This is a genomic window from Actinomycetospora sp. 2LY8.5 (assembly GCF_057180585.1).
This window is the reverse complement of sequence record NZ_JBXUHE010000008.1, coordinates 56,512-170,589: the sequence shown is the minus strand read 5'-3', so window position 1 is coordinate 170,589 and position 114,078 is coordinate 56,512. Positions and strand designations below refer to the sequence as shown.

Genomic DNA, 114,078 nt, shown 5'->3' with positions numbered 1-114,078 from the left:
GATGGCTCGAAGCCTCCGACCTGCATCACTGGTCGATCCAGCGCCACGGCACCGACATCGGCTGGGGATGCCTGCGCCAGCACGCCGAGGGCGAGGTCGAGCTCGACTCCTTCGGCCTGCTCCCCGCCACGATCGGTAACGGCTACGGCGGCCACGCGCTGACCCTGCTGGCACGCCAAGCGTGGGCTCGGATGGCTGTCCCGTCCGGTGCTGGGCTGCTCTGGCTGACCACCACGAACTGGGATCACCCGCACGCCGCCGCGAACTACCGCGCCCGCGGATTCCGTGCCACAACCACACGATCAGCGACCCTGTGAGTCCGGCGAGCCCCGGCCCTGCGGCCCATCGTCCGGACAGCCACGGCCCGGCGCATGACCCACCGGTAAGGTCCTCGCCATGGGCTGGTTCCCGACGAAGCGTCCCCGCACCGCCTGAAGGCGGCGCACCCCGCCGACCGCGCGCCTCGCGCCGGTCGGCCTCGCACGGGGGCCGACGTGGGCTCGCTCGTGATGACGTGTCGCCGCCGCGGTTTCCCTGCTTCCTCGGGACGACGCGGACGTGGATCACCACCCCACCGACCACCAGGTCGGGCCTCTGCCCTGCTCTGACGACACCACCGACCCGGCGACCGCTCTTGGCGCGCTCACCCGGTGGCTGCGCTGCCCGCACTGCGCCGCCGCGCTGCAGCCCGCATCCCCGCGAGCACTGCAATGCGGCACCGGACACAACTTCGACATCGCCCGCCACGGCTACGTCTCGCTACTGACCGGGCGACGTCCGCACCGCGGCGACGACCCACCCATGGTCACCGCGCGCGAGCAGTTCCTCGGCCGCGACCACTACCGGCCGGTGCGCTCCACCATCACCGCCCTGGCCGCCGAACACGCCCCTGTCGGCGAGCAGCTGGTCGCCGACCTCGCCGGCGGCACCGGCCACTACCTCGCGTCCGTGCTCGACGCCCTCCCCGCAGCCCGCGGGCTCGTCGTCGAGGTCTCCACCGCCGCTCTGCGCCGCGCCGCACGAGCCCACCCGCGAGCCGGCGCCATCGCCGCAGACCTGCGCAGCACGCTGCCCGTCGCCTCCGGCGCGGCCGCGGTGGTGCTCAGCGTGTTCGGCCCCCGCTCGACCACCGAGATCACACGACTCCTGCGCCACGACGGCATCCTCATCCTCGCCACCGCACGCCCCGGTCACCTCCGCGAGCTCCGCACACGTTTCCGGACCCTCGAGGTGGACCCCCGCAAGGACCAGCGGCTGCGCCAGGGCTTCGCCGAGTTCGACGTCCTCGACGACCAGAGCGTCGAGTGGCGTCTGGCCCTCGAACGCCACGACGTGAAGAACCTGGTCGCGATGGGACCAAGCGGTCACCACCTCGACGAGGCGGAGCTGGAGGCCGCAGTCGCCGGCCTGCCCGAGGTGTCCGGAGTCAGCGCGGCAGTGTCGGTGACAGTGCTGCAGCACCGGCGGTGACCACAGCCTCAGGACACGCGTGCGGCGAGGGCGGCGTACTTGCGATCCGGACGTTCAGCCACCTGATGGCGCACACGCTCGAGCTCGGTGAATCCCGCGGCGGTGAGGCGCTGAGCGAAGACATCGACCGGCCAGCGGTAAGCACTGACGACCGCGTGATCGAACTCGGCGACCTCGTCGTCGCTGTCGAAGAAACCGACGACGAGCACCCCGGACGAGACCAGGAGGCGCCTGAACCCGGCGAGTGTGCGGTCGAGCTCCGCCGGTGGCAGGTGGATCGTCGAGTACCAGGACAGCAGGCCGGACACCGGATGCTCGGGGACGCCCATCTCGGTCATCGAGCCCAGTCGGAACGCCGGGCCGGGATGAGCGGCGCGGGCATGCGCGATGAACTCCGGGACCATGTCGATGCCGGTCACGTCGACGCCGAACGAATGCAGGTAGGCGCTCCAATGGCCAGATCCGCACCCGAGATCGAGCACAGGCCCGGACAGGCCGGTCAGGTGCCGGCGGATGAGGGCGGCATCGCCCTCCTGGGCCTGCCAACCGGCCGCGTCGTCGAACAGCCCGATGTACTGCTCAGACATCGAGGAGTACGCGTCGCGCACCGAGCCCGGGTGGTCCATCGCCGAGAGTCGAGGAATGACCACAGGCCTGACGGCGCGGGCGCCACTCCCGCGCCGAGAGCGTCGCCGGGCAGCTGGCACTCGGTGCTCCGCATCGGCCATCGGCACGGGAGGGACAGCCGGTCAGGGTCGCCTGGTGCACCGCTTAGCGCCCATAGACCGAGACGTGCAGGCGGCTGTCGGCGGTGAACGGCTCTCGCTTCCACCCGCCCCAGCGCTGGTGTAGTCGCAGCCCGGCCAGGCGAGCCATGAGGTCGAGCTCGGCGGGCCAGGCGTAGCGGGTGACCACCGGGAAGAGCTGCACTCCATCGGCGCCGAAGGAAACATGGCTCTCGTCGAGGCGCTGGGTGACCGGGTCGTGGCGAGCGACGTCGAGCTGGACATGGGCGAGGCCCACGGCCTCGGCGTTGACGTGCTGGTGGTCGCGCAGCCGGTACAGGAAGGCCGGTACGAAAGCTTCGACGAGGAACACGCCCTCGGAGTCGAGATGGCGGGCGACATTGCTGAAGCACCGGACCTGCTCGTGCTGGCTGAGCAGGTTGAACAGCGAGTTGAACACGATGTACACCAGCCGGTAGGTGTGCTCGAGGATCACCTCGGCCATATCGCCCATGGCGATCGCGAGGTCCTGTCCGCCGGGCTTGGAGCGCAGCTTGGCCACCATCGCTGGCGAGAGCTCGATCCCGTCGACGCGGACGCCGTGAGCAGCGAGCGGCAGGGCGATCCGGCCCGTGCCGATCGCGAGCTCGAGCGCGGGCCCGCCCGCGGCGAGCTCGCTCAACAACGCCACGGCGTCGTCCTCGTCCCCGCGGAGGCTGGCGTCGTAGACCTCGGCAGTCCGTTCGCCGAAGCTGTCGATTGGTCGGTAGTCCTCCACAGCCCCAGCGACGCACGCGGCGGCCCGTAGGGCAACCGGATTCCCTCCCGCTGAATCCGGCCAGCCTGCTCATCGATCCTCTCCTCCATACGAGCGAGCAGCATCTGACAGCGCCAACTGCAGCTGGCTCGCGCGCACGTCGCATGGAGCTGATCTACGAAGATCGACCACAGCGACGTCGCGGGGGTTGCCCGGCCTGCGAGTGTTTCCGGCGGCAGCGCCTCCCGCGCGGCCACGGCGCCGTCCTCGATGTTGGCCCTGGGATGAGCCGGGCCCGTCAGAAGGCGGGGGCGGCGGGCGTCTTGATCCTCACGGCGAGGATGCCTGTGATGGCGACGAGGGCGACGGGGAGGGCCAGCGTCGCCTGGGCGCCGTAGATCTCGACGGTGCTCCCGGCGAGGTAGCTGCCGAGCGCCGTGCCGGCCAGGACCGCGGAGAACAGCCAGGTGAAGGCCTCGGTGAGGGTGCCGGTGGGGGCGAGCTCGCCGATGAGGTTGAACTGGCAGGTGCTGACCGGGCCGATGGCCAGGCCGGCGACGACGAGCAGGAGGCCGAGCACGGCGAGGTTGGTTCCCAGGACCAGCGGCGCGGTGCCCGCGGTCAGGACGAGAAGCCAGCGCCGGTACTGGCTGGCCATGGACGTGGTGGGGCTGCGGGCGCCATAGAACACGCCGCCGGCGATGCTGCCGACGCCGATCAACGCCAGCAGCAGCCCGCTCCAGCCGGCTGCATCGACCGACACCGCGTAGGCGACGACGCTGGCTTCCAGCGCGGCGAAAGCTGCCGCGGCGACGATGGCGGTGAGCAGGACCGCGACCAGGCGGGGTTGGGTCAGCGGCCCGAGCAGATGCAGGGACTCGTGGCGGCGCGGCGTGGACCGCACCGCGGGGGACGCGGCGACCGCGAGGTTGCCGACCAGGGTGAGCGCGGCGAGCACCAGCACCGCGGTCGAAGGGCTCGACGCCGTCGCCAGCGCCGCCACGAGAGGTGGGCCGACGATGTAGAAGATCAGCTGGAGCAGCAGGGAGTCCAGCGCGAACGCCGCCCGCGCGAGGTCGGGGGCGGTCACGACCCGCTGCCAGACCGCGCGGGTCACCGGGCCGACCGGTGGGACCAACAGCCCGGCCAACCCGACGGTGCTCAGCAGGGGCGCCGGGTCCTGACGTGCGGTGGTCGCGGTGACGACGACGCCGACCAGCGCGACCGGCTGGGCGATCCCCGTGATGAGCAGGATCCATGAGGGTCCGAAGCGGTCGGCGAGACGGCCGCGGGCCGGGCTGGCGACCGCGCTGGCCAGCGCGAAGCACCCGACCGCCGCCCCGGCTTGCCCGAAGGAGCCGGTGCGGGCCTGGACGAGCAGCAACAGAGCCAGGCTGCTCATGCCCAACGGCAGCCGCGCGAGCACCGAAGCCGCACCCAACGGCGCCACTCCTGGCACTCGCGCCAGACGCCAGTAGCGCCCCAGGCCGTCGGGTCTGTTCATGGGGATGATTCAGGAGCGGCGGGCCGCTGGCCGGCGAGCCGAGGTGAGGCCCGCTCCAGGCGATCAGAGGCGGACGGTGGAGCCGTACGTGGGCCGGCTCGACGAGGGTCGGGCGGCGAGCGCCGTGTGGACGGACGCGGCGGAAGCCTCGGCGAGGGGCATGCGCACGTGGGAGGTGGGGATGCGACCGTCGGCGTGGAGAACGGCCTTGAGCACCGCGGGGCTGGGCTCGGCGAACAGCGCGTGGATCAGCGGCAGCAGCGCCTCGGCGTGGGCTCGTCCCTCGACGACCAGCCCGTCGAGCCCTGCTTCGATCATCGCCACGAAGCGCTCGGTGCACAGGTGCGCCGAGGCCGTGATCGCGCCCGTGGCCCCCATCAGTGTCAGAGGGAACAGGAATGGGTCGTCGCCACCGAGGACCGCGAGCTGTTCGGGGCGGGTCCGGGCCAGCACCGCGAGGGTGTCGGAGTCGATCGCGCCGACGGCCTGCTTGACCCCGGCGACGTTGTCGGTGGCGGCGAGCTCGCAGAGTGCCTCGGCGCCGAGCCCGCGTCCGGTGCGGTAGGGGATGTTGTAGAGCACGACCGGCACCGGCGAGCGCGCCGCCACGGTCTGGAAGTGGGCGACGATGGCGGTCTCGGAGGGACGCACGTAGTAGGGCACCACCGCTAACGAGGCGGAGGCGGCGGGCACGTGGGCGAGGGCGGCGTGGCGGGCCAGGGTGGTGCGGGTGTCGTTGGTGCCGGCCCCGACGAGCAGCTCGGCGCCCCGGTCGGCACAGACCTCGGCGACCGCCCGAACCACCGCGGCGCGCTCGGCGTCGTCCAGCGAGGTCGCCTCACCGGTGGTTGCCAGCGCGACCAACCCCGTCACCCCGGCATCGAGGTAGTGCGCGGCCAGGGACTGCAAGCTGCCGAGGTGAACCCGATCCCGCTCGTCGAACGGGGTGATCAGCGGGACGTACACCCCGCGCAGCGTCAACGACGTCGCCATCACCGCACGGTAATCCCCAGCTCGGCCGGAAGCCGGTGACGCCGCCCCCGGCGCTGAGGTCCGGAACCTCGCTGTCGTTCGACGATCGGTCCACAGCCAGGTGCCGCTTCACCTGCGCCGTCCGGGCGGGCCAACCCACTCGGGTCGTCCGGTGAAGTGCGCACGGTGAGGCCACCCAAGGCGGGATGGTGGCCCCTCCCGCTCAGAGAAACACGAGCTGGATGAGGGTGACCCGACGCTCGTGCTCGCTGACCATGAACAACACGAACCCTCGTCCCTCCGCCCCGAAGGACACGGTGCGCGAACCGTGAGGGGTGGACGGAACGTAGGGCTGGCCGACCGACCAGGGCGCGACCTCGAGGGCAGCGCGCAGCTCGGCGAACGGGCCCACCAGATCGTCGGGCAACGCGTCGATGGTGGCGGCGACTTCCGGGCCGACGGGCTCGACGGAATACACCCGTCTACATGCCCGCCTTCTCGCGACTGACCGCGAACGGCTCGTCGTCAGGTGACGGCTCGCCGGTCATCAACTCGGCCACCTGGCGCACCGAACGACGGAACGCGTCCGAGTCGGACTGCAGCGCAGCGATCTGACGCCAGCGCTCGACCACCGCCTGGACCCCACCCAGATCCAGTGAGCGTCGTGCCTCGTCCAGCGCGGCTTCGTACTCGGCGACGAACCTCTCGCGGTCCTCGGGCAGCAACCAGCTGCGGACCACTGCCGGCGACGCACCGCGCAGCAACGGATGCGGCGCCTCCGGGCCCCCGCCGGCCTCGTGCTCGATCGCCGTCATGGGCTCACGGTAGCCACCCGGAAGGCGTCGAGGGGAGACGGTACGGATCGCCGAGCCGTGTCGGTCGAGGCTGGCGCCTCGGCAACTTGGGGTCTCCGCACTGGGTCAGCCTGCCGCTCGGCAGTGGGCGGCCTCGAGCATGAGGGGCGAGAGCGAGGAGTCGATCAACAACAGGAGCTACGGTCAGCACATGCCCAGCTCAGCGGCGCTCTTGGCCTTCTTCCTCGGCACCGTGGTGTTCTTGGTGGTCCCCGGACCGGGCATGCTGTTCATCCTGGGCCGGGCGATCGCGCTGGGCTCGCGCGCTGCCCTGGTGACCGCGGCAGGTAACTACGCGGGTGTGCTGGTCCTGTTGGCCGGGGTGTCGGTGGGTGTCGGCGTGCTGGTGGAACGCGTGGCGGTCGCGCTCGTGGTCCTGAAGTTCGTCGGCGCCGCCTACCTCGTCTGGCTCGGCGTGCAGGCCTACCGCCATCGCGGGCGGCTTGCCGTGGCGCTGCACGAGCCGTCCAGCACACCCCGGCCCGCGCAGGCCTTCCTCGAGGGCTCGGTGGTAGGGCTGACCAACCCCAAGGCCATCGTCTTCTTCGCCAGCGTGCTACCGCAGTTCACTGACCCGACGCAGGGGACAGTTGGCCTTCAGGTCGCCGTCTTCGGGCTGGTGTTCTGCACCCTCGCCGCGTTGATGGATGCCGGGTGGGCCCTCGGTGCCGGCACAGCGCGAGATTGGTTCGCCACCTCACCCAAGCGCGTGCGCCGCCTCGGCGGCGCCGGCGGCCTCACCATGATCGGGCTCGGCATCGGTGTCGCCGCCACCGGGCGCAACCCATGAGCCGCGACCGTCGTTCCGACGCGGCGGCGAGGTCGGTCGATATCGACGCATGCCGGCGCTACCCTCAAGTTCGCCTGGCGTAGTGCTCATGGCCGGAGGGAGGGACCGTCATGCCCGTCGAGATCGGCTACGTCCCCGCCGGCACCACGGTCGCGGGGGAGCTGGACGTCGAGATCCCAGGTGGCCTCCCCGCGAGCACCACCGACCTTCTGGTCGCCGCCCCGAAGACCGTGTCGGTGCTCTACGCGGTTCTTGCAGTGGATGAGCGCTTTGAGGAGGCCGACCGCATCCTGGCTGCTCACCACGCGGGCATCGAGACCCTGATCATCGGGCTCAACGAGCGGGCCTCTCGCGCATTGGTCTATCGCGAGGACCCGCGGCTGACGCCGGCGACACGGCTGACGCAGGTGCTCGAGGCCGAACCGGACGCGATTCCGGAACGCCGCGAGGATCTGGCTCGTCAGATCCGCGCCGAGCTCCGCGATCCGGCGGTGGTCGAGCACGTGGAGTCGACAGGGCTGCGGATCAACCAGCTCTCCCATCGCGCCCACGACAATGACCGCGGCGACCCTCACCTGCACACCCACGTGTTCGTGGATGCCGAGGTCATCGGCCTGGCCGACGGCCGCGAGTATCCCCGTGATCCACGGGCGTTGTGGGATGCGCTGGGTCCGCTGATGCAGAGCTACGACTACCGGCTTGCCACCGCGCTGACTCGCTCGCTCGGGATCCAGATGGTGCTCGACGAGCGCAGCGGCCGGCGCGAAGCAGGCAACGTGAAGGAACAGGCAGTGGCCTCCTGGCCGGGCACCGCGTGTGTGTCCGACCGGCGTTTCCACCAGCTCCCGGCGCACCGGTGGCTGGAGCCGAGCCGGTAGTCGCCGCGCTCGCGGGCCGCCCGCTGGGCCCTACTGCGGCTCAGCGGCTGCGGTCGTAGGGGTTGGCTTGCTGGCGGGCGGGGTCCTGCCAGGGGTTGCGCTGGGGCTGTGGCTGTTCGCGCTGCCGGTCACGCTCGGGGCTCTGGTGGGTGCGGCGGTCGTGGCGCTCGGTCTCCTGGGCGGCGCGTTCGGCCTTGCGCTGCTCGGTGATCGTGCGGGCCTCGCGGGCCTGGTCGACCGCGTTCTGGAGGTCCTCGCGGGTGCGGAACCGGGTTGGGGTCCGCCCCCCGTGCTCGGGCTCGGCGCGGTGGCCGCGCCCGCTCTGGGGCTCGATCGTGGCCTCGGTGGCGCGCTCTTCGTCGCCGCGGTCGGTGGTCGTCTCGGTCGCAGCGTGGGTCTCGCGCTGGTCTGGCTCACGCTCGGAGCGCTGCTGGTCCTCATCCTTCTTGGTGGACGCGGCCTGCTGCGTGTGCTGCTGGTCCGGCCCGCGCTCAGCGCGCCGACTCTGATCCTTCTGGCCCTCGTCCTGGCGCGCGCGCTGGTCGGCGAGCGCGTCGCGCTGGGTCTCGGTGAGGACCTGGTCGGGATCGACCTCTCCGTGGCGGGCTTCGCGGGCGGCCGCGCGGGCGGTTTCGGCCTCGGCGCGCTCGGCGGCGACCTCGGCCGCCCGGGCGTGCAGGAGCTCGGTGTCGTCACGTTGCCCAACCGGGTCAAGGCGCTGCCCATGCTCGGCGCGAACCTGGGCGGCCGCGCGGGTGAGGTTGTCGCCGCGGACCGCGGCTTCGCGTCCGGCCTGGTCGAGCCGACCGTCGGGGTCGACCTCGGTCTGGCGCTGCGCGTGGGCCGCGTGCAGTCGATCGACGAAGCCCTGGTGCCGGGCAGCGCGAGCCGCTACGGCGTAATCGGCCTCAGCGACCAGGTCGGCGTACCGCTGCTGCGGGGTCTGCTCACGGTCGCCGAGACCGTCTCTGTCTGGGTCGGCGCGACCGTCGCGGGCGGTCTCGCCGTCGCGAGCCACCTCGACGTCGTCTGCCAACGGGCGCTCGCCGTCGGTTCCGTCCCGCCCGGACTGGCTGCTGGTCTCCTCGAGGGAGGGTCCGTCGGTGAGCACGTTGCGGCGCTGGAGTTCGCGGGCAGCGTGTTCGGCGTGGTGGCGGTCGGTGTCGGTCTCGCCGAGCCAGCCCTGCCGGGCTTCGTGGATCTCGCGCAGCGCGGCGGCGCGGTCCTGCTGCCGCGATACGTGGTCCTTGAAGCCGGCCAGCTTGCTCGCGCTGGCGGCCCGCTCGTCGGGGTCGCTCAGGGTGGCGAGATGCTGTTCTTCGAGGGTGGCCTTGGTTTCGTAGCGCACCCGGCGCTGCTCGGTGCTGCGCAGCAGGTCCGCGACGTAGGCCGGGGCCCAGGCCTGCTCACGGGCGTACCGGTCGACCATCACCTGCAGCTCGCCGTCGCTGGCGGCGGCGTAGTCGCGCTGGTCGGCCGGAGCGCCCAGCGCGCCCCAGGCGCGTTCCCAGGCCGCGCGTGCGTCGGGGTTCTCCCGCGACGGCGCCGGCCCGAGCGCCACGGCCTCGGGCAGGTCGTGCGCGCCGATCCATTCCCGGGCCCCGGCGACGGCCCCGGCCCGCTCGATCCACTGGGCGCGTGCAATCGGGTCGTCGGGCACCGGCCCGAGCGCCGGCGCGTCGAGCGCCCATTGCGGCGGATCCTCGGCGAGCTGCTCGCCGAGCACGCTCTCGCGGCGATCCATCGCCTCGGCCAGCTCCGCGCGGAACCGCGCGAGGTCGCCGCCGCGGCCGTCGTCGACGCCGTGGGTGCGCCCGGCCCAGCTGGTCGCGACGGGCTGGGGCGCATCCCCGACCGCGCGGTGCAGGCGGTGGCGCAGCACATCGGAGATCGACTCGGCGTCGCCGAGGGAGCGTTGGGCGACCAGCTGCGGCAGGAGCTGCTCGGGGCGGTGCCCGGCCAGTTCGGCGCCGCGCACGGCGCGCCAGAACCGGTCGACGCCGTCCTCGTCGTCGAGACGGTCCATGGTGGCCGGGTCGAGGGTGCCGACGAGGATGTCGGCGTAGCGGTCGCGGTTCTGCTCGTCGCCGATGGTCTTCCACGCGACCCCGAGCGCGGAGATGCTCTCGGCGAGGTCGAGCTCAGCGCGCAGCGTGTCGGTCGCGGTGCGCTGCGCGGTGTCCTGCTCCAGGCCGTGGGTCAGGACCTGGAACCGGTCGCTGCGCAGCGGCTCGACGTAGCGCTCGTCGTCGACCTCAGCGCGGCTGATGACGAACGCCCAGTTCCCGTCGCGGCCGCGGGTCATCCCCACATAGATCTGCTCGCGCGTCGACTTGACGTCGAAGATGTTGATCGACTGCCCGACGGTCACGCCTTGGGCGGCGTGGTTGGTGACCGCGTAGGCCAGAGTGGTGTGCTCGGCCAGGTAGGACCCTGACAGGGTCACCTGCCCGGCCTCGGTCTTCGCGCGACCACGAGCGTCGATCTGCTCGACCCGCACCGACCCGTCGTCGTGGCGCTCCACGACGTGCCAGATGTCGCGGTTGACCACCGGCCGCCCGCTGCTGGTGCGGTTCTGCCAGTCGTTGCGGCGGGTCTGGATCAGGTCGCCGACCCCGGCGAGGTTCCCGTCGCGCAGCGCCGTGGCCGCGGTGTCATCGGTGGAGACCACCCCGTAGGCCTGCAGCTGGGCGCGCAGCTCCCCGGACAGCGTCGCGGCCTGGTCGTTGCGGGGCACGATCAGCAGCGACGCGTCCCCGCGCAGCCGCGAGGCCAGGAACATGTCCTTGGCCTGCGTGCGCATGCCATCCTCGTCGCCCTCGAACAGCCGCCCGTGCGCGTCGTAGGTCTGCAGCACCGAGGGGTGTCCTTCGCGCAGCCCCAGCGAGGCCTCCCGCTCCCAGTCCTGGCTGAACCGCACGACCTCGTCGAGCTGGAAGGTCGGGACCTCCCCGGCGAGCTGGCGCAGCGCCCCGCCGGCCCCGACCGCGTCGAGCTGGGCGTGATCCCCGGTGAACACCAGCTTCGCGCCGGCGGCTTCGGCGATGCGCTGGATGCGGTCGAGCTGCTCGGTGGCGGCCATGCCGGTCTCGTCGACGACCAGCAACGTGCCCGGCTCGAGCTCGGCCTGCGGCAGCCCGGTCTCCGGGTCGGGCTCGTAGGCCCCCAGGAACTTCGCGGTGTTGATCGCGTCGAGCCCGTCTTCGCGCAGTACGTCGGTCGCGATCTGCGAGGTCGCCAACCCGAGCACCGGGGCCTGGTGCTCGCGCTGCCACGCCTCGGTCAGGGCGGCCACCGTGAACGACTTCCCCGTGCCTGCAGGCCCGATCAACACGTCGACCTGGCGGTCCGAGCCCAGGATGCCCTCGACCGCGGCGCGCTGACCGGAGTTCAGCCCGACCTCGCCGATCTCGCGTGACACTGCCGCGATGTGCGAGGGAGCCAGCACCGGCGCCCCACCGCGCCCGGCGGCCGCGGACAACCGATCCTCGGCGGCGAGCTGGCCCTCGGTGGCGAACCGCTCGGGCATCGGCCGGGAGAACCGCGACAGTCCGTCCTCGGAGCGCCGCGCCGCCGCCGGGGTCACCACGACCTCCGGCGGCACCAGCCCGACCACCTTCGTGTCCGCCCCCGGCGCGACCGCCTCGCGCACCAGCCCGGCCAGCAGCTCCTTGCGCTCCTGCTCGGACATCGAGGAGTCGATCGGCAGCTTCATGTTGATCGCTGCTTCGAGGTCCTGCGCGGTCCAGGACGCCCGCCGCAGCTGCACTTCCGCCACCGCAGAGGAGATCACCGCGCCGCGATCGAAGTGTGCTGGCGCGCTCTCCATGTTCCGTTCCGGAACCACGTTTATTGAGGCGAGGTCAACGACCCGGCCGTCGGCGAACTCCTGCCTGGTAGCGCGCCACTGGTCGTGCTGCTCGGCCTGGGTCTGCGGTTCGGGCTTGGCCGGTCGGGTCTTGAGCGATGCGGTCTTGTACATCATGAACAACTCGCGGGCCTCGGGCGCGCGCCCGTGGTTGGCGGTGTAGTCGGCGATGTAGCGCCGGACTTCCTGCTCGATCTGCCCGCGCCGCGACGAGAACGCCTCGCAGACCTCCTGGCTGACGCCCTCGATCTCCCAGCCGTTGCCGTCGACCCGCTCGACCGCGGACACCCCGAGGTCACGCTGCAGTGCTTCGAACATTGTCCGCTGGTAGACCGCGTCCGCGGCCCGCTTGACCTGATACAGCCCGCGGCCATCGATGGAGCGCCACTTGGGCTGTCCGTGCTTGTCCCGGTCAGCGCACTGGACACGGTTGGGGACAAGGACATGCGAATGGATCTGCGGGTCCCCTGTCCGCGAGGTGGTGTGGTCGAACCGGACAGCGGTCCACTGGTTGGCCGCGACCCACTCCCCCACCGACCGGCCGTCCGGGGCCTTGCCGTGATACCCGCGTCGTGACCAGCCCGCGGTGTCCTCGACGTAGGACAACCCCGCGGCCACACCCTCGCGGTGGGCCTCCCACACCTTCTCCGCCTCGGCCATCCGTCCCTCGACCGCCAGCGCCGCGTAGAGCACCGACACACTCTTGGTCGCCGAGAACGCCAGGTCCCAGTACGCCACCGGCGAGGACTGCGACCCGCGGATCTGCCATTTCAGCTCGTCCCGCCGCTCCGGGGTCGCATCCGGCTCGCGCTCCAGCGCCTCCTTGAGCTTGGCTTCCGCGCTCTTGTAGCGCCGGTGCCGCGCCCCCAGCGCCTCGCCGGTGACCGGGTGCTCGAGCCGCTCGAACACCGCCCGCGCGTCCGCCTCGCGGATCGTCTCCCCGGGGGCGAAGCCGAACGCCGCCAGCCCCGACCCGATCCACACCCCCGACGGCTCCCCGCGGCGCTCCCCCACCCCGCCGGCGTCGTCGGAGTGCTCGGCCTGCTCGGTGCGGTCGGTGTAGTAGCCCAGCGACGCTTCCTGCCCGCGACCCTCGGCGCCGCGGCCCTGCCCGTTGCCGTCGTGTTCGCGTCCGTCGTGTTCGCGACCGTCGTGCTCGTGGCCCTCGCCGGCGCGCTCCGGGCCCTCAGGCCCGTCGAGCTCGACCGCCCGGTCCCGCTCGGCGCAGCCCTGCTGACGAAGGAAGTAATCCAGCGCGCCAGGCCCCGCGTGCACCGGCGTCGCGGTCATCGTCACAGCGACCACCGTACCAAGATCATTAAATAATGCACAGGTGTTAGCTGCTTGTGCGCGTCAAAGTGCTGGGGCATGCTCAGTCCTGATGCACGCACCTCGCTCTGGGGAAGCGCTCCGCGCGACCTGCTCTTCCTCACCAACCCAAGATCACCGCGCACGATCACCGACCACTCGAAGCACTGACCACAGCCTCGACCGCAGATCTGATCTCGCACCTGACTGCCGAACCCTGACGAGCAGATGCCGCCCAAGAAGTTCGAAGCATCCGCAGGTACGAGCAGTCAGCAGCTGGAAGGAGCCGCCCGCGATGGCGACGAACACAGCGGGCCCGGCCCGGACCGGCCCCGGGCGCGAAGCCTCGACCGGGACGCCCAGCCGAGCCGAGGTGCGCGCGGCGGAGCGTGCGGAACGCGCCGAGTTCGACTACCTGTTCAACCGGCTCGGGCAGCTGTGGCCGAACTTCGGGTGTTTCTGCGGGTCGCTCGAGGACCTGCGCCGCACGGCGGCTCGCCTGGAGGCCTCCGCCGCGAACGGTGGCGGACGAGGTGCCACGACAAGGCCGGGCCGGACCACCCGGGAGCGCGCGCAGCGGACCCAGGTGTGGGGGCATCGGGGCGAGCACCACGACGCCGCCAGCCGGCGCCGCCAGGGCGCCGAACGAGCGCAAGGGCAGCAGACCCGCGAGCACGTGGGGGTATTGAGATCGCATTGACCGGCGTGACGGCACGGGCGCCGCGCTCGACGCGGGACGACCGGCCCCGGCGCATCGAGACCGGAGAGCGCCCGCCGGGACGCGGACATCTGACGGCCGCGTCCCCGCGAGAGTGGGGTTCCCCGACCGGACATCGCGGGCGCGCGGACAGTGCCGCCGGAGCGGACAACCCCCCGGTGAGGTCGCGCGGTGTCCGGCGGAGCCGGACAAGCGGCGACCGCCAGACAGGCTGTCCGCGGTGTCGTTGACCTCCGAGCTGCGAGGTGGGCCGCTGGCCGACTGGTTCGCCACCTGCTTCCCCGGACAGGGCCTGGCCGCGGACATCGCCACCGACCTCGCCGGCCGGCCCCGCAGCGGCCCGCCCGGCGGGGACCTCGACCCGGGGCACTGGCCCGCGGTCGGCGGCGCGGTCGGCACCCGCCTGGGATGGGCGGTCGAGCCCGCCCCGCCGTACTACGCGTTGTACGGATCCCACAACGCCGGGCTGATCGGGTGGGACGACGCCAACCGGGCCGCGGCGGCGTTCCCCACCCACCGCCTGGGCGAGCACGGGCCACCACCGGGCAGCGAGACCCGAGCGTTGGCGTGGCGCCCGACCCCCACCGGGTGGGTCGACACCGCCCCGGCCGGTGGGCAGCAGCCAGCCCGCCGCCAGGGCGGCACCCACCCCGAGATCGTCGGCGGGTTCGCCGCCCGGGCAGCGGCGTTCCTCGACCGGGTCCCGCCCGGCGCGTTCGGCACCGTCGGCGAGGAGACCGTACTGGCCCGGGTCGCGCTGGTACTCGGCGACTGGGAACAGGCCTACCGCCGCGGACCCGACCTGCCCCGGGCTGCCCGGATCGCGCTCGAGCAGGCGGCAGCCACCAGCGACGCCGGCGCCCTGCTCGACTCGGTCGACCCCGCCGCGCTGGCCGACACCACCGGGCTGATCGCCCACGCCCGCCGCCACGGGCTGCTCGACCAGCTCGCCGCCACCGCCGGCACGACGACCGCTCGAGGGCATGCGTTCCCCGTGTTCGTCGAGCAGTGGGCCGACGGGGACCTGCTGCTCGACCCCGGCGACGGGAACCCGACCACGCTGATCGACATCAAGAGCGTCATGAGCGCCCGCAACCCCTCGACCGTGCAACGCTGGCTCTGGCAGCTCCTCGGATACGCCTACCTCGCCGACCTCGGGAGCCCGGAGTGGCGCCTCGGCCGGGTCGGTCTGTGCTTCGCCCGGCACGCGCACGTCGTGTCCTGGGACGTCGAGGAACTGGCCGCGCTGCTCAACCCGAGCGCTGGGGTGGGTGGTCGGGCATCGTTCGATCGCGAACGCGAAGGGTTCCGCGCAGCGTTCGCCGACACCATGGCCGCGCGCGGCCTGCAGGTGAGCTGAGCGCACGACGAGCGCGGGCGACCGGGCGGGCGCCCGTCGATGGCCCATGGAGTCCTCGAGCGCGGGCCGCCGGGCCCGCCCCGATCGGCGGGCCCGGCGGGCCCGGCGGCCCCCCGGTCTACCCGACGACCGCCATGACCAGGGACTCGTCGGGGTTGCTGAGGCGCTCGACCTCCGCGCAGCGCGAGCAGGCCCGCTCCGCCACCTCGCTGGTCATGATGACGTAGCCGCCGGCACCGTTGCAGCCGGCGAACTGCCAGTAGCAGGCGGCGATATCCAGGCGCACGCCGTTGATGTGGGTGGGCTCGGGGTGGGCGGCGCTGGCCATGGTGGGCTCCTGGGGTGGGTGCCGGTGGAACGCGGCCCTGGCCTGAGCACCGGTGTCGGGGGTCCCGCAGGGACGGGCAAGGGTTCCGGGGTCCTCCGACCGGCGTGGTCCCCCTCTGCCCAGCCAGCACCCGACCTCGAGAACGAGACGCGGGGACCACCCGGTCGGTGCGGCCCCGGGTTCCTTGACCGCTCGCCCCCGACGCCGGTGCTCACCTCCGGGCGTCCCCGCCGGCGCGCGCGACAGGAACCCACCGACCAGACACCGGACCCGCGCTCACCGACCCCGGAGGCGACAGGGTGCACGCGACGGGTGTCCCCGGCAACGGTGACCACCGACGCGACCGGACCACCGCCGCCGCCCGGGGTGGCCTGGCGGCCGAAGCAGAACCATCCCGGCTCCCGGCTATCGAGCGCCGGCACGGCGCGCCGGTGGTGTCCCGAGACCCGCGCGGCTCGAAGGGCTCACGCGCGGGGTCTCGGGAAGCTCGACGAGCGCGCCCGCCCGGGCGACCCCGGCTGGGGCCGCCCCGGGCGGCGGGGGTCAGAACGGGGCCTCGTCGGCCTCGGGACCGGCCGGCGCGGTGAGCTCCGCGCGCTCGGCTGCGCACGGGCCGCAGGCGAAGGCGAGCCCGAAGCGGGTGGCGACCACGGTGTCGGCGTCGCCGGTGCAGAGGCTGGGGCGGGCGAGCAGGTCGCAGCCGAAGGTGGTCTCGGCGGTGGCGGTGGTCGTGGTGGCCATCGGGTGCCTCCGGGGGTCGGTGCGGGTGGAACGCGGCCATGGCCTGAGCACCGGTGTCGGGGGTCCCGCAGGGACGGGCAAGGGTTCCGGGGTCCTCCGACCGGCGTGGTCCCACGTTCAGCCGACGCAGGAGGCTGGGACCACCCGGTCGGTGTGGCCCCGGGTTCCTTGACCGCTCGCCCCCGGCGCCGGTGCTCACCTCTGGGCGTCCACCCGTGCCGGCCTCCGGAGGCACGACCCGGACACGGCAGGCGTCTCGGGTGCGGCCACCGGCCGGTGACCCGACCCCGCGCCGATCAGCGAGCCCCGCGGCATCCCCGGCACCGCCGTGAACCCGCGCGCGGTCGGGCGGGTCCTCGGACGCCCCCGGGCGTCCGTCCCGCCACGGCCCGGTCGGCCCCAAGCCCCGCCAGGGCGACGGCCGGCCCCGACCAGCACAGCCCGGTCGCGTAGGCCGCCCGGCGGCCGCAGCGACCGGAACCTCCCGGGGCGCTCGGCCCGGCGCGGCCTTGAGCGCCCCCGCTAGTGCACGGGCTCGGGTAGCGGCTGCCCGGGTGTCCAGGGCGGTGATCCGGAGAGCCGCGCGGCGTGCCGGGCGCGGTAGTGGCGGGGCGCGTCGTCGAAGTTCCACCGCGCCCACAGGTCGGTCAGCCGCTCGGGCACCGGGCCGCGGGGCGCGACGTCGTCGATGACCCAGTGCCCGAACGCGTCGGCGACCCAGGAGCTGGCGTTCTGGTGCCACATCCAGTCGCGGGCGCGCTCGAAGACCGCGCGCTGCTCGTCGGTGATGGTGTCGGTGACGGTCATGATCCGGGGGCTGCCTTCCTCGACCGGTGCTGGTGACACGACGACAGGGCGGGGCCGGCCCGAAGGCCGACCCCGCCCGGGGGTGTGCTCGTGGATCAGAACGGGGGCTCGTCGTCGTAGCCGCCGCTGGCCGGCGCGGCGGCCCACGGGTCGTCGGCGCCGCTCGCGGCGGTCCCGTTGGACTGGGCGCCGCCCTGCCTGGTGGCCTTGGTGACCTGGGCGGTGGCGTAGCGCAGCGACGGCCCGATCTCGTCGACCTCGAGTTCGATGACGGTGCGCTTCTCGCCCTCGCGGGTCTCGAAGGAGCGCTGCTTGAGCCTGCCCTGGGCGATGACCCGGGCGCCGCGGGTGAGGGTCTCGGCGACGTGCTCGGCGGCCTGGCGCCAGATGTTGCAGCGCATGAACAGGGCCTCGCCGTCGCGCCACTCGCCGGACTGGCGGTCGAAGGTCCGCGGGGTCGAGGCGATGGTGAAGTTCGCGACGGCCGCCCCGGAGGGGGTGAACCGCAGCTCGGGGTCGGCGGTCAGGTTCCCGACGATGGTGATGACGGTGTCGTTGGCCATGGTGATCACTCCCGGTGGAGGTCTGTCGGGGCTGCGGGGTGCGGCCCTGGCGTGATCACGTCCCGAGCACAGGGCGACGGTCGGGCAAGGGCGCCGAAGGCGTGCACTTCACCCTTGCCCGACCGTCGACCTGTGCTAGTGATCGCCGAACGCCAGGTCCGCGCTGCCCCGCGCCCCGACCGTGCCCACCCGGGCGAGACGCCGGTCGCCATGACCATCACCCGGCTCGGCCAACCCGGAACGGCTCCAGCTCCGTCGGCTCTGTCCGGCCACGACACCGCAGCGGCACCTCGAGTCCGGCCGCAGCCTCGACCGCCTGCGGGGGTGTGGAGGCACATCGACGGGATGACCCTGCACTCTGCTCGGATCATCGGGGCCTGGTGTCGCGCTCGGCGAGGACCTCGGGCTGGTGCTCGGGGTGCCCGGTGCTGGTGTGCTGGTCGCATTCGGCGCAGCGGGACAGGTCCCCATCGACGGTGACGGTGTGGGCCTGCGCGTCATAGCTGACCTCGGGCTGGTCCCCTGGCTCGGTGCTGTTCTGGTCGAGGGCTTCGCGCGGTGCCGGGACGATGTCGATGTCGAGGCGCGCGAACTCCGCGGCCCGGTCTACGACCGATGCCTGGGGATCGCAGGTCCGGGCAGTCCCGGCCAGCAGCAGGGTGGCGGCCACCGACACGTCGCGGACCTCCCCGACCTCGCCCGGGGGGCAGTCCGGAGGGGTTGGGGTGCAGCCGGTGAACACCACCGGCCCGAACACCGGGCCCGGGCGCCCGAACATCGCGGCGACGACCGACGCGGACGGGTTGCGGCGCGCGTGCTCGGCCCCATCGAGGTCGAACCACATGACGAGGTCGGTGTCGAGGGCCTCGGCGCCGGCCGCACCGGCGGTGTCGAGGTCGGCGCGGGTCTCGACGTGGGCGCGCATCGCCGACCACGGGTCTGCGGCTCGGACGCGGACCTCGCTGAGGTGCCCGTCGGTGTCGATCCGCAACCCGATCACCCGCGCGTCGGTGGCCCCGAGCGCGGTCGCGTGGAGGACGAGGGCACGGCGGCGCGGAAAGTCGTCGAGGTAGGTCGGCGTGTTCATCGTGGTCTCCCGGAACGGGTACGGCCCGGCAGGCGCCGGGGTGAGGGATCGGGGGCGCGAGCGCGCGCGAAAGGGCTCGACCGGCCATCGGGCGGTCGAGAGGCGCCGCGCGAGAGCGCGGGGCCGGGGCCTGTCGGGTAAACCGGCGGGCCCGGCCTGGGCTCAGGCGGGCAGGTGCTGGTCGACCCAGCTGACGAGCACGGCGCGGTCGGCGCCGTGGGCGCGGAAGTACTCACCGCGCAGCAGTGACCGGGCGTGCTCGGGGCTGGCGGCGCCGGCGGCGATGTGCGCCGCGCGGGCACGCACGCGACCGGCGCGGTCGTGGCCGGGGGCGGCGATCCCGACGGCGCCGCGGTCGCGGCACTCCCCGCACAGCCCGTCGTCGTCGGGTCGGCGCTGCTCGAGGGTGGGCCGCTCGATCCAGCAGGACACGCAGGGCGTGCCGCGGGTCGCGACGAGCGCCGGTGCCTCGTCGTCGACCCACCCCGGGTAGTCCAGATGGCGGGTGTCGCTGTCGAGGTCGTCAGTCAGGGCATCGACCCCGCCCGGCTCGGCGTCTCGGGTGAAGTAGCGGTGCGCGTCGAGCGCCCGGTCGGCGCCGGTGCGGCTTCCCGGACCGCGGGCCGGGCCGTGGCGGGTCGTGTGCTCGCGTACCGGGCCCCGAGTGGCCTCGCGTCGGCGGCGCGACGGCGGGCCCGGCTGGCTGGGTGACGGTGCCAGCGCGGGCTCGCGGGGCACGCAGGCCTCGATCACGGCGCGCCCGCCCGGGTCGGCTTTCTGCCAGAGGCGACGCAGCAGCGCGACCGCGACGACCCGCGGCCGCTCGAGGGCCTGCAGGCACGACCGCAGCAGCGCGGCGGTGGCGTCGTCGGCGGCGGCGGCCAGCTCGGCGGTCGCGCGCCGCGCGGCGCGCGGGTTCCCGGCCTCGATCATCGCGGTGACCCGCTCGAACCGGTCGGCGACCTGCTGGGCGTCCAACGCCGCGGTCGGTGCGGGGATCGCGTCGATCGTGCTGCGAGCCGTCATGGCTGCCCCTCCTGGGTGCTCGGGCCACCGGGGTCGGTGACGCGGCCCTGGTCTCAGCGCGCCCGGGGGGTGGGTGCAAGCGCGGGACGCTGGCTGGTGCGGCGTGAGACCGCCCGTCAGCCCGCGCGAGCGAAGTCGCACCGCTGCGCGGGTCCTGGCACGCGGCCTACCGACGCCGGTGGAACAGCACCGGCACTCGCCAGCAGGCCCAACGGAGAGCCGGGGCACGCGCGAAGCCCGGGAGCTCGCGCAACTCCGGGAGCGTCGAGGGGGCGGTCTCACCCGGACCGGTCGGCGGGAGCGCTTGCCACCCACCCCGACCGGGGGTGCTGACCTTCGGGCGGCACCGAGCCCCGGCGGCGACGATCGCCCGGAGGCTCCAGCTCGCCCCACTCGACGCCCCCCCGAGGCACCGAGACCACAGCAGGTACCGACACTGCGCGCTCGGGTCAGACCGGGCCGTCGCCCTCAACCGCGTCGTGCTCGCCGGCACTGCTGCCCTCGCCGTACTCGTGGGCGAGACCCACGGTGATGACCTCGCCGAGCGCGGCACGGGCCTCGGTCTCGACCTCGGCAGGTTGGTACCCGTGCCCGGTCAGGTAGTCCAGCCACCAGACGGCCGGCTCGGCCTCACCCAGCTCCACGGTGGGCTCGTCGAGCACCGCGCCGGCAAGGTTCTGATCCAGCAGCCAGGCCGTGATCACCACCGCGCGGTGGGTCACCCGCCCGGAGCTCCAGCGCTGCGCACCGCTGGACGGGTTGCGGTCGGGCTCGGCGCACAGCGCCGCGACCTCGTCCCGATGGGCGGCCTCGTCGGCGTCGGCGAGCAGCCACGGAAACCGGGCCAGCACCACCGCGGGCAGCTCGACATGCGCGCCGGCGCCCTTCTGAGTGCGCAGCAGGCCGGTGGTGTGCCGCCACCGGGTGTCGGCCGCAGTCTCCAGGGCGTCACGGCGGGCCTGCCGCGCCGCGCGCTCGGCCTCGAACCGCTCGTTCTCCGCCGCCCGCACCGCCGCCCGCTCCGCGGCCACCCGGGCGACCTCCTGCGCGGCCGCAGCGGCCTCGGCGCGACGCTGCTCGTCCCGGGCCGCGTCCTGGCCGGGCCGGCGCTTCCGCTCGCCCTCGGCTTCCAGGTCCGACTCGGCGGCACCCGAGACGTCGTCCCCAGCCGAGCCGCCGCCCTGGCGAGCATCGTCACAGTCGCCGTCGCGGCCAGCCTCGGTGTGGTGGTCGGGCTCGTCCTCGGGCGGCGGTTGTGCCGTGTCGGCGCCGGGCTCGGCGCCGGTCTCGGCATCGGCGGCGGGCGCGGTGTCCGGGTCCAGGCCGCCGGGGTCGACGTAGAGCGTGGAGTGCGGGCTGCGGCGGTAGCCGTGGGCGTCGGGGTCGGCGCAAACCACTTCGAGGCGCGGGTCGGCCCAAGGATCGTTGTGCAGCAGCACCCCGTGATCCGGCATCGCGGCGAGGGGAGAGACCACTGGGCTGCGGGTCGGGTCGGCGTCCTCGCCGTCGCGCGCCAGCAGCGGCGACCCGTCGGGGTCCTCGGCGCGCGAGAGCGACCACAGCGGCGCCAGCACGCTGTCGAGCGGGTAGCCGTCGGGCTCGTCGAACACCGTCCAGCCGCGCCGGTCGGCCTCGTCGCGCAGCTCGGCGGCCGCGGAGCGCCGCCGCAGGGTCTTGCGCAGCTCGGTGACGTGGTGCTCGAACATCGAGCCGCCACGGGCGAGCATCCCGAGCTCGGTGTCGGTGGCGCCGTCGGCGCCCAGCTCGTCGAGCACCGCAGCGTGCTCGAGCGACAGGTCTCCGCGGTAGGCGGCCTGCCGTGCGGTCTCCCCGAGGCGCGGCAGCGCGGCCGCGGCCCGGGCCTGGGCCCGCGTCAGGCCGGTGGCCGTCGCGACCCGGGTCAGGTCCCACCCTTCGGCCAGCGAGAGCTGCTCGGCGGAGCGGGCGCGCTGCCCGCTGGTCAGGTCGTCGCGGATCCCGTTCTCGATCAGCCCGGTGGCGATCTCCATGCCGACCTCGGCGGCGAGGTCCGGGCGCACCAGGCACGGCAGCCACCGCAACCGGTCCGCGGCCGCGACGACCTCGGCGCCGACCTCGTCCGCCCGGCAGGCGTCGAGGTCGATGTCGAGTGCGGCGAGCGTGGGGTCGGCGGTGACGTCGTGACCGAGGGCCTCGGCGAGCAGCTGGTCCGCGGCGAGTCGGGCGGCGTCGCGGCGCCGGTGCCCGGCGTAGATCACGAACCGCTCCGAGCCATGGACGCCGTCGACGCCGTGGGCGCCGTTCGAGACCGCGAGGGCGGGGACCACGGTCAGCGCCTGGAGCAGCCCGACCGAGCGCATCGAGTTCGCGAACTCGACCAGCGTGGCCTGGTCGCGGTCCCCGCCGCGCGGGTCGGCGGGATTGTCGAGCAGCTGGTCGACGTGGGCCTGGACGAACCATCCTGCGGCCGGTCCTCGGCCGTCGGTGGCGCCGGTGTCGCTGCTGCTGGTGTCGGTGCTGCTGGTGTCGGTGGTCATGGCGGCAGGCCTCCTGCGAGGGGTGGAGCGAGGGCAGGTGAAACCGAGGCCCGCGGCCGGCCCGGCTCGGGTGGAGGCGGTGCTCGGCCGCGTGGGGCGCGAGTCGCCGGGAGGGCCCCGAGGTGGGGGTCCGCGCCCCTCGGGCGCGGACCGGCGAGTGGTTCCGACTGGCCCGCGCGGCGTGGTCCCCCGAGGCCTGCCCAGGCGCGGGCTCACGACCAGAAGGCGGGGACCACCCGGGCGGGTCGGCCGGGTTCATCGCCGGCCTGCCCCCACCCGGGCCCTCAGACTCGCCTCGCCCCACGCGCGACCCGCCGCGGACCCGGCCCGCCATCAGGCCGCGCCGAGCTCCTCGGGGCCGTTCTCGTCGGCGCTGTCGTCGACTTGGTTGAGGTCAGGTGCGGCGCGGGCGAGGTCGGTCATGGAGCGGTGCAGCTCCTCGGCGCGGGCCTGCTTGTCGGCCAGCTCGTCGGCGCGCGCGAACGGCGCGCCGAGCTGCTCGCGGGCCAGGGCCCGCTCCCGGCCGGTGTTGTCCCGCCGGTCGGCCGCGCGCCGTCGGCGGACCTCGAGGCGCTGGTGGCGGTGCTCCAGCGCCGCCACGATCCCGAGGCCTCCGGCGGCGAGCTTGTCGCGGGTGGCCACGACCGGCTCGCCGGGCGCTTCGGCGAACTCCAGATGGTGTTCGACCTTGCCGTGGCCGGTGGGGTCGCGGTGCAGCGAGTGCTGCAGGGTAAGCCCCCCGAGGTGCCCGACCGCGCCCGCCCCGCCGCGAACACGAGCCGGCGAGCCGGCCAGGGCGCCGGCGAGGTCGGCGGCGAACGCGGCCCGCTCCGTGTAGGACCTTGACCCGTCTACAGCGCCTGCGTCGTCGAGGTCGGCGGCGAATCCGTCCCCGCGGGTCGAGCGGCTTTCGGCGATCGCGTGGTCGAGGCCGGCGATGTCGGTCTCGAGAGCGGCGATGGTGTCGTCGGCGACGGCGATGGTGTGCTGGAGGTGGTGCTGGGTGCGCCAGTGGGCGCGTTCGAGCCGCTCGAGGGTGGCGACCTCGGCGTCGAGGCGGGCCTTCTCGATGACCCGCGGGTCCCCGGAGGCCAGCGCCTTGACCTCGTCGAAGGACAGGGTGGCCTCGCCGATGTCCTCGATCTCGCGGACGTCGAGGCGGCCGTGCATGACCTGATCGATGAACGCGGACTTCCGCGCGACGGTCTGCCAGCTATAGCCGTCGAAGCTGCCTTCGGTGATGTAGCGGTAGACCGCGACCTCGCCGTAGGGGTTGCCCTGGCGGCGGATGCGCCCGTCGCGCTGGTGCAGGTCGGCCGGGCGCCACGGGCAATCCAGGTGGTGCAGCGCCACCGCGCGGGCCTGCACGTTGGCCCCGACACCCATCTTCTCGGTCGATCCGACCAGCACCGCGACCTCGCCGCTGCGGGCGGCGGCGAACAGCGCCCCCTTGGCCGCGTCAGTGGTGGCGTCGTGGATGAACCGCACCGACCCGGGCGGCAGCCCGCGCGCGACCAGCCGCTCGCGCAGCCCGTGATACACGTCGAACCCGCTGCCGGTGGCGCCGGCGCGGGTGGGGGTGCCGAGGTCGCAGAACACGATCTGCAGCGCCCCCGGGACCGGGTGCGGAGTGCCGTCGGGGTGGTCGAATCGGTCCCCGCGGTGTGCCCGCCAGATCCTGGCGATGGTGGCCGCGGCGTGATCGACGGTGGCGTTTCCGGGCTGCCGGTGCCCGATCAGTCGCAGGTCCAGCGCGGCCGCGCGGCCCTCCGAGCAGACCTTGAGCATGTTGTCCTCGCTCGGGTGCACACCGCGCCCGCGGATCGCCTCCGCGCGCTCCCCCAGCGACGCCACGAACTCCCGCAGCTCCTCGCTCGGCTCGACGGTGACCGTCGCCGGGGCGCGGGCGCCGTCCTCGGGCCTCGGCGCCAGCGCGGGGATCGGCAGGGCGAGGTCGGTGGCGGTCTTGATGTCGGCCGAGACGTGCCACAGCCGCAGCAGCTCGGGCACGTTGGTGAACCGCGCGAACCGCTCGGTGAGCCGGAATCCGGCCGCGTCCGGGGTCATCTCGACGGTGGTCACGACCTGCCCGAACGTGGCTGCCCACTGGTCGAACTCGTCGATCCCCGCAGTTTCGAGCAGGTCCGGGCGGGTGTAGCGCTGCATCACGTAGGTCTCGGTGATCGAGTTCGTGACCGGGGTCGCGGTGGCCAACGTGACGATCCGGCGGCCGTTGCGCCCGCGTAGCCACCACAGCTTCATGTCCAGGTCTTGGGCGCGTTGCGAGCCCTCGATCGCGGCGCCGGCGATGTTCGATGGGGTCCGCAGGTTCTTGTAGAGGTGGGCCTCGTCGACGCAGACGTAGTCGATCCCGGTCTGCTCGAAGCTGACCCCCGGGTCGGCGGCGCCGTCGAGCTTGGCCTTGATCCGCTCGATCGCGGACAGCAGCATCCGTTGCACCCGCTTCACCGATCGGTCCGACCCGCCTCCGTTGGCGGCGAGGGTGTCGATCCAGCGGGTCAGCCGGTTGGTCTCCTGGTCGAGGTAGGTCTGCTGGGCTTCGCGCGAGAGCGGGATCCGCTCGAACGCCGAGCGGGTCATCAGCACCGCGTCCCAGTCACCGGTGGCGACCCGGGCCACGAACTCTCGGCGCCGCTGCGCGGAGGTGTCGTCGCGGGTGGCGACCAGCAGCCGCGCCCGGGGGTAGAGCGCGGTGAACTCGCGCGACCACTGCTCGAGCATGTGGTTGGGCACCACCACCGCGGGCTTGGCCACGAGCCCGAGGCGGCGCAGCTCCATCACGCCCATGGCGATCTCGGCGGTCTTGCCGGCGCCGACGTCGTGGGCGAGCAGCACCCCGGGCTCGGCGATCATCCGCGCGACCGCCGAGTACTGGTGCGGGCGCGGGGTGAAGCCTTCGGCCAGCCCGGGCAGCGACAGCGTGTCCGGACCGGCGGCGTCGTAGGAGCGCAGCACGATCGCGTTGAACCGGTCGTTGTAGACCCGCGCCAGCGCCGCAGCACGCTGCGGGTCCTCCCACACCCAGCCCGAGAACCGCTCGGCGATCTCGCGAGCCTTGTCCTGCGCGGCCAGGGTGTCGGTGACGTTGAGGACCTGCCGCTCCCCCGACGGCGTCTTCACCGTGTCGGTGACCCGCACCGGACGCTGCTCGCACAGCGCCGCCACCAGCTCGCCGGCCGACCGGCGCGAGGTCCCCCAGTGCTGGGTGGCGGCGACGCCGTGGCGGGCGCCGAAGACCTCCCAGACCGAACCGCCCGGGTGCTCGACGCGGGCGTTCGCGTCGTCGAGGACCTCGCGCATGAACGCCTGGATCACAGCGGCGTCGATCCACGCCGCCCCCAGATGCGCGGTGATCTCCCCAGGGGCGAGGTCGGCCGGCACGACCGCGCGCAAGGCGGTCACGTTGCGCTGAAGCGACGGGTCGCGCTCGGCGGCCGCGGTGGCGATCGCGAGCTTGGCCCGCACGTCCCCGGACAGGTACTCCGCGGCCGGGACGAGCTCGCCCTCGATCGCACCATCACTGTCGTCCCCGGCCTGGTCGTCCCCGGCCTGGTCGTCCCCGTGCTGTTCGTCCCCGTCCTCGGTCTCGAGGTCTCCGGGATCGGTGAAGACGAGGTCGCCGAGGCGCTCGCGGGCGGTGGCGGGGTCGACGCCGAGCAGCTCGCCGATTACCTGGAGGTCAACGCGGGCGTGCTGGTCCAGGCAGATCGCCAACGCGTCGCCCGGCGAGTCCGCCCCGGTGCGCGGGGCGCGGGGCGCGACCACGCGGCGACGGAAGATGTCCGCCGGCAGCGCGGTGCCGAGCTCGGGGTCGTAGCCGTGCTCGAGCGCGTACACCGCGGCGGCATAGGGGTCGTCGCGGAACCCGCCCTGGCGCGGTAGGACCGCGACGTCCGCTGCGCGGTTTGCTGCCCGCTCTGGCGGGTGGTGTACCGAGTGATCGGCCCGAACTCAGCCAGGTAGGCGCGGTAGCGGGTGCCCAGCTCGTCGCGCCGCGCGCGCATCAACGGGGTCTCGTCGCGCTCGGCGGCCTCGAGGTCGAGCAGCGCCACGACGGTGTCGCGCAGCCCCAGCAGCGCGCGCAGCTCCGCGACCTGTGTGCCGGGCACCTCGAGCGGGGCAAGCTCACCGGCGGTGACGCGGCCGAACCCTCCGTCGGCGTCGACGACGGTCAGGCCTTCGCGCCACGCCGGGCTCGGTGGCCCGGATCCTGCAGCGGGCGCGGGCGCGGTGTTGTTGACCGGCCGGGCTTGACGGGCGGCCCGCTTGGATCGTGGCGCGGGCACCGTGGTCGACATCGAGGTGGCCGCGCGGCGCAGGGTGAGCCCGGCGGCGCGGGCGTCGTCGACGAGCTCGGTGAGTGCGGCGGCGAGCTGTGCTGCCAGGGGCGTACCGGGGTGCGGGTCGACGTGCAGGCTGGCCGCGCTGTACGGGCCGGAGCGCAGCGCGAACCGGCCGAGCACCCGCTGGGGGTGCTCGGCGAAGTAGGTGTTGACCGCGGCCGCGTCGTGCTCGGGATAGCCGGGGACGCGGGTGATCCGGTCGAACAGTGGTCCGCGCGCCTCGGCGTGCTCGTCGCGGCGGCGCAGGATCAGCAGGTCGCTGACCGCGTCGGTGCCCGCGGCGCGGTCGTGCGCGCCCGACGGCAGCCGGATCGCGCCGACCAGGTCACCGAGGGAGGCGATCTCGCGGCGCCCGGCGGGGTTGCGCGCGTCCAGGGTGTAGCGCGAGGTCAACACCGCCACCAACCCACCCGGCCGCACCAGGTGCAGGGCGGCCACGACGAAGTGGTCGTGGATCGACAGGCGGCGCGGGTTGTGCCGCCGGTCGTGCAGGGTGACCGCCCCGAACGGCACGTTGCCGATGGCCAGGTCGAACGACCTTTCAGCCAGGGGCGTGTCGGCGAACGACTCACACCGCACCTGGGTCCGCGGGTGCAGCGCCGCGGCGATCCGGGCGGTGGTCGGGTCCTGCTCGACTCCGACGACCCGCGCACCCTCGGGGGCGTGGTGCAGGAAGTTCCCCGACCCGCAGCCGGGCTCGAGCACCGCGCCCCCACCGAAGCCGAGCGCGGCGACGGCGTCCCAGATCGCGGTGACGATCCCCAGATCGGTGTAATGCGCGTTCAAGGTGCTGCGCGCGGCCGCCGCGAGCGCGGTCGAGTCGAGCAGCTCGGTGAGCTGCGCCCGCTCGCCGGCGAATCGCGGGTCGGCCTGATCGAACACTGCCGGGACCGCACCCCAGCCTGACCAGCGCGCCAGCACGCGCCGCTGCGCCTCGCTCGCCGCCACATCACCGAGGTCGAGGGGCCCGCCGTGGGTCTGACCAGTGGGGAGCGCCCCGAGTTCGTCGAGCACCCGCAGCGCGTCGAAGTTCGCCCGCACCCGCGCCCGCGCCCCGGAGGGCGCCAGCTCGTCCTGGGTCGCCGGACGCCACACGTGGCGGGCGATCGAGTCCCGCCGCGGCAGAGCACCGGTGCGGCTGCGCGCCAGGCGCGTGGGGGCGCCGGTCGTGGTGGTGGCGGTGGTCAGGGTGTCCGTCGGGCTGGAGCTGTCGTAGTTCACCGCGGGGCCTCTCGTCGCGCACGGGAACGGGACGACCAAGACCGACGACCTGGTGGCGGGTGTGAACCCGGCCGGGTGCGGCTCGTTCGCCCCGTGGGGCGCGAGCGGCGTGGAGGTACGCGGGCGGGGGTGGCCGCAGGCCACGGGCGGGACTCCGAAGGCTCCGCCGACCGGCGCGGACCGACCCTGGCCCCAGACCGGCACGCCGGGCACCTGTCGGCGGGGTCGGTCCACCCGGTCGGTGCGGGCCGCGGGGTATCGCCCGCTTCGCCCCCGCCCGGTGTGCCTCAGCCTGGCTCGCCCCACGTGACGACGAGACGCTGGGGCAGGATCTTCGCCGACGACGTCGTCGCCGCAGCCATGATCGACCGCCTGGTCCACTACGCCGAAGTCCACGCTCTCCGGCGACTCCTGCCGCACCCGTGCCCACCGCGAACTGCTGGCCAAGGAGCGCAGCCAGGTCGACTGATCAGCCCGGATGATGGGGCGATGTTCGAAGGGTTCGTCGACGAAGCGATTGAGCTCGGCCCGGTCCGGCTGCGGGTCCGCCACGCACTGGGGCCGCAGCCCGACACCGCAGCCACCGTGCTGCTACTACACGGCCACCCCCGCACCTCGGCGACCTGGCACCGCGTCGCCGGCGCCCTGCGCGAGCTCGGATACGGCGTCGTCTGCCCGGACCTGCGCGGCTACGGCTCCTCCAGCGCCCCGCCCACCGACGCCGAGCACCGGGCCTACTCCAAGCGGGCCATGGCCGACCACCTCGCGGCGTTGGCCGAGCACCTCGCGTGCGCTCGGAGCCTTAGAGGACCCGGTATCCGTCCTCGAGGTAGGCGGTACGGGAGCTGTTGCGGGCTTCGAGAGCGGCTACGGCGCGACGTGTCTGTAGTGGGGGGAGATGCTCGGCGAGATGCTCGGGGGCGACGAACGCGGCGCCGCGCAGTTCGTCGCGGCAGGTCGTGAGCGCACCCAGGTCGGGCAGCGTGCCGCCGTCGAAGACGGTAATCATGGCTTCGGTCCGGGTCGGGCTCGCGGGGACGTAGTCCACGACGAGCAGGACCCCGGGGGCCTGGTCGATGCCGAGTTCTTCTCGGATCTCTCGGCGTGCAGCCGCGGCCGGGGACTCGTCGGCTTCGATGGCGCCGCCGGGCAGCTCCCATCGCGGTTTGTAGGTCGGGTCCAAGATGAGGACCCGACCCTCGGGATCGGTGAACAACACGGTGGCAGCACCGCGCTTGCGGACCAACCCGTCATCGTGGGTGGCAGGTGCGGCCGGGGCGGTCGACATGGGTGCCCAGGATAGGGCACCGGTCACGGCGCTCCCCCGTCGTCGGTGGCCCAGCCGAGCCAGGCGCCATGGGGGTGGTAGCTCCCGAGAGCGCGCTCGGCAGTGAGACGTCCGCGCGCACAGCAGATCAGCCGCAGCCGTTGGGGGTCGGCATCGTCTCGCGGTTCGGCCCGGACCCAGCTCAGTGGTCGGCGTTGAGAGGCCTCCAGCACCGCCCGGTGGAACTCCGCGCGCGCGCTCGGCGTCATGTGGGCAGTGACCGCGGTGTGGAACACGACCGGGTGTTGGTCGTCCGGTACTGCAGCCACGAGTTCGCCGACGCGGTCGGCGGCGTGGCCGCGGTAGAGCACAGGGCGGGTGCCGGTCGTCTCGGCGCGTGCCGCGGCGGCAGCGAGGGCCTGGTCGAGGCGTGCCCGGCGACGCGAGTGCTCGGGCCACACCAGCGCGCGCAGCCACCTGTGGTGCGCGGGGTCAGCGACGTCGAGCGGCGCCAGATCGAGCCCCAGACGGGCGCCGATGTTCGGCCGCGGCCTCAGGGCCGGAACGGGTGCGCCTCGCAGCGCGCAGTCCAGTTCGGGGAAGGCCGCCTCCCCGCCGTCGACCGGCGGGTCGATGCGGAGAGCCGCCAGGCCGGGGCGGGTGTAGCGCAGGGGGTAATGGTCGGCGAGTAGGTGCAGTCCGGCGCTGGCGCCGATCTCGACCAGCCCGAGTGGACGCGAGGTGGTGGCTGTGACGGCAACGAGCGCGGGATACAGATAGGCGACGCGGCCTACCTCGTTGAGCTGCGCGATCCGGGACGGAACCCGCGCAGCGATGTGTTCGCGGTGGCGGCGCGCGAAGTCGATGATCGCGGCGACGTCACTGGCCTGGCGGCCACACGGCTCGGGCGGCTTGATCTCGTCGCCGGCGGCGTCGGTGTACGCGCTCACTGCCGCTAGGTCGTGGAGCTCATCGGCAAGCTCCCGGATCACGGCGAGCAGCAGGTCGGGCTTGTTCTGCCCGCGCTGGGCACCAGCTGCGGCAGTGAGCAGGGTTGGTTCGGCACTGATGGCACGAGCCAGCTCGGCGGTGAACGGAGCGTAGGGCCCGGCGCGGTGCTCGGCGAAGCCCCGGAACTCGGCGGCGATCTCGGCGATGCGGCGCTCGGTTCCCGGTCCGGCGACGGTGTTGCCGTGCGGTCGGTGCGAACTGCGCGGCGTGGGGGTGGTCATGGCTGGGTCCTTTCGGTCGAAGCGGCGACAGGGTCGGGCGAGTGCTGGCTGGTCTCACCGCGCAGCAGGGCCAGCCCGGCCGCGCGCTGCAGGGAGTCGTGTATGCCGTCGGCGTAGCGCAGCGCGTCGAGGTCTCGGCGCGCCTTTTGCAGGGGATGGTCATGACCGAACCCCGCGGCTCCGACGAGCCCCAGCAGCTGGTCGGTCGTGCGTCGGGCCGTGTCGACCCCCAGAGCCTTGGTGGCTGCGGCCCGCCGGGGCGCGTCTGGCGCTCCGGTGGCCGCCAGTCGTTGGGCGTGCAGGACCGCTAACAGCGCGGCGTCCAGATCTGTCTGGGTCGCACCGAGCGCGATCAGGGCGTGATCTCCCACCCGTTCGATCTCGCCGCGGGCGAGTCGCTGGGCCAGATGTGCGGTGACGGTGTCGTGCACCGCGGCGGCGGCGCCCAACGCGGTAGCGGTGACCAGACCGCGGTAGTGGGCGAAGTGAGCAGCAAAGATCCCCTCCGCGTCGTCGTCGCCGTTTCCGAGCAGCTGCGAGGCGTCGATCGGGACGTCGCGGAGCTCCAGCGCTCCCCAGGACCACCCGGCCAGCCCGGCCGGTGGGGTCTCGCAGCGAGCCAGCTCGGGGCGAGTGGCGTCGACGACGACGGCGGCGAGACGGTCGTGCTGGTCACGAGCGAACACGACGAATACCGCCGCCTCATGCAACCTGCTGATATGAGCCTTGTTGCCGCGCAGGACCCAGCCGGTGGCGGTGGGGATCAGCCGCGTGGCCAACGAACGAGTGCGGCTACCGCCGGTCGGCTCGGTGATCGCGATTCCGGCGAGATCTCCGGTCGCCAACCTGCTGGCCCACCGGTTGCGGGTCAGGTCGCTGGCGTGGCGCAGAATCATCCGGCCGTGACCGGGCCCGCTGACGTCGCGTAGGTCTAGGTCGTAGTACCCGGTGACCCACTGGCGCAGGGTCTGGGCGAGGTCGGGCCCGCCGAGCAGCGCTCGCGTGTCGGGTTCAGCGACCGGTCGGTGCGCAGGACCGCGGGGCGCCGGTACGGCCCCGGTAGTCGTGCAGGGACCGAGCTCGCCTGGGTGAACGGTGCCGGCCACGAGCAGGCGTCGCAGCTCGAGCAGGGCGCGAGCCCGCGGACCTATGTGGCTGGCACCGTCTTGATCGTGTTCATCGGGGCGCTGGGTCGGTGGCGGTAGAACAGGCAGGCTTGCGCGCACTGCCTCCTCGAAACGGCCTATCCCGTCCCACGCGGGCCCGTCGATCTCGGGCAGGGCGCCGCGCAGCGCGCGCAACCAGGCCCCGGCAGGCCGGTGCGGGGGGCTCATCGGGTGCCCTCGGTGGAGCGGTGATGGCCGCGAGGCGTCAGGGTGCGAGCAGGATTGCCGGCCACGACGGCGCCGGCGGGCACATCGCGCAGCACCACCGCTCCAGCTCCCACCGTGGCACCGGCCCCGACGGTGACCCCGCCCAGGATCACAGCCCCTGACCCGACGCGGCAGCCCTCGAGGAACCGTGGCGGGGTCAACAGGGTCTGTCCCCCGCCGACCTCCCAGTCCAGGCCGTTGTCGTTGATCGTGCGCACTCCGGCGCCGAGGAACACGTCGTCGCCGACGCCGGTCTCGGCGGTGATGTGGGTACCAGGCGAGATGCGGACCCGGTCGCCGAGCACCGCGCCGCGCTCGATGGTCAGCGTGTGCCCGAGCAGGCAGTCACGGCCGACGCACACGTCCGTACGCAGCAGAGTGTGATGGCCGACCACGCTGCCCGCACCGACCTGGACGCCCGCGTAGAGCACGGCCCCAGCCCGCAGCACTGCCTCGGACCCGACGCGAGTGGTTCGGCCGCTCCCGGGATGGGTGGCGCGTAACGCGTACCCGAACTCGGGCTGACCCACGATCACCCGGTCCTCTGCGCGGGCACCGCCCGCGAGGGCGGTCCCTCCGTGGATGACTGCCTGTGCTCCGATCTCGACGTCCTGCCCGACGTCGATGTTGCGCTGCAGACCGAGCCGGTCCCGGGGGCAGAACAAGGCCCACGGACTGACGTGAGCGCCAGCCGAGATCGTCACCACTTGCTGGGCGATCGCGTCTGCCGCGCGCAGGTGAACCGGCGGGCGGGGATTGGTGAGCCGCTGATCGTCGTCGTCGAACTCGTCGGTCATCGGTGCCTCCAGGGCGGTGGGTGGTGCGGGTGGAACGCGGCCCTGGCCTGAGCACCGGTGCCGGGGGGCCCGCAGGGACGGGCAAGGGTTCCGGGGTCCTCCGACCGGCGTGGTCCCCTCCGCCCAACCGGCACCCGACCTCGAGAACGAGACGCGGGGACCACCCGGTCGGCGCGGCCCCGGGTTCCTTGACCGCTCGCCCCCGACGCCGGTGCTCACCTCCGGGCGTCCACCCGTGCCGGCCGGCCCGGGGCACGGGCAGGGGCGACGAGCAAGTGGGGACGGGCACCTCGGGGGCCCGCCGGACTGCGCCCGCCGTTGACGGTGGGGCCCCGGCCGGTCGCGTCGATCTTGGGTGAGCGCGGCGTGGGCGATGCTTGACCGCCGTGGGGTGGTCTGCGACGTTCCGGCTGATGTGCCCGGCCCCTTCCCCCCGGGGCCGGGCACATCGTCGGCCGGAGTCCCGGGGGGTCAGGCCAGGCGGTGGGCAGACTCGGTGGCGGCCTCGGTGATGAACTGCCGCAGGCTCGCGGGGTCAAAGCCGTGGTCGAACGCGGCGCGCAGCAGCCCGCTGAGGCGGTGCTCGGGGTCGGCGTCCGTGGCTCGCTCGAGCGCGACGCTCGCCATGACTCCGCCGCCGGTCTCGATCGCCGCACACGCGAGCAGCACGGCGGGCTCGGCGGCCTCCGGGGCCGGTGCGGCGCGGGTCAGCAGCCACCACAGCTGGTGGGCGTGCTCGGGGCGCACCGCGTCATCGCAGCCCAGGGCGAACCCCAGGCACACGTCCCGCACCACCGGATCGGTCAGCGCGGCCACCAGCCGGACCAGGCGGTCCTCGTCGAGGGTCTCGCCGCGCCCGACCCTCTCGGCGGCGTCCCGGATCGCCGCGAGGTCGCCGCGGGCGGCCTGCACGCGGTCGCGGGCCCGCGCGTGGCGGGCGGCGTCGTGCGCGGCGTCGAGCTGGTAGCGGCGCCGCGCGCTCGCGGCCACCGGGTCCGGTCCCAGCGCGGCCGCGGCCTCCTCCCGCGACCGGTAGGTGACCGACCCGGCCACGGCCTGGTGCGCCGCGAGCGCCGTAGCGCCCGGGTCGGGCAGGGAGCCCGAACAGCACCCGTCGTAGCAGCACCAGACCGCGCCCGCGGTGATCTCCGGTACCCAGGTCGCGGTGGCGACCTCGATCCCGGCGGCGGTGAACGCGTCGCCGAGCGTGTCGATCAGGCCGCGGTACGGGACGTCGACGCCCTCGCTCTCGGCCACCACCACCGGATGCACGGCGTGAGCCCCGGTCTGGGCGATCCGGTTGCGCATCGCCCGGGTGAGCGCGCGCTCCTGCTCCGGGCTCGTCGGGAGGTCGGTGCGCACCAGCGCCCCGAGCCGGGAGCCGCCTTCGACGTGGTGCACGCCGATCAAGATCAGCGACTGGCGGGGGGCGAAGCCCAGCAGCGCGGGCGCCGAGGCGAGCAGGCTGCCGGGGTCGCTCAGTCGCACGACGGTGCGGGCCTGAGGTGCGGATTCCTGGGTCACGATCGTTCTCCGTCTCGCGAGAGGTGAGACGGGGCTCCGGAGCCGGCGGCCGGGCCGAACTGGTCGTGCCGCCGGCTCCTTCGCCCCGTGGGGCGCGAGTCGAAGCGAGGTTCCCGGCGCGGGGTGGCCGCCTGCGGCCACGGGCGGAGGGCACGGCTCCTCCGAGCGGCGTGGTCCCGCGGCCAGCCGGGCAGCCGACCTCGAGACAGGAGGCTGGGACCACTCGGTCGGTGCGGGCCAGGGCCCATCGCCCGCTTGCCCCCGCCGGGGACCTCAGAGTCGCCACGCCCCACGGGAGAAGGAAGCAGCAGCCGGGTTCGACGCGTCGAGGGTGCGAGGACCGGTGGTCGCTGACCGCGCGATCTTGACCGCGGGTCACTCGCTGTCGGGGGGGTGTGGAGACTCAGTCGAGGTGGACGGCGGAGTGCTCGGCCTACTGGGAAGCATTGCAACGAAGCCGTACACGGCGAGGGGGAACAGGGCCCATGCGAGGACGTCGGCGACCCGGCCGACGAACTCGGCCCCGCCTGGCACCTCGATGGTCACCACCGTCGCGACCACAGAGAGGTACAGCGCCGAGAAGAGGGCGACGAGCTGGCCCGCAGTCAGTCGATCCAGGAGATGGTCCGGCGCCGTAGCGACCGTGGCGCTGATCCGCTCGCGGATGCCCTCGACGTCGCCCTCAGTGAGGCCGGTGGGTTCGAGCTGGTCAAGCAGGTCGTGGATCGGCTCTGAGTCGACGACTGTCCGGACGGCGTCCTGGAAGGGTTCGGACTCCAGCAAGTCCTCGGTGAGATCTTCGGCGACGTCTCCGTCGTCTTGGTCGATCAGCTCCTCGGCGAGCTCGGTGGAGAGGTTCAGGAACGCGCTGCGGAACTTGTCCTCGTACCTCGTCCTGACCAGTTCGGCGACCGCTGCGCTCCGAGCGGCGACACTGCTGTCGTACAGACCGGCGTTGAGCTTGGCGGCGTCGATGGCACGCGTGGCCTCGCTCGCTGCCCACAGATTGAGCCGAGGACCCACCGATGTCACGAGCGCCTCAGTACTGCGCTGGAGCTCGGGCGTGATCAGGTCGGTCAGCCGCGCGGTGTAAGCGTCCGCTCTGAAGCTGGAGCTGATCTGCTTTGCGAGGCTGTCGGTACTGAGCGAGACCCGGATCCGCTCGTTCATCGCGCGCACGGCCCGACGCACTCCCTCGTTGCCGTCGAACGGGTCGTCGTCCCCACCGGCCGTGGTAGCGGTCATGAACTCGGACGGTACGGGCCACGTCCGACGGTCAGCCGGTGCCGGTGGAGTCGCAGCACCGTCACGGCAGACCTGTCGAGAGGCGCTCCGGCTGGTTGGGTCGGTTACGGATCCGAGTAGTGGATGAGCACGTGGATGCCGGCGTTCTCGGCGGCGGCGCTTAACGCGGGAAGGTCCTGATCGTCGGCAGGTGCCGGCTGCAGGGGGAACGCGACCACGACGTCGGGTCGCAGCGCGCGCAGCTCTGCGGCGCTGTCTGGTTCGTGGTCGTGGGGCTCGCTGCGGTAGCCCAGCCGGGTCGCGGTCAGGGCGGCCCAGGCGTCGACACCGCGGAGTCGACCACGCTGGTCGCGGCGCGAGCTGTGGACGATGACCACGTCGCGGTGCCCGCGGGCGACGGCTTCGATGCTGTCGCGGACCTCGACGGCCCGCTCGTGGGGCCAGGACCCGGACCCGATGATGACTATCCGCACCGGCATGGTCGGCGCCGGCATGGTCGGCGCCGGCCCGGCGGCGGCCGCGGTGGGGTCGTCGTCCGGGGCTCGGGCGGGGGCGCCGAGCTCGAGGGCGCAGGCCTCGTGGACCCACCACCGGCCCTGGCCAGGGATCTCCATCAGGGCCTGCCACTCGCCGGTGTCGATCCGCTCGCCGCATCGGCGGCAGACACTCCAGTGGGCCGAGCGCATCCAGGCGGTGGCCTGCCGCGGCTCGCGCGCCGCGGGCGGCCCGGCGTCGTGTGCGCTCATCGGGTTCACCTCCAGGAGCGTCAGACGAGATCGGGGGACCGAAACGCGATCCCGACGGGCGGGGATCGGGGTGGGGTCAGGGCGTCCGGTTGCGGTCCAGGGTCGTCGAGCGGCCGGCCTTGGGCTGGCCCGGTGCTGTCATTCGCGGTAGCGGCGCTGCCCGGCCCACACCTGGCGCATGTCGTAGAGGGCCCGCGCGCGCTCGGCCCACCGCCGCCCGGCGGCGAACCCGAGCACCAGGCCGAGCACGAGCCCGACGATCAGGGCGGTGACCATCAGCGCTCCCCCGTCCGGGCCCGCTGGTCTGGTTCGGCCAAGGGCATGCCTTCGAGGTGGCGGCGCACCCAGTGCGCGATGTCTTGGGAACGTTCGCCCATCAGGCGTCCGGTCTGGCCGCGGGTCAGGGTTCCGCTGACCACGGCGGCGACCGCCGCGACGCGCCACTCCCATCGACCGGTCTCGGCGGCCGCCGGCCCGGCTACGGACGATCCGTTGGCCATGGTCGAGGTCAGCGCGTACACCGACGCGAGGTCGACCTCGCCGGCGCCGGGCTGTCCGTACTGACCGGCCAGCACGAGGCGCGTGGCGTCGCGGAGCTCCGGGGGCGGTTGTCCGGCCCGTCGGTCCACGGGCTCCGGCCCGGGGGGTGTCTGGCCGGCGACGGCGGCCGCGGCGTCGTCGCCGGTGTCTGCCTCACAGCTGCCTGCGGCGGTCGCGACAGCGGTGGTGGCGACAGCGGTGGTGGCGGTCGCCTCGCCCGGCGTGGTGGTCGGGGTCGGCGCGGACCGCCGGTGCCCCGTGCGGGTCGCGCGGGTCGCAGGCTTGGTGCGCGAACGATGTCCGGCGCTGCGCGATGGCGGGCGAGCAGAGACCTGCTCGGGCGCGCGATCTGCCTCGGGTGTGGCGGGGGGCCGCGCTCGGGCGCGGTCCGGGAAGGTCGAGCTGGGCCGCCCGGGCCGGTCGAGGTGAGGGCGCTGGTCGCGGGGTTCGGTGGGCAGGGTGGCGGCTACGCCCGGCCCGGCGGAGCGCCCACGGGGCGGCGTGGACTCGCGCCGCTGGCCGCTGTGAGCTCTGCGAGGCTGCGGCACCACCGGCTGCGCACCGGTGGCTTGCTCTGCGGGTCGGTCGCGGCGCAGGACGCGGCGCTCCCGTTCGGTCAGGCCGCCCCACACCCCGAAGCGGGTGTCGCTGGCCAGGGCGTCGGCCATGCACTCGGTGCGCACTGGGCACCGGTGGCAGATCTGCTTGGCCTCGCGGGTGGAACCGCCCTTCTCGGGGAAGAACGCCTCGGGGTCGGTCTGGGCGCACAGGGCGTCGTCGTGCCAGTCGGGATGCTCGACGCTCGCGCCGGCAAGGGCGGCGAGCGCGGCGATCCCGTCGGGATGGAACACCACGGGTGTGGCGATCGTGTCGGGCTGGCTCATGACTGGGTGTCCTCTCGGTGCTGATCAGCACGGGTCAGGCGGCGCTGCCACCGGCCGTGGTTGTCGTGGTGGTCTCGGCACTCCCGGCGCGGAGCTCGTCGATGCGCTGCCACCAGGGGCTGCCGGTGAGCCGGTAGAGCTGCCGGAACGCGGCGGGGGCTCGCACGCCGGCGGTGATGGCGTGGTGGGCGGTCTCGGCGGCCCGGCGCACCTCGGTCGCGGGCACCAGCGGCGTGCCCTCCTCGTCGGCGTGGCAGTGGAAGTCGCCGAGGTCGGGATCGCTGACCAGCAGCTGGCCGACGAATTCGTTGTTGGGGTCCTGACAGATGGTGAACACCGCGCTGCGGTCCAGCTTGCGCACAAGCGTGCCCAGTTGGTCGCAGATCAGAGTGTCGGCGTCACGCATTCCGTAGGCGCGGAACAGACGCAGCGGCGAGGTCACGGCGTCGATGTATTCGAAGCGGAACCCGTGGACGCGCAGCGCGGCGAGAATCGTCGACTCGCGGTCGGGATCGGCTCGGTGAAACGTGATGGTGGCGTGTGCGGTGGACATAGCTCTCCTGTCAGCGGAATGGTCGAACGAGTGTGGAGAGGGAATCGGGTCAGGCGGCAGGGGTGGGCTCAAGGCGGGCGGTGACCGCCGCGGTGCGGGTCACCCGCTCGGCGAATCCCTCGGGTCCGAGCCGGGAGTGCAGGTCGCGGGCGTCCTCGCCCTCGCGCTCGGAGATCAGCACCGTCGCGCGGGGCAGGGCTTCGGCGAGCCTCGCGGTGCAGGCCCGTCCGGCGTCGTCGGCGTCACCGATGATCACCACGTGCGGGTGGTCGCCGAGCAGCTCGGCCAGGCGCCGCAGCGGAGGTGCGCCGGCCCCGCCGGCCCAGGTGGTGGCGTACCAGCCGGGCAGCGCATCGGCGGAGGACTCGGACTCGACCAGCAGCACGGTCTCGCCCAGCGCGACGGCCGCGACGATCTCGTGCTCTCGGTAGAGCGGCAGGTCCGCCTCTCGGGTGCCGAACAGTCCGGGCACCCACTCGCCGCGGTCGTTGCGGGACCACCACTCCATGGCCTTGTCCCCGGTCACGGGGTGGCGCAGCCGCTCGAGGCGCACCTGCGGGCCCCCGGGGCGGCCGTAGGAGTGGAACCGCTCGTGGCGGTAGCCCTCACTGCGCGGCGACCCGCCCGTCTTCGCCGCGGAGAACCCAACCGGCAGGCGCCGGACCCGCACCCAGCCTTGCGGGCTGACCCGCGGCGGTCGACGCAGCTGGTCCAGGCTCAGGCCCAGCGCGCCGGCCACGTCACGGGCGGTGCAGCCGGCGTGGCAGAACACCCACACCCCGCCTCCGTTGCCATCGCGGCCCTCGCGAACCCCGACCGCCAGTGAGCGGGCGTGCTCGCCCTCGCGGGCGTGCCCCGGGCACTGCCACTTGCCGTTGCGCCCCGTCGAGCACGTCGACCCGATCGCTCGGAGAACGCCCTCGAACCACGCCAGCGCATTCCGTGACCCGACCGGGATACCCGCCGCCCGATCGGTCGCGGACGCGGTTCCGGTGCTGCGGATCGTGCGCTCCATACCTGTCACCTCCTTTCCTCATTCTATTCTCGAAGATCCGATAGGGGTAGGTATTCACCAAAGTCGATCACGTCGTTTCGATAACGTCCGGCGGGTGGTAGTGATGATTCGTGCCCCGGTCTGCGCTATTCACTGACCCGATGTGGTTGTGTTGTTCGGGGTGGCGCGGAGAGATTCCCGCCCCGTAGGGAAAGGGGCTCTTCACCATGAAGCGTGGAGGCGGGCTCTCAACGCGGTGGTGGGCGGAGTCTGCCAGTCGACGCCGCAGTGCAGCAGTAGTCGCAGTCGGTAGTTGGTGAAGTTCCGGAAGCCGTGTCCGACCCGCTTGATCTTCTTGATCAGCAGATTGACCGCTTCGGTCGGTCCGTTCGAGACGCCGGTGACCAGATCGCGCTCGCCAGTAGCATCCCTGCCCACCTGGGGCCTCCCTCCGAAGTGTCCAAGCACCACGAAGAGTGAGGCCCCAGGCCCATGATCAGGCCGAGGGTGAAGATCGTGTCCCGGTCAGCCCTCCACGCTCAATGACGAAGAGCCGGGAAAGGGGCGGGGTTCCGGGTCCCGGGTGGAGGCGTCTGCTGGCTCCACCGCGCCGTTGGCGCCGTGGGCCGTCGGAGGCTCGCGATCAAGGGCCAGGACGTGTCCTGGTCGCGCAGCGACGCGTAGCGCAGCGGAGCGCCCTTTCTCGCGAGGGACGGCCACACACACTCCCGGGACCCCGCCCGTGGCGACAGAGAGAGCACCGCGGCGTGCGGCTTCCGATGCCCGCCGCCCAGGGCGTTCCGAGCGCCCTGGGCGGCGGCGCTTCGTCACCGGTCGCTGTCCTTCCCGGCGGCGTTCTCCCCGTCGTTCTCCCCGTCGTCCTCCTCGGCGTCCTGGTCGTCGTAGTGGTCGTCGTTTCCGCCGCCGTCGCTGCCGTCTGGGGTGGGGCCGGCGGCCGGGACGCCGGGTGCGTCGAACACCTCGGCCTCGTCGACGTCCTCACCGATCGCGAGGCGCTCGATCGGGGAGAGGGTGTAGTTCCACTCGGCCAGGGCCCCCAGGTAACGGACCAGGCTCGCGTCGGGGCGCCCGAAGCGCTGCTCGGTCCAGCGCCACTGGTGGCGCCCGGTCTCGCCCTCGATGGCGCCGAGGACCATCCCCAGGGTGATCACCGTGGCGCGGTTCTCGCTGGCCCCGTCGAGCGCCTTGGTGATCCGGTAGTGGTCGGCCTGACCGACCGCGCCCGGCGCCGCGCAGAGCAGGTCGGCGGCCGTGGCGTGGCCGCGCTCGGCGGCCCGGCACACGGTGTAGCGGTCGTCCAGGAACGCCTGCGCCATCCACGTGCAGGCGCCCTTGGGCGGAGTCTTGCGGGTCAGCAGCTCGGCCAGCCACTCGCGGCGCACCGTGGTCGCGGAATCCCACGCCTTGTTGCCCGCGATCACCCGCTTGCGCGCGGCCGACTTCGCGGCCCGCTGCGCGGCCGCGCGCTGCTCGGCCTGCTCAGCGGTCTCCCCGGCGACCGGGGCCGACGACGCAGTGCTCGGCACCAGCGGAACACCGAACCGTGAGCGGTGCCCGTTGCCGAGCGGGTCGGTGCACACGTACACCGCCACCGGCTGCGGACCGCGCTTGGGCCCGCCGTAGGTGGTGGTCACGTACGCCGCGTGCCCCGGGCACGCGGCGTGGGCCTCCGGGGTGATCGGCGCCGGAGCCGACCCGACCTCGTCGGTCTCCTCCCCGTCCTCGTCCCAGACGTCACAGTCGTCGACCTCCCCGTCGTCGAGCTCCCCGTCGTCCTCCACCTCGTCCTTCGGGTCGAGGTCGTCGGCGAGCTCGCCGGTGCCGGCATCGGTGGCGTCGAGGGCGACGAGGGCCTGGGCTCCCGGCTCCGGAACGGGCTCGTCGGTGAGGTCGCTGAGGCGTTTCACTCCGCTGTCGTAGGCGGGCGGGTCGATCACCGGGGTTGCGGCCTCGGTCAGCTCGGCGAGCAGCGTCTCCCGCGCGGCGGCCTCGGCGCGGTCGTCGCGCAACCGCTGTGCGGCGTGGTCGAATCCCGGGCCGTAGCCGCGCGGGTTGGTCGCCCGCTCGATCAGCACCTGGTAAGCGTCCGGATCGTCGGAGAACTCCTCCAACGTCGCGGCCTGCTCCAACGTCAGCCCGGCCGATGCGACGGCCTCCCGGACCTCGGCGACCCGGGCGACGCGCAGTCCCTTGACCACGTCGCGGCGCGGGGTCTTGGTCCGCGATGCGATCTGCCCGGCCGAGAGGCCGAGGCCCTCGAGCTCGGCGAACGCGTCGAGCTGCTCGCTGACGGTCAGACCCTCCCGCTGGGTGTTCTCCACGGTCTGGGTGGACAGCCGCTCGACCTCCTCGGCCGCCGTGTCGTCGGCGTCGGCGGCGTCGGCGGCGGCGCGGCTGGGGTGCACGATCACCGGGACCGTTCCGTGCCCGGCGGCGATCGCGGCCAGGGTGCGGCGGTGCCCGAAACGCACCCGGGCACGCCCGTCGCCGGTGGCGAAGGCGATGATCGGCTGCAGGACACCGTGGTCACGCACCGAGGAGATCATCGGGCGGTCGACGCGGGCGTCGTGGCGCACGTTGGCGTCCATGAGCAGCGCGCGGGGGTCGAGCTGCTGGACCCGCTGCGAGTCGGGCACGACCGGCCCGCCCGTGACGGCGCGGTCGGCGCCCTCGGTGTCGGTGCCCTCGGTGTCGGGGCTGGTGATATCGGTGGTCATCGGTGTCGTCCTCCTGGACTGGTACTCGCGGTGAGTCGGGACTGCAGAGGCGACGAAGGGCTGCTGACCGGTTCGGCGACCTCTTGCTTCGCCCCGTGGGGCGCGAGTGGCATCGAGGGCGCTGGGGCCCGGTCACCGCCTGCGGTGACGGTCGGGGGTTCCGGCTGGCCCGCCCGGCGTGGTCCCGCGTCCAGCCGGCACGCGACCTCGCCACGCGAGCCCGGGACCACCCGGTCGGCGTCAGCCGGGTTCATCGACCGCTCGCCGGGCCCCAGGGCCCTCAGACTCGCCACGCCCCACGAGAAGAAGGAGACGAACAACAGCCACCAACCGGCCTCGCCCCGGCATGGCCATCACGGCCGGCGCCGGACCTCCGACCGCGGTGCGCCCTGCCCTCGGGTAGTGGCGCCCGCCCGGTTCAGCGCGCGGGCGCCGACCGATCAGTTCTCGCCGCGCGGCGGGCCGCGGCGGGCGCGCTCTCGGTGGCCGTGCTTGCGGTGGCCGTGCCCTTAGCGGGCGTGGTCGCGGTGGCCGTGCTCGCGGTGGTCTGGGGTCGGTGCGCGGTGACTTCTTCCTTGCGGTAGGTCTTGGTGTGGCCTTCGTAGAAGCCGCTGTGGACCGAGAAGGTCTTGCGGTTGACCCGGGCGACCACGAACGCGCTGCGGTTGCCGACCTCGATCACGTCGCCCTTGCCGATCGTGGACATGTCGAGGTCGCCGCCGGGCATCGCGGCCAGGACCTCGGACCAGTAGAGCCGGATGTCGGTGTTCTGCGCGATCCGCGCGGCGAGGTCGTGGCCGTACTCGGAGTCGGGGTCTACCGGCCGGTACTCGACGTTGATCTGGCCCCACCGGTTCCACCAGCCGTGCAGCGTGCGCAGGTCGCGGGCGACATCGCCGGCGGCCTTGTCGATGCGGTTCGCGACCGTGGAGCGGGCCTCGCGCCCCTCGGCGGCGAGGCGGGCCGCCTCGGCCCGCCGGGCGGCGTGGCGGGCCTGCGCGGCGGCCTCCCAGGACCGCTGGTCGTGCCGGTGCGCGCGCTCCAGGTCGCGGCGGTGGCGGTTCTCGGAGTGGTGTCCGACCAGGATCGGCTGACCCATCGGGTAGCCGCCGTAGATACGCCGCGCCGCGGCGTGGTGGGTGTCGGACTCCGCGGCCCGGTGCTCGGCGCGCGATTCGAGACGCTCGGCGCGGTCGCCGGCGCGGTCGCGGGCGTCGTCGACGACGTCGCCGGTGGCGCGGGCGGCGTTGTCGATGGTGACCGTGACGGTGAAGCCGGCGGCGCGCAGCGCGTCGGCGGTCTTGTCGATCCCGAATCGGTCGGCCTGCCGGTCGCGCGAGCGCGGGATGTACCAGCGCCCGCGCTCGCCGATGTTGCGCGACCACTTCCACCGGGTCATGCCCGGGCGGGCCTTGAGAACCTCGCCGGAACCGTCACCGCGGGCGGTCCCGTCGAGCGTGGTCCCTTCCTGTTGAGTGTGGGTGAGCCGCAGCGTGGCCGTCGTCGGGTCGTTCGCCGCCTGCGTGGTGGGCGTGGTCATCGTCGGGGCCTTTCCGGTGCTCGGGTCGTCAGGGGGCGTGCTCGGCAGCGGGGTCATCAGGTCACCTCCGCGGCGGCGGGCGACGGCTCGGGGCTCGGCTGGTGGTCGGGGCGCTGCGCGGCCCAGCGCGGCCAGCCCGCGTCGTCGTGCTGCCCGCTGTCTTGGGGGGTGCCGGCGACGGTGACCTCGTCCGGCCCGGCGGTGTGGGCGAACACCGCGTCGGGGTGCAGCGCCTGGCAGTAGTCGTCGTAGCCGACCGCGGCGATCTCGGCGGCGTTGGCGCCGACCGGGTGCACGACCGGGACCGTGTAGGTCGTGCTCTCGTGGACCTGCACGGCGGTCGTGGTCCAGCCCTCGAGTGCGTGTTCCCGGTCGCTCGGGGTGTCGGGAACGAGGGACAGGGACGCGGGCGCGTCGTGCGGGATGTAGCGGGCGTCGACGATCTCGACGGTCCGCCGCTCGAGGTCCACGCTGCGGGCGCGGAGCTCGGCGCGGACCAGGCCCAGCAGCTCGGGGTGATTCAGGGCGAGCGCGGCGGTGACCTGGTCGTCGTCAGTGACGTCGATTCCGTGCAGGATCGACGCGGACACCTCCACCTCGGCGGTGTCCGTGCTGGCATCTCTGCCGAGCCGGACCTGGGTGCGGATGCAAGACATCGCGGGTGCTCCTCGGGCAGGGTGTGACGGGGCAAGCAACCGGCCCCGGCCCGTGCCTGGTCCGGCGACCTCTTGCTTCGCCCCGTGGGGCGCGAGTGGCATCGAGGGCGCTGGGGCCCGGTCACCGCCTGCGGTGACGGTCGGGGGTTCCGGCTGGCCCGCCCGGCGTGGTCCCGCGTCCAGCCGGCACGCGACCTCGCCACGCGAGCCCGGGACCACCCGGTCGGCGTCAGCCGGGTTCATCGACCGCTCGCCGGGCCCCAGGGCCCTCAGACTCGCCACGCCCCACGAGAAGAAGGAGACGGACTACAGCGACGAGTTCAGCCGACGAGATCAGGTGCCCTCGCCGCCGACTCCCGGAGCTTGAGCACCGCCCTGCCGTCCTGCTCCCGCGGCCGCGGGCCGCTGGGGCGAGGGACCGATTGGTGATCGCGGGTGGTCTTTGTCGGCGGGAGGTGATGGGCGTGACCTCGTGGTGGCCCAGGAGATCATCCGCTCGACAACGGGGCGCAGACAGCGAGGGGACGGGCGATGGGACGGTGGTGCCACGAGCACGTCGTCCGGCCGCGTCTCCGGGCGGGTTGTTGGCAGGGGTGTCGAGTGGGCCGCTGGTCGACACGGCGGAGTTCGCCCTGGACGGCGGCACGACCCGGGAGCAGTGCTGGGAGCGGCTGCCCGCGGTGGTTCAGCAGCGGCTGACCGAGATCGCCGGCCCGACCCTGGCCTGGTCGGCGGTCGAGGTGGCAGCGCCCCCGGATGGCGCTCGGCGCCCACAGGCCGCGCTGTTCGGTCGGGGCGGGTTCGCCGCCGCCGAGCCGACGGTCAGAGCGGCCGGCCCGGGCGATCAGCCGGTGTACGCGCTGGCGAGCTACCAGCTGGATCCCGACACGCTGCTGCACGCCGAGGTGATTCACCGTTCGACGGCGGCACTGCTGGATGAGGGCGCTCAGGTCGCGCCGAGTGCGGATTCCGCGAGGGAGTTACTGGGTGCGCCGGTGGCGGACCTGAGGCGGGTGCGGGGTCTGGACACCGCGACCGCGGAGGTGATCGCGTCGATGCCGCCGCGGGCGCAGCAGCTGCTGGTGGCCCCGATCGCGGCGCACGGCGAACCGGTGCTGCGCGCCCACCGGTTCTGGCAAGGCGCGAGCCCGCAGGTGCTCGATGTGGTCGTGGTGCTGGCCGCGGCGCGGCGGGTCACCGCCGTGGCCGGGCAGCGCCGCATCCCGGTCGGCCATGACGCGACCACCGCGGAGTGGGTGCTCGACGCGTGGCACGGCGACGTCGCCGCCCGACGCGGGTTGTGACCCGGCGGCGTGGCCTCACTGTTCGGTGTCGGGGTCCTCGCGGTCGCTGTCTGGTTGGTCGTCGCCGCGGCCGCGGGCGGCCTCCTCGGCGATGGCGGACTCGATGCGTTCGGAGAGCTCCGGCGGCGGCGGGTGGCTGCGGAGCTGCTCGAGGATGGCGTCGGTCTGGTCGAGCTCGTCGAGCAGGCCGGCTACGGCCTCCGGGTCGCGCTCGATGCGCTCACGTACACGGCGGGCCTGGTCGTCGTCGAGGTCGCCGTCGCGCAGCGCAATGAGGTCCTCGAGACTGACCGGCCGATCCTCGCCCCGGCCGCCGGTGGGGTCGCCCCGGTCGCTGTGATCCGCGGGGTCGGGTCGGTCGTTGGAGGGTGTCATCAACTGGGGCCTTCGGCATCGGAGGCGAGGCGGCCTCGGACTCTGTGTGTGGGGATGGCGAACTTATCGACGGGCCGGGCCGGGCAGGGTCAGCGCCCCGCGCCGCGCAGGAGCGGCGGCGCCTTGCGCACCCGCACTGGCGGCACGCCGGCGCTGCCCGCGCCTGGCGGTGCGGCGGCGCCAGCCGGTGAGGTGGTGGGCGAGTCGGTGGGTACCACGGTGGGCATGCTCGCCTCTGGCCCCCCGGTTTCGCGAGCGGAACTGTCGGACGACGCCGGGTCGAGGTGGCGCCAGCGTTGGTGGGCAGACTGACGTCGCGTACCGACGACGGTTGCGATGTCCTGCCAGCTCGAGTGGCCCTGCCGGGCTCGGGCCACAGCGGCATCGAGGTCGGCGTGCACGCCGGCCATCAGATCGAGGACCTCGCGGATCCGCAGGGTCGCGACGGCGGTGTAGAGGTGGCGGCCCCACTCCGGGCCGAACCCACGCTCGAGCCCGGCGACCGCGTCCGGCATCCGCGAGGGCGGCTCGTCGGGCACCGGGCGTGGGCTGCCGCGCCACCCGCAGTCACACCCCGGGCGCAGCCCGGTGCTGGCCCGGGTGCGCCGGTTGGATTCGCCGCCGCGTCGCTGCACCCACACGGTCCCGGGGCGATGGGTGTGCGCCGCGGCCGCGTCGAGCCCGCCCGCGGGGTGGGCCCAGCCAGGCAGGCCGGGCCAGCCGGTCACGACCGGCATCGGCGACCGGCCACCTGGTACGTCACCCGCAGCGGTGCTCGATCCCCAGCGCTGCTGGGCGGCTTGGCGCGACATCACGACCCCGGACTGCGGTCGCGAGCAGGCCGCGGCGATGGCCGCCCAACTGGCCTCGTGACGGCGGGCGTGCGCGACCGCGGCCGCCAGCTCGGCGTCGAGATAGCGCACGTGCGGCATGTGCAGATGCAACTCCAGCGTCGGCACCGCCTCCCGCAGGTGGGACTCCCACTGGCCCTGCAGCCGGCGCCGCCGCAGTGTCTCGACCTCGCGGTCGATCTCGGCGGGCCCGTGCTCGCGGCCTTGCTGCGTGATCGCCAGCCGCGACCCTCGCCACCCACACGAGCACGCCGCGCAGATCGCGGCGCTATCGCGGCGGCGCACATCGCTCTCCCCCGCCGAGTTGTCGTCCGTCGTGCCGCCCGACGTCGGCGTGGTCGTCGCGGGCGGGCGCTCATCGGGCGGGTGCGCCTCGGCAGGAAGGAAGACGGTGCGGGGCTGGTGGGCGTGCGCGTCCTGCAGATCGTCCGCCGGATGCCGCCAACTCACCCCGTCAGGATACCTTGACGATGACACTGGGCCAAGATGGATTCGTCTTGCGGGGCGGGGCACGGTCGAGGCCGTAGACCGAGGCAACGTGCTGCAGCCGCCGGGCAAGGGTGAGACGACCAGGGATGTGAACGCACGCCGCTGCCCTCGGGGCGCCCGTCGAGGCCTCAGCGTAACGACCTACGGTCGGACTCGTGGGGGAAGCGCTGCGACAGCTGCATGGGTGGGGCCGCACGTCGCCTTCGCGCGCGGTGGTCCTTGACGGTGAGGACGTCGCCTCGACAGAGCGGCTGACCGAGGCGATCCGCTCGGCGGGGCCGCGCGGGGTGGTGGCCCGCGGGCTGGGGCGCTCCTACGGGGACCCGGCGCAGAACGCCGGCGGGCTGGTGCTCGACATGACCGCACGGCGGCGCGTCCACTCCGTCGACGCCGACACTGGGCTGGTCGATCTCGATGCCGGAGTCTCGCTCGACCAGCTGCTGCGCACCGTCGTGCGGCTCGGACTGTGGGTGCCGGTACTGCCCGGCACCCGGCAGGTCACCGTGGGCGGAGCGATCGCCCAGGACATCCACGGCAAGAACCACCACACCGCAGGCAGCTTCGGCGAACATGTCACCTCGATGGACCTGCTGCTGGCCTCCGGCGAGGTCCGCCGCCTCACTCCTGACGGCGAGCACGCCGAGTTGTACTGGGCCACGGTCGGGGGCATCGGACTGACCGGGGTCATTCTGCGTACCACGCTGCGGCTCAAGCACGTCGAGTCGGCCTACTTCGTCGTGGACACCGACCGCACCGCCGACCTCGACGAGACCATCGCCCGGTTCTCCGACGGCTCCGACGAGAGCTACGACTACTCGATGGCCTGGTTCGACTCCATCTCCACCGGCGCCAACCTCGGCCGCGCGGTGTTCTCCCGCGGCTCGATCGCCACCCGCGACCAACTCCCCCACCAAGCTGCGCCGCGACCCGCTGCGATTCGACGCCCCGCAGCTGCTGCGCTTGCCCGACCTGTTCCCCAACGGCCTGGCTAACCGGGCCACGTTCAGCGCCCTCGGCGAGGCCTGGTACCGCAAGGCCCCGAAGCAGGGACGCGGGCAGGTGCAGAACCTGACCGCCTTCTACCACCCGCTCGACATGTTCGCTGACTGGAACCGCGCCTACGGCTCGCGCGGGTTCCTGCAGTACCAGTTCATCGTCCCGTTCGACGCCGAAGCCGAGTTCAAGGCCATCGCCCGCGACATCGCCGCCTCCGGGCACGTGTCGTTCCTCAACGTCATGAAGCGCTTCGGCCCCGGCAACCGGGCCCCGCTGTCGTTCCCCATGCCCGGCTGGAACATCTGCGTCGACTTCCCCATCACCGACGACCTCGGCCGCTTCTGCCGCAGCCTCGACGAACGCGTCCTGGCCATCGGAGGCCGCCTTTACACCGCCAAGGACTCCCGCACCGACCCCGACACCTTCGCCGCGATGTATCCGCGCCTCGAGCACTGGCGCACCATCCGCGACGCCGCCGACCCCGCCGGCCGGTTCGCCTCCGACATGTCCCGCCGGCTACGCCTCACCAGGGCGAGCGCGTAGCTCGAGCGATGTCATTCGACCGTCGCTCCACAACCGGCGCGCATCGTTCCTCCGCGAACTGATAAGGGTCGCCTCTGTGATCGCGTCACGAGAAGCCGAACGACAACCCTGGTCGAGTCGTTGAGCCATTCCTGGTAGCTGTAGCGCTGCAGTTCGGGCAGGTGCCGCCGCGGGTCCACCCAGTCTCATCGAGCCATTCCTGCAACGCGGCGGCCGTGAACAGGTCGGCGGGCTCGGCGAATTTTCCAGACAGCAGCGGCCCGTCGCCGCAGTCCTCGCAGGCCACTTCCTCGACCGAGCCGCGGGGGCGGCATCTGCGGCAGAACCGGGCCGGTGTCGGTTTACCGTCGTCACCGTCGACGAGCCACACGATCTCCAGGTCGGCGACGTCGCTGCGGGTGTGCGGCTCGCCGGAACACGAGCTGCAGCGCCGCGCGAGCGGATTCGCCCTGGCGTCAGTCGCCGTCCAGGTCCGGCACGGTTGGCTCATGTCGCCTGGCCCGTCTTTCCGCTCCGCTGGCCCGTACAGTTCATCAGCACCTCAAGAACCGCCAGAAACACCTCACCACAGCACTCGCACCATATCACCGATGCATTCGGAGAACCACCTCGCAAGCGCGCGACATCGCTGGCGAGGTGGGTCCGTTGAGGCCAATTCGCTGTTGCAGGAGCGCCCCGACCTCCGATATCGGGATGGGCACGCCGCGCACTCGGGTGTTCCGTCCATTCGGCCGGACCGTGGTGCCGTGCCTGACACCGGAGATGCGGTCACGCTGAATCTCCGACGAGCGAGAGAGTCGGTGTCATCGCGGGTTGGGGGTTCGCCGGCCGGTCGGTAATGGGTGCGGGCGGACGGCAAACTGCGACGATGATGTCGGTATGAGTGCTTCGGACACGCCCAGGGTGCTGCTCGACCTGGATGGCCGAACGGTGTGCGCCCAGCTCCGTCGGCCTCGTGGTGGCGACGGGTCTGCGGCCCCTCCGGTGCTGCTGGTGGCAGGTGGGGCGGGACAAGGCACCGAGGGGGTCTGGGGGTCGGTGCTCGAGCAGCGACTCGCCGAGGACCGGCCAGTTCTGACCTACGACCGGTCGGGCTCAGGGCGCTCCGACGGCCCGCAGCACGGCACGGTCGCCGGCATGGCCGAGGAGCTGGAGCAGGTCCGCAGGGCCATGGACGTAGGCGAGCCCGCCGTCCTGGTCGGATGGTCGCTCGGCGGTCACGTCGCTCAGGGCTACGCGTTGCGTTATCCGGACAAGGTGGCGGGGCTGGTCTTCGTCGACCCGACGCCGATCGAACCGCCGCCGAAGACCGCGGCTGTACAGGCCCAGCTCGCCATCACTCGGCCACTGATGGCGATCGTCGCGCTCGCGTCCCGAGTCGGCGCGTTCTCGGGCGGGCTCGGCGAGCGCCTCGCGTCGAGGTTGGCCGGTGCCGACGCGAAGCCGGAGACGATCGCGCTGATGCAGCGCCTCATGCAGAGCCCCGCGGCACTGAGGGCCCAGGTGAAACTGATGAGTCTGGCGCCGCGGTACTCCGCCGAACTCACCGAGGCCCTCGCAGCGGGCCCGCTGCCGGACGTCCCCGCGATCGTGATCACCGCGGGGAAGCGCGGCGGGTTCCCCGAGGAGTACGTCACGAACATTCGGAACTCTCACGAGGGGTTGGTCAGCCGCTTCCCCCGAGGGCGTCATGTGACCGCCGATGACGCCACCCATCAGGTCCCGCTCGACGACCCGGAGACCGTGCTCGAGGCGGTGCGCTCGGTCGCCGAGATGCTCCGGGGCTGACGGCGCCGGTCCGGCGCCGAGCGCCGCCGCTCGCTTCAAGGTCAGTTAGCGCCGCTCGTCCGAGCTCGGGAGCGGGCGCAGGGCGATCACGGGAGCGTCTTGCTGCGCGCCGAGCTCGTCGAGCCAGGCGCACACCTCGGGCCATCCCCCGGTTCGCACTCGACGGGCCAGCTCGGCGGCGGCGTCGCCGGCGGTGTGCGCACGCCATCCGGCGGCGATCAGCGTGGCGGCGCGGCGTCGGATCGCAGCGGGTTGATGCTCGGGGTAGCCGGGCAGCTCGCCGTCGTCGAGCAGAAGCGCCGTGGCAGCGTCGTCGGGGTTCTGGGCCATCCAGGCCAGGAGTAGGGCGGCGGCGTGCTCATCGTTCAAGCTCCGGTCGAAACGCAGCGAGCCTGGCTGGGTGTCGGGGTGGCGGTCCATGCCGCGGTCCTCTGCGATGCTGCGCATCTCCGCGCACGACGGCCCGCCGCTCCACCACAGATGCCAGCCGCTCCAGGCGTCAGCCCCACCGCCGTGGTAAGCGGCCTCGACGCGTACGCCGGCGCGTTCCGACAACTCCCGAGCCAACGCCCGCACATCGCGCGCGCCGAGGACGGCTCGTCACCGGCGCCCCCTGCGATCCCGTCGGTCGAGCTCCATGGGCCCGGCCTGCTCCCGCGCTCGTGGAAGTCGACCGCATGCGCGCCGAGCCCCCTGACGCGTTCCCGGGGCGCGGCGTCGACGGGATCGTCTCGGCCGACCTGCCTCGCTCATGGCGTCAATATATCCTGACACTGGGTGGTGTCGCCGGACACCGCCGACGAGGTCGGCGGCGGTTCGTTGGGAACGTGGCGCGCTGGAACGTGCGGATCACGCCGCGGGTGGTTGTGCTGGGGCGAGCTGTCCATGCCAGCTCCGCCCGGGCGCGTACGTCCTCATCCGGGCCGCGGCCCTGCCCTCGCCGGTGCAGGGACCCCGGGATCCGTCACGCCACCAGGGGTCCGGGCACCCCGGCTTCTCGCAGTGCCAGGTGCGATGCCCGCCGTGCCGCGAGGCCGCACAGCGGCAGGGTTCGTGACCACGGATGCTCAGGACGACGCTGTCGACGGGGGCGCCCATCCGGTGTCCGGCCGGGCACCGCGACGGGACTCCCTCGAGCAGGGCGCCGCCGTCGGTGGGTTCGACCACGACAGGCCACCGTAGGCCCGATCGGCGCTGGTCGCCGCGGGCCTCGTGACACCGGTTCGACGATCAGCGGGCGTCCTCACCCTGAGGACGATCACAAGCGGTACGTGGCGGCGGGCTCGTCGTGGGCCCAGTCTCGTGGGCCACGTCGTCAGCGGTGGTCCCCGTCGCGGAGGAGTTCGGAGCAGCGTCGTACTGCGACCGCGACCTCCTCGAGCGTGGGAAGCTCCAACGCGATCGTCGGCGGCATCCTTGCGACCTCCCTCCCCCGGACATCAGGAGGTCTCGTCGAACTTCCCGCCCACCTGGTCGTCGTGGTGATCGACGTCCTGGACCTGACTCGGCCGTTGCTGTCCCGTCAGCCTTCGGCAGCCGGGCAGTAGGCGACCTGGGCGATCACGGCGCGTCCCGCGCGTCCGGCAGCCAGCATCTGCTCGATGCGGTCGTCGCTAGTCAGGTCGACGCCGGAGCAGAGCACGAGCGCGAGAAGTCCACGCTCGACAAGAATCTCGTGCCACCCGTCCGGGACAGCGGCGCCGAGATCGCCCTCGTAGAACCGTTCGTCCTCTTGGGTCGAGATGCGCACCCCGTCCTGAGTCAGCCCGACCGTCCAGCCCTCGAGCACCGGCGCCGCCGTGAGTTCCGCAGGCTCCTGGCGGCCTCCGAGGACGAATCCGTCGCGGAGCATGGCTGAGATGACCAGGTCGATGGCCTCGGCGCCGGGGTGAGGGTCGCGCGTATGCGCTACGACATCTGCGACCACAGTGAGTACGGCGACCGCCGGTTGCGTCGGATCGGAGTCGTCGACGACGATTCCAGGGCTAGCCGACATGATCAGCTCGTCGGGCAGGTCGTCTGCGCTGCTGGCGCCAGCCTCACCGGAAGACGTCATCGCTGGAGTATGGCGCGGATCTCGGTCGGTCGCGGTCCTCGGTTGGCTACGGGGGCGAGTCGAGGAGCAGCCCGGCGGCGGCAAGGCGGTCGTAGCCTCCCTGGCGGGCCCGGCGCTGAAGTGCGGTGCTGCTCCACCAGCTGCTGCCGTTCGCGAGCGGGGTCAGGGCGCAGGCGAAAGCCGTGACAGCGAGCAGCTCGCGCTCGAGCTCGGCGGCCTGCGCGGCATCAGAGGTAACTGCGTAGAGGGCGCGTGCATCGTTGGTGATCATGATGCGGGGATGACCGTGATAGTTGGCCTGGCGGTGCACGGCATCGCGGGCGCAGCCGTTGCGCACCCAGCGCAGTTCGTTGCCCAGGCGAGCCTGCAGGCCGCCGGCGCCGGTGGCGCGCCCGAGGTAGATCACCGCGCGGTCGGTAGAGCGCCCGGACCAGGTGCCGTCGGGAGCGGCGGTCCACAGGTAGAGGCCGGGTTCGCGGGGCAGCGCGGCACGCACGCGAAGGAAGGTCGGACCGTTGAGGTCGCCGAGGCTGGTCGCCGAGAGCTGGTCAGGCTCGTCGACGCTGTCGTCGACCGTGCGCACCGCGGCCCAGTCGAGCTCCGGTGCCGCAGCCGCGATCTCGCCGACGGTGCACGCCCGCACCGACACCTGCACCGTCACGACGACCAGCTCCTCCCCCATGGCGCCTCGCGGTCACAGGGGTACGCCACGTCGCAGACAGCAAGGAAGGCAGGTCGCCCGATCCGGCGACGAGAGCGCCCGGCTCGCAGCGTCGGGGGTCATCCCTACCCTGGTGGCCATGGACGACGTCGATCCGCGGATCCAGCGGGCGAAGATCCTGCAGGACTTCCTGCGCAACGGGTGGCTGCGGGCGCTGCCCAGCAGCGCGATCCTACTCGTCGGCTTCCTGCAAGAGGGCGCCATGCGCCAGGACGACGTCGGCATTCTGCTCGGCAGTCGCCGGGACGAAGCCGACGGCTGGGCCCTGCCCGCGTGGGAGGCACCGCCCGCTGCGGATGACAACGACGCAGACGACCCCCGGACCGCGGGCGAGATCGACACCGACGAGCTGGAGTTCCACGAGAGCAAGGTCGCGCGGGTCGATCAGTGGAGCCTCGCGATGGGCTCGGGCGAGGTCCGCACCAACGCGGACCTGCTCGAGTTCATGGTGTCCTGCGGCGTGCTCGTGCGCGAGGACCGCGCCGGCACGGCGTTCCTGGACTTCCCGCCCGCCCTGCCGTTGCCGGACGAGGTCCTGTCCCTCACCGACGAGGAACGCGCCCGCGAGGACGCACTGCGCTGGCGCGAGCTCCACGAGCCCACCGCCCAGCAGATCATCGGCCTCTTCGACGAGACCGACAACGCCGTCACCCGGCGACGCACCAGCCTCGAGCGGCTCTCTCGTGACGTCGGGGCCGACCCCGAGTCAGCGCGCGCGGCGGTGGGGATCCTGCTCGCCGACGGCGACTTCACCGCCTCCCACGACGTCGCGACCCTGGCCACCCACAAGGTCTTCGAGCTCGTCGTTGACTGGGAACGCCACCACCGCGACCGCATGCGGATCGAGTTCGTCGGGCGCACCGGCGACGAGGCGTAGCCGTCCGGCCGCTGCCCGAGCCCGACGTCACCTGCTAGATCAGTTCCGGGACCGCAGCCAGCGAGCCGCCCACCGTCGCAGCGACGCGCCGCCCACCCCCGCGAGGGCCCCGAGCCCGAGCTGGCCGGCGCCGACCGCGACAAGCAGCTTCCCACCCACGGGTCCGGCCCCGTGGAGTCCGAGCACGAGGCAGCCGATCCCGCCCACCACGCAGACCGAGACCACCACGACGAGGAACACAGCGGCCAGGGCCACGACCAGCAGCATGGGGTCGATGAAGCTGTGGGCGCGGCGGGTTCGATCCTCGTCGGCCAAGGTCCGGTCGATCAAGGCCAGGCCCTGCGCGGCGATGGAGCTCGACGAGTTCAGCGGCGCGGGGACGGCCGGCTGCGACGTGCCCGGTGGCGCCGAGAGGGGAAGGCCCGGCGACGGTGCAGGCGGGCGACGATCGCGCCGTCGCCGCGCCGGGCTGGTGCCGTTCGTGCTGCCGCGTGGGGTCCGGATGGTCACGACGCCACGAACACGAGGCCGGCATCGAAGTCCTGGACCTCGCCGGCGACCAGGTCGGCGACCGCGCTGAACTCGATGTCAACGGTCACCTCGTTCTCGTCGACGACCTCGAGGTAACGCTCGTTGCGCTCGCCGAGCACCGCGACCGCACCCTCGTCTTCGGCCCACCCGGCCTCGAGGCGGGGCATCACCCCCTCAACGACGAGGCGAGCCGTCACCGTGCCGTTCAGCGCGACCGTGCCGCCGTCGTAGTCCTCGACGATCTGGGTGGTCAGGGTCGCGAGGTCGGGGTCAAGCTCGTGGACCGTGGCGTCCTCGAGGTCGTCGTGCAGGTCGAGGTCGGACATGACGTCGCCCGGGATGTCCTCGATGAGCACCGCGCACTGCTCGGCGCACCACCGGTCGACGCGGCGCCGCAGGACGTCGTCACGACCGGCCGGATTGGGCGCCGACCGGGTAGTCAGGTGTCCGGGGATGCGGGTCGCCTCGCGGTAGCGGACATCGTCGCGGGCGGCGCGGGCGCGGATGCGCTTCTTGCGCGCGGCGTTGCTGGTCATCGGTCACTCCCGCTGGCCATGCCCCACGCCCACGGCCATGGTGTGCCCTTGACCTGGAGTCGCGCACGATCCTCTGCTGACCGCGAGGACCTTGTCCATCGTCACCGGGTCCGACGTGGGCGGACCTCGGCTGGGAGGTGGGCCGGTGCGCCCGGCCGAGCCAACTATATCCCAAACGGCGAGACGGGCGTCGCCCGACCGCGAGCAGGCACCCGCCCGGGACGCCGACCGGGCGCGGCCCCGGCCGCGGCCGTCGACGAGCAGGTAAACGGCCGGGGACCGGTGCGCCTCACGAGGCCGCGAGGTCTTCGCCCGTGGTCTGGACCGTGGTCTGGACCGTGGTCTGGACCGTGGTCTGGATGCTGCTGCGCAGCACCTCTGCGACGCGTTCGACGGTGAGCAGGACACGGTCGAACACGTCGGCCGCCGCGCACCGCCGGGACCAGATGGCCAGCCAAACCTCGAGGGTGATCACCGAGATGGCGAGCGGCAGCAGGCAGGCGGCGCCGGGGAACGAGGTCGACCATGGTGAGCGGGTTGTTCAGGGTGATCGTCATCGGCCACCACATCCTCTCGAGAGTCGTTCTCGCTGTTCAGCGGCGTACGCGAGCCAGCTTCGACCGGGCAGAGCGGAGTCGTCTCCTCGCACTCAACACGCGGTAGACTGCCCCTGCGCAGACCTCAGGCCTCGAAGACGTCGACGAGTGCGAGACATGTGGGCCGACGGAGGAGCGCTAAGGGGCAGTCAATCAAGGACAGTCGGAAGAGGGGTATTGGCAACGAACAACCCGGAGGTTCCGGCGGAGCGGTCGGCGAGGTCGCGTCGGCAGGACCGCATCAAGCAGCTCGAGCTCCTGCAGGTCGAGACGGGCCAGCGCGGCAGCGTCGACGAGCGAGCCCACCGGGCACGGCGTCTGCTCTGGAGCGCGCACCGGCCCGAGTACGTGCGACTGCGGTCAGACCTCCTACTCGACCACGGTGGGACGAGTCCCCTGCGAGTCCTCGCCGCTCCGCGGGGATGCACCGTGCAGACCCTGTTGGTCGCCCTGTTCGAGGTGCAGTGCCGGAACCGACGCAGCGCGAGCCAACCCACCAGGGTCCCGCTGCGCACGTCCCGAGAGGTCGGGCAGACGTGCTGGGAGGAGCTGGTGGCCGTGCCGACGGTCGACCTGTACCACCGTCGCGGTACGGCGCGACCCGCTGCCGAGAACCGCTCCGAGCAGATCCGCCGCGCCCTGCTGCGCCTCGAGCGCGCGGGACGGCTCCGTGCTGCCTCCGCGGCGGGGCGCGGGCGGCTCGAGAACTTCACGCTGTTGCACGAGGGCGCCGACAACCTCACGGACGCCGTGACCGCCTACAGCTATCCCGACCCGACCGTCGGCGAGCGGGTCCTCGACGTCCCGGTCGAGTTCTTCGTCAACGGCTGGGTGCACACCCTGACCGACAACGAGATCATCGCCTACCTGTTCGTTCTCGACGCCGCACAGCACGCCGGCAACAGCGACGGCGGAGTAGCGCTGAGCACCAAGCGGTGGACGGCGGCGTTCGGCAGGGGTCGGGGCCGTCGTGGCGGTGTCATCGCGCAGCGCGAGCTGCAGCGCTTCGGTCTCATCTCCGTCCTGCGACCCGAGGACCGCCGAGCCGACGGCACCGTGGAGGGCGCCGGCCCGAACGGCGCCGGCGCCGAGGTGCCGTACGAGGCGCACTACTACTGGCCGGCGCAGGAGGGCCTGCGCCCCTGGGCCGTACCGCGCGCGCTCCACGCCCTCGGGGATGCGCACAAATTCGACATCGACACCGCGGCCATGCTCCGGGCGCCGACGGACGGGTGGACTGCGAGGGCCGCAGTCGCCGAGCTCGAGCAGGAGTCCCTGGCCGCGGCCTCTCCCCCGGTCTCGACCCGCTGACCTCGCGCCGCGCCGCGACGGCCGATCTCTCGGGCTGGACCTTCGCGCTGCCCAGCCCAACCCCGCCCGCCCTCCTCGCTTGCGGGAGCGTCGATCCCCTGCCGCTCGGTTGCCCGGAGCCAGACCTGCCCGTCATGGCGCCACCCATGCACTCGACCTTGGCGGCGACACGCTGCCGGGCGGGGCCGGGACAGCGGCAGCAACGGCGGTGTTGACCGTGGCCACGCACACTTCGACCGTGTTCTCCTTGCGGTCGAATCGCAGCACCGGCCAGCCTTGCACCGGGCTCGGGGCCTGCCCGGCGAAGTCGGGGCGGGTCTGCAGCGCGTTGATCGCCTCGTCCCGACATCGCTGGAAGCCCTGACGGTCCACGATCAGCAGCAGCAGGGCCTTGGTGTCCCGGACCTCGAGGTAGCTCATCAGCTGGTCAAGCGCACGAGTGGTCGCGGCGGGGCCGTTGTACTTCTTGTTCTCGCCGATGAAGACCTTCTCCGGCCCGGCGCCGAGCGGCAGGGCGTCGGCCCGGATGAAGATGTCGGTCTTGCCCTGCTGGCTGTAGACCTCGCGGTTCGCACCGGGCAGCGCGGTGTTCAGGCCGACGACCAGTAGGTCGCTGATGCGGTCCTCGCTGAGCTGGCGGTAGGCCTCCGGGTGACGCTCGATAGCGCTGGCCCACACCCGCACGGTCTGCAGCACCTGCTCGAAGCTGGCGTCGGCGAACCGCAGGAGCGCACCAGCCGGCAGCGCCAGGTCCCCGCCCGACCCCTCGGGCTCGCGGGGCTCGTCGGGCTGGGGCTCGTCGGGCTGGGGCTCAGCGAGCTGGGGCTCGGGGTCCTTCCAGTCGCGGGGGAAGCCGATACTGGTGCGGGCGGCCTGCAGCCCCTCGAGGTGACGTCGGCGCCGCGCGGCGGCATCGCGCAGCAGGGCCGGCAGGCCGGTGTCGAAGAACCGGCGGTGCTGTTCGGCGATCGCGGTGATGATCGGTTGCACCTGAGCGAGGTGGGCCTCCAGATCAGCGCCGGGGTCGATCTCTCCGGCGACGATCCGATCATGGTCGGCGACGAGGTACTCCACGAAGGTGTGCAGCCCGCCGGACTGCGGCGGGTCGTCGGCGTCGACCGCAACCCACCGGTGCATCTCCAGGCGCGCCAGGTAGTCCTGCAGGTCCGCCCCCGGCTCTCGGGGCGCGGCCGGCGAGCGATCGGCGAAGGCCACGCTGTCGTCGACAGCCGCCAGCACGCGGCTTCCCTGGGCTCCATGGAGCTCGCCGGCGCTGCGGGCTGCGTCGGGCTCGTCGGGCCACCGCTGCAGCGCCGCGACGTCGCCGTCGACGAGGTAGCGCACCCGGTAGCGCACCGTGGGCCGGCTGGAGCTGCCAGCCTCGTCCGGGCGGTACTCCCCCCGGCTCTCCCCGATGTAGCGCCCCTGCCCGACCGTCGGTGGCGCGACGTAGCGCTCGGCGACGATGCGGGCCACGACGGCCTGCGGATCCGCGAGCTCGTCGAGGCTCATCGCCGTGACCTCGTCGAGCGCCGGCGCGCTGTAGCGCTGCGCCAGGTACGCCGACAGCGGGTTGTTGCTGCGCTGGAAGCCGCGGAAGATCCCGGTCATCCGACCGACCACGGTGCGGGGGTCGTCTCGGCGTTACGCGCCAGCCCGAGGTGGCGGGTGGGGTTGGTGTCGGCGAAGCGGTCAGCGTCCTCGACGTAGCCACGCATCGTGGTGACCGAGCGCCACCGCCCGTGTCGCATGACTGCGTGCTCGGGAACCCCGTGAGCGATGGCCTCAGTGGCCAGCCCGCGGCGCAGCGAGTGCGACCCGAAGTCGCCACTCAGCCCGACCTGCGCTGCCCGGCGGGTCACGACGTCGCTGATCGCTCGGGCCGAGAGCCGAGCCGAGCGGACCGTCAGGGTGTCCTGACGCGACCGGTGGATCGGGCGCCATGCTGGCCCACGGGTCGCCCCGGCGCGGGACAGGTGCGCTCGCCACCACGACCAGGCCTCCGCGGCCGGGCAGGCGCCGGTGTCGTCGGCAGCGATCCCGACGACGCTTCCGTCGGCTTCCTGATCGGTCTTCGAGCGGCGGATGCGGACCGAGAGGCCGTGCTCGTCGGCGGAGAGGTCGTCGAGGTCGAGGCGGGCCAGGTCGCTGCGGCGCAGCGCGCCGGCGTAGCCGATGAGGATCAGGGCGAGGTCGCGGGCGTCGACGGCGTTGCCCTCGGGGTCCAGAGCGTTGGTCATCGCCAGGACCTGCTCGGTACGCGCGGCCGTGCGCCTTCGTGGCGGCGCCACGGCGGGGTGGCGACGGATCCCGGCCATCGTGGCGCGGACCTGCTCGTGGACCGCCGGGTTGGCGACCCCGGCCGCGCGGTGCACCACTGAGATCGACGCGAGACGCCGCGCGATCGTTGCGGGCCGCAGGCCCTGCTGGACGAGCACCTGGCCCTCCACCACGACGTCGAGCGGATCCTGAGGCGCGGCGGGTCGCCACACCGGGGCCTGGTCGGCCAGCCACACGCACACCGCGGCGGCCTCCGCAGGCAGCGCCGTCAAGCCGCGCTCGGTGCACCAAGCCACGAAGCGAGCCATGTCGCGGTCGTAGGCCTCCCACGTGGACGTGGCCCGCGCGCCGCGCGCGTACTGGCCGGCCCGCTCCAGCAGCACCGGGTCCACGAGCCCCGCAGCGACGGCATCACCGAGCTCGCCGCGCGCCGACCCCTGGCCGGGCGCTACAACGAGCCCGTCGTGCTCCGGCGCATTCCCGGTCACGCGACACCTCCCTCCCCCGGGACGTGGTCCCACTCCGAGTTGCCCCAGCCAGCGTGACAGCCCGCCCCGACAGGACGGCCGCGACACGCGCTCGACCTCCGGAAACTGAACCACCGAGAAGTGGTGCTTTTCGGAAGTTGAGGATGCTGAAACATGTCAGTCACTAGCTGACGCTAGGATCGGGTCGACAGCGTCCTCGTCCGGCAAGAGGGGTCCTGGGGCACGACCGTTGTCGAGGTCGGGGCGACCAAGAGCCTGTAGTGGGTCAGCTCGCCCGACGGCGCCTCGCCCGCGCAGAAAGTCGGGCCAGGCGTGCGAAATAGGCCGAGCGGGCGGACCGAGCACGGCGGGACCGTTCCTCCGGGCTGAGAGTGCCGTCCGGGTCGACCTGTTGCTCGAATCGTGCCATGGCCGCATCCCGTGCCGGAGCGGTGCGCGCCGCGGGATTCGCGGTGCTGGCCCACGATGCGTGAGCAGCGATACGGGAAATCGCCCGGCGGTCCGTTCGATCAGCTGACGGCATGAGAGCCTCCGGTGTTGACGTCCAGTGCCGGTCGCTACCTCCATTGCGGCACCCTCCTGGACTCCTCGACCGGACCTCGAGGGCGATCCGGTCCACCGTCGCGGCCGCTGTTGTGAATCCGTTACCGAGGAGCCCTCGGGTTGGCCGTCCCAGCTACCGCGCAGGCTCGGCCAGACCCCTTAGATCTCGTCCCCGAGCGCGAGTCGCCGGCTCGCCTCCCGAGCACGTTCTGCCGCCAGGGACGCCCCATAGCGGCGAAGCATCTGTGGGGAGCGCCAACCCATGTTCTTCATGAGGTCGGATTCGGTGCCGCCGGCCGCCAGCCACCGGTGTGCAGCGGTGTGCCGGAACAGGTGGGCGTGCAGGCCGTCGATGCCAGCGGCTTGACCTCGCCGTTGCAGCATCTGGTGGATCCCGCCACGCGCGAGGGGACCGCGGTTCCGGTCGGCGAGCCACAGTTCAGGCCTGGCGGCGTACTTCTCGTTCGCGCGGCTGCGCAGGTACCGACCCATCGCCAGCGCGGTGTTGGAGGACATGGCCAACGTTCGAGGTCGTCGTCCCTTACCGACCACGTGGACCTCGCCGCGATCACGATCGACGTCCTCGACGCGAAGCCCGGCCAGCTCGCCAAGACGCCCCCCAAGATCGAACAGCAAGCGGATGATCGCCGTGTCCCGCCGGGAGATCATGTCGTTGCCTCTCGCATCGGCGAGCAGCGCCTTGACCTGATCGACGGTCAACACGTCCGGGGGTGCTTCAGGGACCTTCGGCGGGCGCAGTTTCGCCATCGGCGAGGTCTCGAGCTCTTCTTCGACGTCGGTGAGCCAGCGGAACCACTGCTGCAGGGATCGGTAGCGCTGGTTGGCCGTCGCCGGCGAGCGGACGGCCAGCACTGAGGTGATGAAGGCGTTGACGTCGCGCCCGTCGACGTCGCGAACCGTGCCCAGACGCTCCCGGGACTCGAGGTGGTCGACGAGCTGGCGGACGGCGAGCGCGTAGGCGGTGATCGTCTCCGGGGACTTGTGTTCGGCCCGCAGCGTGGCCTGCCAGTCGAGCAGAAGCGAGTTCCAGTGGCTGCGCACCCGGCGAAAGTTATCTGCTGTACGAGCGCTGTGCCAAACCCGGGATCGGCCAAGCCGATGCTTCATCGCAGGTCAGAGCACTAGAGTGGGCGCGGTAGGGATCGAACCTACGACCGACGGCTTGTAAGGCCGGTGCTCTTCCGCTGAGCTACGCGCCCGATCCGGAGCGAACGGGGACTTCGTCCGCCTAGAAGCAGCGAACCGCACGTTCGCTCCGGAAGCCAGGAAGATCAGGCCAGCTGCTTCAGCGCGTCGCGCCAGCCCTGCTGGTCGCGCGCGTCGCCGGGGCCGTTGTGCTCCGCGAAGCGCACGATGCCCTCCTTGTCGATCAGGAAGGTGCCGCGGAAGGCGAAGCCGAGGTCGGAGCTGAAGACGCCGTAGCTCTCCGCCGTCGCGCCGTGGGGCCAGAAGTCCGACAGCAGCGGGAACTCGTACCCCTCCCGCGTGGCCCAGGCCCGCAGCGACCACGTGGTGTCGACCGAGCAGCCGAGCACCTGCACCTCGTCGTTCTGGAAGGACGAGAGGTCGTCGCGCACCGAGCACAGCTCGCCGGTGCAGATGCCAGAGAAGGCGAAGGGGTAGAAGACCAGCAGGACGGCCCGCTCACCGCGGAAGTCCTTGAGGGAGACCTCCTGGCCGTCCTGGTTCTTGAGCGTGAAGTCGGGGGCCTGCGAGCCCACCTCGACGGTCATGTCGACCTGTCTCCTGTCCGTCCGGGTCACCGCAACCCGGTCAGCGTATCGAGGAGCGCAGGTCAGCGACGGCGCTGGGCGGAGGTCTTGGGCGCGACCAGGCGCGTGCCGACCCAGCCCTCGGACAGGCTGATGTTCGAGGTCTGCGACAGCCCCGCCGTCGGCGCGGCCTCGGCGATGTCGGAGGGCTCGACGTGACCGTCGTTGCCGGTCTTGGGAGTGAGCACCCAGATCACCCCGTCCTCGGTCAGCGGCGAGCGCGCATCCATCAGGGTGTCGACGAGATCGCCGTCCCCGTCGCGCCACCAGAGAAGGACGACGTCGACGACCTCCTGGGCGTCCTCGTCGAGCAGATCCTCGCCGCACCGGTCCTCGACCGCGGAGCGGATCTCGTCGTCGACGTCGGAATCCCAGCCCAGTTCCTGAACGATCATGCCCGGTTCGATGCCGAGCTTGCCGGCGAGATCGGACTTGTCCGAATCCCCCGTGGCCGCGACCACGCGCTCTGCCTCCTCCTCGTCCGTGGGTCAGGTGCGGTGCACATCACCCCGTGTGAAGCGCTAAGCGAACACGGCGACCGGACATGGCGCAACCAGCCACGCGGGAGACGGAGCCTGCGGAGCTCGACCATCGACGCCGTCCGGCTGGCGTGTCCCCACGGCGAACGCACCGAACCGGGGCGCATCGGGGCTACCGACGAGTAGACGTGACGGCGAGGTCATCGCGGGTGACGATGGGGTGACCAGGGCACAGCAGCAAGAACATCCGCGGGTCGGCGGCGCTACGGACCACCGGGCAGAATCGGTTCCGAAACCGGCCACGAGCCCGCGATCCGGACTCGGCCGCGCGCCGTCGACGAACCAGCGACAGGGAGAGCGATCCGTGACCACCCACAAGGGCACCGCAGGCGCGGACACCGGCCGGGTCCACATCATCCGCGACGGGCTCTCGTCGCACCTGCCGGACATCGATCCGGACGAGACGTCCGAGTGGATCGAGTCGTTCGACGCGATGCTCGCCGGGCAGGGCGAGCAGCGCGCCCGCTACATCATGCTGCAGCTGCTGCAGCGCGCCCGCGAGCGCCGTGTCTCGGTGCCGTCGCTGTACTCGACGGACTACGTCAACACCATCCCGACCGACCAGGAGCCCTGGTTCCCGGGCGACGAGGACACCGAGCGCCGCTACCGGGCGTGGATCCGGTGGAACGCCGCGACGATGGTGCACCGCGCGCAGCGCCCCGGCGTCGGCGTCGGCGGGCACATCTCGACCTACGCGAGCGCCGCGTCGCTGTACGAGGTCGGCTTCAACTGGTTCTTCCGCGGCAAGGACCACCCCGGCGGCGGCGATCACGTCTACATCCAGGGCCACGCCTCCCCCGGCATCTACGCCCGCGCGTTCCTCGAAGGCCGCCTCGGCGCCCAGCACCTCGACGGCTTCCGCCAGGAGCTCTCCCACGCCGGCCCCGGCGGCGGCCTGCCGTCGTACCCGCACCCGCGCCTCATGCCGGCGTTCTGGGAGCACCCCACGGTGTCGATGGGTCTCGGGCCGATCAACGCGATCTTCCAGGCGCGCTTCGACCGCTACCTGGGCAACCGCGGCATCAAGGACACCAGCCAGCAGCACACCTGGGCGTTCCTCGGCGACGGCGAGATGGACGAGCCCGAGTCGCGCGGCGCCATCCACGTCGCCGCGGCCGAGGGCCTCGACAACCTGACCTTCGTCATCAACTGTAACCTGCAGCGCCTCGACGGGCCGGTGCACGGCAACGGCAAGGTCATCCAGGAGCTGGAGTCGTTCTTCCGCGGCGCCGGCTGGAACGTCGTCAAGGTCATCTGGGGCCGCGAGTGGGACCGGCTCCTGCACGCCGACCGCGACGGCGCCCTGATCAACCTCATGAACACCACGCCGGACGGCGACTTCCAGACCTACAAGGCCAACGACGGCGCCTACGTCCGCGAGCACTTCTTCGGCCGCGACCCGCGCACCAAGGACCTCGTCAAGGACCTCTCCGACGCCGACGTCTGGAACCTCAAGCGCGGCGCGCACGACTACCGCAAGGTCTACGCGGCCTACCAGGCGGCGATGGAGCACCAGGGCCGCCCGACGGTCATCCTCGCCAAGTCGATCAAGGGCTACACGCTCGGCCCCACGTTCGAGGGCCGCAACGCGACCCACCAGATGAAGAAGCTGACGCTGCAGGACCTCAAGACGTTCCGCGACGAGGTCCGCGTGCCGATCAGCGACGCCGAGCTCGAGCGCGACCCCTACCTGCCGCCGTACTACCACCCGGGTGCCGACGCCCCGGAGATCGAGTACATGCTCGAGCGCCGCCGCCAGCTCGGCGGCCCGCTGCCCGAGCGCCGCCTGCGCAACAAGCCGCTGGTACTGCCCGGCGACAAGGTCTACGACGTCGTCAAGCGCGGCTCGGGCCGCCAGGAGATCGCCACGACGATGGCGTTCGTCCGCCTGGTCAAGGAGCTCACGCGCGACGCGGAGATCGGCAAGCGCGTGGTGCCGATCATCCCGGACGAGGCACGGACCTTCGGGATGGACTCGTTCTTCTCCAACCTGAAGATCTATAACCCGCAGGGCCAGCTCTACACCTCGGTCGACCACGACCAGCTGCTCGCCTACCGCGAGTCCGAGGCGGGCCAGCTGCTGCACGAGGGGATCAACGAGGCCGGCTCGGTGGCCTCGTTCACCGCGGTGGGGACGTCGTACGCCACCCACGCCGAGCCGATGATCCCGATCTACATCTTCTACTCGATGTTCGGGTTCCAGCGCACCGGCGACGGCATCTGGGCGGCGGCCGACCAGATGGCCCGCGGCTTCCTGCTCGGCGCGACGGCCGGGCGCACGACGCTGGTCGGCGAGGGTCTGCAGCACAACGACGGGCACTCACTGCTGCTCGCAGCCACCAACACCGGCGTCGTCGCCTACGACCCGGCCTACGCCTTCGAGATCGGGCACATCGTGCGCGACGGCCTGACCCGCATGTACGGCGAGCCCGACCAGGACGCGCAGCGAAGCGGAGCCGGACCGTCGACTCTGCACCGCGACCCGAACGTCATCTACTACCTCACCGTCTACAACGAGCCCTACCAGCAGCCCGCCGAGCCCGAGGGCGTCGACGTCGACGGCCTGCTGCGCGGGCTCTACCGCTACGCCCAGGCCCCCGGCGGCCCCGGCCCCCGCGCGCAGATCCTCGCGTCGGGTGTCGCCATGCCGTGGGCGCTCGAGGCGCAGCGGATGCTCGCCGAGGAATGGGGCGTGCAGGCCGACGTGTGGTCGGCGACGTCGTGGGGCGAGCTGCGTCGTGACGGCGTCGAGTGCGACGAGCACAACCACGCCCACCCCGAGGCCGACCCGCGCACCCCGTACGTCACCGAGGCCCTCGGCGAGGCCGCCGGCCCCGTGCTCGCCGTGTCGGACTGGATGAAGGCCGTGCCGGACCTGATCCGCAAGTGGGTCCCGGGCGACTTCACGGTGCTGGGCACCGACGGGTTCGGGCTCTCCGACACGCGGCCGGCGGTGCGGCGACACTTCGGTGTCGACGCGGAGAACATCACGGTCGGCGTGCTGGCGGCGCTGGCCCGCCGCGGCGAGGTCGGCCACGACACCGTCGTCCGGGCGGCCGAGCAGTACCGCATCGACGACCCGCAGGCAGCCGGCCCGCAGACCTCGGACTCGGGCGTGGCCTGAGATCGCTCGTGGGGCGCGCGGTGATCACGCGGTGACCGTTCGTCGCGAGGTTGGCGATCGGGGCTGGTGGTCGGCCCCGTCCTTCCGGATAGGCTGTCGACGTCACGCCACCCGGACGCCCCCGGACGATCCGAGTGACGCGACTCCGACGTAGGGAGCCCCGGCTCCGGCGGCGGATCTGAAGGTCGGGGCGGAAGATCATCGCCTCGTGACATCGGTATGAGGAGCAGGAATGGCAGAAGGCACCGTCAAGTGGTTCAACAGCGAGAAGGGCTTCGGCTTCCTCGCTCCCGACGGTGGTGGCGCTGACGTGTTCGTCCACTACTCGGCCATCCAGGCCCGCGGCTTCCGCACCCTGGACGAGGGTCAGCGCGTCTCGTTCGACGTCGAGCAGGGCCAGAAGGGCCTGCAGGCCGTTCAGGTCACGCCGCTGTAAGGCGACTCAGCGGAGTTACCTCTCGAAAGCGGGGGCGGTGCGTCGGGAGACGCGCCGCCCCCGCCGTGTGTCCACCGGGTGGTGACGACGACGAGCTCGGCGCCGGCGGGGCCCGCGTCGAACGCGACAGACCCAGCACCGGTGATCTCGAGGCTGTCGCCGGCGACCGCGTCGCCCAGCGAGCCCCGGGCCACGTGCACGTGGCGGAACGCGCCGTCGTCGGGCGTCCACGTCCCCGGGTCCACGTGAGCGACCGCCACCGTCACCCCCGGACGCCGCAGGGGCAGCACGAGGTCGCCCTCGACGCGGTGGTGGGTCAGCGACGGCTCCCCCGGCGGCGGGTCGTCCATGCCCGGGGTCACCCAGACCTGGACCAGGTGGGCCGGTCCCGCGTCGGAGGCCCGCTCGTCGTGGTGCCAGCCGGTGCCGGCGACGAGGTGCTGCAGGGTGCCGGCGGGCACCGGCGTCTCCGCGCCGTCCGGCCCCGTGTGGATCATCGTGCCGTCGACGACCCAGGCCAGGATCTCGACGTCGCGGTGCTCGTGGGCGCCGTAGGCGACGCCGGCGTCGAGGGTGTCGTCGTTGTGCGCGACGAGCGCGCCGAACGAGGTGCGCTCGGGGTCGTAGTGCGGTCCGAACGACAGGCCGTGCCGCGAGCACACTCCCCCACCCTCGGTGACGGGGCGCTCGCGCGCGAGCAGGCGTCGAACGGTGGGCATCCGTGCCATGCTCCCCGGTCGTGGGCAGCGCGGCGGTCTCGGGGCGTGCCGCCGCCGTGCGCAGGACGACGCTGCGCCGCATCGAGAAGGCGGCCGGGGAGATCGCCGCCGCCGGGGTCGCGGCGATGGCCGAGCGCCTGGGCTGGTTCGGGCGGCTGACCGCCGAGCAGCGCTCCGGGGTCCTGCTCGTGACCCAGACCGGCACCGGCAACTTCGTCGCCTGGCTGCGCGACCCCGACGCCACCCCGCGCCTGACCGCCGAGGCCTTCCGCTCCGCCCCGCTCGACCTCGCGCGGCGGGTGACGCTGCGCCAGACCGTCGAGCTGGTGCGCATCGCCACCGAGGTGTTCGAGGAGCGCATCCCGCTGCTCGGGGCCGACGACGACGAGCGCGCCGCCCTGGTGCACGCCGTACTGCGCTTCGGTCGCGAGGTGGCGTTCTCGGCGGCGACGGTCTACGCCAGCGCCGCCGAGGCCCGCGGCGCGTGGGACGCCCGGCTGGAGGCGCTCGTCGTCGACGCCGTCGTGCTCGGCGAGGTGGAGGCGACGCTGCTCTCGCGCGCGTCGGCGCTCGGGTGGGATCCGGCGGCCGAGGCGACGGTCGTCGTCGGGGAACCGCCGCCCGAGGAGCCGCCCGAGCCGCTGCACGCCGTACGCCGCGCGGCGCACCGGGCCGGCGCGACCGTCCTGCTCGGCACCCACGGGGCGCGCCTGGTGATGATCGCCGGGCCCGGGGCGCCGCTGGAGGAGCTGACGGCGTCGTTCGGGCCGGGGGCGGTCGTCACGGGCCCGACGGTCGCCGGCCTGACCGCCGCGCACCGCAGCGCCACGGCCGCCCTCGCCGGGCACCGGGCGGTGCGGGCCTGGCCCGGCGCGCCGCGTCCGGTCGCCGCCGACGACCTCCTTCCCGAGCGCGTCCTCGACGGCGACACCCACGCCGTCGACCAGCTACGCCGCTACGTCGCCCGGCCACTACGCGACGCCGGAGGGGAGCTCGCTTCGACCGTCGAGTGCTACCTCGACGCCGCCGGCGTGCTCGAGGCGGCGGCCCGCCGGCTCTTCGTGCACCCCAACACCGTGCGCTACCGCCTGCGTCGGGTGGCCGAACTCACGGGCGTGCACCCGGGCGAGGCGCGCGGTGCGTTGGTGCTGCGACTGGCGATCGGCCTCGATCGGCTGCACCCGGACGGTTCGGCCGAATGAGGCCCTGAGCAGGGCCGACACGCCACGGCCGGAGGTCTCGCGCCAGGTGTGTGAGCCAGGGCATTGTGGGAACTCGACAACGGCACCGGACCCGACTTCGTCGCCCCGACACCTTCGGGCCGACCCCGAGCCGTGATGAGGTGGCAGGCGTGATCGCGATCCTCGCACCCGGCCAGGGCGCCCAGAAGCCCGGCATGCTCGCCCCGTGGCTCGACCGCCCCGAGGCCCGCGGGCGGCTCGAGGCGTTCTCGGACGCCGCCGGGCTCGACCTCGTCCGTCTCGGCGTCGAGGCCGACGCCGAGGCCATCGAGGACACCGCGGTGACCCAGCCGCTGCTCGTCGCCTCGGCGCTGCTCGCCTGGGACCAGCTGCGCCTCGAGGTCTCCGTGCCCGACACCGCCCTGGTGGCCGGGCACTCCGTCGGCGAGCTGGCCGCCGCGGCGATCGCCGAGGTCATCGACGCCGAGCAGGCCGTCGCGCTGGCCGCCGTGCGCGGCAAGGAGATGGCCGCCGCCTGCGCGGCGGAGCCGACGACGATGGCCGCGGTGCTCGGCGGCGACGCCGACGCCGTGCTCGCCCGTCTCGCCGAGCTGGACCTCGAGCCCGCCAACCGCAACGGCACCGGCCAGGTCGTCGCCGCCGGCCGCAAGGAGGCCGTCGAGGCGCTGGTCGCGGAACCGCCGGAGGGCGCCCGCGTGCGGTCGCTGTCGGTCGCCGGCGCCTTCCACACCCGGTTCATGGAGCCCGCCGAGAAGGCGCTCGGCGAGTGGGTCGCCGAGCACCGCGGGGAGCTCTCCCCCGCCGACCCGTCCCACCCGCTGCTGCAGAACGCCGACGGCGCCGTGGTCACGAGCGGGTCGGAGTTCCTCGAGCGGCTCGTCGCCCAGGTGACGCGCTCGGTGCGCTGGGACTCCTGCATGGACACCATGCGCGAGCGCGGCGTCGGCGCCGCCATCGAGCTGACCCCCGCCGGCACGCTCACCGGGATGGTGAAGCGCCAGGTCAAGGGCACCCCCACCCACAACATCAACACACCCGACGACCTGGAGACGGCCGTGCGGACGATCGAGGAGCACGCATGAAGCTCCAGCTGACCCCCCAGGCCGCGGGCGCTCGCATCCTCGGGCTCGGCAGCATGCAGCCCGACAAGGTCGTCACCAACCACGATCTCGAGAAGATCGTCGAGACCGACGACGAGTGGATCCAGAGCCGCGTCGGCATCGTGGAACGTCGCTTCGCCGACGAGAAGGACTCCGTGGTGTCGATGGGCGTCGAGGCCGGGTCGAAGGCCCTGGCCGACGCGGGCCTCGCCCCGACCGACCTCGACGCCGTCATCGTCGCCACCTGCACGATGCCGAAACCGATCCCGAACGCGGCCGCGCAGACCGCCGACCGCATCGGCGTCAACGGCATCGGTGCGTTCGACGTCAACACCGCCTGCGCCGGCTTCTGCTACGGCGCCGGGCTGGCCGGTGACATGATCCGCTCGGGCACCGCCGAGCACGTGCTGGTGATCGGGTCGGAGAAGCTCTCCGACTGGCTCGACATGAACGACCGCTCGACCTGCATCATCTTCGCCGACGGCGCGGGGGCGGCGGTCCTCGGTCCGGCCCCCACCGAGGACGAGGTCGGCGTCGGCCCGGTCGTCTGGGGTGCCGCGGGCGACCTCGTGTCGACGATCCACATCGACGAGACCGACGCACTGCGCCAGGAAGGCCAGGCGGTGTTCCGCTGGGCCACCACCAAGATCGCGCCGGTGGCGCTGCGCGCGGTGGAGGCGGCCGGCCTGAAGCCCGCCGACATCGACGTGCTCGTCCCCCACCAGGCCAACCTGCGCATCGTCGAGGCCATCGCGAAGCGCCTGCGCCAGGTCGGGGGCCGCGACGACCTGCGCGTCGCCGACGACATCCAGTACTCCGGTAACACCTCGTCGGCCTCGATCCCGATGGCCATCGACCACATGCGCGGCGCCGGGCGCGTGAGGTCCGGCGACGTCGCGCTGCTGGTCGGCTTCGGCGCCGGCCTGTCGTACGCCGCACAGGTCGTGGTCCTGCCGTGAGTGTCCTGCCCTGATCTGCCCTACGGTGCCGACCCGGGCACTGCCGTCCGAAGAACCGCACGAAGAAAGGGAGCCCGTGGCGACCAACGAAGAGATCCTGCCCGACCTCGCGAGCATCGTGGAGGAGGTGGCCGGCGTCGACGCCGCGGAGGTGACCTCCGAGAAGTCGTTCGTCGACGACCTCGACATCGACTCGCTGTCGATGGTCGAGATCGCCGTGCAGGCCGAGGACAAGTTCGGCGTGAAGATCCCGGACGACGAGCTCGCGAAGCTCACCACCGTCCAGGACGCCGTCGACTACATCTCCAACCACTCCTGAGGGGCGACTTCGTGAGCAGCACCGGCCAGGGGGTCGTCGTCACCGGCATGGGCGCGACGACCCCGCTCGGCGGCGACGTGGCGACCACCTGGGACGGCCTCCTGGCCGGTCGCAGCGCCACCTCGAAGATCGAAGAGGACTGGGTCGACACCTACGAGCTGCCCGTCAAGATCGCGTCGCAGCTCGCCGTCGAGCCGACCGAGATCCTCAAGCGCGTCGAGGCCCGCCGCCTCGACCGCAGCGAGCAGACCGCGATCATCGCGGCACGCGAGGCCTGGCAGCACGCCGACCTCGGTGACTACCCCAACGCCGAGGACGGGTCGCCCAAGGTCGACGCGCTGCGGCTCGCCGTCATCGTGGGCACCGGCATCGGCGGGGCACTGACCCTGCTGGGCCAGGACGACATCCTCGAGCAGCAGGGCCTGCGCAAGGTCGCGGTCCTCACCATCCCGATGCTCATGCCCAACGGCCCGGCCGCGCACGTCGGCCTGGAGTTCGGCGCGGCAGCGGGCGTGCACGCGCCCGTGTCGGCCTGCGCGTCGGGCGCCGAGGCCATCGCCTGGGGCTGGCGGATGCTGATGGCCGACGAGGTCGACGTCGTCGTGGCCGGGGGCACCGAGGCGTGCATCCACCCGATCACGCTCGCCGGCTTCAGCCAGGCCCGCACCATGGCGCTGCGCAACGACGACCCCGAGCGCGCCTCGCGCCCGTTCGACACCGGGCGCAACGGCTTCGTGCTCGGTGAGGGCGCGGGCATGGTGGTGCTCGAGCGCGAGGAGTTCGCGCAGGCCCGCGGGGCCACCGTGCACGGGCGCCTCGCCGGCATCGGCACCAGCGCGGACGCGTACCACATCACCGCGCCCGATCCTGAGGGCACGGGCCAGTCCCGCGCCATCGCCGCGGCCCTGCGCACGGCGGGTCTCGAGCCCTCCGACATCGGTCACGTCAACTGCCACGCCACCGCCACCAGCGTCGGCGACGTGGCGGAGACGGTGGCCGTGAAGAAGTCGATCGGCGACCACCCGGTGCTCACCGCACCCAAGGGCTCGCTGGGCCACCTCCTCGGCGCCGCCGGTGCCGTCGAGGCGATCTCGACGATCCTCTCGGTGCGCGAGGGCCTCATCCCGCCCACCGCGAACCTCGAGGAGCTCGACCCCGACGTCACCCTCGACGTCGTCGCGGGCGAGGCCCGCAAGCAGTCGATCGACGCCGCGATCAGCGACTCCTTCGGCTTCGGCGGGCACAACGTCTGCCTGGCGATCACCCCGGCCTGACCGGGGTCTTCCCGTCCGAGCCGTGCGAGCGATGCGGCGTTGCTGGCGTCTGACGCCAGCAACGCCGCGCTCGCCCGCGGACTCAGCAGGGCGAGCGGAGCTGGCTCCCGGGCCGCGGGTCGACCAGGCGCGGCCGGCCGCCCGAGGTCTCGACGACGGCACTGACCTGCCAGCACAGGCGCGGCACGCGCACGTCCGGCGGCGCGACCGCCGGGTCCTGGGTGGTGACGAAGCCCAGCGGTACGACCAGCTCGCCGCCGGCGACCGGGTCGATGCGCCGCACCACGACCGAGCCGACCTTCTGTGTGCGGGCGGCGTCGGCGAACGTCGTCGGGTCGATCCGCGCCTCGGGCACGAGCGTCTCGCGGTAGGCGTCGAGGTCGCCGGCGTTGCGCGCGTCGGTCCAGCGCTGGACGACGTCGCGCACGGCCGCCGACTCGGGATGGATCGCCGCGGCGGGCGAGAGCACGACGGCCGGAGAGCCCGCCGACCCGTCCCCGGGCAGCTCCACGCCGACGAGCACCGGCCCGGTGTCGCCCACCGCGGCGCGCCCGACGGCCGCCGCACGGGCACCGAGCAGCGCCCCGGCCACCACGATCATCACCAGCGCGACCACCAGGACCGCGGGCAGCACCACGCCCGGGCGCAGGCGGTCCGCCAGCGCGCCGTCACGGAACCGCCCGAGCATGCCGTCCAGCCTGCCAGCCTCCCCCGACATCCTCGGGGGGCGTCCTCTCAGCCGACCTGGTGCAGCCGCGCGGGCGCCACGCCCTCGCCGGCGAAACGGAACTCCTCGAGGGCGTCGTCCCAGCGTGTGCCGAGCAGGTCGTCCATGCGACGGGTCAGGGACTCGCGCGTCGTCGTGCCGGCGAGCGCGGCGCGGACCTGGTCCTCGCCGAGGACGATGTCGCCGTTCGCGCTGGTGCGCCCGTGCCAGAGGCCGAGCCCGGGGACGTGGCTGAAGCGCTCGCCGTCGGTGCCCGGCGAGGGGTCCTCGGTGACCTCGAAACGGACCATGCCCCAGGCGCGCAGCGCCGTCGCCACACGCGCCGCGGTGCCCACGGGCCCGGCCCACGACACCTCGGCGCGCACCGACCCCGGCGCCGCCTCCTGGGCGGTCCAGTCCAGTACGACTCGAGCGTCCAGGACGCTCGAGATCGCCCACTCGACGTGCGGGCAGACCGCAGACGGCGACGAGTGGACGTAGATCACGCCACGGGTGCTCACTGCTGACCTCCGACTCGACGAGAAGCGTCTTCCCCAACGTCCTCGTGCGATGACAGAGATCGAACCGATCGCAACCGCCGTGCAGTGTGCACCGTGATGCTCTTGTGGCGCCAGTGTCACCGGATCCCGGGCGTGTCGACGGCCGGAGATCCGTAGAGTCCGGTGACCGTGACCGAGGATGACCGCCCGCACACGGACGGTGCCCGGTTCCGCGACGTCCTCGCCGACCGGCAGTTCTTCGCGCTGTGGCTCGCCCAGCTGCTCTCGGTGCTCGGCGACCAGGTGGCCCGGGTCGCGCTGGCGGTGCTCGTGTTCACCGAGACGGCGTCGGCCGGGCTCACCGCGCTCACCTACGCGCTGACGTTCCTGCCCGACCTCGTCGCCGGCCCCCTGCTCTCCGGCATCGCCGACCGGGCGCCCCGGAGACTGACGATGGTGGTCAGCGACCTCCTGCGCGCCGGTGTCCTCGCACTGATGGCCGTACCGGGCATGCCGTTCTGGGCGCTGTGCCTGCTCGTGGTCGCCGGCCAGCTGATCGCCGCGCCCTTCGCGGCCGCCCGCGCGGCGATCCTGCCGCACGTGCTCACCGGCGAGCGCTACGTCGTCGCCTCGGCGGTGTCGGGGACGACGTACCAGGCCGGGCAGGTCCTCGGTTTCGCGCTGGGCGGCCCGCTCGTCGCGCTGGTCGGGGTGCCGACGGCGCTGCTCGCCGACGCGGCCACCTTCGTGCTCTCGGCGGCGATCCTGCAGTTCGGGGTGGCCGAGCAGCGGGCGACCGGGGGCTCGGAGAGCGTCGCCGCGCTCCGGGACGGCGCACGGATCGTCCTGGGCGACCGTCGACTGCGCGCTCTGGTGGCCCTGGCGTGCGTGTCGGCGTTCGTGGTGACCATCGAGGGGCTCGCGGCGCCCTACGCGGCGGCACTGGGCGGGGGCCCGGCCGCGGTGGGCCTGCTGCTCGCGGCCAACCCGTTCGGCGCGGCCCTGGGCATCGTGGTGATCGCGCGCCTCGTCCCGCCCGGTCGGCGCGACCGGCTCCTCGGCCCGCTGGCGATCGCGTCGTGCGTGCCGCTGATCGCGTCGGCACTGGACCCCTCGCTCGGCGTCGTCGTGGCGCTGTGGGTCGTGTCGGGGCTGGCGTGCGCCTACCAGGTGCCCGCGAACGCGGCCTTCGTCGCCGCGGTCCCCGACGCCCATCGCGGGCAGGCCTTCGGGCTCGCGGTGACCGCCCTGCGCGTCACCCAGGGCGTCGGCGTCCTGGTCGCCGGAGTGCTTGCCGAGGCGACGGGACCGGCCCGCGCGGTGGCGGCAGCGGGCGTGGTCGGCGTGCTCGTCGCGGCGGGGTGCGCGCTCGCGTGGTCGCGGGCGCGGGCGGGGTGAGCGAGGGACGCCCTGGCTGCGTGAGAAGCAGCGAGCGCGTCCCTCGCCCCACCGCGGGAGCCGGCGTCGCCCGAGGGGCACGCGACGCCGGCCGCCGCCGGCTCAGTGCCGGCTCAGTGCCGGCTCAGTGCCGGCTCAGTGCTGGCTCAGTGCCAGTTCGAGTCGCGGTGCCAGTTGGAGTCCGCGAAGTGCCAGTTGGAGTCCCGGTGCCAGTTCGAGTCCGCGAAGTACCGGTTCGAGTCGCGGTGCCAGGTGGAGTCCGCGAAGTGCCAGTTGGAGTCACGGTGCCAGTTCGAGTCGGCCACGGGGGGTCCTTTCGCCGAGGTCGGGGCGTCGGTCGGGACGGGCGTCCCGCCGACACGGACGTGGTGCAGCGCACACGCTGTGTGGTGTACCCGAGTTCACCGTCCGAGCACTGATCTTGTACTGCGCAGCGTTGACGGAGAGCGACCGCACTGTCACATCCGGCCGCACTCCGCGCCACATCCGCCCCACGATGCTGACCAGTGAAGCTCTGTGTGACCAGACGGCGACTGGGCGTCAACCAACAGGGTGATCTCTTCCCAATGGGTGACGCCTGCTGCCGAGATCCACAGGTCGTCGGTACCGTGTTCCGCACGCGGACACCGCCCGTGGCGAGTGCCGCTCGAGCTGGAGGGAGTCACTCATCGTGACGGCGCGTGAACCTTGGAGGGGTCCTTCCGACCTCGGGTCCGCGCTCACTCCCGCGCCCGGAGCAGCCCCACCCGATCGTTCGGTACGCGCTGTCACCGGCGCGGACCCACCGAACGGGTCGGGCGGTGCGGTGCGTCCCTGGCGTCCCGCTCGCCGGAACCGTCACGGCGCCTCGGGATCGGCGACCGCACACGGAACGCCCGATGTCGCGCAGACCACACCTCGGCGCCGGTTCGACCCCCGCCGGTTCGACCCCCGCCGGTTCGACCCCCACCGGTTCGACCCCCGCCGCTGGAGCCTGTGGCAGGCTCCGCGCCGGGTCGTCGTCGCCGTGCTCGTCATCGACGTCCTGGCGGTCGCGCTCGCGCTCGCCGTCGCCGGGATCGAGCCGGTCGGGACCGCCGACTGGCGGGCGCTGGGGTTGCTCGTCCTCGGGCTGGTCGTCCACGTCGAGACCGCCCGCGGCATCGAGCGGCGCCGCGAGATCGTCGCCGACGGGCAGCCCTACATCGAGCTGAAGTCGGTGTGGAGCTTCGCCGGCCTCCTGCTGCTCCCGCTGGGGCTCGCGCTCGCCCTGGTCGTCATCACGTTCGCGTACTGGTGGCTGCGGGTCAGCCAACGCCCAGTCGTGCACCGGTGGACGTACTCCGCCGCGACGGTCCTCGTCGCCTCGGTCGCCGCGTGGGGTGTGATCGAGCTGGTGCCCGGCGGTCTCCTCGACAAGGTCGCGGGCCCGGTCGGGCTGGCCGTCCTCGTCGCCGCCGGCCTCACGCGCTGGGTCGTCAACCACGGGCTCGTCGTGTTCATGATCTGCCTCAACGCGCCCGGCACGCCGTGGTGGAAGCGGCTCGGCGCGCCCACCGACACGCTGATCGGCCTCGGCGCCCTGGCGCTCGGCGCCGCGCTGGCCGTCGTGGCCCTGACGACGCCGTGGCTCCTGCCGGTGCTGCTCATCCCCGTGATGGGCATGCACCGCGGCTTCCTCATCCAGCAGTTCGCCCGCGCCGCGCGCACCGACCACAAGACCGGGCTCGCCAACGCCTCCGCCTGGCGCGACCAGGCCGACCGCGAGCTCGCTCGCCTGCGGCGACGCGGCGGCGGGCTCGGCGTCATCATGGTCGACATCGACGCCTTCAAGGGCATCAACGACCGCTACGGGCACCTCGTGGGCGACGCCGTCCTGCGCGCGGTCGCCGACACCCTGCGCTCCGAGGTCCGCCCCTACGACGCCGTCGGGCGCTTCGGCGGCGAGGAGTTCGTGGTCCTGGTCGCCGAGGCCGGCCCCGAGCAGGTCAGCAGCACCGCCGAGCGCCTGCGCCGCCGGATCAGCGAGTGCGAGGTCGCGGTCTCCCCCACGATCGGCGGCGGCGTCGTCCGCGGCCTCACGGCGTCGATCGGCACGGCCTCGTACCCCGAGGCGTCCCACGACCTCGACGGCCTCATGGTCAGCGCCGACACCGCGCTCTACGCCGCCAAGCACGGGGGCCGCAACCGTGTCGAGTGCGCTCCCCCGCGCTGAGCGGGCTCAGCGGAAGGCGGCGATCCCCGTGACCGCCTGCCCGATCGACAGGGCGTGCATCTCCTCGGTGCCCTCGTAGGTCAGGACCGTCTCGAGGTTGGTCATGTGCCGGAAGACCGGGTACTCGAGGGTGATCCCGTTGCCGCCGAGCACCGTGCGCGCCGTGCGCGCGACGTCGAGCGCGGCCCGGACGTTCGCCATCTTCCCGAAGCTGACCTGGGCGGGGTGCAGCTGCTCGGCGTCCTTGAGCCGCCCGATCCGGGATGCCGTCAGCCCGGCCTGGTTGACCGCGACGACCATGTCGGCGAGCTTGCGCTGCGTCAGCTGGAACCCGGCGATCGGCCGACCGAACTGCTCGCGGTCGCAGGCGTAGGACAGCGCCGCCTCGAAGCAGTCGCGCGCCGCGCCGACCGCGCCCCAGAGGATCCCGTAGCGCGCCTCGTTGAGGCAGGACAGCGGGCCCTTGAGGCCCTGGACCTCGGGGAACACGGCGTCCGCGGGCAGCCGCACGCCCTCGAGCACCAGCTCGGCGGTCAGCGAGGCGCGCAGCGAGAGCTTGTGCTTGACCTCGTTCGCGGTGAACCCGGGGGTGTCGGTGGGCACGACGAACCCGCGGATGCCCTTCGAGCCCGCGTCCGGGTCGGTCTGTGCCCACACGACGGCGACGTCGGCGAGCGTGCCGTTGGTGATCCACATCTTGGAGCCGTCGAGCACCCAGTCGTCCCCGTCGCGACGGGCGCGCGTGCGCATCGACCCCGGATCCGAGCCCGCGTCGGCCTCGGTGAGCCCGAAGCAGCCGAGCGCGTCGCCCGTGGCCATCGACGGCAGCCAGCGCTGCTTGTGCTCCTCGGAGCCCCAGCGGTGGATCGCGAACATCGCGAGCGAGCCCTGCACCGACACGAAGCTGCGCAGTCCCGAGTCGACGGCCTCCAGCTCACGGCAGGCGAGGCCGTAGCTCGTGGCGTTGGTGCCGGCGCAGCCGTAGCCCTCGAGGTGCATGCCGAGCAGGCCCAGCGAGCCCAGACCCTTGGCGATGTCGCGGGGCAGGGTGTTCGACTCGTACCACTCCGCGATGCGAGGAGCGAGCTCCGCGGCGGCGTAGTCGCGCACCGCGTCACGGATGTCGCGCTCCTCGGCGCTCAGGTCGGCGTCGACGGCGAGGAAGTCGCTGGGATCGGGAGGAGCCATGGCCACACGGTAGATGTTCCCTCTCGGCGTGCTCCCCTCAACGCGTCCGAAGACCGGCCCAGAACTGGGCGAACCCGGGGTGGAGCAGCAGGTCCGACACCTGCGCCACCGGCGTCCAGCGCAGCTCGGTCGCCTCGCCGTCGGTGGGCTCGAGCGCCGGCGCCTCGTCGGTGTCGAGCCGGGCGTGGACGGTGACGTACGACCAGCCGCCGTGGTCGTCCACGGTCTCGTCGGCGAGGCGGACGCGCGCAGCGTCGACGCCGGTCTCCTCGACGGCCTCGCGCAGCGCGGCGTGCCGCGCGGTCTCGTCACTGTTGCGCGCGCCGCCGGGGATGCCCCACGTCTCGCCGTGGTGGCTCCACCAGACGCGGTGCGCGAGCAGCACCGAGTCCCCGTGACGCAGCAGGAGCCCCGCCGCGCCGAACCGGCCCCAGTGCCGGTGCCCGGCGTCGCAGACCACCCAGCCGTCACCGTCGCCGCGTCGAGGGGTCGAGCTCCGCTCCCCTTCCGGCGTGCTCCCCTCGATGTCTCCCCGCACAGCGGTCACGGTAGGCCGCCTGCAGTGTGCGCGCCGGGCAGGTGGAAAGGTCGTGCGTCATGAGCGAGGTGCCCCCGTTCGGGGCCGAGGAGGAGCTGCTGCTCGTCGACCCCGTGACGGGAGCGCCGCGCGGGCTCGCCGGGCGGGTGCGCGACGAGGCCGACGACGAGCTCGACGGCGAGCTGCGCAGCGAGCAGGTCGAGACGGCGTCGGCCCCGCACCGCGACGCGGCCGCGCTGGCCGCCGACCTGCAGCGCTATCGCGGCGTCGCTCACAAGGCGGCCTGCGACGCCGGGGTCGAGGTCGCGGGGCTCGCCACGTCGCCCCTCGCGCCCGACGACGGCAGCGAGGCGGGCCCGGTCCCGGGTGGGCGCTACGGGCGCATCGCCGACCGCTTCGGATCGGTCGCGACCGCCCAGCTCACCAACGGCCAGCACGTCCACGTCGAGGTCGCCTCGCCGGAAGAGGGCGTCGGCGTGCTCGACCGCATCGGCCCGTGGCTCCCCGTGCTGCGCGCGCTGGCGGCGAACTCCCCGTACTGGCGCGGCGAGGACACCGGCTACGCCAGCTATCGCAGCGTCGTGTGGTCGCGCTGGCCGTCCGCGGGCCCGACGCGCGTGTTCGGCTCACTGGCGGCGTACGACGCGGTGGTCGAGGCGATGCTCGCGACCGACACCGTGCTCGATGAAGCGATGGTCTACTTCGACGCCCGCCTGTCGCGCGAGCTGGGCACCGTCGAGGTGCGGGTGGCCGACGTCGGCCTCGAGGTCGACGACGCCGTGCTCGTGGCCGTGCTGTCCCGGGCGCTCGTGACCACCGCCGCCCGCGCGTACCGCCGCGGGGACGACGTCCCCGAGCCCCCGGTCGAGGCCCTGCGCCTCGCACACTGGCGCGCCGCGCGCTCGGGACTGTCGGACGACCTCGTCGACCCCCGCACCGGACGGCCCGCGCCCGCCGACGAGGTGCTCGACGCCTTCGGCGCCCATGTGGCCGAGGCGCTCGCCGACGCCGGCGACTCCGAGCGCGCTCGCGACGGCCTGGCACGCCTGCTCACCGACGGCACGGGCGCCGATCGCCAGCGCGCGGCCGCCCGCGCCGCCGACGGCGACCTCGCCGCGGTCGTCCGCCTCGCCCGGGAGCGGTTCTCGCGCTGAGGGTCTCGCGCGAACGGCACGTCCGACCGGGCCGCGAGGTGTTCGATCATGCGCTGCGTCCCGGTCGGCGGCAGGGGTCACGGACGCAGCGGCACCACGGCGGCGTGGGCGGCGATCCCGCGGGCCATGGCGCCGAACACCGCCGGCGCACCCGCGAGCAGGGCGCGGCCGTAGACCAGCCCGGCGAGGCCCGTCGGCACGAAGCGGACGCCGAGGCGCAGGTGCGAGCCGTGGCCGGAGACGTCGGGATCGGCGGCCAGCTCGAGGGTCAGGCAGCCGGGCGCGCGCATCTCGGAGCGCAGGCGCAGGCGCACGCCCGGCTCGACGGCCTCGACGCACCAGCCGTCGACGACGTCGCCGACCGCCAGGGGTCGGGAGCGCGGGCGCCCGCGGTAGCCGCCGACGCCGCCGAGGAGCTGGTCGGCCCAGCCCCACACCGTCCACGCGCCGAGCGGTACGAACCAGCCGGCCTCGCCGCCGATCCCGTCCACCACCGACCACAGTTCGGTGACGTCCGCCGGCGACGGCTCGGTGGTGCTCCAGACGTACACGGTGCCCCCGGAACCCGCGGGGTCGGTGGGGCCCGCGAGCGCGGGGTCGCCGCCTTCCGGAACAGGCGGGTCCGCACGCCGCCCCAACGCCGCCCGCACCGCCGCGTCGTAGGTCGTGCGCCCGCTCGGCGGCGGCCCGATGACGGTGAGCACGTCCTCCTCGGCGCACACGAGGTCGTCGGCCAACGACTCGATCAGCGGCGTGGCCAGCTGCCGTGACAGCGGCGTGAGGGCCTCGACGACCCGGCCGGCCAACGCGGGCCCGCCCGGCGGCACCGGGACGGGCACCGGGACCACGATGCCCTGGGCCAGGCCCGCGAGGCGCAGATAGCGGCGGATGAGCTCGAGGTAGGTCAGGACGTCCGGTCCGCCGATGGCGAAGCGCCGGTTGACGTCGGCGGGCAGGTCGAGCGCGCCGACGAGGTAGTGCAGGACGTCGGCGATCGCGATCGGCTGTGTCCGGTGCGCGAGCCACGCCACCGCGGGCAGCACGGGGACGCGCTCGGCGAGGTAGCGGATCATCTCGAAGCTCGTCGACCCCGAACCCACGACGATCGACGCCTCGAGCGCGGCGGTGGGGACGTCGCCGGCGAGGAAGACGTCGGCGACCTCGGCGCGCGACGAGAGGTGTCGTGAGGGCACCTCTCCCGAGGGCCGCAGCCCGCCCAGGTAGACCAGGCGCCGCACGCCCGCGTCGGAGGCCGCGGTGCTGACCGCCCAGGCCGCGGCGCGGTCGCGCTCGGGGAAGTCCGGGCGCTCGAGCGCGTGCGCCAGGTGCACGACCGCGTGGGCGCCGGCGACGAGCGCGGCGACCGCCTCGGGGTCGGCGAGGTCGCCCTCCACGGCGTCGACCTGTTCGGCCCACCCGGTGGCCGCGAGCTTGACCTGGCTGCGCACGAGCACCGCGACGTCGTGGCCCTCGTCGAGCAGGCGCCGCACGAGGCGCACACCGATGTACCCGGTCCCTCCGATCACCGCGCAGCGCACACCGCCATCCTGGTGCGCGTCGATCATCGCGGCACCCCGGGCGATCGTGACGTCAGCCGACCGTGGGCTTGCCCGGACGGTCGGCCGCGCGCTGGTCGACGAACAGGCCCCCGCCGCGGCGCATGGCGATGACGAGCTGCCAGAGCCCGAAGGCCAGCACGGCAGCGCCGATGATCGCCTGACCGAGGACCATGAGCACGATCCCGCCGGTAAGGGCCACCCAGATGACGATGTCGCGCGCCGTGCGCCGCGCCCACTTCATCCGCTCGCCCTCCCCTCGCTCGATCGAGGAATCCGACCATCACAGTGTGGCTCGGCGGGGGCGGAACCGCAGCGCTTCGCCTCAGCGGCAGCCTGTCCCCACTCGTTCGCCGCGCCGTGTCGGCGCAGCGTGAGCGAAAGCTGTGACCAATGACATACTCGTTCGCCGGAGTGGCACGGATCAAAAGCGTTTGCCCGACGCGCTGTACGGATAGATCATGGAGGCTCGCTGACGAGCGGCCCCGGCACGCCCGGGTGGCCGTGTCCGTGACGACATGTTGCGGGCCGAGGGGAACCGGATCGGTCGCCTCGACGTCATAGATGAGTACCGAAGTGCTCCGGACCCCGGGGCGCGGGCCCACCCCGGGCCGCTCCGAGGACCGACACCGTAGGACCCCCGGATTCGAACCGATGCCCGGCGCACGACCGTGCCGCAGGGGCCGTTGCAAGGCGCGCGCTGGTGCGCCTCGCGTCGGGCCCGGCGGCACCACGGCCGTGTCTGCTCTGCGAGGAGCAGGCACGGCCGAGCTGACCACCGACGAGCGAGATTGGACGAGCAGGATCATGGACTGGGAGCTCGCGGCCTGCCGCGACCACGACCCCGAACTCTTCTTCCCCCTGACCGCACACGGTCCCGGCTCCGCCCAGCTGGCCGAGGCCAAGGCCGTGTGCCACAGCTGCCCCATCCAGCGGGGCTGCCTCCAGTGGGCCATGGACACCGGCCAGGAGGCCGGCGTCTGGGGCGGCACCGGCGAGGACGAGCGTCGGGCCATGCGCCGCGCCACGCGCATCGGCTCCGCCGCCCCGCACGCCGCCTGAGTCACACACACGAAGGGCCCGCCCCCACATCGGGGCGGGCCCTTCGGCGTGTCGGAGGGCGTGTCAGCCGCGCCCGGTGACCTTCCGCGCGGCGAACTGCAGCACCTGACCCCCGGTGGAGATCACGGCGCCCGCGAGGCTGAAGCCGGTCTTCACCACGATCGAGGCAGCGTTGCCGACGATGCGCACCGGGTTGTAGTCCGGGGCGTTGTCGCGGACCTGGTCGGCGGTCCGGCGGACGGACCGGTCGACCTGCTGGGCGGCGGACTCGCTCGCCCGGTTCACCCGGTGCGCCGCGGTGTCGCCCGCGTCCTCGAGCTCCGAGGCGACCCCGGAGGACACGGTGGCGGCGCGGTCGCCCGCCTTGGCCGTCGCGGCGCCCGCCTCGTCGGCCCGGGCCTTGGCCTCGCTGCCGGCGTGCTGGGCGACGCGGGTGGCGTCCTTGGCGACGCGCTCGCCGGCCCGCGACGTGGTGGTCGCGACCTGCTCACCGGACACCTGCGCCACGGTGGCGGCGTCCTTGGCCGCCGCCGACGGGGTCTTGTCGCCCGCCGCGGCCTTGGCGGCCTGGTCGGCCACACCGCTCGCGCCGGCCTCGGCCTGCGCGGCGGCCTTCTTCGTCGACTCCTGCACGCGGTCGGCGTCCTTCTGCGCGGTGGCCTTGGCGTCGTCGCCGACCTTCTTCGCGCTCGACGACGCCTTGTCCGACGCCGTCTGCGCCTTCGCGCGCGCGCCCTGGGCGTTCGCCTTGACGGTGGCCTTGGCGGCCTCCCCCGTGGTGTTCTCGGCGCCGGCCTTCACCTGGTGGGTCTCGCGGACCTTGCCGTCGGTGCCGTGCACGACGACCTTGCCGCCACCGTCCTTGGCCACGATCTCGGTCGCCCGCTCGACGGCCTCGGCCTGGGTGGCCGCCTTGGCGCTGGCGCGCTGGGCACCCTTCTTCTGCACCTGCCAGCCGTCCTCGGTGGGAACGACGTACCGGTCGGCCATGACGGTCTCAACTCCTGTTCGACGGTGTCTTCAACCGATCTGATGCCCAGGCCGCGACCTGCACAAACGCACCAGTAACCGGCACCGCATCACCCGTTCAACGCCTCCGCCGCACGGTTCTGCAGTTCGAGGTACTTCTTGGTCGCCTCGTCGCGGATCTCTTCCAGGCGCTCGATCCAGGAGGCCTGGGGCGACCCTTCCGGCACCACGATCGGACCGTAGCGCCGAACCAGCTCCGGGCCCACGACCGAGGCCGCCGTGGCGACGCCGGCCGAGCCCGCCGCCTGCGCCCAGGCCACCGGCCCGAGCGGCACGCAGCCGAAGAACTGGCTGACGCCGGGGGTCTGCACGACCGCGAACAGCGCGCCCGCGGACACCACGCTGGCGCCGATCACGAGCGGGCTGCGTCCGCCGCCGGCGACGATCGTCTGCCCCAGCTGGGTGCCGACGAGCGCCGTCAGCGCCACCGTGCGGGCCCGGGCCGGGCTGCCGTACGGCGTGGCCTGCGCCTGGAGCCAGGCGAGGCTCGCGCCACCCGCCGTGGCCATGGCCCGCAGGCCGATCTCGTCGTTGAGCGCCTCGCCCAGCGAGGCCTCGGGCCCCTCGGCGAGCAGCTCGGCCGCCGACTCGGGCTGGGGCGCGCGCACGGCGAGGGCGAGTGAGGGCACCAGGTCGGTGAGCAGGTTGACCAGCAGCAGCTGGCGGGCGTTCAGCGGCGAGGTGCCCGTGGTGGTGGCGCCCAGCACCGTGAACGCGATCTCGCCGAGGTTGCCGCCGACCAGCACGCCGAGCGCCTCGCGCACCGACGCCCACATCGCCCGCCCCTCGACCAGCGCGGCGAGGATCGTCTCGAGGCGATCGTCGGTGATGACGAGGTCGGCGGCGGCCCGGGCGGCGGGCGTGCCGCGGCGGCCCAGGGCGATGCCCACGTCGGCCAGGCGGATCGCGGGGGCGTCGTTGGCGCCGTCGCCGGTCATCGCGACCGTGCGCTCGAGGCGCTGGAACGCCTGCACGATCCGGACCTTGTGCGACGGCGTCCCGCGCGCCACCACCCGGACCTTGGGCAGCAGGTCGTCGAGCTCGTCGTCGTCCAGCTCGTCCAGCTCGGTGCCCGTGACGACGATGCCGCCGTTGAGCACGTCGAGCTCCTCGGCGACCGCCTCCGCGGTGCTCGGGTGGTCGCCGGTGATCATGACGACCTGGACGCCGGCGTCCCGCAGGTCGCGCACCGTGGCCTGGGAGCCCGCGCGCACCGGGTCGGTGAAGCCGACGAAACCGGTGAACTCGAGGTCGGCGACGTCGGCGTCGTCGAGCGCCCCGCCGAACGAAGGATCGTCGCCGCCGTCGGCGTCGCGCTCCGCGATGCGGGCGGCGTGCTCGTCGGCGGTGAGGACCTTCTCGGCGACGGCGAGCACGCGCATGCCCTGGCCGGCGAGCAGCTCGGTGTGGTCGACGAGCTGCTGGCGGGTCTCGTCGTCGAGCTCGGCGCCGGCGAACGTCGTGGCGCGGGCGATGACGACCTCCGGCGCGCCCTTCACCGACACCAGGCGGAACGGACCGCCCTCGTCGCCCTCGGAGGCCGTCTCGCTCGGGGTGTCCACGTCGCCGAGCGTGGCGTGGTAGCCGCGCGACGGGTCGAAGTCGAGCGAGGCGAGCGGCCACCAGCCGGGGCGCTTGTGGGCCGGGTCGACGTCGAACCGCTGGCCGCCGGAGACCACCGCACGGTCGGTGAGATGCGCGAGCCGTTCCCCCGGCGTGGGGCGCGGGGTCGCGCGCAGCGCCGCGGCCAGCACGCGGCGCTGACGCTTGCGCAGGCGGTCGGTGGGCCGGAGCTTGATGCCGTCGGAGATCGCCGAGAGCGCGAGGCGTCCCTCGGTGAGCGTGCCGGTCTTGTCGAAGCACAGGACGTCGGTGCGACCGATCGCCTCGATGGTGCGCGGGTTGCGCACCAGCGCGCCCTCGGCCGACAGCCGCCGGGCCGACGCGAGCTGCGCGGCGGAGACGACGAAGGGCAGGCCCTCGGGCACGCTGGCGACGGCGAGGCCGACGCCGGAGTGCAGGTTCTGCTGGAACGGGAGCCCGCGCACCGCGCCGGCGGCGACGACCGCGGCCGCCGACCCGAGCGCCAGGGGCGTGGTGATGCGGGTCAGACCGGCGAGGCGCTCGTCGACGCCGGCGACCGGCGCGGCGGCCTTGGCGGCCGCCGTGGAGCGGCCGACCTCGGTGCTCGAGCCGGTGGCGACGACGACGGCGCGCCCCCGACCGGTCGCGACCGTGGCGCCCTCGTAGACCATCGAGCGGCGGTCGGCGACGGTCCGGGCGATCACCGGCGCCGGGGACTTGAGCACCGGTAGCGACTCGCCGGTCAGCGACGACTCGTCCATCTCGAGGGCGTCCGACTCGATCACCCGGCAGTCCGCGGGCACGACGTCGTCGGGACCGAGCTCGATGACGTCGCCGACGACGACCTCGTCGGCGCCGATCCCGCGCGAGTGGCCGTCGCGCAGGACACGGGTGCGGATCGACGAGCGTTCGAGCAGTCCGGCGACGGCCCGGTCGGTGGCGACCTGCTGCACGCCGCCGATCAGCGCCGAGAAGGCGGTGACGCCGACGACGATCGCGGCGTCGACGACGGCGCCGATGGCCGCCGAGAGCACGGCGCCGCCGGCGAGCACGGGCGTGAGGGGGTTGTTGAGCTCGTCGAGGAACGCGCGGCCGAGCGTCGTCTCGGTGTCCGCGGCGGCCGGGTCGTCGCGGTGGCGCCGGTGGGCCTCCGCGGTGGTCAGGCCGCGCTCGGTGACGTCGAGGCGCGCGAGCACGGTGCTCGTCGGCATGACGTGCCACGGCGTGCGGCTCACGCCGGGCACGACGACGCGGCGTCCCAGCTCGGTCGCCGCCCAGGCGCCGTTGCCCAGCGAGACGGCCGCGGCCCCGTTCACGGCGAGGCCGGCGAGCCCCGGGGCGCGCGGCGTCGTGCCCGCCGTGGCCATGACGGCGCCGAGGACGGAGCCGGCGCGCGCGAGGTTCACCGAGCGGTTGGACACCCCGCGGGCGACCTTGACGCCCTCGATGAGCAGCGCGGCGGTGCCGAGGTCGTCGCCGACGAACACGTGGGCGCCCCACGGGGCGGTGCCGTCGGGGCGGGAGACGCCGATGCCGAGGTCGGCGGCCGCGAGGGCACGCCGGTCGCGGGAGACGACGAGCACGCCGGACCCCGCGGCCTGGAGGTCGCGCACCGAGTCGCGCAGGGCCTCGCCGCCGGCGATCGCGCGGTCGCCGATCCCGGGGGTGGGCCCGCCGATGATCAGGGTGACGCCGGCGCGACGCGCCGCCGCGGCGAGGGCCTCGGCGGCCGAGGCGGGCTCGGGCAGCACGCCGACGACCGCCACGAGCCGGTCGTCGCGGCGCAGGCCGAGCACGTGGGTGGCGCCGTCGGCGCGCAGCACGTCGGCGGCCTCGACGGCGCGCGGGTCGTCGCCGCCCGGGACGTCGTCGAGTCCGGCGAGCAGCCAGTGAACAGCCTCCGGTGCGTCAGCTCCCCTCCCGGCGGGCTCCCCTGACGGCTCCGTGCCGTCCCACCCGTCGTCGCCGGAGAGCCGGTGCGGCGCGGCCGGCTCGGCCGGATCGAACAGCTCGTGGACCCGCGGGACGAGCTCGTCGAGGGAGGCGGGCGTGCCGTCGGCGTCCGGCAGGGCGAGCAGGTCGCCGAGCATGAGCACGCCGGTCGTCAGCGCCTCGGCGTCGAGCACGACGGTGTCGATGCGGTCCAGGCGCCGCAGCGCGGTCGGCTCGACGACGACCGCGCCGCGCCGGGCGAGGACACGGCCGAACGTCGTCGCGAAGCCCTCGCGACCCAGCCGGCCGGCCTTCGGCAGCGTCGACAGCGCGACGCCGGCGGCCTTGCGTATGTCGCCGGTCGCGGCCGCGGTGGCGGCGAACCCGCCGGCCGCGCCCATGCCGACGATGTCGCCGTGCTTCTCGACGGGACCCAGGGGCAGCGCGACGGGACGGGCCGCGCGGAGCTCGTCGTCGGGCGGAGCGGCCGCGTGGTCGGCGGACTCGAGGAGCCGGGGCTCGGCGTCGTCCCACGTCTCGGTCCGCGCCCGCGCCTCGGCGACCTGCATGGCGCGGTAGGCGGCGTCGACCAGCAGGCCGGTGGTGCCCTGGCCGAGCGCCTGCGCCGCGGCGTTCGAGAGCGCGAGCAGGACGTTGGCGCGGTCCTCACCGACCGCGCGCTCGACGGCCGCGCGCAGACGGGGCTGGTGGTCGACGAACGTCGCGGCCGAGGCGAGCTCGGCGGGCAGCGGCGCGCGGCGCAGGACGCGGGCGACCGCGGCGACGCCGAGGCCGGCGAGATCGGCGGCGAGCGCGGTGAACGCCTGCTGCGCGACCCCGGCCGACGGCGAGCCGGCGGGCACGACGGCGTCGCCGCCCTCGCGCTCCTCGAGGATCTCGACCAGGTCGACGAGGTCGTCGACGAGCGCGTCGTCGGGGAGACCGGCCGGAATCTCACCCTCCGAGCCCTCCCCGGCCAGACCGACGACCACCGCGGCGAGCGTCGCGTTGATCGCCGCCCACTCCACCTGCGGGTGCGCGGCGAGCGCCTTCTCGACCGCGCGGCCGAGCTCCGCGCCGGTCTCGTACACGACCGCCGGCACCCCGATCTGCACCCGGCCCGCGCCGCGCCACACGCGGCGGCCGCGGTGCCGGAACGGGTCGACACGGTCGAGCACGCCGGCGGCGATGCCGAGCGGATCCACCACACGCGCGAGCAGGCCTCGGGGCGGGCGGGGGGCGGGGTGGGAAGCCATGGGAGTGGCTGTCGTCCTCTCGTCGAATCGGGTCGGGGACCCGAGGCATGCGTCGGCGTACCCGATCGCGGCTCCGCTGGCGCACGCGGGCACGGAGAGCGCAACGTCGTGTACCCGGCGTGGTACAGCTTACGGGCGACCCAGGGCCGAAGGTCGCAACGAGCGCGACCCGGAAGTGGCAGTCGGATGAACGTCGCGCCGGTCGGGTGTCGTTCTGCGCTGGGCGGCACCACCACCGGGTGAACCCGGTCCGCCGGGACCCGCGGCGCGGGAGGCCAGCGCGTGGAGCAGCCGGCCCGCCGGTCGCCACGAGGCGATCCGCAGCGCGGCGCTGCGCAGCACCGCGACCAGCCGGTTGCCGGGCAGGAAGAAGTGGCGGGAGCGCCGTGCGGCGCTGCCCGCCGCGAGCGCGGCGGGGCGGTGCGCCGCCTCCCACGCGGTGAGGCCGGCCTCGAGGTCGTCGGGACGGGCGGCGACATGCGTGCCGAGCGTCTCGCCGCCGACCAGCGCGAGCGCCGAGCCCTGCCCCGAGTACAGCGTGGGACACCACGCCGCGTCCCCGACGAGCACGACCCGGCCACGGCGCCACGACCCGAGGCGGATCTGCGCGACGGTGTCGACATGGGTGGTGCCCGCCTCCTCGACACCATGGAGGACCTCCGGCATCAGACCGGCGAAGTCGCCGTAGACGTGCCGCAGCGCGCCCACCGGGTCCGCGGCGGCCCGGCCCGCGGTGTCGCGCCCGTCGGCACCGAGCAGATCCGCGCGGAACGTGAAGAACACGACCGGGGCGTGCTCCTCGACGGCCATGAGGTGCGCGGTGCGGCCGACCTCGGCGAGCACGACGTAGTCGCCCTCGCGCAGCCCGCCCGGCAGGCGCGGCAGCACCGCGGAGATCACCACGTGGTCGAACTCGTGCCGGAACTCCGAGTCCGGGCCGAACACCATGCCGCGCACCGCCGAGCGCACGCCGTCGGCGCCGACGACGAGGTCGAACCGCTCGGTCGTCGCGCCCTCCGGGGCGTCGAGGACGACGTCCACGGTGTCGCGGCGCGGGTCGAGGCGGCGAGGCACGGTCGCGAAGCGCACCGCGACCTCCTCGGGGCGCGCCGCCCAGAGCGCCGCCTCGAGATCGCCGCGGACCAGGGCGAGCGCGTCCGGGTCCTCGGCCAGCGAGGCCTCGACGCGGGAGACGGTGCGTCCGCGCCCGTCGACCCCGGTGATGATCCCGTCGGCGGGTAGCCGCGTGCGCAGCACGTGCGAGACGCCGAGGCGGTCGGCCGCGGCGAGCCCCTCGGGGGCGAGCCGCACGAAGTAGCCGCCGGTGCGCCGCGCGGCGGCGCGCTCGCACACGACGACCGACCATCCGGCCCGGTGCAGCGAGGTGGCGGCGGCGAGGCCGGCGACCCCGGCCCCGACGACGAGCGCCCGCGGCTGTCCGTTACGCCCGGTGCGCTCCACGAACCCCAGGGTAGGCGCCGCCCGCCGGCCGGACCGGCGGCCGGGTCGTGGCCTGGCCCTCATGTGGCCCTCATGTGGCCCTCATGTCGGCAGGACCGTGACAGCACGCGGCCCCGCCACCTCGGGGAGCTGGCGGGGCCGGTAGTGGTGGCGCCGAGGCGCGATGGGCGCAGCGCGGATCAGGCGCGGGCCGGGTCGATCCGGCGGAAGTGCGCGCACTCGCACTGCGCGCAGTGGTCGCCGAGGTAGTAGTGCTCGTGCGACTCGCGCGGGTGCTTGCAGCTGCAGAGGTCCACGAGCGGGACCCGCGCCAGCGAGGGCGGCATGGGCGTGCGGAGGAGGGGACGGTGGGACCGACGGTGGTCGATGAGCTTCATGTGGAGGAAGTCCGTTGAGGTGGAGGGGTCGGCAAGGGCGGTCGAAGAGCGGTCGTGGGCACTTCGGGCCCGCACGCACGGTGGGTGCGAGCGGGTGGCACGGGGCGGGCGGTCTGCTCCCCCCGGGCCGCGGCGAGCTCTCGCCGGACCCGTGACAGTTCTCGTCGGGCCCGCTCGAGCTCGCCGTGGGCCTGATCACGCTGGCGCGAGACCAGGGCCACCTCGTCCTGCAGATTCACGACCATCGCGGCCGCGGTGAGGGTGAGACCCTCGTCGAAGAGCTCGCGGATCCGGGAGGCGAGGGTCAGCTGCCGGCGCGTCCAACGCCGATGTCCGCCTGCGGAGCGCTCCGGGCGAACCATCCGACCCGCGTCGAGACTCCGGAGGAACGCCGGTCGAACCCCGAGGAACTCCGCCGCCTGACCAGTGGTCAGTGCGGGAGTGTCCTCTTCGTCGAGGCTCTCGGCGCCCACGGCTTCCGTCGCGTCCTTGCGTTCGTGCTCTGCGCAGTCCGACCCACGATGAGCAGGGCGGACGTCCAGAAGTTCTACTCGGCACTGCAACTTCTGTCAATGCTCCCCGGGACACGGGCGCGATGTGTCACCTCGCAGGAGGTGAACCGCACGCGACCGGACGGCGACGGCCGGTGGTCGATCGGTGGTCGATCATCGATCGACCACCCGAATTCGGTAATCCGGTATGTCGTTGTGCCCTGATCCGGGTAAGAGAGGTGGAAGGATGGTGATCGGAGTAGTGGCCGAGGGGGGGTGCGAGACGATGACCGATGTCCGACCGTTCGCGCCCCCGAGCGACCCGGGCCCGCTGCCCGACCGCCTCGGGGAACGCTTCGAGCTCGGCGAGCTGCTCGGCCGGGGCACGTGCTCGGAGGTCTATCGGGCGCACGATCTGCTGCTCGACCGCGAGGCCGCGGTCAAGATCTTCCCCGTCGCCGACGACCCGCGCATCGAGCGCGAGGTCCGGCTGACGGCCTCGATGGACCACCCGAGCCTCGTCCCGGTCTACGACGTCGGCCACGACGCCGGCCGGGCGTTCGTCGTCATGGCGCTGCTCGAGGGCGGCAGCCTCACCGACCGGCTCGCCGACGGGCCGCTGGGTGTCGGCGAGACGCTGCTCGCCGTCGCCTCCGTCGCCGACGGCCTGAGCCACGTCCACCGCGCCGGTGTCCTGCACCGCGACGTCACCCCGCGCAACGTGCTCTTCGACGGCGACGGGCGGGCGCACCTCTCGGACTTCGGCGTGGCCTTCGTCGCCGACGCCCCGCGGATCACCGACACCGGCATCGTCGTCGGGTCCGCGCCCTATCTCGCGCCCGAGCAGGTGCGCGGGGAGACGGTCGGCGCGCCGGCCGACGTCTACGCGCTCGGCCTCGTGATGATCGAGGCGCTCACCGCGCGCCCGGCCTACGAGGGCGCGCCGCTGGCCGCCGCCCGCGCCCGGCTCCAGCGCCGGCCCGAGATGCCGCCGGGCCTGGAGATCGAGGTGCTCGCGCTCCTCGAAGCCATGACCGCCGACGACCCGGCGCACCGGCCCACCGCCGAGAACGTCTGCGTCGGCCTGCGCCGGGCCGCCCTGGCCGCGGAGGCGGCGACGCCCCCGTACGCCATGGCGCCGCTCGTCGGCGCGGGCACCCCGGACGCCACCACCGAGAACCTGCGCCCGGTAGCCGCCCCCGCGGCTCCCGGCGCCGAGCCCTCCCCCGACCAGACCCCGGCGATGGCGGAGGTCCCGGAGCGCCGCCGCCGGCTGGCCGACGCGGGGGGTTTCATGGTCGCCGCGACCGTCGCCGCCGCCGTCCTGCTCGCCGGCGGGGTCGTCGTGGCGTCGGCCTGGACGGTCGACCGGGTGAACACCGCGACGCCACCGGCGGCCACCGTGCCGCCCCCGACCGCGGAGGTCGTGGCCGACCCGGGACTCGGCTTCGGTGGCGGGCACTCGTCGTCCTCCTCCGGCGGCGACGAGGATCGGGATCGCAGCGGCGTCGACGACTCCAGCCGCTCCGGCGGCGACCGCCAGGCGGTGGCCGAGCGCCGCGAGCCGACCACCGCCCAGCCGCCCACCGCCCCGATCGCCCCGATCACCGACGGCGGCTCCGCGACGACCGCCCGGCCCGAGCCGAGCAGCACGACTCCCTCACCGACGACCTCGCCCACGGGCACCTCGTCGAACCCGGTCCCCGGCCTGCCGGGCGGGACGACCACGACGTCGCCGACCACGCCGTCGACGCCCGACTCCTCGTCGAGCACGACACCGTCGACGACCGAGCAGACCACCACGGCCACGGAGTCGGCCCCACCGTCGGCCACGGAGTCGGCCCCACCGTCGGCCACGGAGTCGGCCATCACCGAGTCCACCGAGTCCACCGAGGCCACCGAGGCCACCGAGGCCACCGAGGCCACCGAGTCGTCGACCACCGCGTCGCACACGACGACCACGACGAGGACCACGCCACCCGCCGCGGCGCGGAGCCGCGCCCTGCTCGACCCGGCGGTCGAAGCGCTCGGCGGCGTACTCCACCGCTAGTCAGCGGGCGAAGCCCTCCACTCGCACCGTCCCCGGGGCCGCGCCGTGCTCGTCGGCGTCCCGCTCGATGCACGTCCGCCTGCGCCGGCGGTCTCCTACCGGCTCGACGCGAGCGACCTCACGTCGAGGCGCTGCAGGACGCGGTCGGCGGTCTCGGGATCCACGCCGGCCTCGGACCGCGCGGCGAGCACCTCACGGCGGGCGGCGGCCAGGGCCAGCGACTGCACGCGCGTCCACTGGTCGCGGCGGCGCCGCAGGGTCTCGAGGCGCTGCTCGTAGTCGGCGCGGTCCGCGGCGTCCTCGCCCGGCGCGTCCCCGGCGCCGCCCTCGCCCGCGCCCAGGCGGGCGAAGCGGGCGCGCATCTCGCCGAGCACCTCCTCCCCCACGGTGTCGTCGACGCCGATCGCCTCGCGGTCCAGCGACGCGAGCTCGGTGAGCGCGGCCTTGCGCGCCCGCGCCACCAGCCGGTGCTCGGCCTCGCGCCCGACCTCCTCGCTCTCGCGGACCCCGAGCACGCGCAGCAGCAGCGGCAGGGTGAGGCCCGGCAGCACGAGCGTCGCGACCAGCACCCCGGCGGCGATGATCACGAGCTCGGTGCGGAACGGGAACGGCGCGCCGTCGTCGGTGACGCGCGGCAGGGCCAGCGCGAGGGCGAGGGTCGCGAGGCCGCGCATCCCCGACCACGTCAGCACCGCCGCCTCGGCCGCCGTGCGCGGCGCGGTGCCGGGCGGCGACCCGCGGCGCCGGACCGACACCAGCGCGCCGACCATCCACACCGCACGCACGGCGATCACCACGACGGCGACGACCGCGGCGTCGGCGACCATCCGACCCAGCTGGTCGCCGGCGTCCTCGATCACGGCGCGCAGCTCCAGCCCGATCAGCGCGAAGGCGGCCGCCGTCACGAGCATCTCGACGACGTTCCAGAACGCGCTGCCGGTCAGGCGCTGCTCGATGTCGTCGGCGTCGGCGCGCTGGCGCATCTGCAGCGCGGCCACGACCACCGCGATCACGCCGGAGGCCTCGAGGGCGTCGGCGGCGAGGTACACCGCGAACGGCAGCACGAGGGTCAGCGCGCTGGGCGCGACGGGGTCGGTGAGGCGGTCGGCGAGCTGCCCCGCGAGCCACGCGGCCACGAGCCCGACCGCCACCGCGCCGACCGCGGACCACACGAACAGCAGCCCGGTCTCGGCGCCGGGCTGCTCGCCGGCCACCGTCGCCGCGATCGCCGTCTGGAACACGACGAGCGCGGTGGCATCGTTGAACAGCCCCTCGCTCTGCAGCACGCCGACCAGCCGGCGCGGCATCCGCAGCGGCCCGGCGACGGCCTCGACGGCCACCGGATCGGGCGGCGCGACGGCGGCCCCGACGGCGAGCGCGGCACCGAGCGCCATCCCGGGAATCAGCCACATCACCGTCGCGCCGACCGCCGCGACGGTGACCGCCACCAGCAGCACGGCCAGGAACAGCACGGCGCGCCACCGCGTGCGGAACACCGACCACGACGCCCGCTGCGCCGTCGCGAACAGCAGCGGCGGCAGGAACAGCGGCAGGATCAGCTCGGGATCGAGGTCCGGGGCCTCGATCCCGGGCACGAACGCGGCGGCGGTGCCGACCAGCACGAGCAGCACCGGCCACGGCAGCCGGAGGCGGTCGCCGACGCCGACCAGCACCACGCCGACGAACAGGGCGGCGATCACGAGCGCCAGGACCGTCATGATCGGACCCTAGGCGCGTCTCCTCGTCGCCGGTGACGGCCCTGGGCGCCGGACCGCAGGACAGACCCCACGCGTCGCCGCTCGGCGCGGCCCGGCAAGCTGTGCGCCGTGGCGGGATTCCGGGATGTCGTGGGACGGGCGCTGCAGGCCGGGCTGGACCTGCTGAACAAGCAGGTGGACGGGCAGCGGAGCGGATCGGGCCATCGGTCACAGGCTCCGGCGCCGGGTGGCAGGGTGCGTACCGCGCCCGCCCGAGACCGCGCGCGCACGGTCTCCTACGCGCCCGACCTCGACGGCGCCGCCGACCCCGGCGAGATCGTGTGGACCTGGGTGCCCTACGAGGAGGACGCCTCGCAGGGCAAGGACCGTCCGGTGCTGATCGTGGCGCGGGCCGGGGACGGCGACCTGCTCGGGCTCATGCTCTCCAGCCAGGAGCACCGCCGCGACGACGCGCACTGGCTGCCGGTCGGCGCGGGGGCGTGGGACCGCGAGGGCCGCGACTCCTTCGTCCGCCTCGACCGCGTGCTCGAGATCCGGGAGCACGGCATCCGCCGGGAGGGCGCGATCATGCCTGCCGACCGGTTCGAGCGCGTCGCCGCGGAACTGCGCGCCGGTTACGGCTGGAACTGATCACCCCGCGACCCTCCACCCGTTCGTAGGAACGACTACCCTCCAACGCACCGACCCGGCCCGGCCGGGCCGCCGGTGGGAGGGGGCCGTGATGACCCGATCAGTGGTCGCACCACCGTCCCGCTCGTCCGCCCGGCGACCGGGCCCCGTCGCCATCCACCCGCTGGGCGAAACGCCCGTCTCACCCCACCGCGTCGTCCCGGGGCTCCGGGGCGCGAGGGTGTAGGGAGTGCCCGTGCCGATCGAGCCCGCGTCCGCCTCCGCCGCCTCGTCCCCGTCGTTCGCGGGCGTCGAGCACGCCGAGGAGGTCCTCGACGCGCCCGAGGACGTCGGCTCCACCGCCGTCCTGGGCGCCGGCGTCACCGACCGCGGGCACCGTCGCCGTCGCAACGAGGACGCCTTCGCGCTGATGCGCGCGACCACGGCGAACGGCACGCCCGCCGTCGTCGCCGTCGTGTGCGACGGCGTCGCCTCGGTCCCCGGCGGCGACACGGCCTCGCGCACCGCGTGCGACGTCGCCGTCGCGGCCGGGCACGAGGCGCTGACCAGTGGCCAGGACCTCGACGACGCCGCGGCGACCGCCGCCGAGGCCGCGCGCAAGGCGGTCGCCGCGCTGGCCCCGGGCTCGGGCTCGGCGCCGGCCTGTACCTACGTCGCCGCCGTGCTCGACGCGGGCCGCGCCGTGGTCAGCTGGGCGGGCGACAGCCGCGCCTACTGGCTGTGTCCCGGCTCGCCCGAGGAGTCCGCGGTGCTCACCGAGGACGACTCGTGGGCGGCCGAGATGGTGGCCGCGGGCGTCGTCGGCGCCGACGACGCGCTGTCCGACCCGCGCGCCCACGTGATCACCCGCTGGCTCGCGGCCGACGCCCCCGACGTGGTGGCGCGCCACCGCACCTGGGAGCTCGACGAGCACGGCGTCCTGCTGCTGTGCAGCGACGGGGTGTGGAACCACCTGCCCGACCCCGCGGTGCTCGCCGCGGTGCTCGACGGCACGCCCACCGACGCCGAGGCCGTGCACACCGGGGTCTGCGCACTGATCGAGGCGGCACTCGACGACGGCGGGCACGACAACGCCACCGCGATCCTGCTGGCGCTCGCGCCCACCGGCTGATGCCTCCCCGCACACGTCACAGCGGCGTGCGCGCCGCCAGGTGGGCCGGGGTCATGGCCAGAGCGATCATGACCTCGCCGGCGTCGGCGTAGCGCCGGTCGGGGATCTGCTCGAGCTTGGTGCGCGTGCGGGTGTCGACGCCGTAGTCGTCGGCGACCGCGAGGATCTGCCACCGCCGCAACGGGAAGCGCTCCTCGTCGAGGACCGCGCGGAAACCGGGCACGCCCTCCACGGGTACCGGGGTGCCGAGCGGGCGGCAACGTGAGAGGTTCGACAGAGTCGATCTCAGCCCACGGGTAACGCCCGTGTCCCGTTCTCAGAGTCCGACTCCCCTCTCGGCGTGCTCCCCCGATCGCTCCGCGTCCCGTGGAGCAGCGCGCCGGTCAGGCGGGCGCGCGGGTCGGCGGCAACGTCGAGGGGGTCGGGCTCGACGTCGGCGCGCACGAGCAGGTCGCCGAGCGCGGCGATCATCGCGCCGTTGTCGGTGCAGAGCCGGATCGGCGGCACCCGCAGAGTGAGCCCGGCCGCGGCGCAGCGCTCCTCGACCAGCCCGCGCACCCGGGAGTTGGCGGCGACGCCGCCGACCATCAGCAGGGTGTCGGCGCCCTGGTCGGCGCAGGCGGCGACGGCTTTGCGGGCGAGGGTGTCGGCGACGGCCTCCTGGAAGGACGCCGCGATGTCGGGCACCGGCAACGTGCCGGTCCGCGCCTCGACCCAGCGCGCGACCGCCGTCTTGAGCCCCGAGAACGAGAACGTCCACGGCGGGTCGGACGGCCCGGTCAGCGGGCGGGGGAAGGCGATCGCGTGCGGGTCGCCCTCGCGGGCGGCGCGGTCGATCGCCGGGCCGCCCGGGTAGGGCAGGCCGATGAGACGCGCGACCTTGTCGAAGGCCTCGCCGGCCGCGTCGTCGACGGTGTCGCCGAGGTGCACGACCTCGTCGCGGGCCAGGTCGCCGACGCTCAGCAGCGAGGTATGACCGCCGGAGACGATCAGGGCGACGCAGCGCTCCGGCAGCGGCCCGTGGTCGAGGACGTCGACGGCGGCGTGACCCGCGAGGTGGTGCACGGCGTAGAGCGGGACCCCGGCCGCGAGCGCATACGCCTTGCCCGCCGCGAGACCGACCTGCAGCGCCGGGCTCAGTCCGGGGCCGGCGGTGACGGCGACGGCGGTGACGTCGGCGAGGTCGACCTCCGCGCGCTGCAGGGCCGTGCGAACCATCGGCGCCATCGCCTCGAGATGCGCGCGCGCCGCGACCTCGGGCACGACACCGCCGAACCGCGCGTGCTCCTCCATGCTCGAGGCCAGCGCGTCGCCGAGCAGCCTGCCCTCCGAGACCAGGCCGACGCCGGTCTCGTCGCAGGACGTCTCGATGCCGAGGACCAGGGGCGTGCTCACGACGTCGATTGTCCTCCCACCCCGACGCGACCCGTCGCCGCCCGGCGCTCGCCCGTGATCAAGGTGTGGGGCCCGAGGTCGGGCTCGCGGGCGTCGTGCCGTTCACCTGCCACACGCCGGATGTGGGGGCCAGCGTGACGTGCCCCGGGCGCGGCCGGTCCCGATCCGGCGGAGGGGCACCCCTCGCCCGTCTATCCGACCGAAGGGGCCCTTCGCCCAGAACGGGGCGGGGCCGCTCACGCCGGCACCAGCCGGCGGCGCGTGCGGTCGGGGTCGGCGCGATACCAGGCCAGCGTCGTCGCGATACCCTCGTCCCAGCCGGTGGCGCGCCGCGTGAACCTCGCCCGGAAGTCGCTGTCGTCGACGAGGAACGGCTGCTCGAACTGGTAGAGCAGCTCTGCACCCTCGCGCGCGACCGGTGAGACGAGCCGCAGGCCGGCGACCATCGCCGGCGTGAGGCGCCCGAGGCGCGGCGGATGGCCGGCCGCGGCGAAGATCCGCTCGACGAACGCGCGCCCCGTGATCGGCGGCGGCACCGGGGTGTGCCAGACGCGGCCCGTCGCGGTCGCCGGCGCGAGCGCCAGCTCGACGAGCGCGGCGCCGACGTCCGGGGCGTAGCCGGCGGTCATCGGCAGGTCCGGGTCGCCGGGCCAGCGCACCGTGCGCCCCTCGGCGGCGCCCGCGAAGACTCCGGCACTGAACAGCGACTCGACCCCCGGCCCCCACAGCTCGGGCGCACGGCCGATCACGGTCTCGACGTCTCCGCGAGCGTGGGCGGCGAGCACCATCTCTGCGAGCCAGGCCCGCAGGACGCCCTTGCCCGACACCGGCGCGACGGGCGTGTCCTCGCGCATCGGGCCGTCCACCAGCCCGTACATCCAGGTGTCGTCCGCGAAGACCAGCCGGGCGCCGGCCGCGCCGGCCGCGGCGAGCAGGGCGCGCGTGGCGGCCGGGAATGCCGAGCGCCAGGTGGCGAACGGCGGGTTGACGCAGTGGTAGACGACGGCGGCGTCACCGCAGGCCGCGCGCAGGGACGGCGGATCGGTGGCGTCCGCGGCGACGGCCTGCCCGCCCGGCACGGGCGTCCCGGAGCGTGTCACCGCGCGGACCGGCACGCCGCGACGGGCGAGCTCGGCGCAGACCGCGCGGCCGATGCCGCCGCTCGCGCCGACGACGACGTGGGTGCTGGTCATGACGAGGCCGTCTCCGAGGTCGAGTCCGGGGTGCCGAGCAGGTGGTCGAGGGCCCGCGCGGAGGCGCCCGCGGGCAGGGCACCGACGAGGCCGTTGCGCAGGGCGATCGCGATCGGCGAGCGCCAGGCCGCGACGTCGCCCGCGGAGCGCGACCGGCGGGCGACGGCCTCGGCGACCGGGCGCCGCCGTCGCTCGTAGACCGCCAGGGCGGCGGGCTCGCCGGTGGCCTCCTCGGCGAGGACGACCGCGTCGAGGAACGCCTGGGCCGCGCCCTGTCCCAGGTTCGGGGTCATGGCGTGGGCGGCGTCGCCGAGCAGCGCGATGCGGCCGTGGTGCCAGGTCGCGGGCGGGCGAAGGTCGGCCAGCGGATGCGCGAGGACGGGGCCGTCGACGGCGTCGAGCACCGCCGCGATCGGGGCGTGCCAGCCTGCGAGCCGCGCGCGGAGCCAGGGCAGGAGGTCGGTGGCGGGCGCCTCGGCCGTCGGCACCATGGCGTAGAGGTAGGTCCTGTCCCCCGGCAGCGGGGCGAGTCCGACGACGTCGCCGCCGCCCCAGCTCTCGCCGCCCTCGGCGAGCCGGTGGTCGGCCACCATGCGGAAGGCCGTGTGCCCGGTGTCCCGCACGGCCACGTCCGGCCAGAACGCGGCGCGCACCGTGCTGCGCACGCCGTCGGCGGCGACGACCAGCTCGGCCTCGTGCCGTCCACCCGCGTCGTCCTGGACGACGGCCGGGTGCTCGCCGTCGCCGGGCTCGACGCGGCGGACGCCGACGCCCTCGCGGACGTCGGGGGCCGCCGCACGCAGCAGGTCGTGCAGGTCGGGCCGCGGCAGCACGACGACACCGTCGCCCTGGCGGCGGCGCAGGTCGGCGGCGTCGGTCCGCGACAGCCAGCGGCCCGACGCCGTGCGGAGGCCGCCGCCGATCTCCACGGTCCCGAGCTCGCGGACCCGCGCCCCGAGCCCGAGGACGTCGAGCGCCCGCAGGGCGTTGGGCCACAGCGCGATGCCGGCGCCGACCTCGGCGGCGTGCGGCCGCCGCTCGAGGACCGTCACCTCCCATCCCGGCCGCAGCGCGATCGCGCTCGCCAGACCACCCAGACCCGCTCCCACCACGACCGCTCGCCTCATGACCCACCCTCCCTCTACTTCTGTAGTAGGGGCTCCTCTACGGCTGTAGAGGATCGAGGGAAAGGGACCGTCGTGGACCGTCGGGACGTCCTCACTGACGCGGCGATCACCGTGCTCGCCCGAGCGGGGAGCCGGGGCCTGACCCACCGGGCGGTCGACGCCACCGCCGGGCTCGCCGAGGGCACGAGCTCGTACTACTTCCGCACCCGCTCGGCGCTGCTGCAGGCCTGTGTGGAGCGGATGGCGGCGCGCACGCTCGAGGAGATGGCGAGCGGCGCCCCGGCGGTCACCAGCGTCGAGGGCCTCGTCGCGGCGTGCGTCGCGACGGTCGGGCGGTGGCTCGCGCAGGACCACGAGCGGCTGCTCGCGCGCTGGGAGCTGGCGCTGGAGTCGACCCGGCGCCCGGAGCTCGAGACGGCTCTGCGCACGTCCGGGGCCCTGATCCGCGAGCGGGTCGCGGGCACCCTCGACGGGCTGGGCATCGCCGAGCCGCGGCGGCGGGCCGACGACCTCGTCGCGTGCCTCGACGGCCTCGCGTTCGATCAGCTCGCCGGCGCGGGCCGGCCGCCTCGTGACGAGGCCGGCCTGCGGGCGTCGATCGCCGACGTCGTACGGGGCTTCACCGCCTGACGCGCTCCCGCCCCGCGAGCACCAGGGCCACGGTCGGCGCGAGCGTGCCGGCGCCGACGTCGCGCACGAGGTGTTCGTCGTCGGGCGGCCGCAGCGCGACCCACCCCGGGGCGCCACGAGGAGCAGCACCCGCACGATCACGTCGTCACCCCGCCGCGAGGAACTGCTCGAAGGTGACGACGCCCTCGGCGTGGTCGGGAGCGAGGTTGGCGCCCGCGCCGAACCCCCGCGCGATCGCACCGGGGAAGCGCAGCGGCACCACGGGGCGACGACGACCGGTGGCGTGCGCCCAGGTGCGCGCGAGGTCGGCCATCGTGCGGACCTCGGGTCCGCCGACGTCGGGCACGCGGCCCTGCGGCGGGCCGGCGGCGAGGGCGGCGAGACGGGCAGCGACGTCGGCGACCGCGATCGGTTGGAACGACGCTCCGGCGAGCACCGGGAGGACCCCGGCGCCGCCGGCTGTCGCGGCGTCGAGCCCCTCACCGGTGTCGAGGTCGCCGACGACGCGCCCTGGCCCGTCACGGCGGCTCAGGACGTGCGGGGCGTCGAGCCGCGGGACGAGCGCGCGGCCCAGCGTTCCCGTCCCTCCGGTCACCAGCACGGTCATGACGTCCTCCCGGTCGGCGCGGGCGCTCCGGCGGCGCCCGTCGGGACGGTCGACCGGACAGGCCCCCGGAACGTGACACCTGCTCGACGAGGAAGACGAGCTTGTCGCTCCGGCGGGATCAGGCGCTCCAGCGTCCGTCAGCAGGGCGAGCGACACCGACTCGCGCTCCTCGACGGTCTCGCCGTGGCCGGCCCAGCGCAGGCCACGCGTCCCGGACGACGTCCTCGGCGTCGTGCGCGGACCCGAGCATCCGGCGGGCGAGCCCGAAGAGGCGGGGACGCTGCTCGGTGAACGTCTGCGTGGTCGCCGTCACGGTCACCATCCTGCCCACAGGAGCTTGCCTTCGAGCGCACTCGAAGTCCTACGGTCGTTCCCGTGAGCGTGACGGCGGACCGACTGCGGGGCCTCATCGAGACGACCGAGGGCGAGCTGCCCCCGCTCACGGTCGAGCTGGTCCGCGACCTCGAGATCCCCGAGCACATGACGATCGCCGACGTCGCCGAACTGACCGGGCTGTCGGCCCACACCCTGCGCTACTACGAGCGCATCGGGCTGGTGGAGGTGCCCCGCGACGCGGCGGGTCGCCGCCTGTACGACCGGGAGGCGGTCGGGCGGGTCGTGTTCATCACCCGGCTGCGCGACTCGGACATGCCGATCGCGGCCATCGCCCGCTACGTGGAGATGGTCAAACAGGGACCGGGCACCGAGCCCGAGCGCCTGGCGCTGCTCGAGGCCCACCGCGACGACATCCTCAACCGCCTGCACGACCTCCAGGCCGCGCTCGCCGTCGTCGACTACAAGATCACGACCTATGGCGGGGCCTGCGGCTCGTAGGCCCCGCCGAACAGGAGCACCTCCATGTCCGACCGCCGTCTCGGCCCGCTGTCCGTCCCGTCGCTCGGCCTGGGCTGCATGGGACTGAACTGGGCCTACGGACCCGCCGACCGTGACGAGTCGATCGCCACCGTCCGGCGCGCCCTCGACCTCGGCGTCACCTTCCTCGACACCGCCGACGTCTACGCGAGCGGCGAGAACGAGCGTCTCGTCGGCGAGGCGATCGCCGGCCGGCGCGAGGAGGTCACGCTCGCGACGAAGTTCGGCATCCAGACCGACCCGACCACCGGCTACCCCAACGGGCAGGTGAACGGGTCGCCGGAGTACGTGCGGCGCTCGATCGACGGGTCGCTGCAACGGCTCGGGGTCGATCACGTCGAGCTCTACTACCTGCACCGCCCCGACCCGGCGACGCCGGTCGAGGACACCGTCGGCGCGATGGCCGAGCTCGTGACCGCCGGCAAGGTGCGCCACCTCGGCCTGTCCGAGGCGTCGGCGCAGACCGTCCGCCGCGCCGCGGCGGTGGCGCCGATCGCGGCGCTGCAGTCGGAGTGGTCGCTGTTCAGCCGCGACATCGAGGAGTCGGTCGTGCCCGCCGCGCGTGAGCACGGCATCGGGCTCGTGCCCTACAGCCCGCTCGGGCGCGGGATGCTCACCGACGCGTCGGTGCGCGACCTCGCGAGCGACGACTTCCGCCGCACCCTGCCCCGCTTCGCCGAGGGCGCGCTCGAGGAGAACCTCGCGCTCGTGGAGCAGGTGCGTGAGGTCGCCAAGCGCCGCGGCGCGACGCCGGCCCAGGTGGCGCTGGCGTGGCTGCTGGCCCGGGGGGACGACGTCGTGCCGATTCCCGGCACCAAGCGGCGCACGTACCTCGAGGAGAACCTGGGGGCGCGCGACGTCGTGCTCGACGCCGACGACCTCGCGGCGCTGTCGGCGCTGGTGCCGACGGGCGGCCGCACCCGTGACATGACGTGGGTCAACCGGGACACCGCGGCACGGGCCTGACGCACGTTTCCCCTGGAACTGTTGTTCGAGGGGCTGACCAAGGCCGGCGGCACGCGCAAGACCAGAAGATCGAGAATGCGACCGACCGACTCGCGGCCCGGGTCGGCACGACGCGCTACGAGAGCACACACAGTTCTATCGCACTGGTTTCTGCTCGCCTGGTCGTCGAGCCCTGACCCACCATGTGAGTACTTTCCGGGCCCATAGGCCCGGAAAGTACTCACATGCGAGGTTCGGGTCAGCCCTCCGCGTCGCCCTCGGCCTCGAGGAACGCCTCGCGGAGCTGCTCGACCATCGCCGGGTCCGGCGACTCCCACAGACCGCGGTCGACGGCCTCGAGCAGGCGCTCGGCCATGCCGTGCAGCGCCCACGGGTTGGCCTCGCGGAGGAAAGCGCGGTTCTCGGGGTCGAGGACGTAGTTCTCGGTGAGCGAGCCGTACATCCAGTCGCTGACCGTGCCCGCGGTCGCGTCCCAGCCGAACAGGTAGTCGACGGTCGCGGCCATCTCGAACGCGCCCTTGTAGCCGTGCCGGCGCATCGCGGCCATCCAGCGCGGATTGACGACGCGCGACCGGAAGACCCGCGCCGTCTCCTCGATCAGCGAGCGCGTCCTCACGTTCTCGGGGCGCGTCGAGTCGCCGACGTACGCCGCCGGCGCCGCCCCGGTCAGCGCGCGCACCGTAGCGATCATGCCGCCGTGGTACTGGTAGTAGTCGTCGGAGTCGGCGATGTCGTGCTCGCGGGTGTCGATGTTCTTCGCGGCCACCGCGATCCGCCGGTACGCCGCCTGCATCTCCTCCACGGCCGACTCGCCGTGGCGCCCGCGCCCGTACGCGTGCCCGCCCCACGTCGTGTAGATCTCCGCGAGGTCGGCGTCGCCGCGCCATTCGCGCGAGTCCATCGCCTGCAGCAGTCCTGCCCCGTAGGCACCGGGAGGCGAGCCGAAGATGCGCGTCGTCGCCCGGCTCCAGTCCGAGCCGGTGGCCACGTCCGCCCGCGCGTGCGCGGCCACGAAGTTGTCCTCGTCGGCCTCGTCCGACAGCCCGGCGACCAGCTGCACCGCGTCGTCCATCGTCGCCACGACGTGCGGGAACGCGTCGCGGAAGAACCCGGAGATGCGCAGCACCACGTCGACACGCGGCCGGCCCAGCTCGGTCGACGGCACGACCTCGAGCCCCGTCACGCGCCGCGACGCCTCGTCCCACACCGGCCGGACGCCCATCAACGCGAGCGCCTCGGCGACGTCGTCGCCGCTCGTGCGCATCGCGGCGGTCCCCCACAACGAGAGACCCACGCTGGTCGGCCACTCGCCGTCGTGATCCTCCCGATACCGCGAGAGCAGGGAGTCGGCGAGCATCTGCCCGGTCTCCCAGGCCAGCCGCGACGGCACCGCGCGCGGGTCGATGGAGTAGAAGTTCCGCCCGGTCGGCAGGACGTTGACCAGCCCGCGCAGCGGCGAGCCGCTCGGCCCCGCCTTGACGTGCCCGCCGTCGAGGGCGTGCAGGACGCTGTCGATCTCGCCGGTGGTCGCGTCGAGGCGCGGGACGACCTCGGTGGCGGCGAAGGTCAGGATGTCGGTGACGGTTCGGTCCTGGCGCCCCAGCACCTCGAGCGTCACCTGAGCCGGGTCGGTCCAGGCGCGCTTCTCCATGCCCAGCACGAGCGAGTGCGCGAGCTCCTCGACGCGGTCGACCTCGCTGCGCGACGCCTCGTTCTCCTGGAGACCGAGGGCCTCGCGCAGCCCGGGCAGCGACTGGGTGCCCGACCACAGCTGCCGCGCCCGCAGCACCGCGAGCACCATGTCGACGCGCTCCTGACCCGCCGGCGCGCGCCCGAGGATGTGCAGGCCGTCGCGGATCTGCGCGTCCTTGATCTCGCAGAGCCAGCCGTCGAGGTGCATGACGAAGTCGTCGAAGCGCTCGTCGTCGGGCTGGTCGGTCACGCCGAGGTCACTGTCGAGCTTGGCGGCCTGGATGAGCTGCCAGATCTGACCGCGAATCGCGGTGATCTTGCCGGGGTCCATCGCCTGGATGGACGCGTACTCGTCGAGCAGCTGCTCGAGCCGGGCGAGGTCGCCGTAGGACTCGGCGCGCGCCATCGGCGGGACGAGGTGGTCCACGAGCGTGGCGTGCGCGCGGCGCTTGGCCTGCGTGCCCTCACCCGGGTCGTTGACGAGGAACGGGTAGACCAGCGGCAGGTCGCCGAGGACCGGGTCGGGCGCGCACGACGCGCTCGACGCGACGGTCTTGCCGGGCAGCCACTCGAGGTTGCCGTGCTTGCCGACGTGCACCAGCGCGTGCGCGCCGAACTCGCTCTGGAGCCACCGGTAGGCCGCGAGGTAATGGTGACTCGGCGGCAGGTCCGGGTCGTGGTAGATCGCGATCGGGTTCTCGCCGAACCCGCGCGGCGGCTGCATCATCACGACGACGTTGTCACGGCGCAGCGCCGCCACGGTGATCGCCGGGTCGTTGCCACGGGAGTCGTCGATGAACATCTCGCCGGGCGCGGGGCCCCAGTGCTCCTCGACGCCTGCGCGGAGGTCCTCGGGGAGGGTCGCGAACCAGCGCGTGTAGTCGTCCACGCCGACGCGGATCGGGTTGGCGGCGAGCTGGTCCTCGGAGAGCCAGTCCTGGTCGTAGCCGCCGGCGTCGATCAGGGCGCGGATGAGCAGGTCGCCGTCCTGCTCGGCCAGGCCCGGGACGTCGCCGATGCGGTAGCCGGCGTCCCTCATCGCGGCCAGGAGGCGGACCACCGAGGCCGGCGTGTCGAGGCCGACCGCGTTGCCGATGCGGGCGTGTTTCGTCGGGTAGGCGGACAGCACCAGCGCGATGCGCTTCTCGGCGTTCGGGACGTGACGCAGGCGGGCGTGGCTCACCGCGAGCCCGGCGACGCGGGCGGCGCGCTCGGGGTCGGCGACGTAGACGGGGAGGCCGTCGGCGTCGGTCTCCTTGAAGCTGAACGGCACCGTGATGATCCGGCCGTCGAACTCCGGGACCGCGACCTGGTTGGCGGCGTCCAGCGGGCTCACGCCGTCGTCGTCGTCGAGCCACTCGTCGCGGGTCCGCGTCAGGCACAGGGCCTGCAGGATCGGGACGTCGAGCGCCGCGAGCGCCCCGGTGTCCCAGCTCTCGTCGTCCCCGCCGGCGCTGGCCGTCGCGGGTTTGGAGCCGCCGGCCGCGAGCACGGTCGTGACGAGGACGTCGGCGTTCCGGAGCACGGCGACGAGGTCCTCGTCGGGGCTGCGCAGCGAGGAGCAGAACACCGGTTCGGGCACCCCGCCGGCGTCGACCACGGCGCGGCAGAGCCCGTCGACGAACGCGGTGTTCCCGGCCATGTGGTGCGCGCGGTAGTAGACGATGGCGACGCGCGGCGATGTCAGCGGCGTGGCGTCGCTGTCATCCAGTGTCCGTAACGCCACGCGCTCGGGGTGCTCCCAGCCGTCCAGACGCCCCCAGCTCGGCATCTCGGCCGGCGGGTCGAACCCGTGGCCGGTGAGCAGGATCGTGTCGGACAGGAAGTGGTGGAGCTGGGCGAGGTTCTCCGGCCCGCCCTGCGCGAGGTAGAGGTGCGCCTGGGTCGCGACACCGACCGGCACCGTCGACGACTCCATCAGCTGCGCGTCCGGGCTCTGCTCGCCGCCGAGCACGACCACCGGGCGCGGCTGTGACGGCGCGAGCAGCGCGTCCAGCCCGTCCTCCCACGCCTGCCGGCCGCCGAGCAGACGCACGACGACGAGGTCGACGCCCTCGAGGAGGGCGTCCAGCTCCTCCCCGACCGTCACGCGCGCCGGGTTCGCCCAGCGCCAGCCGCCCTCCTCGCCGGGTGCGCTGGCGCGCGCCGAGCGCAGGTCGGTGTCCGAGGTCGAGAGCAGCAGGAGCACCTGGCCTCCAGGCCGTGAATGTCTGAACACCTAGATAGATGTTGAGGGCAGGACACGCCTACTCTGTCACGGATGCCCGCAGCCCGACGACGTGACGCCGCCGTCCGCGATCGCCCGGACGCATGCCCGGGTGCCTGGCGGCGCCACGAGGCCGCCGACGGGGCGCTCGCGCGGTTCCGCCCGGTGGGCGGGGCGATCACCTCCGCGGAGCTGCGCCTGCTGGCCGCAGCCGCCACCGATGCCCCGCTCGAGCTGACCTCCCGCGGATCCTGGCAGGTACGGGGCCTCTCCGGCCAGGGGGCCGACGATCTCGCCGCCGCGCTCTCCCGGGTCGGCGGTCCCGCACCGCTCCTGGACGACCTCGGCCGCGACGTCCCCTGCAGCGTCGTGGCCTCCCCGCGCTCGCCCGCGGTCGACGCGCCGGCCCGCGTGATCGCCGACGCGCTGCGCGGGCGCACCGACGTCCCGGGTCGCCTGCTGATCGCCGTCGACGACGGTTCCGGCGACGTGCTGGGCCTCGACGCCGACGTCACCGTCGTGCTCGGGGGCGTCCTCCACCTCGCCGGTACCCCCACCGACGTGACCGCCGACGACCCCGCCGCCCTGGCTCTCGCCGCGGGCGAGGCGTTCCTCGCCGTGCGGGGCGAGGCGTGGCGGGTGGCCGAAGTGGGCGCCGCCGTCGTCGAAGAGGCAGTTACTGGCTGGTATCGCTCGCCGAGCGAGCGATACCAGCCAGTAACCGGGGAAGCGGGCGAGATCCTCGAGGTCCGGCCCCGCCTCGGCGAGGTCGATGCGACGGCCGCCGAGGTGCTCGCCGAGCTCGCCGACGAGGGCGCCGCGCTGCGCGTCACCCCGTGGCGCACGGTCGTGCTGCGCGACGTCGCCGACCCCGAGGACGCCCGCCGGCGCCTCGACGGGCTCGTCGAGACCGGGCCGTCGCCGTGGTCGACGCTGTCGGCCTGCGTCGGCGCGCCGCGCTGCGTCAAGTCGCACACCGACGTGCGCGGCGACCTCGCCCGCGCCGTCGCCGAGGGGCGCGCCGGCGGGTCGCTGCACGCCCACTGGGTGGGCTGCGCGCGGGCCTGCGGCACACCGGCCGGCCCGGTCGCCGTGGTGGAGGGCACCCCCGGCGGCACCTATCGCACGACGGTCCGAACAGGGAGGGTGAGCCGGTGAGCGCCGGTCCCACAGAGAGGTCGTCCGTCCCCTCCTACATCGCCGACGGGCCGGAGATCTACCGCCGCTCGTTCGCGATCATCCGCGCCGAGGCGGATCTCGCGCACCTGCCCGACGACGCCCACGACGTCGTCATCCGCATGATCCACTCGTGCGGGATGGTCGACCTCGCCGCCGACACCGAGGTCTCCCCCGGTGCGATCAGCGCGGCGCGGACGGCCCTGCGCGCCGGCGCCCCGGTGCTCTGCGACGCCGAGATGGTGGCCAGCGGCATCACCCGGCGCTTCCTGCCCGCCGGCAACGAGGTGCTGTGCACGCTCAACGACCCGCGTGTCCCGGACCTCGCCGCGGCGCAGCGCACCACGCGCAGCGCCGCCGCCCTGGATCTGTGGCGCGAGCACCTCGAGGGCGCCGTCGTGGCGATCGGCAACGCCCCGACCGCGCTGTTCCGGCTGCTCGAGATGATCTCCGGCGGTGCGCCGCGGCCCGCGGTCGTGCTCGGGCTGCCCGTCGGGTTCGTCGGCGCGATGGAGTCGAAGGCGGCCTTGACGGGGCACCCGGCCGGCCTCGAGCACGTCGTCGTGCACGGCCGCCGCGGGGGCTCGGCGATGACGGTCGGCGCGGTGAACGCGCTGGCGCTCGGATCGGGCGACGGAGCATGAAGGAGGTGAGCACGCCGGTAGGGGAGCTCGCCCCGGGGAGTCCGCGCGTGACCGGCACCCTCTACGGCGTCGGCGTCGGCCCCGGCGACCCGACGCTGATGACGGTGCGCGCGGTCGACCTCGTCCGCGGCGCCGACGTCGTCGCCTACCACTGCGCGCGCCACGGCCGCTCGAACGCGCGCGCGATCGTCGCGCAGTACCTCGGCACCCAGATCGAGGAGCAGCTCACCTATCCGGTGACCACCGAGGAGACCGACGACTACCAGGGCGCCCTCGACGCGTTCTACGCCGAGGCCGCCGCCCGCCTCGCGGCGCACCTCGACGCCGGCCGCGACGTCGTCGTCGTCGCCGAGGGCGACCCCTTCTTCTACGGCTCGTACATGCACCTCCACAAGCGCCTCGCCGACCGCTACCCCACCCACGTCGTGCCCGGTGTGACCTCGGTGTCCGCGGCCGCGGCCGCGCTCGGGCGCCCGCTGGTGGAGCGCGACGAGGTGCTCACCGTGCTGCCCGGCACACTCCCGCCCGACGAGCTCGCCGCCCGCCTCGCCGACACCGACGCCGCCGCAGTGATGAAACTGGGCCGCACGTTCACCGGGGTGCGCGCCGCGCTCGCGACGTCCGGGCGGCTCGACGAGGCGCACTACGTCGAGCGCGCCTCCACCGAGACCCAGCGCACGGCGGCACTCGCCGACGTCGACCCCGCCTCGGTGCCGTACTTCTCGGTCGGGATCGTGCCCTCGCGCGTGCACGCCGACACGACGCCGACCGCGCGCGCCGAGACCGCGGCGGTGATCGCCGGGGGCACCGCAGGCGAGGTGGTCGTCGTCGGACTCGGACCCGGCGCCCGCGACCGCCTCACGCCCGAGGCCTCGGCCGCCCTCGCCGCGGCCGACGACGTCGTCGGCTACGCGAGCTACACCGCGCGGGTCGTCCCGAACCCCCGCCAGCGGGTGCACGCCTCGGACAACAAGGTCGAGTCCGAGCGGGCCGCGTTCGCCCTCGACCTCGCCCGCGCCGGGCACCGGGTGGCCGTCGTGTCGTCCGGCGACCCCGGGGTGTTCGCGATGGCGTCGGCGGTCGTCGAGGTCGCGGCGGCCGACTACCCGGACGTCGCCGTGCGCGTCGTGCCCGGGGTGTCCGCGGCCCAGGCCGTCGCCGCCCGGGTCGGCGCACCCCTGGGCCACGACTACGCGATGATCTCGCTGTCCGACCGGCTCAAGCCCTGGGACGTCGTGGAGCGCCGGCTCGCCGCGGTGGCCGACGCGGACATGGCGGTCGCGATGTACAACCCGGCGTCGCGATCGCGCACCTGGCAGGTCGAGGCCGCCCGCGACCTGCTGCTCAAGTACCGCGACCCGTCGACGCCGGTGGTGATCGGGCGCGACGTCGACGGCCCCGAGGAGTCGGTGCGCGTGGTACGGCTCGCGGACCTGGACCCCGCCGAGGTCGACATGCGCACGCTGCTGATCATCGGCGCGTCGACTTCACGCTGGCCGGCGCCGGGCACGGTGTACACGCCGCGCCGCTACGGCTGATCACCCTCGAGCGGGATCCAGTTCCAGTCCTCGTCGGGCCGGTCGCGGGCGACGAGGCGTCCGCAGGTCGGGCAGAACAGCTCGTCGGCGGCCATGAACTCGTTGCCGGTGTCGTAGTTCGTCGCCACCCAGGCGTGCTGGAGCCCGCCCAGGCACAGCCAGCGCTCGTCCCCCTCGCTCATCGCCCGATCGTGTCAGGCGACCTGGGTGGCGTCGCGGATCCGTCGGGGCGCGTCTCCCGGACGTCGAACGAGAGGTCGGCGATCGAGGCGTGCAGCTCGGCGGCGCCGGCCTGCAGCGCCTCGGGCGACGCCCGGACGGTCGGTGTGGGCGGTCCACCCGAACAGCCCTGACGTCGGTATTTGCTTTCGTTAGCGTCAAGCGACGGATGGGCGGCGGGCATACTCGACGCGTGCGGCGCTTCCGCCGGTCGCCTCCGCGCCGGCCCCTCGACGCGGTCGAGCTCGCCGAGGCGGCGGCCCTCGGGGATCTCGTCGCGGTCGTGTGCGTCCTGACCCGCCTCTTCCCGATCGGCCCGCTCGGGACGGTGATCGCCGCGTTCCCGGCGGCGGTGCTGTCGGCGCGCCGTCCCGGCCGGGCAGGGCCGATCGGGGTGCTCGTCGCGGTCGTGGTCGCGTTCCTGGTCGGCGGCGTGGGTCCCGCGGGCGCCGCGGCGACGGCGGCGTCGCTGGGCTGGCTGCTGGGCGTCGGGACACGGCGCGGCTGGTCGACGGTGCGGACCGCGCTGACCGGCGTCGTCGCCCTCGCCCTACCGACCTCCGCGCTGGGCCTGGCGCTGCTCGCGGTGTTCGCCGAGTACCGCGAGCTCGTCCTCGACCAGCTGCGCACCTCGTGGGGCGGGCTGGCACGCCTGGTGCGGGGCGGCCTGCCCGAGTTCGTGGCCGCCGGCGACCGGGCGGTCCGCGCGATCACCGACTACTGGTGGATCTCCATCCCGGCGATGGCGGTCGTCGGCACGCTCATCGGTGTCGCGGTCGCGGCGCTGGTCCTGGCGCGACCGCTGCGCGCGGTGCAGCGGATGCTCCCCGCCGACCTCGCCGGCCGGCTACCGACGCGCCGCGGCGGCAACGACCCGGTCGCCCCGCTGCCGCTGCGCCTGCGCGACGTCGTGCTGCCCTCGGGGCCGCCGGTCGACCTCGACCTCGACGCCGGCACCTTCGCCGTCGTCACCGGGCCGAACGGGGCCGGGAAGTCGACGCTCGGCCGCGTGGTCGCGGGGCGCCCGCCCGTCGGGGGGACCGCCGAGCGGCCCGGGGACGCGGGGCTGGGCGTCGTCGGCGGCACGGGGATGGTCTTCCAGCGTCCCGACAGCCAGGTGCTCGGCGTGCGCGCCGCGGACGACCTGCGGTGGGGGCTACCGCCCGGCGACCCGGTGCCGGTCGCGGAGCTGCTCGCCCGCGTCGGGCTCGACGGCGCCGGCGACCGGGAGACCGCGACGCTCTCGGGCGGCGAGCTCCAGCGCCTGGCGGTCGCCGCGCTGCTCGCCCGGCGCCCGGCCGTCGTGGTCAGCGACGAGAGCACCGCGATGCTCGACCCCGAGGGACGCGCCGAGGTGACCGACCTGCTGCGCAGCCTCACGAAGACCGAAGGTGTCGCGGTCCTGCACATCACCCACCACGACCCCGGCGCCGCGGACGTCACCGTCGCGCTGCCCGGACCCGCTCTGCCGCCCGCGTCGGCGCCCGGGTCGTGGGGCCCGCCCCGACCGGCGGCGGGCGGGGCGTTGCGCCTGCGCGGGGTCGACGTCGTCCACGACGCCGGCACGCCCTGGCGCCGCCCCGTGCTGCGCGACGTGAATCTGCGCATCCCCGCCGGGCGCACGGTGCTGATCACCGGGCCGAACGGTGCCGGCAAGACGAGCCTCGCGTGGCTGCTCGCGGGGCTCGCGACGCCCGCGCGCGGGACCGTGACGCTCGACGGTGCGCCGCTGCGCAACGGGCGTGACGGGGCGCTGCTCGCGGTCCAGCACGCACGCCCGGCGCTGCTGCGCCCGACCGTCGGCGAGGAGGTCGAGGACGCCGCCGGCGTCGGCCCGCGCACCGCGGACACCACGCTCGCCGCGCTCGGGCTCGACCCGGCCGTGTACCGCGACCGCCCGGTCGACGAGCTCAGCGGCGGCGAGCAGCGCCGGGTCCTGCTCGCGGGCCTGCTCGGGGCGGGGCCGCGCGTGCTGGTGCTCGACGAACCCCTCGCGGGCCTCGACGCGGATGCCGCGACCGCCGTCCGCGAGGCCCTGCGCGCCGCCCGCGCGGCCGGCACCACGCTCGTGATCGTCACCCACGACACCGGCCCGGTGGCCGACCTCGCCGACGCCGTCCTGCGGGTCGAGGACGGGCTGGTCCAGGGGCCGGCCGAGTGGGTGTCCGCGTCGGCTCCCGACGGCCCGGAGCGGCGGGCCCGCGGCGCCCTCGGGGCGGTGCGCACCCTGCCCGGTCCGTCGCCGCTGCACCGCGCCTGGGCGGGGACGAAGATCGCGGCGCTGGTGGCCCTGGCCGGGGCCCTGTTCGTCGACCCGACGTGGCCGACGCTGGCCGCGGCGACCGCGGTGCTGCTGGTCGGGGCGGTCGCGGCCCGGCTACCGCGGGGCGCCGTGCCGCGCCCGCCGCGCTGGCTGTTGCTCTGGGTGCCCGCGATCATCCTGTCGACGATCAGCGCGCGCCCGCCCCTGCTCGACGTGCTCGGCACCGAGCTGAGCCTCGGCGGGCTCGAACGGGTCGTGCTGTTCCTCGCGACCACGCTGGTCTCGCTGCTCGGGGCGGCGCTGCTCGTCGCGACGACCCCGCTGGGCGCGTTCCCGCCGCTGCTGGAGCGCGTGGTCCGCGTCGGGCGGCGCCTGCGCGTGCCGCTGCGGACCCCGGCGACGGGGATCGCGCTGGGCCTGCGCCTGGTGCCGCTGCTCCTCGCCGAGGGCCGCACCGCCTGGCTCCTGCTCGGCCAGCGCCGACCCGTGGGGCGCGCGACCGTCCCCGCCCGCGAGCAGCTCCGCCAGGGTGTGCGGACCGCGATGCTCGCGTGCGCCATGGCCGCGCGCCGGGCCGCGGAGACGGGCGAGGCGATCACGGCCCGCGGCGGGCTCGGCGCCATCGCCGGCCCCGACCAACGCCCCGGACCCCGCGACCTCGTCCTGCTCCTCACCGTCGCCGCGATCCTCGCGGTCGGCCTGGCCTTCTAGCGATGTCAGCGACGTGGCGCTCGAAGTGCGGCGAGCACCTCGTCGACCGACTCCACGGCGTCGACACCGTCCGGGAGCGGCGGGCGGTCCACGAGCAGGACCGGCACCGACCGCTCCCGTGCCGCGACGAGCTTCGCCTCCGTGGCGCCGCCCGAGTCCTTGGCGACCACGACGGTGATGCTGTGGCGGTCGAGCAGGGCGCGCTCGTCCTCGAGGGCGAACGGCCCGCGGGCGAGCACGAGCTCGCCGCGGGCGGGCAGCACGGCGGGCGTCTCGATCGCCCGCACGAGGAACCACGCGTCGACGTCGACGAACGCCTCGACGCCCTGGCGGCCGGTGGCCAGGAGGACCCGGGAGCCGGGGGTGATGGCGTCGGCGGCGGACGCGAGCGACGGCACCCGGGTCCACCGGTCCCCCGGCCCGGCGGTCCAGCCCGGCCGGCGCAGCACGAGCAGCCGCGTCCGGGTGCGCGCCGCGGCGGCCGCCGCGTGCTCGGTCATCGTCGCCGCGAACGGATGGGTCGCGTCGACGAGCACGTCGACGTCGCCCAGCCCCGCGGCCAGCCCGTCGACGCCCCCGAAGCCGCCGGTGCGCACGTCGCCGTCCGGCAGCCGCGGGCGTCGCGTGCGGCCGGCGAGCGAGGTCGTCACCCGGTCCCCCCGCGCCGTGAGCCGAGAAGCGAGCTCGCGCGCCTCCGCCGTGCCGCCGAGCACGAGGACCCGGCGCGTCACCCCGCACCGTTCCGGCGAAGGGTTCCCCTCGCCCGTCTCTCCGACCGCAGGGTCCCCTCGGTCGGAACCACCACGGTGCTCACGACCGGGCGCGCAGCGCGGAGTACAGATGCGAGTCGCAGCCCTCGGCCACACCGACGACGGGCCCCACGACGATCACCGCGGTGCGCTTCACGCCGGCCTCCTCGACGCGGGAGGCGATGTCGGCGAGCGTGCCCCGCAGGACCACCTCGTCGTCACGCGACGCGCGCGCCACCACCGCCACCGGCTCGGACGCCGGCCGGTGCCGCCGGAGCGCCTCCACCACCGACGCGCAGCGCTGCACGGCCAGGTGCAGGACGAGCGTCCCGCCGGCCGCGGCCCAGACGTCGAGCGACTCCCCCTCCGGCATCGGCGTCGCGTTCGCGGCGTCGCGCGTGAGCACCACCGACTGCCCGACGCCCGGGACGGTCAGCTCGGTGCGCAGCGCCGCCGCG

Annotated in this window: 98 protein-coding genes, 1 tRNA gene and 3 pseudogenes (2 of these 102 cut by a window edge); 33 read left to right on the top strand and 69 right to left on the bottom strand. The window is 73.9% G+C overall.

Annotated features, from left to right (window positions below; translation table 11 throughout):
- Together AC2A1K_RS12870 and AC2A1K_RS12865 are read left to right on the top strand one after the other, a co-directional pair.
- Positions 1 to 317, top strand: the 3' portion of a protein-coding gene (locus AC2A1K_RS12870; protein WP_483896697.1) for a GNAT family N-acetyltransferase. 202 nt of this gene lie to the left of the window's left edge; only the last 317 of its 519 coding nucleotides appear in the window; the start codon falls outside the window, past its left edge; it ends in the stop codon at positions 315 to 317.
- A gap of 241 nt (positions 318 to 558) precedes the next feature.
- Positions 559 to 1,470, top strand: coding sequence for a putative RNA methyltransferase (locus tag AC2A1K_RS12865; RefSeq protein ID WP_483896696.1), 912 nt, complete (start codon positions 559 to 561; stop codon positions 1,468 to 1,470).
- An 8-nt stretch (positions 1,471 to 1,478) separates the two neighbouring features.
- On the opposite strand, the gene AC2A1K_RS12860 is transcribed toward AC2A1K_RS12865, so the two are convergent.
- From AC2A1K_RS12860 to AC2A1K_RS12835, 6 genes are all read right to left on the bottom strand, one after another.
- Positions 1,479 to 2,096: a class I SAM-dependent DNA methyltransferase gene (locus AC2A1K_RS12860; RefSeq protein WP_483896695.1), complete on the bottom strand. Its 618-nt coding sequence runs from the start codon at positions 2,094 to 2,096 to the stop codon at positions 1,479 to 1,481.
- 145 nt (positions 2,097 to 2,241) lie between these two features.
- Positions 2,242 to 2,886 carry a class I SAM-dependent methyltransferase gene (locus tag AC2A1K_RS12855; RefSeq protein ID WP_483896694.1) on the bottom strand — a complete coding sequence of 215 codons (645 nt, stop codon included), beginning with the start codon at positions 2,884 to 2,886 and terminating at the stop codon, positions 2,242 to 2,244.
- 364 nt (positions 2,887 to 3,250) lie between these two features.
- A complete protein-coding gene (locus AC2A1K_RS12850; RefSeq protein WP_483896693.1) occupies positions 3,251 to 4,456 on the bottom strand; it encodes an MFS transporter in 1,206 nt (401 codons plus the stop codon).
- 63 nt (positions 4,457 to 4,519) lie between these two features.
- Complete coding sequence (locus AC2A1K_RS12845) at positions 4,520 to 5,449, bottom strand: dihydrodipicolinate synthase family protein (RefSeq protein ID WP_483896692.1); 930 nt, start codon at positions 5,447 to 5,449, stop codon at positions 4,520 to 4,522.
- Positions 5,450 to 5,651: 202 nt separating this feature from the next.
- Positions 5,652 to 5,855: a hypothetical protein gene (locus AC2A1K_RS12840; protein ID WP_483896691.1), complete on the bottom strand. Its 204-nt coding sequence runs from the start codon at positions 5,853 to 5,855 to the stop codon at positions 5,652 to 5,654.
- Between the two features lie 55 nt (positions 5,856 to 5,910).
- Positions 5,911 to 6,243 (bottom strand): DUF6247 family protein, encoded by a 333-nt coding sequence (locus tag AC2A1K_RS12835; protein ID WP_483896690.1) that lies wholly within the window; start codon positions 6,241 to 6,243, stop codon positions 5,911 to 5,913.
- Positions 6,244 to 6,433: 190 nt separating this feature from the next.
- Between AC2A1K_RS12835 and AC2A1K_RS12830 the strand changes: the two genes are divergently transcribed.
- On the top strand, positions 6,434 to 7,072 hold the full coding sequence (locus AC2A1K_RS12830; RefSeq protein ID WP_483896689.1) for a LysE family translocator: 639 nt from the start codon (positions 6,434 to 6,436) through the stop codon (positions 7,070 to 7,072).
- Positions 7,073 to 7,182: 110 nt separating this feature from the next.
- A complete protein-coding gene (locus tag AC2A1K_RS12825) occupies positions 7,183 to 7,950 on the top strand; it encodes a relaxase domain-containing protein (protein ID WP_483896688.1) in 768 nt (255 codons plus the stop codon).
- Positions 7,951 to 7,990: 40 nt separating this feature from the next.
- Here AC2A1K_RS12825 and mobF read toward each other — a convergent pair whose 3' ends face one another.
- The gene (mobF, locus tag AC2A1K_RS12820) at positions 7,991 to 13,108 is read right to left on the bottom strand and encodes a MobF family relaxase (protein WP_483896716.1); all 5,118 of its coding nucleotides are present in this window, start codon (positions 13,106 to 13,108) and stop codon (positions 7,991 to 7,993) included.
- Positions 13,109 to 13,421: 313 nt separating this feature from the next.
- Between mobF and AC2A1K_RS12815 the strand changes: the two genes are divergently transcribed.
- Both AC2A1K_RS12815 and AC2A1K_RS12810 read left to right on the top strand, forming a co-directional pair.
- Positions 13,422 to 13,826, top strand: coding sequence for a hypothetical protein (locus AC2A1K_RS12815; protein ID WP_483896687.1), 405 nt, complete (start codon positions 13,422 to 13,424; stop codon positions 13,824 to 13,826).
- Positions 13,827 to 14,064: 238 nt separating this feature from the next.
- A complete protein-coding gene (locus tag AC2A1K_RS12810; protein WP_483896686.1) occupies positions 14,065 to 15,204 on the top strand; it encodes a hypothetical protein in 1,140 nt (379 codons plus the stop codon).
- 118 nt (positions 15,205 to 15,322) lie between these two features.
- On the opposite strand, the gene AC2A1K_RS12805 is transcribed toward AC2A1K_RS12810, so the two are convergent.
- The 9 genes from AC2A1K_RS12805 to AC2A1K_RS12765 form a co-directional block, all read right to left on the bottom strand.
- Positions 15,323 to 15,532: a hypothetical protein gene (locus AC2A1K_RS12805; protein ID WP_483896685.1), complete on the bottom strand. Its 210-nt coding sequence runs from the start codon at positions 15,530 to 15,532 to the stop codon at positions 15,323 to 15,325.
- Between the two features lie 543 nt (positions 15,533 to 16,075).
- Positions 16,076 to 16,273 carry a hypothetical protein gene (locus tag AC2A1K_RS12800; RefSeq protein WP_483896684.1) on the bottom strand — a complete coding sequence of 66 codons (198 nt, stop codon included), beginning with the start codon at positions 16,271 to 16,273 and terminating at the stop codon, positions 16,076 to 16,078.
- A 522-nt stretch (positions 16,274 to 16,795) separates the two neighbouring features.
- Positions 16,796 to 17,080 (bottom strand): hypothetical protein, encoded by a 285-nt coding sequence (locus AC2A1K_RS12795; RefSeq protein WP_483896683.1) that lies wholly within the window; start codon positions 17,078 to 17,080, stop codon positions 16,796 to 16,798.
- A 95-nt stretch (positions 17,081 to 17,175) separates the two neighbouring features.
- Positions 17,176 to 17,643, bottom strand: a complete 468-nt coding sequence (locus tag AC2A1K_RS12790) for a single-stranded DNA-binding protein (RefSeq protein WP_483896682.1) — start codon at positions 17,641 to 17,643, stop codon at positions 17,176 to 17,178.
- Positions 17,644 to 18,010: 367 nt separating this feature from the next.
- Entirely contained in the window at positions 18,011 to 18,730 is a 720-nt protein-coding gene (locus tag AC2A1K_RS12785; RefSeq protein ID WP_483896681.1) for a hypothetical protein, read from the bottom strand.
- A gap of 162 nt (positions 18,731 to 18,892) precedes the next feature.
- Positions 18,893 to 19,756, bottom strand: a complete 864-nt coding sequence (locus tag AC2A1K_RS12780; protein WP_483896680.1) for a hypothetical protein — start codon at positions 19,754 to 19,756, stop codon at positions 18,893 to 18,895.
- Positions 19,757 to 20,205: 449 nt separating this feature from the next.
- Entirely contained in the window at positions 20,206 to 22,272 is a 2,067-nt protein-coding gene (locus AC2A1K_RS12775) for a ParB/RepB/Spo0J family partition protein (RefSeq protein ID WP_483896679.1), read from the bottom strand.
- Between the two features lie 333 nt (positions 22,273 to 22,605).
- Positions 22,606 to 25,146, bottom strand: a complete 2,541-nt coding sequence (locus AC2A1K_RS12770; protein ID WP_483896715.1) for an SNF2-related protein — start codon at positions 25,144 to 25,146, stop codon at positions 22,606 to 22,608.
- An 815-nt stretch (positions 25,147 to 25,961) separates the two neighbouring features.
- Positions 25,962 to 27,857, bottom strand: a complete 1,896-nt coding sequence (locus AC2A1K_RS12765) for a methyltransferase domain-containing protein (protein ID WP_483896678.1) — start codon at positions 27,855 to 27,857, stop codon at positions 25,962 to 25,964.
- Positions 27,858 to 28,217: 360 nt separating this feature from the next.
- Here AC2A1K_RS12765 and AC2A1K_RS12760 point away from each other — a divergent pair.
- A pseudogene (locus AC2A1K_RS12760) lies at positions 28,218 to 28,631 on the top strand (alpha/beta fold hydrolase); the annotation flags it as partial.
- Positions 28,632 to 28,659: 28 nt separating this feature from the next.
- Here the strand turns inward: AC2A1K_RS12760 and AC2A1K_RS12755 are convergent.
- The 15 genes and pseudogenes from AC2A1K_RS12755 to AC2A1K_RS12685 all read right to left on the bottom strand — a co-directional run bounded on the left by AC2A1K_RS12755 (position 28,660) and on the right by AC2A1K_RS12685 (position 43,946).
- Entirely contained in the window at positions 28,660 to 29,145 is a 486-nt protein-coding gene (locus AC2A1K_RS12755) for an NUDIX domain-containing protein (protein ID WP_483896677.1), read from the bottom strand.
- A gap of 23 nt (positions 29,146 to 29,168) precedes the next feature.
- Complete coding sequence (locus AC2A1K_RS12750) at positions 29,169 to 30,356, bottom strand: DUF2332 domain-containing protein (protein ID WP_483896676.1); 1,188 nt, start codon at positions 30,354 to 30,356, stop codon at positions 29,169 to 29,171.
- Positions 30,353 to 31,657: an acyl-CoA dehydrogenase family protein gene (locus AC2A1K_RS12745; protein WP_483896675.1), complete on the bottom strand. Its 1,305-nt coding sequence runs from the start codon at positions 31,655 to 31,657 to the stop codon at positions 30,353 to 30,355. Before AC2A1K_RS12745 ends, AC2A1K_RS12750 begins: the two co-directional genes overlap by 4 nt.
- Positions 31,658 to 31,686: 29 nt before the next feature.
- A complete protein-coding gene (locus tag AC2A1K_RS12740) occupies positions 31,687 to 32,526 on the bottom strand; it encodes a DapH/DapD/GlmU-related protein (RefSeq protein WP_483896674.1) in 840 nt (279 codons plus the stop codon).
- A 471-nt stretch (positions 32,527 to 32,997) separates the two neighbouring features.
- The gene (locus AC2A1K_RS12735; RefSeq protein ID WP_483896673.1) at positions 32,998 to 34,050 is read right to left on the bottom strand and encodes a DUF4192 domain-containing protein; all 1,053 of its coding nucleotides are present in this window, start codon (positions 34,048 to 34,050) and stop codon (positions 32,998 to 33,000) included.
- A gap of 375 nt (positions 34,051 to 34,425) precedes the next feature.
- Complete coding sequence (locus AC2A1K_RS12730; protein WP_483896672.1) at positions 34,426 to 35,295, bottom strand: hypothetical protein; 870 nt, start codon at positions 35,293 to 35,295, stop codon at positions 34,426 to 34,428.
- Between the two features lie 104 nt (positions 35,296 to 35,399).
- Positions 35,400 to 36,041, bottom strand: a complete 642-nt coding sequence (locus AC2A1K_RS12725) for a hypothetical protein (protein ID WP_483896671.1) — start codon at positions 36,039 to 36,041, stop codon at positions 35,400 to 35,402.
- A 138-nt stretch (positions 36,042 to 36,179) separates the two neighbouring features.
- Entirely contained in the window at positions 36,180 to 36,317 is a 138-nt protein-coding gene (locus AC2A1K_RS12720) for a hypothetical protein (RefSeq protein ID WP_483896670.1), read from the bottom strand.
- 851 nt (positions 36,318 to 37,168) lie between these two features.
- Positions 37,169 to 37,465 (bottom strand): annotated as a pseudogene (locus AC2A1K_RS12715) (WhiB family transcriptional regulator); the annotation flags it as partial.
- 34 nt (positions 37,466 to 37,499) lie between these two features.
- Positions 37,500 to 38,018, bottom strand: coding sequence for a hypothetical protein (locus tag AC2A1K_RS12710; RefSeq protein ID WP_483896669.1), 519 nt, complete (start codon positions 38,016 to 38,018; stop codon positions 37,500 to 37,502).
- Between the two features lie 49 nt (positions 38,019 to 38,067).
- A complete protein-coding gene (locus AC2A1K_RS12705; protein ID WP_483896668.1) occupies positions 38,068 to 39,033 on the bottom strand; it encodes a hypothetical protein in 966 nt (321 codons plus the stop codon).
- A gap of 201 nt (positions 39,034 to 39,234) precedes the next feature.
- Positions 39,235 to 39,450 (bottom strand): transposase, encoded by a 216-nt coding sequence (locus AC2A1K_RS12700; protein WP_483896667.1) that lies wholly within the window; start codon positions 39,448 to 39,450, stop codon positions 39,235 to 39,237.
- Positions 39,451 to 39,839: 389 nt separating this feature from the next.
- Positions 39,840 to 41,750 carry a ParB/RepB/Spo0J family partition protein gene (locus AC2A1K_RS12695; protein WP_483896666.1) on the bottom strand — a complete coding sequence of 637 codons (1,911 nt, stop codon included), beginning with the start codon at positions 41,748 to 41,750 and terminating at the stop codon, positions 39,840 to 39,842.
- A gap of 418 nt (positions 41,751 to 42,168) precedes the next feature.
- Positions 42,169 to 43,347: a DUF3560 domain-containing protein gene (locus AC2A1K_RS12690; protein WP_483896665.1), complete on the bottom strand. Its 1,179-nt coding sequence runs from the start codon at positions 43,345 to 43,347 to the stop codon at positions 42,169 to 42,171.
- A complete protein-coding gene (locus tag AC2A1K_RS12685) occupies positions 43,347 to 43,946 on the bottom strand; it encodes a hypothetical protein (protein WP_483896664.1) in 600 nt (199 codons plus the stop codon). The genes AC2A1K_RS12690 and AC2A1K_RS12685 overlap by 1 nt, the downstream gene beginning before the upstream one ends.
- A 425-nt stretch (positions 43,947 to 44,371) precedes the next feature.
- Between AC2A1K_RS12685 and AC2A1K_RS12680 the strand changes: the two genes are divergently transcribed.
- The gene (locus tag AC2A1K_RS12680) at positions 44,372 to 45,250 is read left to right on the top strand and encodes a hypothetical protein (protein ID WP_483896663.1); all 879 of its coding nucleotides are present in this window, start codon (positions 44,372 to 44,374) and stop codon (positions 45,248 to 45,250) included.
- A 15-nt stretch (positions 45,251 to 45,265) separates the two neighbouring features.
- Here AC2A1K_RS12680 and AC2A1K_RS12675 read toward each other — a convergent pair whose 3' ends face one another.
- Together AC2A1K_RS12675 and AC2A1K_RS12670 are read right to left on the bottom strand one after the other, a co-directional pair.
- Positions 45,266 to 45,625 carry an anti-sigma factor family protein gene (locus AC2A1K_RS12675; RefSeq protein WP_483896662.1) on the bottom strand — a complete coding sequence of 120 codons (360 nt, stop codon included), beginning with the start codon at positions 45,623 to 45,625 and terminating at the stop codon, positions 45,266 to 45,268.
- An 89-nt stretch (positions 45,626 to 45,714) separates the two neighbouring features.
- Entirely contained in the window at positions 45,715 to 46,926 is a 1,212-nt protein-coding gene (locus AC2A1K_RS12670) for a hypothetical protein (protein ID WP_483896661.1), read from the bottom strand.
- 194 nt (positions 46,927 to 47,120) lie between these two features.
- Between AC2A1K_RS12670 and dprE1 the strand changes: the two are divergent.
- Together dprE1 and AC2A1K_RS12660 are read left to right on the top strand one after the other, a co-directional pair.
- A pseudogene (dprE1, locus tag AC2A1K_RS12665) lies at positions 47,121 to 48,504 on the top strand (decaprenylphosphoryl-beta-D-ribose oxidase).
- Positions 48,505 to 49,383: 879 nt separating this feature from the next.
- Positions 49,384 to 50,292, top strand: coding sequence for an alpha/beta fold hydrolase (locus tag AC2A1K_RS12660; RefSeq protein ID WP_483896660.1), 909 nt, complete (start codon positions 49,384 to 49,386; stop codon positions 50,290 to 50,292).
- Positions 50,293 to 50,337: 45 nt separating this feature from the next.
- On the opposite strand, the gene AC2A1K_RS12655 is transcribed toward AC2A1K_RS12660, so the two are convergent.
- The 3 genes from AC2A1K_RS12655 to AC2A1K_RS12645 all read right to left on the bottom strand — a co-directional run bounded on the left by AC2A1K_RS12655 (position 50,338) and on the right by AC2A1K_RS12645 (position 53,030).
- On the bottom strand, positions 50,338 to 50,739 hold the full coding sequence (locus tag AC2A1K_RS12655; RefSeq protein ID WP_483896659.1) for a hypothetical protein: 402 nt from the start codon (positions 50,737 to 50,739) through the stop codon (positions 50,338 to 50,340).
- Between the two features lie 1,075 nt (positions 50,740 to 51,814).
- On the bottom strand, positions 51,815 to 52,348 hold the full coding sequence (locus AC2A1K_RS12650) for a hypothetical protein (protein ID WP_483896658.1): 534 nt from the start codon (positions 52,346 to 52,348) through the stop codon (positions 51,815 to 51,817).
- 46 nt (positions 52,349 to 52,394) lie between these two features.
- Positions 52,395 to 53,030: a hypothetical protein gene (locus AC2A1K_RS12645; RefSeq protein ID WP_483896657.1), complete on the bottom strand. Its 636-nt coding sequence runs from the start codon at positions 53,028 to 53,030 to the stop codon at positions 52,395 to 52,397.
- 118 nt (positions 53,031 to 53,148) lie between these two features.
- On the opposite strand from AC2A1K_RS12645, the gene AC2A1K_RS12640 reads away from it, so the two are divergent.
- Positions 53,149 to 53,946, top strand: coding sequence for a DUF6042 family protein (locus tag AC2A1K_RS12640; protein ID WP_483896656.1), 798 nt, complete (start codon positions 53,149 to 53,151; stop codon positions 53,944 to 53,946).
- Positions 53,947 to 53,985: 39 nt separating this feature from the next.
- Here the strand turns inward: AC2A1K_RS12640 and AC2A1K_RS12635 are convergent, their stop codons facing one another.
- From AC2A1K_RS12635 to AC2A1K_RS12625, 3 genes are all read right to left on the bottom strand, one after another.
- Positions 53,986 to 54,456 carry a hypothetical protein gene (locus AC2A1K_RS12635; RefSeq protein WP_483896655.1) on the bottom strand — a complete coding sequence of 157 codons (471 nt, stop codon included), beginning with the start codon at positions 54,454 to 54,456 and terminating at the stop codon, positions 53,986 to 53,988.
- Positions 54,453 to 55,013: a hypothetical protein gene (locus AC2A1K_RS12630; protein ID WP_483896654.1), complete on the bottom strand. Its 561-nt coding sequence runs from the start codon at positions 55,011 to 55,013 to the stop codon at positions 54,453 to 54,455. The genes AC2A1K_RS12635 and AC2A1K_RS12630 overlap by 4 nt, the downstream gene beginning before the upstream one ends.
- 289 nt (positions 55,014 to 55,302) lie before the next feature.
- A complete protein-coding gene (locus tag AC2A1K_RS12625; protein ID WP_483896653.1) occupies positions 55,303 to 55,488 on the bottom strand; it encodes a hypothetical protein in 186 nt (61 codons plus the stop codon).
- Between the two features lie 550 nt (positions 55,489 to 56,038).
- Here AC2A1K_RS12625 and AC2A1K_RS12620 point away from each other — a divergent pair.
- Positions 56,039 to 56,920, top strand: a complete 882-nt coding sequence (locus AC2A1K_RS12620; protein ID WP_483896652.1) for a hypothetical protein — start codon at positions 56,039 to 56,041, stop codon at positions 56,918 to 56,920.
- 132 nt (positions 56,921 to 57,052) lie between these two features.
- On the opposite strand, the gene AC2A1K_RS12615 is transcribed toward AC2A1K_RS12620, so the two are convergent.
- The 6 genes from AC2A1K_RS12615 to AC2A1K_RS12590 all read right to left on the bottom strand — a co-directional run bounded on the left by AC2A1K_RS12615 (position 57,053) and on the right by AC2A1K_RS12590 (position 62,485).
- A complete protein-coding gene (locus AC2A1K_RS12615; protein WP_483896651.1) occupies positions 57,053 to 58,531 on the bottom strand; it encodes a hypothetical protein in 1,479 nt (492 codons plus the stop codon).
- Positions 58,528 to 59,688, bottom strand: coding sequence for a tyrosine-type recombinase/integrase (locus AC2A1K_RS12610; RefSeq protein ID WP_483896650.1), 1,161 nt, complete (start codon positions 59,686 to 59,688; stop codon positions 58,528 to 58,530). The genes AC2A1K_RS12615 and AC2A1K_RS12610 overlap by 4 nt, the downstream gene beginning before the upstream one ends.
- Positions 59,689 to 60,390: 702 nt before the next feature.
- Positions 60,391 to 61,293: a tyrosine-type recombinase/integrase gene (locus AC2A1K_RS12605; RefSeq protein WP_483896649.1), complete on the bottom strand. Its 903-nt coding sequence runs from the start codon at positions 61,291 to 61,293 to the stop codon at positions 60,391 to 60,393.
- 86 nt (positions 61,294 to 61,379) lie between these two features.
- A tRNA-Val gene (locus tag AC2A1K_RS12600) sits at positions 61,380 to 61,451 on the bottom strand.
- Positions 61,452 to 61,523: 72 nt separating this feature from the next.
- Positions 61,524 to 61,985 (bottom strand): peroxiredoxin, encoded by a 462-nt coding sequence (locus AC2A1K_RS12595; protein WP_483896648.1) that lies wholly within the window; start codon positions 61,983 to 61,985, stop codon positions 61,524 to 61,526.
- Between the two features lie 62 nt (positions 61,986 to 62,047).
- Entirely contained in the window at positions 62,048 to 62,485 is a 438-nt protein-coding gene (locus tag AC2A1K_RS12590) for a DUF3052 domain-containing protein (protein WP_483896647.1), read from the bottom strand.
- 382 nt (positions 62,486 to 62,867) lie between these two features.
- On the opposite strand from AC2A1K_RS12590, the gene aceE reads away from it, so the two are divergent.
- Positions 62,868 to 65,687, top strand: coding sequence for a pyruvate dehydrogenase (acetyl-transferring), homodimeric type (gene aceE / locus AC2A1K_RS12585; RefSeq protein WP_483896646.1), 2,820 nt, complete (start codon positions 62,868 to 62,870; stop codon positions 65,685 to 65,687).
- Positions 65,688 to 65,919: 232 nt separating this feature from the next.
- On the top strand, positions 65,920 to 66,123 hold the full coding sequence (locus AC2A1K_RS12580) for a cold-shock protein (RefSeq protein WP_116710338.1): 204 nt from the start codon (positions 65,920 to 65,922) through the stop codon (positions 66,121 to 66,123).
- Here AC2A1K_RS12580 and AC2A1K_RS12575 read toward each other — a convergent pair.
- Complete coding sequence (locus tag AC2A1K_RS12575; RefSeq protein ID WP_483896645.1) at positions 66,105 to 66,842, bottom strand: pirin family protein; 738 nt, start codon at positions 66,840 to 66,842, stop codon at positions 66,105 to 66,107. The genes AC2A1K_RS12580 and AC2A1K_RS12575 overlap by 19 nt on opposite strands.
- Positions 66,843 to 66,862: 20 nt before the next feature.
- Between AC2A1K_RS12575 and AC2A1K_RS12570 the strand changes: the two genes are divergently transcribed.
- From AC2A1K_RS12570 to AC2A1K_RS12550, 5 genes are all read left to right on the top strand, one after another.
- A complete protein-coding gene (locus AC2A1K_RS12570) occupies positions 66,863 to 68,044 on the top strand; it encodes a PucR family transcriptional regulator (protein WP_483896644.1) in 1,182 nt (393 codons plus the stop codon).
- A 149-nt stretch (positions 68,045 to 68,193) separates the two neighbouring features.
- Positions 68,194 to 69,126, top strand: coding sequence for an ACP S-malonyltransferase (locus AC2A1K_RS12565; protein ID WP_483896643.1), 933 nt, complete (start codon positions 68,194 to 68,196; stop codon positions 69,124 to 69,126).
- Complete coding sequence (locus tag AC2A1K_RS12560; RefSeq protein WP_483896642.1) at positions 69,123 to 70,103, top strand: beta-ketoacyl-ACP synthase III; 981 nt, start codon at positions 69,123 to 69,125, stop codon at positions 70,101 to 70,103. Before AC2A1K_RS12565 ends, AC2A1K_RS12560 begins: the two co-directional genes overlap by 4 nt.
- A 76-nt stretch (positions 70,104 to 70,179) precedes the next feature.
- On the top strand, positions 70,180 to 70,422 hold the full coding sequence (locus AC2A1K_RS12555) for an acyl carrier protein (protein ID WP_116710334.1): 243 nt from the start codon (positions 70,180 to 70,182) through the stop codon (positions 70,420 to 70,422).
- Between the two features lie 11 nt (positions 70,423 to 70,433).
- The gene (locus AC2A1K_RS12550) at positions 70,434 to 71,696 is read left to right on the top strand and encodes a beta-ketoacyl-[acyl-carrier-protein] synthase family protein (RefSeq protein ID WP_483896641.1); all 1,263 of its coding nucleotides are present in this window, start codon (positions 70,434 to 70,436) and stop codon (positions 71,694 to 71,696) included.
- Positions 71,697 to 71,778: 82 nt separating this feature from the next.
- On the opposite strand, the gene AC2A1K_RS12545 is transcribed toward AC2A1K_RS12550, so the two are convergent.
- Both AC2A1K_RS12545 and AC2A1K_RS12540 read right to left on the bottom strand, forming a co-directional pair.
- Positions 71,779 to 72,414, bottom strand: coding sequence for a hypothetical protein (locus tag AC2A1K_RS12545; protein ID WP_483896640.1), 636 nt, complete (start codon positions 72,412 to 72,414; stop codon positions 71,779 to 71,781).
- A gap of 17 nt (positions 72,415 to 72,431) precedes the next feature.
- Positions 72,432 to 72,923, bottom strand: a complete 492-nt coding sequence (locus tag AC2A1K_RS12540) for a DUF3145 domain-containing protein (protein WP_483896639.1) — start codon at positions 72,921 to 72,923, stop codon at positions 72,432 to 72,434.
- Between the two features lie 168 nt (positions 72,924 to 73,091).
- Between AC2A1K_RS12540 and AC2A1K_RS12535 the strand changes: the two genes are divergently transcribed.
- Positions 73,092 to 74,300 (top strand): MFS transporter, encoded by a 1,209-nt coding sequence (locus AC2A1K_RS12535; protein WP_483896638.1) that lies wholly within the window; start codon positions 73,092 to 73,094, stop codon positions 74,298 to 74,300.
- Positions 74,301 to 74,446: 146 nt separating this feature from the next.
- Here AC2A1K_RS12535 and AC2A1K_RS12530 read toward each other — a convergent pair whose 3' ends face one another.
- Positions 74,447 to 74,605 carry a hypothetical protein gene (locus tag AC2A1K_RS12530; protein WP_483896637.1) on the bottom strand — a complete coding sequence of 53 codons (159 nt, stop codon included), beginning with the start codon at positions 74,603 to 74,605 and terminating at the stop codon, positions 74,447 to 74,449.
- A gap of 701 nt (positions 74,606 to 75,306) precedes the next feature.
- Between AC2A1K_RS12530 and AC2A1K_RS12525 the strand changes: the two genes are divergently transcribed.
- Complete coding sequence (locus tag AC2A1K_RS12525; RefSeq protein ID WP_483896636.1) at positions 75,307 to 76,494, top strand: GGDEF domain-containing protein; 1,188 nt, start codon at positions 75,307 to 75,309, stop codon at positions 76,492 to 76,494.
- 6 nt (positions 76,495 to 76,500) lie between these two features.
- Here AC2A1K_RS12525 and AC2A1K_RS12520 read toward each other — a convergent pair whose 3' ends face one another.
- Positions 76,501 to 77,682 carry an acyl-CoA dehydrogenase family protein gene (locus tag AC2A1K_RS12520; protein WP_483896635.1) on the bottom strand — a complete coding sequence of 394 codons (1,182 nt, stop codon included), beginning with the start codon at positions 77,680 to 77,682 and terminating at the stop codon, positions 76,501 to 76,503.
- Between the two features lie 37 nt (positions 77,683 to 77,719).
- A complete protein-coding gene (locus AC2A1K_RS12515) occupies positions 77,720 to 78,220 on the bottom strand; it encodes an NUDIX domain-containing protein (RefSeq protein WP_483896634.1) in 501 nt (166 codons plus the stop codon).
- A 59-nt stretch (positions 78,221 to 78,279) separates the two neighbouring features.
- Between AC2A1K_RS12515 and AC2A1K_RS12510 the strand changes: the two genes are divergently transcribed.
- Positions 78,280 to 79,374 carry a glutamate--cysteine ligase gene (locus AC2A1K_RS12510; RefSeq protein ID WP_483896633.1) on the top strand — a complete coding sequence of 365 codons (1,095 nt, stop codon included), beginning with the start codon at positions 78,280 to 78,282 and terminating at the stop codon, positions 79,372 to 79,374.
- A 77-nt stretch (positions 79,375 to 79,451) separates the two neighbouring features.
- Here AC2A1K_RS12510 and AC2A1K_RS12505 read toward each other — a convergent pair whose 3' ends face one another.
- Positions 79,452 to 80,939, bottom strand: coding sequence for a DUF2867 domain-containing protein (locus tag AC2A1K_RS12505; RefSeq protein WP_483896632.1), 1,488 nt, complete (start codon positions 80,937 to 80,939; stop codon positions 79,452 to 79,454).
- 25 nt (positions 80,940 to 80,964) lie between these two features.
- Positions 80,965 to 81,174, bottom strand: coding sequence for a hypothetical protein (locus AC2A1K_RS12500; RefSeq protein ID WP_483896631.1), 210 nt, complete (start codon positions 81,172 to 81,174; stop codon positions 80,965 to 80,967).
- A 563-nt stretch (positions 81,175 to 81,737) separates the two neighbouring features.
- On the opposite strand from AC2A1K_RS12500, the gene AC2A1K_RS12495 reads away from it, so the two are divergent.
- A complete protein-coding gene (locus AC2A1K_RS12495; RefSeq protein ID WP_483896630.1) occupies positions 81,738 to 81,992 on the top strand; it encodes a WhiB family transcriptional regulator in 255 nt (84 codons plus the stop codon).
- A gap of 63 nt (positions 81,993 to 82,055) precedes the next feature.
- Here the strand turns inward: AC2A1K_RS12495 and AC2A1K_RS12490 are convergent, their stop codons facing one another.
- The 5 genes from AC2A1K_RS12490 to AC2A1K_RS12470 form a co-directional block, all read right to left on the bottom strand.
- The gene (locus AC2A1K_RS12490; protein ID WP_483896629.1) at positions 82,056 to 82,982 is read right to left on the bottom strand and encodes a DUF2188 domain-containing protein; all 927 of its coding nucleotides are present in this window, start codon (positions 82,980 to 82,982) and stop codon (positions 82,056 to 82,058) included.
- Between the two features lie 89 nt (positions 82,983 to 83,071).
- Complete coding sequence (locus tag AC2A1K_RS12485) at positions 83,072 to 87,793, bottom strand: cation-translocating P-type ATPase (protein WP_483896628.1); 4,722 nt, start codon at positions 87,791 to 87,793, stop codon at positions 83,072 to 83,074.
- Between the two features lie 129 nt (positions 87,794 to 87,922).
- The gene (locus tag AC2A1K_RS12480; RefSeq protein WP_483896627.1) at positions 87,923 to 89,254 is read right to left on the bottom strand and encodes an FAD-dependent monooxygenase; all 1,332 of its coding nucleotides are present in this window, start codon (positions 89,252 to 89,254) and stop codon (positions 87,923 to 87,925) included.
- Positions 89,255 to 89,433: 179 nt separating this feature from the next.
- Entirely contained in the window at positions 89,434 to 89,631 is a 198-nt protein-coding gene (locus tag AC2A1K_RS12475; RefSeq protein ID WP_483896626.1) for a hypothetical protein, read from the bottom strand.
- A complete protein-coding gene (locus AC2A1K_RS12470; RefSeq protein ID WP_483896625.1) occupies positions 89,628 to 90,104 on the bottom strand; it encodes a helix-turn-helix domain-containing protein in 477 nt (158 codons plus the stop codon). Before AC2A1K_RS12470 ends, AC2A1K_RS12475 begins: the two co-directional genes overlap by 4 nt.
- A gap of 304 nt (positions 90,105 to 90,408) precedes the next feature.
- Here AC2A1K_RS12470 and AC2A1K_RS12465 point away from each other — a divergent pair, with 304 nt between their 5' ends.
- Complete coding sequence (locus AC2A1K_RS12465; protein ID WP_483896624.1) at positions 90,409 to 92,172, top strand: serine/threonine-protein kinase; 1,764 nt, start codon at positions 90,409 to 90,411, stop codon at positions 92,170 to 92,172.
- A 95-nt stretch (positions 92,173 to 92,267) separates the two neighbouring features.
- On the opposite strand, the gene AC2A1K_RS12460 is transcribed toward AC2A1K_RS12465, so the two are convergent.
- A complete protein-coding gene (locus tag AC2A1K_RS12460) occupies positions 92,268 to 93,890 on the bottom strand; it encodes a Na+/H+ antiporter (protein WP_483896623.1) in 1,623 nt (540 codons plus the stop codon).
- 108 nt (positions 93,891 to 93,998) lie between these two features.
- Here AC2A1K_RS12460 and AC2A1K_RS12455 point away from each other — a divergent pair, with 108 nt between their 5' ends.
- Both AC2A1K_RS12455 and AC2A1K_RS12450 read left to right on the top strand, forming a co-directional pair.
- Positions 93,999 to 94,520: a type II toxin-antitoxin system PemK/MazF family toxin gene (locus AC2A1K_RS12455; protein ID WP_483896622.1), complete on the top strand. Its 522-nt coding sequence runs from the start codon at positions 93,999 to 94,001 to the stop codon at positions 94,518 to 94,520.
- Positions 94,521 to 94,755: 235 nt separating this feature from the next.
- Positions 94,756 to 95,631: a PP2C family protein-serine/threonine phosphatase gene (locus AC2A1K_RS12450; RefSeq protein ID WP_483896621.1), complete on the top strand. Its 876-nt coding sequence runs from the start codon at positions 94,756 to 94,758 to the stop codon at positions 95,629 to 95,631.
- 16 nt (positions 95,632 to 95,647) lie between these two features.
- Here AC2A1K_RS12450 and AC2A1K_RS12445 read toward each other — a convergent pair whose 3' ends face one another.
- The 4 genes from AC2A1K_RS12445 to AC2A1K_RS12430 all read right to left on the bottom strand — a co-directional run bounded on the left by AC2A1K_RS12445 (position 95,648) and on the right by AC2A1K_RS12430 (position 99,346).
- Positions 95,648 to 95,863 carry a DUF2795 domain-containing protein gene (locus AC2A1K_RS12445; RefSeq protein ID WP_483896620.1) on the bottom strand — a complete coding sequence of 72 codons (216 nt, stop codon included), beginning with the start codon at positions 95,861 to 95,863 and terminating at the stop codon, positions 95,648 to 95,650.
- Between the two features lie 53 nt (positions 95,864 to 95,916).
- Positions 95,917 to 97,026, bottom strand: coding sequence for a tRNA (adenosine(37)-N6)-threonylcarbamoyltransferase complex transferase subunit TsaD (tsaD, locus tag AC2A1K_RS12440; RefSeq protein ID WP_483896619.1), 1,110 nt, complete (start codon positions 97,024 to 97,026; stop codon positions 95,917 to 95,919).
- 236 nt (positions 97,027 to 97,262) lie between these two features.
- Positions 97,263 to 98,219, bottom strand: a complete 957-nt coding sequence (locus tag AC2A1K_RS12435; RefSeq protein WP_483896618.1) for an NAD-dependent epimerase/dehydratase family protein — start codon at positions 98,217 to 98,219, stop codon at positions 97,263 to 97,265.
- On the bottom strand, positions 98,216 to 99,346 hold the full coding sequence (locus AC2A1K_RS12430; RefSeq protein WP_483896617.1) for an FAD-dependent monooxygenase: 1,131 nt from the start codon (positions 99,344 to 99,346) through the stop codon (positions 98,216 to 98,218). The genes AC2A1K_RS12435 and AC2A1K_RS12430 overlap by 4 nt, the downstream gene beginning before the upstream one ends.
- Positions 99,347 to 99,418: 72 nt before the next feature.
- Between AC2A1K_RS12430 and AC2A1K_RS12425 the strand changes: the two genes are divergently transcribed.
- Positions 99,419 to 99,976 (top strand): TetR/AcrR family transcriptional regulator, encoded by a 558-nt coding sequence (locus tag AC2A1K_RS12425; protein ID WP_483896616.1) that lies wholly within the window; start codon positions 99,419 to 99,421, stop codon positions 99,974 to 99,976.
- A 145-nt stretch (positions 99,977 to 100,121) separates the two neighbouring features.
- On the opposite strand, the gene AC2A1K_RS12420 is transcribed toward AC2A1K_RS12425, so the two are convergent.
- Together AC2A1K_RS12420 and AC2A1K_RS12415 are read right to left on the bottom strand one after the other, a co-directional pair.
- Positions 100,122 to 100,583 (bottom strand): hypothetical protein, encoded by a 462-nt coding sequence (locus tag AC2A1K_RS12420; protein WP_483896615.1) that lies wholly within the window; start codon positions 100,581 to 100,583, stop codon positions 100,122 to 100,124.
- Between the two features lie 118 nt (positions 100,584 to 100,701).
- Complete coding sequence (locus AC2A1K_RS12415; RefSeq protein WP_483896614.1) at positions 100,702 to 100,896, bottom strand: sigma factor; 195 nt, start codon at positions 100,894 to 100,896, stop codon at positions 100,702 to 100,704.
- A gap of 62 nt (positions 100,897 to 100,958) precedes the next feature.
- On the opposite strand from AC2A1K_RS12415, the gene AC2A1K_RS12410 reads away from it, so the two are divergent.
- Complete coding sequence (locus AC2A1K_RS12410; protein ID WP_483896613.1) at positions 100,959 to 101,417, top strand: MerR family transcriptional regulator; 459 nt, start codon at positions 100,959 to 100,961, stop codon at positions 101,415 to 101,417.
- Between the two features lie 24 nt (positions 101,418 to 101,441).
- Entirely contained in the window at positions 101,442 to 102,422 is a 981-nt protein-coding gene (locus AC2A1K_RS12405; RefSeq protein ID WP_483896612.1) for an aldo/keto reductase, read from the top strand.
- Between the two features lie 238 nt (positions 102,423 to 102,660).
- Here the strand turns inward: AC2A1K_RS12405 and cobN are convergent, their stop codons facing one another.
- Positions 102,661 to 106,302: a cobaltochelatase subunit CobN gene (cobN, locus tag AC2A1K_RS12400; protein WP_483896611.1), complete on the bottom strand. Its 3,642-nt coding sequence runs from the start codon at positions 106,300 to 106,302 to the stop codon at positions 102,661 to 102,663.
- A gap of 72 nt (positions 106,303 to 106,374) precedes the next feature.
- Between cobN and AC2A1K_RS12395 the strand changes: the two genes are divergently transcribed.
- The 3 genes from AC2A1K_RS12395 to AC2A1K_RS12385 are packed head-to-tail and all read left to right on the top strand — an operon-like array spanning position 106,375 to position 109,678.
- Positions 106,375 to 107,478, top strand: coding sequence for a precorrin-3B synthase (locus tag AC2A1K_RS12395; RefSeq protein WP_483896610.1), 1,104 nt, complete (start codon positions 106,375 to 106,377; stop codon positions 107,476 to 107,478).
- Positions 107,475 to 108,140, top strand: a complete 666-nt coding sequence (locus AC2A1K_RS12390) for a precorrin-8X methylmutase (RefSeq protein ID WP_483896609.1) — start codon at positions 107,475 to 107,477, stop codon at positions 108,138 to 108,140. The genes AC2A1K_RS12395 and AC2A1K_RS12390 overlap by 4 nt, the downstream gene beginning before the upstream one ends.
- A 47-nt stretch (positions 108,141 to 108,187) precedes the next feature.
- Positions 108,188 to 109,678, top strand: coding sequence for a precorrin-2 C(20)-methyltransferase (locus AC2A1K_RS12385; protein WP_483896608.1), 1,491 nt, complete (start codon positions 108,188 to 108,190; stop codon positions 109,676 to 109,678).
- On the opposite strand, the gene AC2A1K_RS12380 is transcribed toward AC2A1K_RS12385, so the two are convergent.
- On the bottom strand, positions 109,669 to 109,860 hold the full coding sequence (locus AC2A1K_RS12380; protein ID WP_483896607.1) for a hypothetical protein: 192 nt from the start codon (positions 109,858 to 109,860) through the stop codon (positions 109,669 to 109,671). The two genes, AC2A1K_RS12385 and AC2A1K_RS12380, sit on opposite strands and share 10 nt — an antisense overlap.
- A gap of 230 nt (positions 109,861 to 110,090) precedes the next feature.
- Here AC2A1K_RS12380 and AC2A1K_RS12375 point away from each other — a divergent pair, with 230 nt between their 5' ends.
- Complete coding sequence (locus AC2A1K_RS12375) at positions 110,091 to 112,871, top strand: DUF2232 domain-containing protein (protein WP_483896606.1); 2,781 nt, start codon at positions 110,091 to 110,093, stop codon at positions 112,869 to 112,871.
- A gap of 5 nt (positions 112,872 to 112,876) precedes the next feature.
- Here the strand turns inward: AC2A1K_RS12375 and AC2A1K_RS12370 are convergent, their stop codons facing one another.
- Both AC2A1K_RS12370 and cobM read right to left on the bottom strand, forming a co-directional pair.
- On the bottom strand, positions 112,877 to 113,602 hold the full coding sequence (locus tag AC2A1K_RS12370) for a cobalt-precorrin-6A reductase (protein ID WP_483896605.1): 726 nt from the start codon (positions 113,600 to 113,602) through the stop codon (positions 112,877 to 112,879).
- Between the two features lie 79 nt (positions 113,603 to 113,681).
- A protein-coding gene (gene cobM / locus AC2A1K_RS12365; RefSeq protein WP_483896604.1) for a precorrin-4 C(11)-methyltransferase crosses the window boundary here: on the bottom strand, positions 113,682 to 114,078 show its 3' portion. It continues 347 nt past the right edge of the window; only the last 397 of its 744 coding nucleotides appear in the window; its start codon lies beyond the right edge, outside the window; it ends in the stop codon at positions 113,682 to 113,684.

Bases quoted from the DNA above. Each gene is read 5' to 3' on its own strand.
- AC2A1K_RS12460 (WP_483896623.1), bottom strand. From the start codon at position 93,890: ATGACGGTCCTGGCGCTCGTGATCGCCGCCCTGTTCGTCGGCGTGGTG.
- AC2A1K_RS12495 (WP_483896630.1), top strand. From the start codon at position 81,738: ATGGACTGGGAGCTCGCGGCCTGCCGCGACCACGACCCCGAACTCTTC.
- AC2A1K_RS12850 (WP_483896693.1), bottom strand. From the start codon at position 4,456: ATGAACAGACCCGACGGCCTGGGGCGCTACTGGCGTCTGGCGCGAGTG.
- AC2A1K_RS12520 (WP_483896635.1), bottom strand. From the start codon at position 77,682: ATGGCTCCTCCCGATCCCAGCGACTTCCTCGCCGTCGACGCCGACCTG.
- AC2A1K_RS12545 (WP_483896640.1), bottom strand. From the start codon at position 72,414: ATGTCGGGGGAGGCTGGCAGGCTGGACGGCATGCTCGGGCGGTTCCGT.
- AC2A1K_RS12730 (WP_483896672.1), bottom strand. From the start codon at position 35,295: ATGACCGCTACCACGGCCGGTGGGGACGACGACCCGTTCGACGGCAAC.
- AC2A1K_RS12595 (WP_483896648.1), bottom strand. From the start codon at position 61,985: ATGACCGTCGAGGTGGGCTCGCAGGCCCCCGACTTCACGCTCAAGAAC.
- AC2A1K_RS12560 (WP_483896642.1), top strand. From the start codon at position 69,123: ATGAAGCTCCAGCTGACCCCCCAGGCCGCGGGCGCTCGCATCCTCGGG.
- AC2A1K_RS12490 (WP_483896629.1), bottom strand. From the start codon at position 82,982: ATGGCCGACCGGTACGTCGTTCCCACCGAGGACGGCTGGCAGGTGCAG.
- AC2A1K_RS12395 (WP_483896610.1), top strand. From the start codon at position 106,375: ATGCCCGCAGCCCGACGACGTGACGCCGCCGTCCGCGATCGCCCGGAC.
- AC2A1K_RS12660 (WP_483896660.1), top strand. From the start codon at position 49,384: ATGAGTGCTTCGGACACGCCCAGGGTGCTGCTCGACCTGGATGGCCGA.
- AC2A1K_RS12505 (WP_483896632.1), bottom strand. From the start codon at position 80,939: ATGATCGACGCGCACCAGGATGGCGGTGTGCGCTGCGCGGTGATCGGA.
- AC2A1K_RS12825 (WP_483896688.1), top strand. From the start codon at position 7,183: ATGCCCGTCGAGATCGGCTACGTCCCCGCCGGCACCACGGTCGCGGGG.
- AC2A1K_RS12645 (WP_483896657.1), bottom strand. From the start codon at position 53,030: ATGGGGGAGGAGCTGGTCGTCGTGACGGTGCAGGTGTCGGTGCGGGCG.
- AC2A1K_RS12705 (WP_483896668.1), bottom strand. From the start codon at position 39,033: ATGGAGCGCACGATCCGCAGCACCGGAACCGCGTCCGCGACCGATCGG.
- AC2A1K_RS12780 (WP_483896680.1), bottom strand. From the start codon at position 19,756: ATGACGGCTCGCAGCACGATCGACGCGATCCCCGCACCGACCGCGGCG.
- AC2A1K_RS12770 (WP_483896715.1), bottom strand. From the start codon at position 25,146: ATGATCGCCGAGCCCGGGGTGCTGCTCGCCCACGACGTCGGCGCCGGC.
- AC2A1K_RS12575 (WP_483896645.1), bottom strand. From the start codon at position 66,842: ATGCCCACCGTTCGACGCCTGCTCGCGCGCGAGCGCCCCGTCACCGAG.
- AC2A1K_RS12405 (WP_483896612.1), top strand. From the start codon at position 101,442: ATGTCCGACCGCCGTCTCGGCCCGCTGTCCGTCCCGTCGCTCGGCCTG.
- AC2A1K_RS12695 (WP_483896666.1), bottom strand. From the start codon at position 41,750: ATGACCACCGATATCACCAGCCCCGACACCGAGGGCACCGACACCGAG.
- AC2A1K_RS12580 (WP_116710338.1), top strand. From the start codon at position 65,920: ATGGCAGAAGGCACCGTCAAGTGGTTCAACAGCGAGAAGGGCTTCGGC.
- AC2A1K_RS12775 (WP_483896679.1), bottom strand. From the start codon at position 22,272: ATGACCACCGACACCAGCAGCACCGACACCAGCAGCAGCGACACCGGC.
- AC2A1K_RS12430 (WP_483896617.1), bottom strand. From the start codon at position 99,346: ATGAGGCGAGCGGTCGTGGTGGGAGCGGGTCTGGGTGGTCTGGCGAGC.
- AC2A1K_RS12485 (WP_483896628.1), bottom strand. From the start codon at position 87,793: ATGGCTTCCCACCCCGCCCCCCGCCCGCCCCGAGGCCTGCTCGCGCGT.
- AC2A1K_RS12755 (WP_483896677.1), bottom strand. From the start codon at position 29,145: ATGTCGACCGCCCCGGCCGCACCTGCCACCCACGATGACGGGTTGGTC.
- AC2A1K_RS12510 (WP_483896633.1), top strand. From the start codon at position 78,280: ATGAGCGAGGTGCCCCCGTTCGGGGCCGAGGAGGAGCTGCTGCTCGTC.
- AC2A1K_RS12655 (WP_483896659.1), bottom strand. From the start codon at position 50,739: ATGCGCAGCATCGCAGAGGACCGCGGCATGGACCGCCACCCCGACACC.
- AC2A1K_RS12860 (WP_483896695.1), bottom strand. From the start codon at position 2,096: ATGGACCACCCGGGCTCGGTGCGCGACGCGTACTCCTCGATGTCTGAG.
- AC2A1K_RS12690 (WP_483896665.1), bottom strand. From the start codon at position 43,347: ATGACCCCGCTGCCGAGCACGCCCCCTGACGACCCGAGCACCGGAAAG.
- AC2A1K_RS12795 (WP_483896683.1), bottom strand. From the start codon at position 17,080: ATGACCGTCACCGACACCATCACCGACGAGCAGCGCGCGGTCTTCGAG.
- AC2A1K_RS12500 (WP_483896631.1), bottom strand. From the start codon at position 81,174: ATGAAGTGGGCGCGGCGCACGGCGCGCGACATCGTCATCTGGGTGGCC.
- AC2A1K_RS12835 (WP_483896690.1), bottom strand. From the start codon at position 6,243: ATGACGGCGATCGAGCACGAGGCCGGCGGGGGCCCGGAGGCGCCGCAT.
- AC2A1K_RS12805 (WP_483896685.1), bottom strand. From the start codon at position 15,532: ATGGCCAGCGCCGCCCACCCCGAGCCCACCCACATCAACGGCGTGCGC.
- AC2A1K_RS12790 (WP_483896682.1), bottom strand. From the start codon at position 17,643: ATGGCCAACGACACCGTCATCACCATCGTCGGGAACCTGACCGCCGAC.
- mobF (WP_483896716.1), bottom strand. From the start codon at position 13,108: ATGACCGCGACGCCGGTGCACGCGGGGCCTGGCGCGCTGGATTACTTC.
- AC2A1K_RS12650 (WP_483896658.1), bottom strand. From the start codon at position 52,348: ATGACGTCTTCCGGTGAGGCTGGCGCCAGCAGCGCAGACGACCTGCCC.
- AC2A1K_RS12740 (WP_483896674.1), bottom strand. From the start codon at position 32,526: ATGACCGACGAGTTCGACGACGACGATCAGCGGCTCACCAATCCCCGC.
- AC2A1K_RS12720 (WP_483896670.1), bottom strand. From the start codon at position 36,317: ATGGTCACCGCCCTGATCGTCGGGCTCGTGCTCGGCCTGGTGCTCGGG.
- AC2A1K_RS12710 (WP_483896669.1), bottom strand. From the start codon at position 38,018: ATGTCCACCGCACACGCCACCATCACGTTTCACCGAGCCGATCCCGAC.
- AC2A1K_RS12815 (WP_483896687.1), top strand. From the start codon at position 13,422: ATGGCGACGAACACAGCGGGCCCGGCCCGGACCGGCCCCGGGCGCGAA.
- AC2A1K_RS12465 (WP_483896624.1), top strand. From the start codon at position 90,409: ATGACCGATGTCCGACCGTTCGCGCCCCCGAGCGACCCGGGCCCGCTG.
- AC2A1K_RS12380 (WP_483896607.1), bottom strand. From the start codon at position 109,860: ATGAGCGAGGGGGACGAGCGCTGGCTGTGCCTGGGCGGGCTCCAGCAC.
- AC2A1K_RS12475 (WP_483896626.1), bottom strand. From the start codon at position 89,631: ATGAAGCTCATCGACCACCGTCGGTCCCACCGTCCCCTCCTCCGCACG.
- AC2A1K_RS12640 (WP_483896656.1), top strand. From the start codon at position 53,149: ATGGACGACGTCGATCCGCGGATCCAGCGGGCGAAGATCCTGCAGGAC.
- AC2A1K_RS12615 (WP_483896651.1), bottom strand. From the start codon at position 58,531: ATGACCGGGATCTTCCGCGGCTTCCAGCGCAGCAACAACCCGCTGTCG.
- AC2A1K_RS12845 (WP_483896692.1), bottom strand. From the start codon at position 5,449: ATGGCGACGTCGTTGACGCTGCGCGGGGTGTACGTCCCGCTGATCACC.
- AC2A1K_RS12435 (WP_483896618.1), bottom strand. From the start codon at position 98,219: ATGACCAGCACCCACGTCGTCGTCGGCGCGAGCGGCGGCATCGGCCGC.
- AC2A1K_RS12630 (WP_483896654.1), bottom strand. From the start codon at position 55,013: ATGACCAGCAACGCCGCGCGCAAGAAGCGCATCCGCGCCCGCGCCGCC.
- AC2A1K_RS12750 (WP_483896676.1), bottom strand. From the start codon at position 30,356: ATGACCACCCCCACGCCGCGCAGTTCGCACCGACCGCACGGCAACACC.
- AC2A1K_RS12685 (WP_483896664.1), bottom strand. From the start codon at position 43,946: ATGTCTTGCATCCGCACCCAGGTCCGGCTCGGCAGAGATGCCAGCACG.
- AC2A1K_RS12785 (WP_483896681.1), bottom strand. From the start codon at position 18,730: ATGAACACGCCGACCTACCTCGACGACTTTCCGCGCCGCCGTGCCCTC.
- AC2A1K_RS12800 (WP_483896684.1), bottom strand. From the start codon at position 16,273: ATGGCCACCACGACCACCGCCACCGCCGAGACCACCTTCGGCTGCGAC.
- AC2A1K_RS12675 (WP_483896662.1), bottom strand. From the start codon at position 45,625: ATGACACCCTCCAACGACCGACCCGACCCCGCGGATCACAGCGACCGG.
- AC2A1K_RS12420 (WP_483896615.1), bottom strand. From the start codon at position 100,583: ATGACCGTGCTGGTGACCGGAGGGACGGGAACGCTGGGCCGCGCGCTC.
- AC2A1K_RS12830 (WP_483896689.1), top strand. From the start codon at position 6,434: ATGCCCAGCTCAGCGGCGCTCTTGGCCTTCTTCCTCGGCACCGTGGTG.
- AC2A1K_RS12725 (WP_483896671.1), bottom strand. From the start codon at position 36,041: ATGAGCGCACACGACGCCGGGCCGCCCGCGGCGCGCGAGCCGCGGCAG.